The following is a 110873-nucleotide window of genomic DNA, read 5'->3' as shown; positions in this document are numbered from 1 at the left end:
GGCTGTTGCTCGATGGAACCGAAGCCTGTGCGCAGACGCGCCGGCACCGCCACCGTGACGTAAGGTTTTCGGCCATGGATGTCTTCACCGCGATGCAGACGGCCGTCTCGGGCCTGAAGGCGCAGTCGTTCTCCCTGGACAACATCTCGGGCAACATCGCCAATTCGCAGACGACCGGCTTCAAGCGGGTCGACACGAACTTCGTCGACCTCGTGGCGGAGCAGCAGACGCCGAGCCGGCAGGTCGCCGGGACGGTCGCGGCCAATTCGCGCCAGACCACGACCGTGCAGGGCAGCCTGAACGCCACCGACATCGGCACGAACATGGCCTTGAACGGCGAGGGTTTCTTCGCCGTCACCTCCAAGTCCGGCGACGCCAACGGCCAGGCGAGCTTCGCCACCGGCGATTCCTACACGCGACGGGGCGACTTCGCCCTCGACAAGGACGGGTACCTCGTCAACGGCGGGGGCTCCTTCCTGAAGGGGACCAGCCTCGATCCCGTCACCGGACAGGCGACGAGCGAGGGCCCGATCCGGGTCTCGAACTCGATCCTGCCGGCCCACCCGACCTCAACCATCACCTATTCGGCCAACCTGCCGAAGACGCCCGCCACCACCAATGCGAAGGCGAACGTGCCCGGCTCCGAGCTCCTCGGCACCCTGGCCTCCGGCGCCAATCCCGCGATCCTGTCCGGCACCGGAAGTGCGACGGTCTCGGCCGCCGATGCGTCGAGCTTCATCAACGGAAGTGTCGCCGGCCCGTCGCTGACTGCCTATACGGCGAGCGGCGGCCCCGTCGGGGTGCAGACCCGCTGGGCGAAGGTGCAGAACGGCGACGCGAATGCCGGCACCAGCGACGTCTGGAACCTGTTCTACGCCAATCAGAGCACGGTCACGAGCACCGCGACCGCCTGGACCAATGCCGGCACGGCGTTCCAGTTCAACAACAGCGGACAATTGACGTCACCCGCCGCGAGCGCCGTGACCATCCCGGCCCTGACTGTGGACGGCGTCAATCTCGGCAATATCCAGCTCAGCTACGGCAGCGGCGGCCTGACCGCCTTCACCGCGGCAGCCGGCACGGTGACGACCAACACGCTGACCCAGGACGGCTACACCTCGGGGACGCTGAACGGCCTCAGCATCACCAGCGACGGCAAGGTCTCGGGCACCTACAGCAACGGCAACACGATCGCGCTGGCCAACATCAAGGTGGTCCAGTTCACCAACTCCGACGGCCTGAAGGCGAACTCGAACGGCACCTACCAGCAGACCCTCGAGTCCGGCACCGCCCTCGTCGGCCTGAACGGCACCACCGTCGTCGGCAGCAACGTGGAGCAGTCGAATACCGACATCGCGAGCGAATTCTCTAAGATGATCGTAACCCAACAGGCGTATTCCGCCAACACGAAGGTCATTTCGACCGCGCAGGACATGATGTCGGCGCTGATCAACATCATCCGCTGAGGACGCCTGACGCCGCACGCGATTCGACACCGAGGGGAGGGGCTTCGTGAGCTTCAACGCCATCAACACAGCCTCCGCCGGGCTGAAGGCGACCCAGGCTGCGATCGGGGTCGTCTCGCAGAACATCGCCAATGTCGGCACCGTCGGGTACACGAAGCGGACCCTCGACACCGTCTCGACGGGCGTCGGCAATTCCGGCGTGGCGGTGGGCACGATCGGCCGGGCCCTCGATGCGGCCTCGCTCAAGCAACTGCGCATGGAGACCTCCGGCAGCGCCTATACGGGCTCCCTCTCGGCGGTCCGGACGCAGCTCGACCAGCTCTACGGGACGCCCGGCACGTCCACGGCCCTGGACGGCGTGATGAATGATTTCGCGCAGTCGCTGCAATCCCTCGCCAGCGACCCGACCTCCGCACCGGCCCGTGCCACGGTGGTGTCGAAGGCCGCGAACCTGGCCTCCACCATCGGCTCCATCGCGCAGGGCGTCCAGGACCTGCGCTCGGCGACCGAGAGCCAGCTCGGCGGCGATACCGCCAAGGCGAGCGCGTATCTCGCCTCGATCGCCAAGCTGAACACGCAGATCACCGGCACCACGGAGGAGGGGGCCCGCGCCAGCCTGCTCGACCAGCGCGACCAGGCCGTGACCGGCCTGTCCGCCTACCTCGACATCCAGACCGTCGACCAGCGGGACGGAACCCTGACGGTCATCACCACCTCGGGCATGACCCTGGTCGACCGCGGTGCGGCGGCCATCCTCAGCTTCGACGGACGCGGCACCCTGACGCCGGATGCGGAATACAGCGAGAACGCGGCGACGCGCGGGGTCGGGACGATCACTGCGACCACGCCCGGCGGCTCCAAGATCGACCTCATCGCCGCCAAGGCGATCCGCTCGGGCTCGCTCGCGGCGGGGATCGAGCTGCGCGACTCGGTCCTTCCGCAGGCGCAGCGGCAACTCGACGAACTCGCGGCCGGCCTCTCGCGCTCCCTGTCGGATCGCGCCGCCGTCGGGACCCGGCCGGCCAACGACACCACGGGAGCCCTGGATATCGATCTCGCCGGACTGAAGGCCGGAAACGTCATCACGGTGACCCTCAAGGACGCGAACGGCGCCTCGTTCAACCGGGTTCTGATCCCCTACAGCTCCGCAACAGCACCGACCGTCGACCCCTCCGATCGGGACGATCCCACGACGACCGACGTCCGCATGGTCCGGGTGACGGATACGACCGACCTCCGGGCCGCCCTCGAGACGGCACTCGGTCCGGAATTCAGCGTCGCCAATCAGCCCAGCGCCGGGGAGGGCGGACTGCGCATCTCCGTCAAGCCCGCGCAGGGGGCTCCAACGCTTCTCGGCATCAGCGCCAGCGTGACGCAACTCGACGGCCCGGACGATTTCCAGAGCGGCTTGGCGCAGATCCCGCTCTTCCTCGACGGGAACAAGAAGGGGACGCTCTACACCGGCTCCTTCGACGGCGGTTCGCAGCTGACGGGCTTCGCGCAACGCATCAGCGTGAACCAGGCGGTGGTCGGCAACACCGCCAACCTCGTGAACGTTTCGGCCAAGACCCTGGCCTCCGACGCGTCGCGGCCGCAGTACCTCTACCAGGCCCTCACCGGCGCAAATCGAACCTTCGGAGCCGCGAGCGGCATCGGCGGCGTCGCGGCACCCTACTCGGCGAGCGTGCAGGACTTCGCGCAGCGCATCATCGACGCGCAGGGGGCGGGCGCCGCCTCCGCGCAGGACCTCGACGAGGGCCAGGGCATTGCGCTGGCCACCGCGCAGGCCCGGGTCGCCTCCGTCTCGGGCGTGAGCATCGACGAGGAGATGTCGAAGCTCGTGCAGCTCCAGACCGCCTACAGCGCCAACGCGCGGGTGCTCACGGCCGCCCGCGACCTCCTCGACACCCTTCTGCGGATCTGAGGACGCGCCGCCATGCGCCGAGCCCGACCGGGATCCCCGACACTTCCGAGGCACCGATGAGCATCGCTCCCTTCAATGCCAGCACCTATCTGAGCGACCGCAACACGGCCAACCTCGTCGGATTGAAGGGCCGCCTCGACACGCTCACGAACCAGCTCTCCAGCGGCAAGGTCGCGCCGACCTATGGCGGCCTCGGCGCCGGCCGGACGACCAGCCTCAGCGCGCACGCGGCGCTCAGCGCCCTCGACGGCTACGACGCGGCGATCACGACCGCCACCACGCGCGTCACCCTCGCCAATGCCAGCGTGACCCAGATCAACACCCTCGGCGACGGGCTCCAGCGCTCGCTGACCGCCAGCAACAACTCGACGATCGCCAACACGCCGCAGGTCGCGCGCAACAGCCTCGATGCGGCGGTCGACGCCCTGAACGTCGACCTCGGGGGACAGTACATCTTCGGCGGCCGCGCGACCGATTCGCCGCCGGTCGTCGCCGTCGATACGATTCTGAACGGCGACGTCGCCAAGGACCTCGACGGGCTGAAGACCCTCATCGCGGAGCAGAAGACGGCCGATCTCGGCACGGGGACGGGCCGCGTCGGCGCCACCGTGACCGGAACGCCCGCCCGGACGGTGACGATCGGCGAGGAGGGCACCGGTCCCGCCGGAACCGAGGCGCGCGCCAATTTCGGGTTCCGGCTGCTCTCGGCCACGAGTTCCAACCCGGCGGCGATCCTGGCGAACGACACCAAGATCGCGACCGCTCCACCGGTGACCTTCACCCTGACGAAGCCGCCGGCCGAGGGGGATCGGCTCCGAATCGCGATCAATCAGCCGGACGGAACGCAGAGCCTGCTCGATCTCACCGCGACGACGACATCGCCGACGGGCGGCCTCGACACCATGCCGGTCTTCGCCACGGCGACCGAGGCGCAGGACTACCTCAACACCCGATTCAGCACCGCCAAGGTCGCGAGCATCCAGGGGCCGGCCGCCCTCGGAGTGCAGGCCGATTTCGGGACGGGGACTCCCGCATCCCTCGACCTCGACGTGAAGGGAACGCCGGTGGCGGGCGACACCGTCACGGTGAGCGTCGCCCTGCGCGACGGCACCACCCAGACGCTTACCCTGACGGCCAGAGCCAGCGCCGATCCCGCCTCCACCACGGAGTTCTCCCTGGCAGGCACCCCTGAGGCGATCGCTAACAGTCTCTCGAACGCCGTGACCAACGCCCTGAAAGGGGCGGCCTCCACCAGCCTCGCAGCGAGTTCGGCCGCCCGCGCCTCACAGGACTTCTTCGCCGGGTCGCAATCCGCAGGCCTCGCGCCCCGCCGGGTCAGCGCCGACGGCAACGGCTACGCCGAGGCGGCCAGTACCCAGACCGTGATCTGGTATACGGGCGACGACTCCTCATCCGATCCCCGCGGCACGGCGACGGCGCAGATCAGCGCGAACCGGGTCCTGAGCATCGGCGTCCAGGCGAACGAAGCCCCGATCCGCGCCGTGCTCGCCGGGCTCGCCATGGTCGCGGCGGATCCCGGAACGGCCGCCGTCAGTGGGACACCGGAGGCGCAGCGCTTCAGCGCCGTCGCCGATCACGCCCGCACCCTCCTCACCTCGAACAACACGACAGGCGGCGTGCCCGGCATCGCCAGCGATCTCAGCCTCGCCGCCAGCACGCTCTCCGAGACCAAAACGGACAACAGGACCAGCCGCGCAGCTCTGCAGGGATCGCTCGACGGGGTCGAGAACATCTCGGCCGAGAGCGTGACCGCCCAGTTGCTGCAACTCCAGACCCAGCTCCAGGCGAGCTATCAGGTCACCTCGATGCTCTCGAAGCTCAATCTGGTAAATTATCTCAGCTGAGCGGCGCGGTGGCGGGCGTTGGTCCGGCGGTCAGGATAGATTAAGCCGAGACCCGGTTCGAACGCGGGAGCCCGGCCATGATTCGCAGGATGTGCACCGGACAGGCCGTGGCCGTGATCGCCTTGTCGGGCCTCGCGAGTCAGGCCGGCGCTGCGGAGCGGCCTCAGCCCCAGATGCCGGGCGAGAAACTGCTGCCCTGCCCGAGGCAGGGCGCCGGCTTCGTCCGGATCCCGGGCTCGCCCACCTGCATCCGTCTGAGCGGCCGCGCCGTGGGCGGCATCGATGTCGGCAGCCACGGCGCGGCCCCGGTCACCGCTGGACAGCTGTCCATCGACACCCGCAGCGAATCCGAGTTCGGGCCGGTGCGCGCCTTCGTGCGCATGGGTCACGGGCGGCCATGACCCTCCGCCTGGACCGGTTCTCTTCGAAGACCGGTTCTCTTCAGCGCGGCGATTCCGTTCAGAGGCTGCGCGACAGGACCAGCGGCTGGCTCCGCGCAGTCCCGCTGCGGGCGTAGGGGGACGGTGCCTGAGAGGGGCGGCCGTAAACGGTCGGGGTTCGGGAGCGACCGATCTCGTCGGCCAGGGTCTTCACGAGGCCTTCCGACACGGTCCTGGCCGTCGCCAGCACGGCCTGATTGGTCTCGAGGGCCTGGGTGAAGCGGGCATGGGCGGCCTTGAGGGTTGCGATCCCCTCCGGCGCGAAGCGCGCGAGGGCGATGGCGTTGGCCTTGATGGCCTCGAGCCCCTGAAAATAGGCGGCCGCCAGGGCGGATTTCCGCTCGGTATCCGCAAGGCCCTCCCGCAGCCGGCCGACCCGGACATGGTCGCTCTCGCGCGCCATCACGGATTCAAGGGCCTCGAGGCTGGCGATCACCCCGGCGACCAGGGCCGTCGCCCCGGCCCGGTCGGATACGCGGAGCGGCTGGGCGTCAGCTGACCTTTGCACCGGTGCCCTCCTGCATCTTCATCATCTCGCGGAAGACCTGATCGGCGATGCCGACGCCGCCGCTCTTCACGATCTGGCCGGCATATTCCTTGGTGAGCATCGACCGGTAGACGCCGCCGCCCGTGCCGTTCTCGCCGAGCGGACCGTCGGTGCCCTCGGATTGCGAGAGGCGGTCGAGGGACTGCTCCAGAAACATGGATTCGAAATCGGTCGAGGCCTTCTTCGCCTTGGCCTCGGCGGCGGATTTCGCCGCGGAGCCTGTGTTGGAACCGACCGCGCCCTGCACGGTCTTGGCGATATCGCCGACGATGGCCTTGCCGACCCCGAGGGCGGCGCTGGCGGCGAGGGGTGCGAACAGCATGGGATCAGCTCTCCGACTGGGAATGGGGAAGGGTGGCGGTGGTCATCACATCACCTCGATATCGGCCTGGAGGGCACCGGCGGCCTTGATCGCCTGAAGGATCGAGATGAGGTCGCGCGGGCCGATGCCGAGGGCGTTCAGTCCGTCGACCAGCTCGCGCAGGGTCACGCCCTCCTTGACCAGGGCGAGCTTGTTGCCGTCGCCGGTATCGACCCTGACGCCGGTGCGCGGCACGACCGTGGTGGCGCCGTTGGAGAACGGGGCCGGTTGGCTCACCTGCGGCTGCTCCGTGATGGTCACCGTCAGGTTGCCCTGGGCGATCGCCACCGTGGACACCCGGACGTCGCGGCCCATCACGATGATGCCGGAGCGCTCGTCGACGATGACCCGCGCGGTCTGGTCGGGCTCGACCTTGAGCTGCTCGATCTCGGTGACGAGGCGGATCATGTTACCGCTGTACTTGGCGGGGATCTGGAGCGTCACCGTGGCCGGGTCGGTCGGCTCGGCGGTATCGGCGCCCATGAAGTCGTTGATCGCCGCCGCGATACGCTTCGAGGTGGTGAAGTCCGGGTTGCGCAGGGACAGGCGCAGCGAGCGCATGTCGTTCATCTTGAACGCCATCTCGCGCTCGATCATCGCACCATTCGGCACCCGCCCGTTGGTGGGAACGCCCCGGGTGATCTTGGCGGCGTCGCCCTCAGCCGAGAAGCCCGCGATGGCGACCGAACCCTGCGCCAGGGCATAGACCTCGCCGTCGGCGCCGAGCAGCGGTGTCACCAGCAGGGTGCCGCCCTGGAGCGACTTGGCGTCGCCGAGGGAGGAGACGGTGATGTCGATGCGGTTGCCCTGGGTGGCGAAGGGCGGCAGGCTCGCCGTCACCATCACGGCCGCGAGGTTCTGGGTGCGCATGGTGGCGCCGCGGGTGTTCACGCCGAGGCGTTCCAGCATTGCCTGCAGGGACTGCTTCGTGAACGGGATGTTGTTCAGCGTATCGCCGGTACCGTTGAGACCGACCACGATGCCGTAACCCACGAGCTGGTTCTGGCGCACGCCCTCGACGCTGGCGAGGTCCTTGACCCGCGACAGGGCGAGGGCAGGGGCCGCCTGGCCGACCAGCATCGCCCACCCTGCCAGGATGCAGAGGGCGAGGTGCCGGATTCGCGTGGGGCCGTTCGGAGTGTCGGTCATGGCGCACTTTGCGGCGGGAAGGTCCTCGGCAGTCTGCCAGGACCATGCCAAGCGAATGCTTTCGCCAATGCATTGTTTTTGAACGATATTTTTCGATTGTGCCGGTCTTCGCCGGTCACTTGGAACGGACGCTTCGTGCCCACCCGGCACGTTCTGCCGGGTCGTTTACGCATGATTAACCACGGCTGCCCGATTCTGCCGGGGCCGGGCGGATCTCCGCCCCGATCGGTTTCACCTCATGCGCGTCGACACCCGCTTCGTCACTGCCAGCACCGGTCCGAGCACGGGGCCGCGCCGGAGCGAAGGCGCTCCCGCTTTCGCCGTCGCCACACCGGCGGCGAGCACCGGCAGCGCGGGCACCACGGCGGCGACCTCTCTGGCCGGCCTCGACGCGATCCTGACGCTCCAGAGCAACATCGATACGCCGGAGGAGCGCCGGCGCCGCTCGACCCGACGCGGCAACGACCTGCTCGATGGGCTCGACCGGCTCAAGGCGTCCCTGATCATGGGCCGCGTCTCGACCGGCGAATTGCAGGCCATCGCCGCGCGCCTGGCCGACCGCAGCGGCACCAGCGGGGATCCGCGCCTCGACGCCCTGATCGCCGAGATCGAATTGCGGGCCGCGGTCGAGCTCGCGAAGCTCTCCGCCGCCCGCGCCGCCTGAGGCGCGGGAGACGAACCGGGCTCAGGCCGGCCTCAGCCCTTCTTCACCTTGGCGCGCGGCGCAGCCTCCGCCTCCCCGGCGGCCTCGCTGCCTTCGGTGTTGATCCGCTCGGCGATCTCGCTCAGCAGCGCGTCGGTCTTTTTCTCCTCCTCGAGGGTCTGCTCCAGCAGCTTGGCGGCATCCTCGTATCCGAGCTGACGCGCCCAGGTCTTCAGGGTGCCGTAGCGGGCGATCTCGTAATGCTCGACGGCCTGAGCGCAGGCCGCCAGCACGGCATCGGCGGCCGGGCTGTCGGCGAAGTCCTCGAGATCCTCCTCCATCTCGGAGGTGATCCCCTGCATCGCCTCGCAGGTCTTGGCGCGAGCCGGCTTGCCGATGATCTCGAACACCTGCTGCAGGCGCTCGACCTGCTCGGCACTTTCCTCCGCATGGGTCTCGAACGCGCTGCGCAGCTCCTCGTGCTCGGCCGCCTTGGCCGACTTCTTCAGGGCGCGCACGGATTGCTTCTCGGCGTAATAGACGTCCTTGAGCGTCTCATAGAACGCGTCGTGCAGGGTCTTGGCCTTGGCTGCCATGGGGGCGGTCTCCCGAGTGGAATTGATGTGAAAGGGGCGCGACCGCGAGGGGAGAGCGAGTCGGCGATCCCGAAGGATCGAGCGGTCGGCGCCTCGTGAGAACCACACGAACCGCGGCGGGTTCCTAAAAACCCTGGGGCGGACAAGTCTTGATGGCCGTACTCGAAGAAAATTATATTCAATCGATTTCGGCGAAAAGAATCATCAAAGTCTTACTTTGAATTTCGTAAACGCCTATGTGGGAACTTATGCGTGCTTGCATTTCCGCCTCGCTCGACGTGACCGGCTCCGCGGCATTGCGTGCGATGGAAGCCGGGTCGGGCCGAGGGACGACACCGGTCCGTCGCCTAACGCTCGGCTGCATGCACTTTAACGCAGGATAGGGATTGGGTGACAAAGCCCGAACTGTGTTGCGGCGCACAGCCTCCGTAGGCACCTTTACAGCCGTTGCGTGTTTGCCGCAGCGCGCAAAACATCCGAGAGGATTGCGGTGCGCAGTGTTCACGATGCGTTGTCGTGGCCTGCCCCCTGCATTATAGCCACGCAAAATGATCGCCGCGGACCGGCTGCAAGAGGCGCGAATGGCGAAGATCACGATTGAGGACGGGTACGTACCGAGTGAGAGCGAGCCGTTCATGAATGATCGGCAGCGGGAGTATTTCCGTCGCAAACTGCTCGGTTGGAAGTCTGATATTCTGCGTGAAGCTCAGGATACGCTGGTCGCCTTACAGACCGAGAACGAAAATCATCCCGATCTCGCCGATCGGGCCTCCTCGGAGACCGACCGGGCGATCGAGCTTCGGGCGCGCGACCGGCAGCGCAAGCTCACCGGCAAGATCGATGCGGCCCTGGCGCGGCTGGAGGACGGATCGTACGGCTACTGCGAGGAGACCGGCGAACCGATCTCGCTGAAGCGCTTGGATGCCCGCCCGATCGCGACCCTGTCCCTGGAAGCGCAGGAGCGCCACGAGCGCCGCGAGCGCGTCTACCGCGACGATTGAGAAGACCGGCCCCAGAGGCGTGCCCCTCGGAGCTCCGACCCACCCTCCCGAAGCTCAGAACGGCAGCAGGACGTCGACCAGCTGCTGGCCATAGCGCGGCTGCTGCACGTCGGTGATCTGGCCACGCCCGCCATAGGCGATCCGGGCCTGGGCAATTTTGCTCGAGTCGATCGTGTTGTCGGATTCGATGTCCTCGGGCCGGACCACGCCGGCGACGATGAGTTCGCGCACCTCGAAGTTGATGCGGATCTCCTGCTTGCCCTCCACCACGAGGTTTCCGTTCGGCAGGATCTGCGTGACGATGGCCGCGACGCTGGTGGTCACGGTCTCGTTGCGCTGAACCGACCCGGCGCCGTCGCTCGACGTGGTGGAGGTGGCGTTGAGCAGCTTGTCGGCGCTGATTCCCGCCTCCGTGAGGCCCTTGCTGCTCTCCAGGCCGAAGGCGTTGGGCAGGCCGAAGCCCTCGGCGTTCGAGCGCGAGCGCTTGGTCTCGTTGTTGAGGTTCGCCTTGTCGGTGACGTTCACCTTCACGGTGACGAGGTCACCGATCCGGGCGGCCCGCTGATCCTTGAAGAAGGCGCGCGAGCCGGTCCGCCAGAGCGAGTTCGGCGCGTAGGAGACCGGCTGGATCTCCGGCATCGGCAGGCGCACCGGCTTGTAGCCGGCCTGGGCGGTCGGGTCCTCGATGGCCGACAGCGCCGGCGTCGCACCAATCTGAGACAGGCGATCGACGGTGTTGCAGGCGCCGAGGCCGGTGCAGAGCAGCGCGACGGCGAGGGCGGGAGAGACGCGGTGGGTCATCGGGACCGAACCTTTGGCAGACCGGAAGGGGACGCGGACGGGGCGGATCAGCGCTGCAGCGCGGGGCCGTCGAGGGCCGCGGTGGCCTGGCGCACCAGGGGCGCGGGGCCGACGGAGACGCGCCCCGGTCCGGTGACGGTGGCGGAGAGGATCTTCTTCGAGACGGGGTTGGTGACGGTGATCATGGCGCCAAGGCGGCCGCTCTCGTTGGCCTGGCCCCTCAGGGAGAGGTTGAGGCCGGGGGAATCGAACACGATGGTCACGGCTTCGCCCCGCGCCACGAGGTCCGGCGGCGCGAGATCGCCCGAGCGCAGGATCGCGCCGGCGCTGAGACCGCGCTGCGCTACCTGGCCGGCGAGATCGCCGATCGCCCCCTGCGCGTCCGACGGGGTCGCCTCGCGGGGGCGGCGCTCCAGAGTGAGGTCGGCGGCGTTGATCGTCTCACCGCGATTCAGGCTGCGGCCGAGGATGGCGACCTCCCGGATCTCCACCACCTGGCCCGAAACACGGAGCGAGGCCTGGCGCTCACCCAGGGTGATCAGCCCGGCGATCCGGCGCGAACGCGGGTCGTAGCTGAGGTCGAGGGCGACCGCCTGACCGTTCAGGTCCAGGGGCGCCAGCAGGGTCGGGGCCTCGCCGTCGAGCCGGATGGCGAGGTTGCGCCCGTCGACGCCGTAGCCGGTTTCCAGGGCGCGCTTCAGGGCGGCCTCGATCTCCGGCTGGGTCACGCGGCGCGCGGCGCGCTGGACGGAGACCTGGACCCGGCCGCCGGTCTCCACCGGGCCGAGCCCGAGGCCGGCGACCGCATCGGCGATGCGCCGCGCCTGGATCGTGCCGGTCGCCCCGAGGGCCGGAGCGCGGAACAGCGCGCGCTGCGCCGCTTCGGGCGCGGCCCCTTCGACGAGGTCGCCGAGGGTGAGGACGTCGCCGCGGGCGGTGACGTCGCCGCGCAGGCGCAGGGTCGCGGCACCGGAGCGGACCTCCTGCGCCAGGACCTGGAAGGTGAGGATCGAGAAGGCCAGGACGGCCAGCAGGGTCCGGCCCACGATGGCGACGCTCAGGGTGGCGACCTGGGTCCGGCGGCGGGGAGTGATCTGTCGGAGGGCGTGCATGGTCAGGACCTCGATCAGCTGCGGAACATCTGGGAGGTGGTCGAGAGCATCTGGTCGGCGGCGGTCACCACCTTGGAGTTCATCTCGTAGGCGCGCTGCGCCGCGATCAGCGACGAGATCTCGGTGACGGCGTTGACGTTGGCCTCCTCGAGGTAGCTCTGCTGGAGGTTGCCGAAGCCCTCCGAGCCCGGGAGGCCGTTGATGGCCGGCCCCGATCCGGCGGTCTCGATGAACAGGTTGTCGCCGATGGATTCGAGGCCGACCTTGTTGACGAAGCGGGCGAGCTGGAACTGGCCGAGGGCCTGGGGCGCCGTCTGCCCCGGTACGGTGGCCTGGACCGCACCCTGGGCGCTGATGGTCACCGAGGTGGCGTTGTTGGGCACCGTGACGCCGGGATCGACGAGATACCCGTCGCGGGTGACGAGCTGGCCCTGGGCCGAGAGGTCGAACGAGCCGTCGCGGGTATAGGCGGTGCGCCCGTCCGGCAGCGTCACCCGGAACAGGCCCTCGCCGCGGATGGCGACGTCGTATTCCTTCTCGGTGCTCGTCAGCGTTCCCTGCGACATCACGCGGGCGGTCGACGTCGTCTTCACACCCGATCCGATGGCGAGGCCGGCGGGGAGTTGCGTATTCTGGTCGGAGGTCGAGGAGCCGGCCCGGCGCAGGTTCTGGTAGAGCAGATCCTGGAAATGCGGCTGCTGTCGCTTATAGCCGGTGGTGCGCAGGTTCGCGATGTTGTTCGAGATGACCTGGACGTTGAGTTCCTGAGCCGCCATGCCGGTGGCGGCAGCGTAGAGGGCACGCATCTGCGGAAATCCTTACGCGACGTCGGCGAGACGGCGGATCGCCGTGCCGCGTAGGTCGTCGAGGCGCGAGATCACGCCCGAGACCATGGTGTAGGTGCGGTTCACGTCCATGAGCCGAGTCATCTCGAGGACCGGCTTCACGTTGGAGCGTTCGAGGGCGCCGGCCTCCACCCGCCCGGCGAGGCCGGCGGCCTGGGGCGGCGTGGCGGAGGCGTAGAGATTCGCGCCCTCGTTGGTCAGGGTCTGCGGATTGGGAAAGGTTACGAGACGGACGCGACCGCGGATGCCGAGGTTGGTCGAGACCGTCCCGTCGGGGCCGATCGAGACGCCGGTCTCCTGCTGGCCGATCTGGATCGGGCCGGCTTCGCCCTGAACCGGGTAGCCGTCGCTGGTCACCAGGGTGCCCTGGGCATCGGTCTCGAAGGCGCCGTTGCGGGTGTAGCGATCGCCGCTGGGCGTACGCACCACCAGGAAGGCTTCGCCGCGCACGGCCACGTGCAGCGGATTGCCGGTCTGCTCGATCGGCCCCTGGGCCAGGTCGAGGGCGGTGCCCTGGTCGATCACGTAGGAGACGCGCCGGTCCGGCTTCTGGAACGAATCCGCACTCGCCACCGGCATCAGGTATTCCTGGAAGCGGCTGTTGCGGCCCTTGAAGCCGTTGGTGGAGATGTTGGCCATGTTGTTGGCGATGACGTCCAGCTCGCGCTGAAGCGCGACCTGGCTCGAAACCCCCACGAACAATGCGTTCTGCATGACACTCTCAGCCCCGACACGCGACGACACCTCGACATCCGCACGGGTCGTGCCATTCCGAGCTTTCTCGAAATACTGATGTTACTGAGCGACTTAGATACGCCACGACCCCCAGGCAGCGCTTGCCAGTCCTGCCCGCGCGGCAAGTCCGACCCGGCAGCTTTTGCCGCCTTAACGACGCGTTAACCTTGTTCGCCCGATACCTCTCGGAGTGCCGACGTCCGATGGTGTCGACACCGTCGAGCGGCCGTCGCTCACCCCACCGCGAAGCCCCGAGGTCCACCGATGGCCAAGAAGCCGAAGAAGGCCGCCGCCGAGGGTGAGGAGGGGGCCGAGGGCGAAGCCCCGAAGGCCGGCAAGAAGAAGCTCGTCATCATCGCCGCCGTGGTGCTGGCCCTCGCCGGCGGCGGCGGTTTCTTCTTCATGAAGAAGAAAGCCGCCGACGGGCATGCCGAGGCCGCCGCCGAGGTCAAGAAGCCGGTCGTGTTCCTCGATGTCCGCGAGATGATGGTCAATCTCGCCAACGAACCGGGCCAGGACCGGACGCGCTTCGCCAAGATCAAGGTCGCGATCGAACTCAAGGACGCCAAGGTCGAAGGCGAGGTGAAGCCTCTGATGCCGCGCATCGAGGATGCCTTCCAGGTCTACCTGCGCGAGCTGCGCGCGAGCGACCTCGCCGGTTCGGCCGGCATCTACCGCATGCGCGAGGAATTGCTACGCCGGGTCAACGTCGCCATCCACCCGGCACGGGCGGAGGCGGTCCTGTTCAAGGACGTGGTGATCCAGTAAAGGGCCGCCGCCTCACGCCGGGATGTTCATGAAGTATCGCAGGTGACGAGAGTCTGATGGCCGGACCGGAAGACGGGATCGACGAGGACGACTGGGCCGCCGCACTCATCGCCCAGAACGGCGAAGGCGGCGAAGCCTCGCTCGCCGACGAGTGGGGCGCCGCCCTGGCCGAGCAGGGCACCACCACCCATGCCAGCGACGTCGCCGCCGAGTGGGCGACGATGATCGAGGATGGGGAGACCGACAACCTCCCCGAGCTCGCCGGCAACGACCGCATCCTGAACCAGGACGAGATCGACGGCGTCCTGGGTTTCTCCCTGCGCGAGCTCTCGGCCTCCGGGGCCGGCGGCGTCCGCGCCATCGTCGATTCCGGCGTCGTCCAGTACGAACGCCTGCCGATGCTGGAAATCGTCTTCGACCGGATGATCCGGTTGTTGTCGACCAGCCTGCGCAACTTCTTCCAGGACAACGTCGAGGTGACCCTCGACAACATCACCTCGGTGCGCTTCGGCGACTACCTCAACGCGATCCCGCTGCCGACCCTGCTCGGCGTCTTCCGGGCCGATGCCTGGGAGAATTCCGGCCTCGTCACCGTCGAATCCAACCTCGCCTACTCGACCCTCGACCTGCTCCTCGGGGGCAAGCGCGGCGGCTCGTCGACCCGCCTCGACGGCCGCCCCTTCACCACCATCGAGATGCAGCTGGTGCGGCGGCTCGTGGAGATCATCCTCACGGATCTCGAGCTCTCGTTCCAGCCGCTCTCGCCGGTGCGCTTCGCCATCGACCGGATCGAGACGAACCCGCGCTTCGCCACCATCACCCGGCCCGCCAACGCCGCCATCCTGATCAGCCTCAAGCTCGACATGGACGGGCGCGGCGGCCTGCTGCAGATCCTGTTCCCCTACGCCACCATCGAGCCGATCCGTGAACTGCTCATGCAGAGCTTCATGGGCGAGAAGCTCGGCCGAGACCACGTCTGGGAAAGCCACCTCGCCACCGAGATCTGGCAGGCCGACGCGACCATGGAAGCGGTGCTGCACGAGATGATGCTGCCGCTGAAGAAGGTGCTGTCGCTCAAGGTCGGCGACACACTGATGTTCGATACCAAGCCCTCGGATCTCATCGCGGTCCGCTGCGGCGACTGGGCCCTGACCCAGGGACGGATCGGCCGGATCGACGACAACATCGCGGTGCAGCTCACCCGGCCCCTGCGCCGGTCGCGCACCACGCTCCAGGCCTTCGAAGCCTCCATGAACAACCGCAACGACGGGTGACGCGACCAGCCATGAGCCTTCTCGTCACCCTTCTCGCCGATGTCCTCGTCGCCGTCCTGCTCGTCGCCAGCATCGTCTCCTCGATGCGGCTGAGCGGCCGCATCACCAAGCTGAAGGCCGACGAGGCGGCCCTGCGCCAGACTATCGGGGATCTCGTCATGGCGAGTTCCACCGCCGAGCGGGCCATCGTCGGTCTGCGCGCCACCCTCGATGAGTGCGACCGGACCCTGGCCGACCGCCTCGGCACCGCCGAGCGCTACGCCACCGATCTGGCGGCCCATGTCGAAGCCGGCGAAACGGTGATCGCCCGTATCGCCTCCATCGTCGCCCAGGCCGCCCCCGCCCGCGAGATCGCCCGTGCGGCGAGCCCGACGCCGGCTCCGGAGCCGCGCGATCTCGAGCGGGTTGTCCCACCCGTCCGCGTCGCGCCGTCCGCGGCGGCGAGCCCCAACGGCGAGCGCCTCGGCGTGGCCGCCGCGGCCGCCCTCGCCATGTCCGAGCGCGCCCTCGGCCGCCTGCGGAGCAAGGCCGCGTGACCAAGCCGACGCCCGCGAAGCGGCCGGGCACCTTCGTCCGGTTTCGTCAGACCCGGCCGCTGAAGCTGCGCCTGATCGATGCCGTGACCCTGGCCGCGGCCGGGCTTCTAGTGCTGAAGGTCGCCGCGATCGCGGTCGAGGAGACCGCTCCGCCGCCCGGGGCGCCACTGCCGGAATTCGCGCGCGTGCTCGCCAAGGCCCGCAGCAACTACGAGCCCGCCGACCCATCGACCACCGGTTCGGTGACGCCGAAGGAACCCGAGAAGCCGGCGCCGGAACCCGCGAAGCCGGCACCCCGCCCGCCGCCTCCGCCGGAGCCGATACCGCCCTCCGAGCGCGCGATCCTGGAGCGGCTCGCCGCCCGTCGGGACACCCTGAAGCAGCGCAGCGAGGCGCTGGACCTGCGCGAGCAGCTCCTCGGCACCGCCGAGCGCAAGCTCGAGGAAGGCGTCGACACCCTGAAGCAGGGCGAAGACAAGGCCGATGGCAGCGGCTCTCAGCGCGCGGAAGCCGAGCGGACCGCGTTGAAGAACATCGTCACCATGTACGAGACCATGAAGCCGAAGGACGCCGCGCGGGTGTTCGACCGGCTCACCCTCGACGTGCTGGTGCCCATCGTCCTGGCGATGAATCCCCGCAAGATGGCCGAGGTTCTGGCGCTGATGCAGTCCGAGCCCGCCGAAAAGCTGACCGTCGCGCTCGCCAACCGGGCCCGGGGACAGGGCGGCAGCCCATCCGCCACGGTCGCGGCCGGTCTCGGTCCCAACGAATTGCCGGCGATCGACGCGCCGATGCAGCCCGCGCCGCGGCGCTGACGCGGACGCTCGTCCACCGGGTTGTGCGGCCCTCCATTGCGCGTTCGGCCGCACCCGACTAGGGGCAGGCATCCCGGGCGGGTCAGGTCCCCGCCATGCGGATTTCGGGGAGCCAAGCACGTGCCGTCCACCAGCCTGATTCGATTCCTCGCCGCTACCGGCCTTGCACTGCTCGCGACGGCGCCCGCCCGCGCGCAGGATGCCGAGGAGCCGGCCGCCGTGGAGGCACCGGCCAAGCCGAAGCCGCGCAAGCCCGCACCGCCGAAGCCGGCTGCCGCCAAGCCTGCGGCTCCCACCCCAGCAGCCGCCACCCCGGCACCGGCCGCCAGCTGGCCTGCGGGCGCGACCTCGCTCAGCGAGGTCTACGGCGACTGGACCGTGACCTGCGCCAAGGAGGCCAAGCCCGAGGCGAAGGCCGAGTGCGCGATCATGCAGGCGCAGGGCGCCAAGGGCCGTCGCGAATTCGCCCTGGAGATCCGCCCCCCGAGCGACGGCCGCGCGCAGGGCTTCATCCTGATGCCGCTCGGCCTCGCCATCGAGCCCGGCATCTCGTTCAAGCTCGACGACGCCGTGCTCGGCAAGGGGGCGCCCTATCTGTCCTGCAGCCAGGAGGGATGTCTCGTCCCGGTCAGTCTTCCCACCCTGGCGACTGACACGATGAAGACCGCCAAGAACCTGCTGGTGTCCGGTACGAAGCCGGAGGCCAAGGACCCGGTCACCATCACGGTGCCGCTCGAGGGGTTCGCCAATGCGCTGGCCCGCGCCATCGCCCTGACGAACTGAGCCTTAGCGTGACGGGGTCGAACCCGAGGAGAAATCCGGTGAAGAGAACGGCCTTGCTGACCCGAAGCCTGACCGCCCTGGTGATGGCCGGATTGATGGTTCACCCCGTATTCGCCCAGGAGGAGGCGCCGCCCGAGAAGCCGCCCGGCCCACCGCCGACGGCGGCCGAGGCCAAGGCCGAGCGCCAGAGGAACAGCGCGGCCAAGCTCGCCGGGCTGCTCGCCTTCGTGGAGACCCATTGCCGCGACCTCAAACCGAACACCGAGCGGCTGACCTCCGTCGTGGCCGGGCTCGGTATCGCACCCGACGATCTGGCCCAGGGTGACCTGAACCTGCGCAGCCGCGCGTATACCGAGATCTACGCCAAGGACATTCCGGCCAATTGCGCTCGCGCCACCGAGAATTTCGGCGAGGCAGGCCGCACGATTCCGGGCCTGATCCTCAAACGTTAGCGGTCCCGACAAAGCCGCACGGCGTCTTAAGCGCCCGTTAGCCTCGAAGGGCGAGAGTGCCCGGACAGTGCGGCGTAAGGCGGAGCGACTCGAGTGCGAGCCGGTCCGCCCCATGAGTTTGGCGTATCCTGCGATGGCTCTCGGTGCCGGTATCGCGACACGACGGCGTCGGCTTCGAGCTGGCCTCGCCGCGATCTCGATCGTGGCCGCGACCTTCTGCGGGGGGACGGGCGCGAGCGCCGCACGCCTTACGGGCATCAAGGGCGCCCAGATCGAGCGCTACGGCCGCCTGGTCCTGACCTTCGATGCTGCGGTCTCCGTGAAGGCGCGCATTTCCGGGTCGGTGCTCGTCCTCGGCTTCTCGGAAAAGGCGAGTGCTGGACCGGAGCGGGTCGCCACCGAGATGCCGGACTACGTCTCAGCCGTCCGGCGCGATCCCGACGGCATGGGTCTGCGCCTTGCTCTGCAACGCCCCTACCGCGTCAACGTCCAGGAAGCCGGAGAGACGGTGTTCGTCGACCTCCTGCCGCAGGATTGGAGCGGTCTGCCGCCGGCCCTGCCGCCGGAGGTGGTAGCCGAGCTGTTCCGGCGTACCCAGGCGGCGGAAGCGGCCCTGCGCGCGGCCAGACCGCCCGCGGAGCCAAAGACCCTGCGCCTGGAACTGGCGCATCTTCCCACGCTGACCCGCCTCAGCCTGCGCGCACCCGCCTCGGCCATCCCGCTCTTCGACACGGTGGGTCCCGCCACCCGCCTCGCGCTCCCCGGCGCCTGGCGGATCGACGATGTCGCGACCCGCGGGCGCCTGAAGCCGGCAATCGAGAATCTGGCGGTCGAGGGCGACGAGACCGGCGCCCGCCTCTTCGTCACCCCCGCGTCCGGCTACGAGATCAGGACCTTCCGCGACGAGGACGGTGCCACGATCGACGTGGTCCGCAAGCCGGTCGAGACGAAGGCCGTCGGCGCGACCGACACGAAGGCCGGGGAGGGGACGGGCGGCGGCGAGGCCAAGCCGACACAAACCAAGGCGGCTGACATTAAGGCGGCTGACACCAAACCTGACAGGACGTCGCCGCAGCCCCCGGTTCAGGCCGCCGACGCCCCCGGGTCGCAGCCGTCTGCGCTCGCGCCGGTGGTCGTTCTGCGCCCGAGCGGACCGGGCCTCGTCTTCCCCTTCAAAACCCTGCCGCCCGCTGCCCTGTTCGAGCGGGCGGGCATTGCCAATCTCGTGTTCGAGACGGCGGACGCCGTCTCGGTCCCCTCGGGCGACGCGATGCTGACGCCCCTCGGCCCACCGCAGCGGAGCGGCCGCATCGTCACCCTGCGTTTCCCGGTTCCGCGCGACCGGCTGTTCGATCTGGTGCCGGTCGGCCCCGCGGAGGCGCCGACGGGCTGGGAACTCGTCGCTGGCGAGAACCTCTCCGCGAGCGACGCCCTCGCGGCGATTCGGGTCACCGATCCCGCTGGTCGGATCGGCGTCGGTATACGCCTGCCGAACCCCGGGGGGGCATCCTGGCTCAGCCTCGACGGGGAGCGCATCGCCGTCGTCACCGGTCGCGGCCCCAAGCCGGCGGGCATCCCCAAGCGACAGGCCTTCGTCGATTTCGAGCTTCTGCCGAGCCGCCAGGGTGTCGCGGTCCTGGCGCAGGCCGATGATCTCCTGGTTCGGCCGGACCTCGACGGCGTCGCGATCAGCCGTGAGGCCGGCATGGCCGTCTCCGGCGTGGCGCGTGCGGCCGATCTTCCGTTGACGACCCTGAGCGATCTCGCGGTCGACCGAGGCCCCTGGGAGGCGTCCCAGCGCGGCGACGTTCGCGAGTTGATGCGCGACCAGTTGCAGGCGGTCGCCGAGGCGCCGCGCGCGGCGCGTGGGCCCCTTCGGATGGTCCTCGCCCGCACCATGCTCGCAAACCGCCTGTCCCTCGAAGCGCTCGGAGTGTTGAAGGCGGCTTTCGCCGACGATCCAGTCCTGGCCGGACAGCGCGATATCCCCGTGCTGACGGTGATCGGAGACGCCCAGATGGGACGGACCGCCGACATGCGCGCGCGGCTCGCCGTCGACATCCTCAAGAACGATCCCGAGGCACGGCTTTGGCAGGCATACCTCGAAGCCCTGGAAGGCCGCTGGAGAGCTGCGGACGGGTCCTTCCGCGCTACCGCGAACGTGCTCGACCGCTACCCCGACGATCTCCAGGCCCTGTTGCGCACCGCTGCCGCCGAGGCCGCGATCGAGACCGGCGACTGGGACGCGGCGAACCGCCAGATCATCGCGGCGACCCGGTCCGCCGACCGGCCGACCCAGGAGCGCCTCGCGCTGCTGCGCGCCCGGATCGACGAGGTGACGGGCCAGACCGTGGCGGCCCTTGATGCCTATGAGCGCCTCGCCGAAAGCAGCGAAGCGGAGGTCGCCGCCTCGGCACGGCTGCGGGGGACCCTGCTGGGTCACGCCGCGGGCAAGATCCCGGTGGCGGATGCCATCGAGCGCCTCGAGGTGCTCGCCCTGGCCTGGCATGGCGGCGACATCGAACCGCGAACGATCGCGGGTCTGGCCAAGCTCTACGTCGAGGCGGGGCGCTGGCGCCAGGCCTTGCTGACCGGCCGCCGCGCCGATTCTACCGGTGCCGATACGCCCGTGATCCGTGAGGTGCACGACATGGCCCAGGCCTTGTTCGACGACCTCTATCTGGGCGAGCGCAGCCACAAGGTTTCGGGCGTCGAGGCCCTGACGTTGTACTTCGACTTCAAGGAGTTCGCGCCGCTGGGGCGCCGGGGCGACGAGATCGTGCGGCGCCTGTCCGATCGGCTGGTCGAGCTGGACCTACTGGATTCGGCGGGAGAACTGCTTCAGCATCAGGTCGATCACCGCCTGACCGGCGCGAGCCGCGCGGGTGTCGCGGCGCGTCTCGCGGCCATCCGCCTGATGGACGAGAAGCCGTTGCAGGCGCTCCAGACCCTCGAGACGACCTACCTGCCGGAACTGCCGGAGGACCTGCGCCGTGCGCGTGCCCTGCTGCGCGCCCGTGCCCTCTCGGACCTGTCCCGCACGGACCTCGCCCTGGAGACCATCGAGGGCGAGCCCGGTTCAGACGCGGAGCGGCTTCGGGCCGACATCCTCTGGACCGGCCGGCGCTGGCGCGAGGCCGGCGAGGCCCATGAGGCGCTGGTCGGCGATGTCTGGCGCCGGCGCGCGCCCCTCGACGACAGTGCCCGGACCGACATCCTGCGTGCAGCCGTCGCTTACGGACTCGCCGGCGAGACCCTCGGAATGGAACGCCTGCGCGCGAAGTTCGCGGGTCCGATGGCCGAGAGCGTCGATGCCCGTACCTTCGCGCTGCTCACGCAGGCCAATGCCGTGCGCAGCGCCGGATTCCGCGAAATTGCCCAGAAGGCCACCAGCGCCGAGACGCTCAAGGCCTTCCTCTCGGAATACCGCAAGCGCTATCCCGACAGTGCCGTACCGGCCCCGGTCAAGCGCGAGTCGGAGGCACGGGCCGATGCGCAGACCGGCGGGATGCCCCCGGGCTGAGCCGGGCCGACGACGCTCAAGCACGCCGAAAGTGGGCTTCGCGCGCGGCTCCGCCATGCGGCGTAAAAGCCTGATGCGATTCGGCGAATTCTGCTCGGCCGGACGCAACAAACGGACCCCGGCCACGTTCTGCCCTCAATCGCTATCATCCGAGCGCCCCACGCTCCAGCCGGCACAGCAGAGGCCTCCCCATGCTCACGGATTCGATCGACACCAAGACCGAAAAGAGCCACCTCGACATCTTCGACAGCCAGCAGCGCACCGCGATGGCCACGCGTCTCGGCGTGTCCGAGGACCGCCTGAAGCGCGCCGTGCGCCTCGTCGGCAACCGCATCTCGACCCTGAAGAGCTACCTCGAGCGCTGATCGCGCCCAAGATCGGGTGGATGGTGGTGAAGGGCGCTCTCGGGCGCCCTTTTTCGTGCGCGCCGGCCGTCCCGTCGCGACCGCTCAGGTGCCGTAGCTCTGAACCAGTGAGCCGGCCACGAGGGTCCAGCCATCGACCAGGACGAAGAAGATCAGCTTGAAGGGGAGGGCCACGGTGGCGGGGGGCACCATCATCATACCGACGGCCATGAGAATCGAGGCGACCACGAGGTCGATGATCAGGAAGGGGATGAACAGTAGAAAGCCGATCTCGAAGGCGCGGCGCAGTTCGGAGATCATGAAGGCCGGCGTCACAACTTCGAGTCCGACCGCTTCGGGACCCGCCGGCACGGGCGCCTTCGCCATGTCGAGAAAGAGCTTCAGGTCCTTCTCGCGGACGTTCTTCAGCATGAAGGTCTTGAAGGGCGCCGAGGCGCGTTCGAAGGCGACGCTCTGCGTGATCTGCCCGGCGATCAGCGGCTCGATGCCGTTGCGGTAGGCCTCCCGGCCCACGGGTGCCATGACGAAGGCCGTCAGGAACAGGGCGAGGCTGGTGACTACGGCGTTCGGCGGTGCACTCTGCGTCCCAAGCGCCGAGCGCAGGATCGACAGCACCACCACGATTCGGGTGAAGGACGTAGCCATCACCAGCACCGACGGCGCGAGAGCCAGGACTGTGAGGAGCGCGACGAGTTGCAGCGCCCGCTCGGTGACGCCGCCGGTCCCGAGATCGACCGAGAGGCTCTGGGCGCGTACCGCCGCCGTGGTGCAGGCCAACGCCAGACCGGCCCAGATCGGCAGGCGCAGGCGTCTCAGCAGGGAGGGGCTGGATTCGGGCATACGGGTTCCGGCCGGGGCGGCGCGACGCGGCCGCGCGCTCCTCATACCACCGGCGCCCCGGGACGCATCCTCGGATGAGCCGGCGCCGCGCCGACATCGACCACCGGGTCGCGAGCGGATGCAGGGCATCCGCCGGATCGACCTACTGCTTGCGGTCGAGGGGACGGCCGAGCAGGCGGGCGAATTCCGCCTCGATCTCCTCCACGGAGAAGGGATTCGGACTGGCCGGAGGCTTCGCGGGCGCAGCCGGAGCGGGCGGCGGCGTGATGACTGCCGGCGACGCCTCTGCAGGCGCATGCTCCTCGGACTTCGGCGCATCGGCCACGGCTTCGTGGGTCACCGGATCGGACCGAGGCTCCGCCACGGCGGGCGTCGGCGTCTCCGAAGGAACGGCCACCGGCTCCTCGTCCTCGGCGCGCTCCGTGAACAGAGCGTCGTCGACGGCCGCCGGCTCGGGCTCGGAAATCCCCCGGTCCTCGACGGCTGGCGCCTGCGCCGTGGCGGCCATCGCCGCGGCGATCGGATCGATGGCCGAGGATGTGCCGAGAGGCGCCCGGGGCGGCTCGGATCGCACCTCCGGCCCCGGCTCCGAACCTTCCGAGAGTTCGGCCGCGGCCAGGACAGAGTCCGGCGGGGCCGGTTCGCTTGCCGCGGCTTGCGCCGGGATTGCCGGACGGACCGCCGCCGAGGGTCGGCGCAGGGCCTCCTCCAATTGGCGCGCCATGTCGGACAGGATCGCGGCGTCGATGGCCCGGGTCGCCGGCGCCGGGATGATGGGCGCTGCCGGAACCGGAGCGGGGGTCTCGCGATCCGCCTCGGCGTCTGCGCCCCGCTCCGGCAGACCGACCCGCTCAGCGATCGCAGCCGGGACGAGGTTCGTCAGTGATGGCGGCGTACGACGGATGACGCGGGCGAGTTGCGAGTCGCGCGGGCGCGGCGCGGCCGCCAGCGGGCCGCCGGGAACCGGCTCGGTAGCCGGAGCCCGCGTACGCTCGGGCGCGGGAGGGACCGTCACCTGATCGGCGGCAGGCACGGACGCCGGCATTTCGAACGATGGCTCGCGGTAGGGGGCGACGGGCTGGGCCATCGGCGCGAGGCTCGGAACAGGGGCCTGCTGGGGCACCGGCGCTTCCGGCATCGTGTTCAGCACGGGCTCGGGCGCCTCGTCGAAGGTGGGCTCCTCGGTCGCCAGGCGGGCGCTCATGCCGCGAAGGATGTTGCGCTCGATCACCACGTCGTTGGGACCGCCCACGAGGAGCAGGTGCTCGACGTTGTCGCGCCGGAGCAGGATCAGCTGCCGCTGACGGTCGAGCTCGTAGATGTCGACGATGCCGAGCCGTGGCTGGCGGCCGCGGGGAGAATTCTTGCCGGAGAGCGGCGAATCCTTGCCGCCGAGGCGGCGGACCAGAAAGACGCCGGCCGCGAGGACGAGAAAGATGACGACGAAGATGATGGCGAACTGGAGGGGAAAAGAGCCATCCGAGCTGAAGAACGATGACAAGACCGGGGTCTCTCGCTTTTGGGGCTCGTAGCCCGACGCAACACTCGAGAACCCAGTATCATGTCCGGCGCCGGCGCGGGCAACAACGTTAAGACTTCGTTAACAGGTCCTTTGCCCGAAGCGCGTTCACCAACGCTGGAGGACATTTAGGAGATCGCGTGGTGCCCCGCCGCCCGATTCCGGGACGGCGGGGTGCCGTGTCTTCCACGACGGAGCCGATACGCAACGCGGCCTGAGGCGACCGTGCCCCGCGCTCGGTTAGCGGCGCCTCAAGGCCTAGGCCGCAGCAGGTCTCGAAACGGGACCCGGCGGCGGGCTCGGCGCGTTTGATCGTTGACGTAGCCGTTTGAGACCGAGGTGAAACCCGTGGAAGATCAGCATCAGGCTCACCTGCGCGACGCGGTCACGCTGGCCCGCGACAACGTTCTCCAGGGCGGGCGCCCCTATGGCGCAGTGATCGTGCGCGACGGTGAGGTCCTGTCGCGCGCCGTCAACACCATCGCGGTCACCCATGATCCGACCGACCATGCCGAGATGGTGGCGATCCGCGAGGTCAGCCGTCGCCTCGGCCGTCCGAAGCTTGACGGCTGCATCGTCTACGCCAGCGGGCGCCCTTGCCCGATGTGCCACGCGGCCATGCGCCTCGCCGGCATCACGCAGGCCTACTTCGCCTACAGCGCGGAAGAGGGCGAACGCTACGGCCTCCTCGGGGCCGGGATCTACGCCGAACTGTGCCAGCCCCTGAGCGCGCAGCCGATGCATGTGGAGCATCACCCCGTGGAGGTCGACGAGCATCCCTACGCGCTCTGGCGCGACCGCCAGAACGCACACGGAAAAGGCTGACGCGATGACCGTGCCGCGCTGGATCCCGTTCCTCGCCGCCGCCCTCCTCATCGCGGCGGCCGTCACCCTCGGCCTGCTCTGGAGCCGCGGCGCCCTGCGGCATCCGAGCGAGGACGCGCGAACGGCCGGCGAGCCGGCCGCCTGTGCGCCGCTCAATCCCAGCGGACCGCCGCCGTCCGAATGCCCCCAGGCTCGGCCCCCGACCCAGCGGTCCCCCTGAGATCGCTCCTGTTTCGGCTCCCGCACCGGAGCCTTAACCGGGCGTTAACCATGGGGGCGGCAGATTTTGCCGGTCCCACCGGGCAGATTCTTCCGGGCGAGGCGAGGGTCCACCCCATGTCCGTCACCGACCTGCCCATTCTCGGGATGCTGCGCACGCGGATGCAGTGGCACCAGACCCGCCAGAAGCTCTTGGCCGAGAACGTGGCCAATGCCGACCTGCCCGGCTTCAAGCCTCGGGATCTCGCGAGCCCGGACCTCGGACGTTCCGGCCCGGTCCTGTCTCAGCCGGTGGGCGCCACCACGAGCAGCAGCCTCGCGGTCACCAACGTGTCCCATATCGCGCCGGGCGGAGGCCCGGACGGTCCGGGCGCCGATCCGCGCCGCGTGAAGGGATTCGAGATCCGCCCGAGCGGCAACGGCGTCAATCTCGAAGAGGAGATGATGAAGGCCGGCGACAATCAGGCTGACTACCAGATGGCCGCCTCGCTCTACCAGAAGAGCCTCGAGACCATCAAAATCGCCATCGGCAAGCGCTGAGCGGCGATCCATCGTCTGACGGAGCGCGCCATGGACTTCCTCAAATCCCTCACGACCGCCGCCTCGGGCCTGAAGGCCCAGTCGAGCCGGATGCGGATCATCGCCGAGAACATCGCCAACGCGGATTCGGCGCCGACCACGGTCGGCGGCCAGCCCTACCGGCGAAAGATCCCGACCTTCACCCAACAGGTCGACCGCGAGACCGGCGCGTCGCTGATCGAGGCCGGACGGGTGCGCCGCGATACCTCGCCGTTCCGGACCAAGTACGACCCGGGCAATCCGAGCGCCAACGCCAAGGGCGAGGTGGCGATGCCCAACGTCAACGGCCTGATCGAAAACATGGACATGCGCGAGGCCCAGCGCTCCTACGAGGCCAACCTCAACATGGTCACGGCGACCCGCCGCATGGTCGCCAAGACCCTTGAGATCCTCAAGGCCTGACCTTTCGCTTCCGATCCCTGAAAGTCCGCCGCCATGACGACCAACGCCTTCGCCGCCGGCGCCTACGCGGCGATCCAGAACATCGGCGCCAAGGGTGCTCCGAAGATCGCGCCGGCCACCGGTGCCTCGGGCTCGAACTTCACCTCGCTCCTGACGTCGACCCTGGACAGCGTCGGCGAGGCCGGGCGCAAGGCCGACAGCCAGGCGCTGGCCGTGGCGGGCGGCAAGGCGAACGTGGTCGACGTGGTGACGGCCGTGGCCGAGAGCGAGACCGCGCTCCAGACGCTCGTCGCCGTCCGCGACCGGGTAATCTCCGCCTACGAGGAAATCATGCGGATGCAGATCTAGCCCGCGGCCTCCACGCTGCGCCGGGCGCTCTGCGCCGCTGGCCCCGAAGACATCCGATCCCGACACCTGTGCCCTCAGCGAGCTGACATCCCTTTCATGACCGGTCTCGCCATCATCGACGTCGCCCGCGACGGTATCTTCGTCTTTCTCAAGGTGGCGGGTCCGATCATGCTGGTCGCCCTCGTGGTCGGCCTGGTGGTCTCGCTGTTCCAGGCCCTGACCCAGATCCAGGAGCAGACCCTGATCTACGTGCCCAAGATCGTGGCCGTGTTCGCGACCCTGCTGCTCATGCTGCCCTTCATGGGCGACGCGCTGGGCAGCTACATGACCCGCATCGCGGCGCGCATCGTATCGGGCGGCTGAAGCCTGCTATGAGAGGGCATGAATCTCCTCCTGCCGGGCATCGCGGCGGCCTTCCTCCTCACCTTCGCGCGGATCGGCACCCTGGTGATGCTGATGCCGGGCGTCGGCGAGCAGCTGGTGTCGCCGCGGCTGCGTCTCGCCTTCGCACTGCTGCTCACGCTGATCTTGTTCCCGACCGTGCGGCCGCTCCTGCCGATGCAGGGCGGCGTCATCGCGGGGCCGGGGCTGATCGCGCTGCTCATCGGAGAGTTGCTGATCGGTCTGGTGCTCGGCCTCACCGTACGGATGGTGCTCGCCGCCCTGCAGACCGCCGGCATGATCGTCTCGCAGCAGCTCGGGCTGTCCTACGCCATGACGGTGGACCCGACGCAGGGTGGGCAGCAGACGGCGATCGGCAACTTCCTGGCGCTGCTCGGCGTCACCCTGATCGTGGCGACCGACCTTCACCACGTCGCCCTCGGAGCGATCGGGCGAAGCTACCTCCTGCTTCCGCCGGACGGCGTGCCGGGCATGGGCGAGGCGGCGAGCCTCGCTCTAAAGGCCATCGCGCGCGGTTTCTCCCTCGGCGTCCAGATCTCGGCTCCGTTCATCGCCTTCGGCATCCTGTTCAACGTCGGGCTCGGCGTGCTGGCCCGCCTGATGCCGCAGATGCAGGTGTTCTTCGTGGCCGTCCCGGCCTCGGTCCTGATCGGCATGCTGCTGCTCCTCGGCAGCCTCGGCGTCATGATGGGCGTCTTCCTGGACGATATCGGGCACTACCTGGCGGATCTCGCCGGGCGCTGAGCCCCCGCGCGGAGGCCTGAGCGGTGGCCGACGATTCCGATCCGGAAGACAAGACCGAAGACCCGACCCCACGGCGGATCGAGAAGGCGATCGAGCAGGGCAACGTCCCCAACAGCCCCGAGATCAACACCTTCTTCATCCTGGCCGCCTTCACCATGGCCCTGCTCATGGCTTCGGGCATGATCGCCAAGAACCTCGTGGCGAGCCTGCGCGGCTTCCTGATGAATGCCCACATGGTCCCGTCGGACCCAGCAGCTTACACCGAGATGGGCATGCGCATGCTCATCATCTGCGCCCAGGCACTGGCGGTTCCCGTGGGCCTCGTCGTGGTCGCCGGCCTGGCGGCCGGGCTGATCCAGCACCCCTTCGTCTTCAGCACCGAGGCGCTCGGCCCCAAATGGGACCGGATCTCGCCGATGGCCGGCGTCAAGCGGGTCTTCGGGATGGAGGCCCTGTTCCAGTTCCTGAAAGGTCTCGCCAAGCTCGGCATGGTCGGCGTCGTGGCCGGCACCATCCTGTGGGGCGAGCGCGATCGGATGGAGGTGTTCGCGCGCCTCGACCCCACCGCCGTCCTCGCCGCGATCCTCACCCTCGCCCTCAAGCTGATGGCGGGCATGCTCGGTGTCTTCGTGGCCATCGCGCTCGGCGACGCCGTCTATCAGCGCTTCCGCTGGCACCAGCGCCTGCGCATGTCCAAGGAGGAGATCAAGCAGGAACACAAGGAGAGCGAGGGCAGCCCCGAGGTGAAGGGCCGCATGAAGCAGATTCGCGCCCAGCGCGTGAAGAAGCGCATGATGGCCGCCGTGCCCACCGCCACCGTCATCGTGACGAACCCGACCCACTACGCCGTCGCCCTGCGCTACGAGGCCGGCATGACGGCGCCCGTCTGCGTCGCCAAGGGCGTAGACTCGCTCGCCCTCAAGATCCGTGCGGTGGCCAAGGACCACGATGTGCCGATCCTCGAGAACCCGCCGCTCGCGCGCGCCCTCCATGCCACCGTGGAGATCGACGAGGAAATCCCGGCTGAGCATTACCGCGCGGTGGCCGAGGTCATCGGCTACGTCATGCGTCTGCGCCGGCGGGCCGCGTGAGGAACCGGCCGTGAAGATTGGCGCTTGCGCTCGCCACGCTTTATGCACCCTCTTTCGCGAGAATTCTCGGCGACATACGCCGGTTTACCCTTGCTGCGAGCGGAAGCGGGGCGCTAACCGGATGGGCTTCAGGGGTGGATCGGCGGCGGATGGTTGAGTTCAGCGGACACGGCAAGCCCGCGTCGAACGCGATCGATCGCTCCGAACGACCCGGACGGGTCGGGCTCCTCCTCGTACTGGCGGGCCTCCTCGTCGGCGCGGCCGTCGGCCTGTCCTTCGTAGCCAGCGAGCAGGCGCAGCCCCTGATCCTCGGCCTGCTGGCGCTCCTTGCGATGGCGGGTGTGTTCTGCCTCTTCGCCCTCGCCATCGGGGCGATCCAGCTTGCCGGCCAGACCACACGGGACGACATCACCAAGGCCATCGTCGACGCGGCGCCCGACGGCGCGATCGTGGTCGAGGAGGGCGGGCGCCTCATCTACGCCAACGAATCCTATCTGCGCATCGCCGGCGGCGAGACCTTCGCCAGCCTGCGGCCGGTGGAACGGGTCTTCGTCGGCTCGCCGGAGGTCTCCGAGGCGGTCTACCGCCTCGCCCAGGCCTCCCGCGACGGCCTCGGCCACGCTGAGGAAATCCGGATGGCGCCGCCGCCCGGCAGCGCCGCCGAGCGCGCCTTCGCGTGGTTCCGCATCAGCGTGCGCCCGATCGAGCGGCCGCGGCGCGCCGCGACCCTGTGGACGGTGAGCGACATCACCCACGAGCGCGAGCGCCAGGAAAACGTCTTCCAGGAACTCCAGCACGCGATCGACTACCTCGACCACGCCCCCGCCGGCTTCCTCTCGATCGATCCGACCGGCTCGATCGTCTACATGAACGCGACCCTGGCGGCCTGGCTCGGCTACGACCTCGCCACGGTCGGCTCCGGCGGCCTGCGCCTGCCCGAGATCGCCCCCGGCGCCGACGTCCTCACTGCTTCCGAGGGCCTGCCCGGCGAGGTCCGGACCGACCGGTTCGACCTCGACCTGCGCCGCCGCAACGGCCACCCGCTGCCGGCGCGCCTCTATCATCGGGTCGCCTTCGGTCAGGATGGCCGCCCGGGCCCGTCGCGCACATTCGTGCTCAACCGTTCCGCCGGTGCCGAGAGCGACGAGCCGCAGCGCGTCGCCGAGGTGCGGCTCGCACGCTTCCTGAACAACAGTCCGATCGCCATCGCGACCCTGGACCAGAGCGGCCACATCGCGCGGGCCAACGCCTCCTTCGCCCGGCTGTTCGGCGGCCTTCCGCGCCAAGCGTTGCCCGACGGGCGCAACGACCTTCAGGGCGAACCGACCATGTGGGACGCGATCGCCGAGCGCGATCGCGCCGGCCTCGAGGTGGCCCTGGGCAAGGCCGCCGCCGGCCTCGTCGAGGTCCAGCCGATCGAGATTGCGCTCTCGGGTCCCGGCAACCGCTCGGCCCGGGTCTGGTTGAGCCCGGCGGGGGGCGAGGCGACCGGAGTGGGGCGAGACGAGACCGAACAGCAGAGCGACCGCGAGCTGGTCATCCTCTACGCCCTCGACACCACCGCCCAACGTCAGCTGGAACAGCAGGTGGCGCAGGCGCAGAAGATGGACACGGTGGGCCAGCTCGCCGGCGGCATCGCACACGACTTCAACAACGTCCTGCAGGCGATCATCGGCTATTCGGACCTGCTGCTGGCCAGCCATCGGCCGACCGATCCGGCCTTCCAAGACATCATGCAGATCAAGCAGAACGCCAACCGGGCCGCCAGCCTGGTGCGTCAGCTGCTCGCCTTCTCGCGCCGCCAGACCCTGCGCCCGGAGGTGATGAATGTCGGCGAGGCGCTCTCGGACCTGACCCTGTTGCTGAAGCGCCTGCTCGGCGAGCGGGTCGACCTCGACCTGAAGCACGGGCGTGACATCTGGCCCATCAAGGCGGACGTGAATCAATTCGAGCAGGTGATCGTCAATCTTGCGGTCAACGCGCGTGACGCGATGCCGGAAGGCGGCCGTCTGCTGATCCGCACCGCCAACGTCGCGCACGACGCCGTGCCGAGCGAGAGCCGGATCGGCATGCCGGTCGGGGACCATGTGCTGATCGAGGTTCTCGATACCGGGCAGGGCATCCCGCCCGATCTCATGGAGAAGATCTTCGAGCCATTCTTCACCACGAAGGAGATCGGCAAGGGCACAGGCCTCGGCCTCTCGACCGTGTTCGGCATCGTCAAGCAGAGCGGCGGAACCATCGACGTACATTCCACGGTGGGGGAGGGCACCGCCTTCCGGATCTACTTCCCTCGCCACGAACCCGCCGCGGAACCCGCCCACGAGCCGGAGATCGCCCTTGCGCCCCCTTCGCCGTCGCCGCAGACGACCGCCTCCATCGCGGCCAGTCGGCTCAAGGGGACATCGGACCGCCCCCGGCCCGACGGCGAGAAGCCCGCGCCCCGCAAGCCCGCGCCGGACCATACCGGCCAAGGGGTCATCCTCCTGGTGGAGGACGAGGACCCCGTGCGCGCCGTCAACAGCCGCGCGCTCTCGGCCCGCGGCTACACCGTGCTGGAGGCCGCTTCGGGACTCGACGCCCTGCGGATCATCGCCGAGACCACCGAGACCATCGACCTCGTGGTTTCCGACGTGGTGATGCCGGAGATGGACGGGCCGACCCTTCTGCGTGAACTGCGCAAGCAATCTCCCGACCTCAAGGTCATCTTCGTCTCGGGCTACGCCGAGGATGCGTTTCGCAAGAACCTTCCCGACGGCGAGGATTTCAATTTCCTGCCCAAGCCGTTCAGCCTGAAACAGCTCGTCGAGACGGTGAAGGAGACCATCGCCCGCTAGGCGGAAAGCCGGGAGGATCTGTCGCGCGCAGCGCGCGAAATCTCCCGCACCGCTCTTGCGGAATGAGAACAAAACAAGTACACAATCGGCAACCGAGGCGCATTGAGCCTTACCCCTCCCCCATGCATAAGGATGCCGACGAATGGCCCAGCCCGCGCTGAAAGTTGTGGAATCCCCGATGGTGGACAAGGACAAGGCGAAGGCGATCGACGCCGCGCTGTCACAGATCGAGCGGGCCTTCGGCAAAGGCTCGATCATGCGCCTGGGCAAGAACGACAAGGTCGCGGAGGTGGAGGTCATCTCCACCGGCTCGTTGGGCCTCGACATTGCGCTGGGCGTCGGCGGCCTGCCCCGCGGTCGCGTCATCGAGATCTACGGCCCGGAATCCTCGGGCAAGACCACGCTGGCCCTGCACACCATCGCGGAGGCTCAAAAGAAGGGCGGCGTCTGCGCCTTCGTGGACGCGGAGCACGCCCTCGACCCGGTCTATGCGCGCAAGCTCGGCGTGCAGCTCGACGACCTCCTGATCTCGCAGCCCGACACCGGCGAGCAGGCTCTGGAGATCACCGATACCCTGGTGCGTTCGGGCGCCATAGACGTGCTGGTGGTCGATTCGGTGGCGGCCCTGACGCCGCGGGCCGAGATCGAGGGCGAGATGGGCGATTCGCAGCCAGGCCTTCAGGCCCGTCTGATGAGCCAGGCCCTGCGTAAGCTCACCGGCTCGATCTCGCGCTCGAAGTGCATGGTCATCTTCATCAACCAGATCCGCATGAAGATCGGCGTGATGTACGGCAGCCCCGAGACCACCACGGGCGGCAACGCGCTGAAGTTCTACGCCTCGGTGCGCCTCGATATCCGCCGCGTCTCGACCCTGAAGGACCGCGACGAGGCCATCGGCAATCAGGTCCGCGTCAAGGTCGTCAAGAACAAGGTCGCGCCGCCCTTCAAGCAGGTCGAGTTCGACATCATGTTCGGCGAGGGCGTCTCGAAGGTGGGCGAGCTCATCGACCTCGGGGTCAAGGCCGGCATCGTCGAGAAGTCGGGCGCCTGGTTTTCCTATGCCAGCCAGCGCCTTGGCCAGGGCCGCGAGAACTCGAAGGGCTTCCTGCGCGACAACCCGGAGATCGCCGGCAAGATCGAAGCATCGATCCGGCAGAATTCCGGCCTCGTCGCGGAGAAAATCCTCGAGAACGCCAAGCCGACCGAGGACGAGCTCGATGAGGGCGAGGCCTGAGGACGGGACCCTCCGCCCAGATTGGAAACGAAGAGAGCCGCCGGGGCGCACCCGGCGGCTCTCTTCGTTCCAGGGACAGCAATGGGCCCTGATGTCTATCCCGGCGGAAGGACGTCGACTTGGATCGCCGAATAATAGGCGGCCAGGTCGGCGATCTCCGCGTCACTCAGGTGCTTGGCGACAACGTTCATGATCTCGTTGCGGCGGACGCCGTCCCGATACTCCGTCAACGCCTTGACCAGATAGGGCTCGACCTGACCCGAGAGATTCGGGGCCTCGGGCAGTTTCGAGACCCCGTCGAGGCCGTGGCAGGTCTGGCACGCGATGGCGGCCTTGCGCCCGGCCTTCGCGTCGCCGGCATGCGCCTCCGCCGGTGTCATGGCGGAGGCGAGTAGGCAAAGCAGGACCGTGGCGAGAGGAGCGCGCACCACCGTCATTTGCCCTCGTACGATATGCGGTAGATCGCACCGGCCGTGTCGTCGGCCACGAGGAGCGAGCCGTCCAGGAGGACCGCGACATCGGTCGGGCGGCCGAGATACTCCCCATCCTGCGTCAGCCAGCCCTCCGCGAAGGGCTTGGGCGTGCCGGCTTTGCCGTCCTTGTCGACGGGCACGAACATAATCCTCGCTCCGATCGGCTGGGTCCGGTTCCAGGAGCCGTGCTCGGCGGTGAAGATGCCGCCCTTGTACGAATCGGGGAACATGCGCCCCTTGTAGAAGGTCATTCCGAGATCGGCCGCGTGCGGGGGCAGTTCGGCCTGCGGGAAGACCACGTCCTTCGGCGGCGTCTCGTCCTTGTATTCGACGGTGCGGACATGGCCGCCGCCGAACCACGGGAAACCGAAATTCTCACCGGCCTTCGCGATGCGATTCAGTTCGCCCGGCGGGATGTCGTCGCCCATGCCGTCGACCTGGTTGTCGGTGAACCACAGCGCCTTGTCGGCGGGGTTGAAGTCCATGCCCACCGAATTGCGGATGCCGGTCGCATAGACCTCCCGGTTCTTTCCGTCGGCGTCCATGCGGATGATGCCGCCGATCCCGGTCCTGGCGTAGAGGTCGCGCTTGGCGGCCGGGGGCACGTTGTAGGGCTGCCCGAGGGAGATGTAGGTCTTGCCGTCAGGGCCGACCCGGCACATCCGGGCGGTGTGGTTGTAGCTCTCCTCGGCGGCGGGAATCAGGTCGCCCTGCTTTACCAGGACGCCGGCGGCGACGTCGGGGCTCTCGTAGAAGAACTCCGCGGCGGGGAAGGACAGGACCCGGTTCTGCTCGACGATGGTCAGGACCCCGTCTTTCGAGAAGCAGACGCCGTTGGGAATCTTGAAGTCGATGCCGGCGGCGAAGGCGCGGACCTCGTCGGCGACCCGATCCTTGTCCCGGTCGGTGACGGTGTAGACCTTGCTCTTGCGCGTTCCGACGAACAGCACGCCGGCATTGGGCCCCACCGCGATCGAGCGCGCATCCGGCACCACGGCGTAGAGGTCGATCTTGAAGCCGTCGGGGAGCTTGATCTTGGCGAGCGTCTTGCGCAGGGCGTCGGCGCGCCGGCCGGACTGGGGAATCTCCGGCGCCTCGACGGTGCCGGTGCTCTGCATTCCCGTGAGCTTCTCGAGAGCGTCGGCCTTCGCCTTGGTCTCGGCGGGGGCGGCGCCCTGCGCGAAGGCGTTTGTGGAAAGCGCCAGCGCGGCGCAGCCGGCCAGAAGCGTCGCGGTGAGGACCGATCGCATGGGTGTCTCCCGTATTCCGCCCACATGATCGGGGCGGTTGAGACCCGACGATATGCGCCTGCCGGGCGCCCCGGCAAGGGGAGGTCGAGCGGTCGCCGCGCCGTCGACCCTCATGGCGTGTAGGGCAGCAACTTGATGAAGAGGCCCCACAGCACGAACAGGATGCCCAGGATCGAGACCAACCAGACCAGGGTGCGGACTTTCGGGATGCCGAAGCCGTAGGCGGGCAGATAGACCAGCCGGGCGAAGAAATAGAGGTAGGCACCGAGCACCACCGCGGTGTTGTGCCGGCCCGTCGCCACGCAGGCGAGCACGAGGGCGGCGAAGATCGGGAAGGTCTCGAAGAAGTTCTTCGACGCCTTCTCCAGCCGGCTCGCGGCGCCCGTCACCTCGGGCGTCGGGCCCTCGCGGTTGCTGGACGCCCAGCCGAGACCACCCCGCTGCTGCACGCCGCTGGCGGAGGCGGCGATGATGTGGACCAGGCCGAGCAGGCAGGACCAGGCGAGGAGGCGGATTTCGACCGGCATGGCGGTGTGTCCGTGTTGCGGAGGGAAGACGTGTTCCTAGCTCGGCGGTGAGCAAAAGCGAAACGACCGTGACTTGCGCCTGAACGGTCCTTATGAGTGCGCCAGCGCGGAACATCCGGAAACTGGCGGGGCGTTCCGCGCGCGGCATGCATGCGCGCCGGACGAGCCCAACGCGTCCGCATCCGGCGGCACCCTACGACAGAGTTGTGATGCGATGAGCGGCGTCAACGAGATCCGGTCGACCTTCCTCGACTACTTCGCAGCAGCGGGCCACGAGGTGGTGCCGTCCTCCTCGCTCGTGCCGCGCAACGACCCGACGCTGATGTTCACCAATGCCGGCATGGTGCAGTTCAAGAACGTCTTCACCGGCGTCGAGAAGCGCCCCTACGACCGGGCGACCACGGCCCAGAAATGCGTCCGCGCCGGCGGCAAGCACAACGATCTCGACAACGTCGGCTACACCGCCCGGCACCATACCTTCTTCGAAATGCTCGGCAACTTCTCCTTCGGCGACTACTTCAAGCCGCGGGCGATCGAGCTGGCCTGGAACCTGATCACCAAGGAGTTCGGCCTCTCCAAGGACCGGCTGCTGGTGACGGTCTATGCCGACGACGACGAGGCGGCCGGTCTCTGGCGCAAGATCGCGGGCTTCTCGGACGACCGCATCATCCGCATCGGGACCTCCGACAATTTCTGGCAGATGGGCGATACCGGCCCCTGCGGCCCGTGCTCCGAGATCTTCATCGATCAGGGTCCGACGCTTCAGGGCGGCCCGCCCGGCTCGCCGGACGAGGACGGCGACCGTTTCCTCGAGTTCTGGAACCTCGTGTTTATGCAGTACGAGCAGGTTGAGCCGGGTAACCGCCTCGCCCTGCCGCGTCCCTCCATCGACACCGGCATGGGCCTGGAGCGCATGGCGGCGATCCTCCAGGGGGTGAAGAGCAACTACGATACCGACCTGTTCCGCGCCCTGATCGACGCCGTCAGCCACGCGGTCGGCCGGCCGCCGGAACCCGGCAACGTCGCCTCCTATCGGGTCATCGCCGATCACCTGCGCGCCGCCTCCTTCCTCGTGGCCGACGGTGTGCTGCCGGGTAACGAGGGTCGCGGCTACGTCCTGCGCCGCATCATGCGCCGTGCCATGCGCCACGCCGAGCTTCTCGGCTCGCGCGAGCCGATGATGTATCGCCTCGTCCCGACGCTCCTGCGCGAGATGGGCCAGGCCTATCCGGAACTGACCCGCGCGGAGGGACTCATCGCCGAGACCCTGCGCCTCGAGGAGACCCGCTTCCGCCGCACCCTGGAGCGCGGCCTCGCGATCCTCGATGCCGAGAGCCGCGACCTGAGCTCCGGCCAGAACCTTTCGGGCGAGACGGCCTTCACCCTCTACGACACCTACGGCTTCCCCCTTGACCTGACCCAGGATGCCCTGAAGGCGCGCGGCATCGGCGTCGACACGGAGGCGTTTGGGCAGGCCATGGAGCGTCAGCGCAGGGCCGCCCGTGCCGCCTGGACCGGCTCCGGCGAGGCCGCCACCGAGACGGTCTGGTACGGCCTGAAAGAACGCGTCGGCGCCACCGAATTCCTCGGCTACGAGACCGAGAGTGCCGAAGGCATCGTCACCGCCCTGCTGCGCGACGGCGCCGAGACCGAGAGCCTGAAGGCGGGCGAGACCGGTCTGGCCCTTGCCAATCAGACGCCGTTCTACGGCGAATCCGGCGGACAGGTCGGCGACACCGGGACCCTGTCGGCGGCTGGCCTGAAGGCGCGCGTCACCGCCACGGAGAAGAAGCTCGGCGATCTCTTCGTCCACCACGTCATGGTGGAGGAGGGCACGCTGTCGCTCAACCAGGCCGTGGAACTCTCCGTCGACCACGGGCGCCGCTCAGCGATCCGCGCCAATCACTCGGCGACCCACCTGCTGCACGAGGCCCTGCGCCAGGTCCTCGGCGACCACGTCGCCCAGAAGGGCTCCCTGGTCTCCCCCGACCGCCTGCGCTTCGACTTCAGCCATCCGAAGCCGATGGACGAGGCGGAGATCCGCGCCGTCGAGGACATCGCCAATGCGGTGCTCCTCCAGAACACGCCGGTGGTCACCAAGTTGATGGCCGTGGACGAGGCGATCGAATCCGGCGCCCGTGCCCTCTTTGGCGAGAAGTATGGCGACGAGGTCCGCGTCGTCTCCATGGGCGAGCCGGTCGCCGGCGAGGGCGGCCGCACGAAGGCGTTCTCCGTGGAGCTCTGCGGCGGCACCCATGCCCGGCGCACCGGCGAGATTGGCCAGGTCTCGGTGGTGGCCGAGAGCGCGGTCGGCGCCGGCGTGCGGCGCATCGAGGCGCTGACCGCGGATGCGGCGCGGCGCCATCGCGCGGAGGAGAGCCGGACGCTGGCACAGATCGCCGGCCTGCTGAAAGCCTCCACCGCCGACGTTCCGGACCGGCTCGCGGCCCTGATCGAGGATCGTCGGCGCCTGGAGCGCGACCTCACCGATGCCCGCAAGAAGATCGCCATGGGCGGCGCGGGCCCGGGCGGAGACGACGGCATCGCCGAGATCGCCGGCGTGAAGGTCATGGCCCGGGTGGTCGAAGGCGTCGAGATGCGCGACCTGAAGAGCCTCGCCGACGAGGGCAAGACCCGGCTCGGCTCCGGCATCGTCGCCATCGTGGGCGTCGCCCCCGACGGCAAGGCCGGTCTCGTCGTCGGTGTAACCCCGGATCTCACGGAGCGCTACGACGCCGTGGCCCTGGTCCGGGCCGGCGCAGGGCATCTCGGCGGCAAGGGCGGCGGCGGGCGCCGCGACATGGCCCAGGCCGGCGGCCCCGAGGGCGCGGGCGCCCAGGCAGCCATCGACGCGATCCGGGCTGCACTCGCGGGCTGATCCCGACGGTCGGCCTCTCCGGCTCGAAGCAGGAGAGGCCGTCCGTCACTCAGTTCACGCGCTTCCAGGTCTGGCTCTTGCAGAACACGCTCATTACGCACCCCGAGACCTCGACGACGTCGGGTCCCTTGATGGTCATGGTGCCCGCGTAGGTCTTGCCATCGTTCGGATTGTACAGCGTCCCCTCGTAGCCCTTCGCACCGGCGGTGCGGGTGTTCATGATCTGCACGCCGACGAGACTGCGGGAGCGGAGTGCGGGATCGGGATTCTTGGCGTCGAGGCCCGGGCCGGCGACGCTCGCCAGCGTGCCGCAATAGCCGTCGCCGCAGCGGCTGATCCGCACCTTCGAGGCGCCGGTCTCGGTCAGCCACAGGCCCGTGGCGTCCCGCCCCTGCTGGGCGACCGCCACGCTCCCGAGCAGGAGCCAGAGCGCTCCCAGGCCCCCCACATTCCGCAGCACCCGTCCGGTGATCGCCATGTCCTCATCCCTCGCCCCGAGTCCTTGCCGGGCGAGGGGCATAGCGCGGGACCCCGACACTGGCCAGACCTCCTGCGCGACGCGAGTCGTAGCCGCGGATCCGACTCAGGCGCCCGCCAGGACGGCCCCGGTATAGACCTCGCCGACCTCGCACAGGGGCAGACCATCCGCCCGAAGAAGCAGCGCCTCGATCGCGAAGAGCGGTTCGATCAGGTCGGCCTTGTCCGGGGCATCGGCCGCGGGGAGGAGGCGCAGGGACAGATTCCGGCGCGAGGGCGACAGCGCATGCACGACCCGGCCGAACGGCACCTCGCTGGTCTCCAGGAGCGCATTCATCGCGGGCGTCAGGCGTGACGGAACGTACCAGTTCTCCGCCTCCGACAGGACAAGGGCGCCACAGGTCAGGCGGACCCGGCGGTAGCGCAACGGCGCTTCCCGGGCGACCGCGAGGCGCTCCCTCTGTGCCGGGCTCGCGGGATGCTCGGGCGCCGGGATGGCCCGGGCAACCAGACCCGACTCCTGTGCGAGGCCGCGGGCGCGGCACCAATGCTCCAACACCGCCGTGGCGCTGGGGCCGGCCAGCAGGCGATCACAGAGGTCCTTCAGGAGGATCGCGGCAGCAGGGATCGTGACCGGGTCGCCAGGGGGGGACGTCGTCATGAACACCGAAGCCAGAAACACCGAACCGCGCCCAATTCACCCGCCTCACGCACTATCGTAGCCGGCGGGTGGGGTCGCACCGCACCGCCATACGCAGCAGGCGCGAAAAGGTCCATGTCGATGTCGGGGAGCGTCGAAGAAGTTTTGGTGGAGCCTAACGGGATCGAACCGATGACCTCTTCCATGCCATGGAAGCGCTCTCCCAGCTGAGCTAAGGCCCCACTCTCAACACCCCGGTCTCTGGAAATCCCGGGGTGGTCTTTCGCGACGGAGAGGCTCGAACCGCACCGGCGATGGCGGTGACATACTGGGATCGGGCGGCCGCCTCAACCCCTATTTCGCGCTTCCGGCGTTTTCGTCTCCATTGCGACCCTGAGGCGATGGAGATGATGAAACGCAGAGAACCGCACGACGCGAGCGCATCGAGCGGGCCCATGTAGGATGATATCGTAGTAACTAAGTGAGATTGGTGGAGCCTAACGGGATCGAACCGATGACCTCTTCCATGCCATGGAAGCGCTCTCCCAGCTGAGCTAAGGCCCCACTCTCAACACCCCGGTCTCTGGAAATCCGGGGTGGTCTTCGTCGGCGGGCGCGTCGCCCGCCGCCGATAGCGGTCATGTACTGGGGCTTGTCCGCCGCCTCAACCCCCTTTGTGACCCGCCGGCAAACTTTTTTCCCGGCGGGTCGGAGAGGGGTTCCGCGGAGGTTAGCTCTCCTCGTCGTTCTCGATGTCGCCGTCGATGAGGTCGGCCACGTCGTCGTCGCCGGTGTCCTCCTCCTCAAGGAAGGTGTCGTCGGCATCGTCGTTGCTGTCGCCGTCGACGTCCTCGGTCGTCGTATCGGCGTCGTCCTCGGCCGCCTCGACCTCGTCGAGGGACACGATCTCCGGCCCGCCCTTCTCGGCGTCCGTATCCTCGTCGTCATCGGCCGGGGCCGCGGAAGCCCGGGCCGCCAGCGCCGGAGCGGCGCGGCTGGAGGCGGCGGCGACCTGGTAGATCGTTCCGCATTTCGGGCAGGTCGGCGGGTCGTTGTCGAGGTCGTAGAACTTGGCGCCGCAGCTCATGCATTGACGCTTCAAGCCGAGTTCCGGTCTGGCCACGGGCGAACCTCTAGTACGTGCGATCTTTTGGGAGAGGCGCCCCGTTAGTCGCGTGGGACGCTCCTGTCAAATTCCCTTGAGAATCGTGGGCGTTCCATGCCTGCTTCCGGCTTTCCACGGAGGTTTTCCAAGCCCAGGCACCCGGGATGTGCCCCCATCGGATGACGGCGGCAGCGACGCATGTTAACCGGCCCCATGAATTCACCGGCCCCCTGAAATCTCGGCACTTGCGTGAAGCCCGCAGGTGCCCCAGCGCCCAGCCGAAAAGTCGACGCCCGTGTCCCATGATTCCACGCCGCAACCCCTGACCGCCCATGCGGGCCTACCTCTGCAGGGCAGCCTGCGTCCGCCGGGGGACAAATCCATCTCGCACCGCGCGATGATCCTCGGCCTCCTCAGCATCGGCGAGACGAATGTCGAGGGCCTGCTCGAAGGCGACGACGTGCTGCGCACCGCTGCCGCCGCCCAGGCCCTCGGCGCGGACGTGGAGCGGGTCGGTGAGGGACGCTGGCGCCTGCGCGGCGTCGGTATCGGCGGCCTGAGCGACCCCGAGGACGTGCTCGACTTCGGCAATGCCGGAACCGGTTCACGCCTGATGATGGGCGTCGTCGGCGGCCAGCCTGTCACCGCGACGTTCGATGGCGATGCCTCCCTGCGCAAGCGGCCGATGCGCCGTATCCTCGACCCCCTGGTCCGGATGGGGGCCGAGGTGGTGTGCGAGGAACCGGGCGGCCGCGTGCCGCTCACGCTGCGCGGACCCCGCGAGGCGATCCCGATCACCTACGAGACGCCAGTGGCCTCCGCCCAGATCAAGTCGGCGGTGCTGCTGGCCGGGCTGAACGCCACCGGGACCACGACGGTGATCGAAGCGGCCGCCACCCGGGACCATACGGAGCGGATGCTGCGCCTGTTCGGCGCCGAGGTGACGGTGACGCCGCACGGGCCCCACGGACATGGACGGACGATCACCCTCACGGGCCAGCCTGCCCTGCGCGGAACCAAGGTCGTCGTGCCGGCAGACCCGTCCTCGGCAGCGTTCCCCCTGGTGGCGGCGCTGATCGTCCCGGGCTCCGAGGTGACGCTGGAAGGCGTCATGATGAACCCCTTGCGGATCGGACTGATCACCACCCTGATCGAGATGGGCGCTGATATCGAGCGGCTGCGCGAGCGGGAGGAGGGCGGCGAGACCGTCGCCGACCTGCGCGTGCGGGCAAGCCGCCTCAAGGGCGTCGACGTGCCGCCGGAGCGGGCGCCCTCGATGATCGATGAATACCCGGTGCTCGCCGTGGCGGCCGCCTTCGCCGAAGGCACCACCCGGATGCGCGGACTGCACGAATTGCGGGTGAAGGAATCCGATCGCCTGACAGCGGTAGCGGACGGGCTGAGCGCCAACGGCGTCGCCTACATCGTCGAGGGCGACGACCTCATCGTGCATGGGACCGGCGCGCCGGCGCAAGGCGGCGGCATGGTGGCGACCCATCTCGACCACCGCATCGCCATGGCGTTTCTGGTGATGGGGCTCGCCACCCGCGAACCGGTCACGGTGGATGACGGTGCGATGATCGCCACGAGCTTCCCGAGCTTCCTGCCAACGATGCAGGGTCTCGGCGGCCGGATCGAGGGTTGAACGCGATGCCGATGGTGATCGCGATCGACGGACCCGCCGCCTCGGGCAAGGGAACCCTGGCCAAGCGGCTGGCCACCCATTACGGCCTGCCGCACCTCGATACGGGCTTGCTGTATCGGGCCGTCGCCCTGACGGTCATCGATGCCGGCCGCAACCTCGACGACCATCAGGCGGCTGCGCGGGCGGCCTCCAGCCTGATCGCCGACCGTCTCGCCGATCCGCGCCTGCGCGAGCGCGCCATGGGCGAGGCGGCCTCGCGCATCTCGGCGGTGCCCGCCGTGCGGGCGGCTCTCCTCGCCTGGCAGCAGCGCTTCGCCGGCAACGCCGCCGGCGCGGTGCTGGATGGACGGGATATCGGGACCGTGGTCTGCCCGAACGCGCAGGTGAAGCTCTTCATCACGGCCGCTCCGGAGGAGCGGGCACGGCGGCGTCACCTCGAATTGCTGCGGCGGGGCGAATCGGCGAGCCTGGGGGCCATCCTGGCCGACATCGTGGCGCGGGATGCGCGGGACGCACAGCGCTCGACGGCGCCGCTGAAGGCGGCCGCCGACGCCGTCATCCTCGACACCACCGACCTCGATGCCGACGAGGCCTTCGCCGCCGCCCGCGAGGTCGTGGATCGCGTCCGCCCGGACTGAGCGGCCGGGTCGACACGACCTCGCTGACGCGCCACCAACGTGAAGAAACGCCTCGCCGGAGTTCTGCCGGCGAGGCGTCGGCTGATCAGGCGCGCTGATCGATCGGTGTGTATTCGCGCTTGTCGGGACCGATGTAGAGCTGGCGCGGCCGGCCGATCTTCTGCGAGGGGTCCTCGATCATCTCGGCCCACTGCGCGATCCAGCCGGTGGTGCGGGCCAGGGCGAACAGCACCGTAAACATCGAAGTCGGGAAGCCCATCGCCTTCAGGGTGATGCCCGAGTAAAAATCGATGTTCGGGTAGAGCTTTTTCTCGATGAAGTAGTCGTCCTTCAGGGCGATCTGCTCGAGCTGCACCGCGACCTCGAGCAGCGGATCGTCCTTGATTCCAAGCTGTCCGAGCACCTCGTGGGTGGTCTTCTGCATGATGCGCGCGCGCGGATCGTAGTTCTTGTAGACGCGGTGGCCGAAGCCCATGAGGCGGAAAGGATCGTTCTTGTCCTTGGCCTTGGCCACGTATTTGGCGACGTTCTCCGGATGGCCGATCTCCTCGAGCATCTTCAGGGCCGCCTCGTTGGCGCCGCCATGGGCGGGACCCCAGAGGCAGGCGATGCCAGCCGCGATACAGGCGAAGGGATTGGCCCCCGAAGAGCCGGCGAGACGAACCGTAGACGTCGAGGCATTCTGCTCGTGGTCGGCGTGCAGGATGAAGATCCGGTCCAACGCACGGGCGAAGATCGGATTGACCTTGAATTCCTCGCAGGGCACCGCGAAGCACATCCGCAGGAAGTTCGAGGTGTAATCGAGGTCGTTCTTCGGATACACGAATGGCTGGCCGATGGAGTACTTATAGGCCATCGCAGCCAGGGTCGGCATCTTAGCGATCATCCGCATCGAGGCGACCATGCGTTGCTGGTCGTCCGAGATGTCGGTGGAGTCGTGATAGAAGGCCGAGAGCGCGCCGACGCAGGCGACCATGATGGCCATCGGGTGCGCATCGCGGCGGAAGCCCTGGAAGAAGCGGTTCATCTGGTCATGCACCATCGTGTGGCGCGTGATCCGGTAGTCGAAATCCGCCTTCTGGGCCGGGGTCGGCAACTCGCCGAACAGCATCAGGTAGCAGGTCTCGAGGAAGTCGCCGTGCTCGGCGATCTGCTCGATGGGGTAGCCGCGGTAGAGGAGAACGCCCGCATCGCCGTCGATGTAGGTGATCTTCGACTCGCAGGAGGCGGTAGAGGTGAAGCCGGGGTCGAAGGTGAACTTGCCCGTCTTCGCGTAGAGCTTGCCGATGTCGATGACGTCCGGACCGATGGTGCCGGTCTTGATCGGAAGCTCGACGTGGTTGTCGCCCACGGTGATCGTGCTGGAGGCGCTCATGGAGACCTGGACCCTTTCGTGGCAGCGGGGCGGCGGCGGCCCGCGTGGCGATGCAATCGACCACCCGGGTCCGGGGTGCAAAGACAGCGCATGCTGCACTTGCTCACACGAGCATGGGGGTAGCGGATCGGCGGACCGTCATCAACCGACGGCCCGTCTCACCTCGTTGTCGAAGCGAAATCCGGGCCGATTTGTCATTCTTCCCGACAGATCGACCGGGCGAATCTGCACTTTTGTGCGCTGCGGCGTCAGGCGATCTGATCGCGCAGGCGGCCGAGACATTCCTCGCGTCCGAGAACGGCCATCACGTCGAAGACCGGCGGCGAGGTTGCGCGCCCGGTAAGCGCCGCCCGCAGAGGCTGCGCGATCTGGCCGAGCTTCAGTCCGTTGGCCTCCGCGAACTGACGGACCGCGCCCTCGGTGGCCGAGGCCGTCCACTCCGGCAGCGCCTCGAGGGCGGGCAGGAGAGCACCGAGGCGGCCGCGGGCCTCGTCGCCGAGCAGCCCCTTCGCCTTCTCGTCGGGTACGAGGGGCCGTGCGGCGGTGAGGTAGTAGGCACTGTCGAGGAGTTCGACGAGGGTCTTGGCGCGTTCCTTGAGGCCGGGCATCGCGGCGGTGAGCGTCTCGCGCAGAGCGGGGCTCATGGGCACGGTGATGCCGCGTGCCGGGCCGAGAGCCGGCAGCACGTCGTCGATCGCCGCCACGAGCTCCGCGTCGGCCGCGCCACGAATGTAGAGGCCATTGAGGTTCTCCAGCTTGGCGAAGTCGAACCGCGCCGGCGAGCGGCCGATCGCCTTCAGGTCGAAGGCGGCGATCATTTCTTCGGTGGAGAACACTTCCTGGTCGCCATGGCTCCAGCCGAGACGCACCAGGTAGTTGCGCAGCGCGCTCGGCAGGTAGCCGAGGTCGCGATAGGCGTCGACGCCGAGCGCACCGTGGCGCTTCGAGAGCTTGGCCCCGTCGGCCCCATGGATCAGCGGGATATGCGCCATGGCGGGCGCCTGCCAGCCGAGGGCATCGTAAATCTGGCGCTGGCGCGCGGCATTGGTCAGGTGGTCGTCGCCGCGGATGACTTGGGTCACCCCCATGTCGTGGTCGTCGACCACCACGGCGAGCATATAGGTCGGGTTGCCGTCCGAGCGCAGCAGCACGAGGTCGTCGAGATCCTTGTTCTGCCAGACGACGCGCCCCTGCACGCCGTCCTCGACCACCGTCTCGCCGTCGGTGGGCGCGCGCAGGCGAATCACCGGCTTGACGCCGGCCGGCGCCTCGGACGGATCACGGTCGCGCCAGCGGCCGTCATAGCGCAGCGGCCGCCCCTCGGCCCGGGCGGCCTCACGCATGGCGGTCAATTCCTCGGGCGTGGCATAGCAGCGATACGCGTTGCCGGAGGCCAGCAGGCTCTCGGCGGCCTCCCGGTGACGGGCGGCCCGGGCGTACTGGTAGATGACGTCGCCGTCCCAATCGAGGCCGAGCCAGCGCATGCCGTCGAGGATCGCGTCGATCGCGCCTTGCGTCGAGCGTTCACGGTCGGTGTCCTCGATGCGTAGCAGCATGCGGCCGCCGAAATGGCGGGCATAGAGCCAATTGAACAGGGCCGTGCGGGCCCCGCCGATATGGAGGTAGCCCGTGGGCGAGGGCGCGAAACGCGTGACGACGGCTGACGACATCAATCTGGACTTGATTTGCTCGTGAAACGGGCGGGAGGCGGATCGACCGGCCCGGAACCGCGCGTGTAGCATGCGCGGGCGCAAGCGTTAAGAAATCGTCCTCTTCCAAAGATCGCAGGGCGGATCGCTGGCTGCGGGGCGGGGGCTTGCGGGCAGCAGCCGAAGGAAGACGCGATGGCGCAGGCGCGCGCGACGGCAGCGATGGGGCGTCTCAACCGCCGCTTCGCCGTGCGTCGGCCGGGCGCCGGTGTCGTCCTCGCCTGGCTACGCGCGGGCTGGACGCACGAGATCGAGCAGCGCCGGCTCTTCGCCTGGCTCGCGGTGGCGTTCGGCTGCGGCATCCTCGTCTTCTTCCTCGCGACACAGGGCACTCCGTCGCTGGTCGCACCGCTCGTCGCCGCGGGGTTGCTGGCCGCGACGACTCCGTTCCTGGCGGATCGCCCTGTCGGACTTGCCCTCGTCCTCGCGGCCATTGGGATGCTCCTCGGGTTCGCGGCGGCGACGGCACGGGTGCAGCGCGTGACCGGTCCGATCCTGGCCCGCACGACGATCGCCTCCTTGGTCGGCACCATCGAAGGCCTGGACGAGCGTGATGAGGGTGCGCGGTTGATCCTTCGGGTGGAGAGCTTCGGCACCCTCGGGGCCGAAGTCCGCCCGGCCCGGGTGCGCGTTTCCTATCGCAAGGCGAACACCCTGAAGCCGGGCGATCGCATCGCCGCGACGGCGCGCCTGCTCCCACCCCCAGAGGCGGCCCGGCCGGGAGGCTACGACTTCGCGCGCGATGCCTTCTTCCGCGAGATCGGCGCTGTCGGCTCCCTCGTCGGCAAGGTCGAGGTACGGCCGGCGGCCGAGACGACCGATCGGCAGATCCGTCTCGCCGCCGCCGTCGATGCCGCACGGAATGCCCTCACACGCCGGATCACCGACGCCAATGGCGGACAGGCCGGGGCGGTCGCGGCGGCGTTGGTGACCGGCAAGCGGGGCCTCATCAACGGGGAGACCAACGACATCCTGCGGGCCGCGGGCATCTATCACGTGGTCTCGATCTCCGGCCTGCACATGGTCCTGGCGGCCGGGGTGGTGTTCTGGCTCGTGCGGGCGCTGCTCGCCGTGGTGCCGTTCGCAGCGCTGCATTGGCCGATCAAGAAGATCGCGTCCGCCGTCGCCATGGTGGGTGTGACCGCCTATTGCGTGTTTTCCGGATGGGACATCGCCGCCGAACGGTCGCTGATCATGACCCTGGTCATGCTCGGCGCGATCCTGGTCGACCGGCCGGCCCTCAGCATGCGCAACCTGGCGATCGCCGCCCTGATCGCGCTGGCCCGCGAACCGGAGGGCCTTCTCGGACCAAGCTTCCAGATGTCGTTCGGAGCGGTCGCCGGCCTGATCGCTTGCGCGCCGTTGATCGCGGGGAGCGCCCTCGGTCGCGATGGCGCAGGCTGGCTGCCGCGCCTGTTCGCCCTCGTCACGACAGCGATCCTCGGGACCCTGGCAACGACGCTCGTGGCCCAGATCGCCACCGCCCCCTTCGCGACCTATCACTTCCAGACGGTGCAGCCCTTCGGACTCGTGGGCAACGCGCTCACCTTGCCGCTCGTCTCCCTGGCCGTGATGCCGTCGGCGGTCCTCGGCATTCTCGCCTATCCGTTCGCGCTGGATCAGCCGGTCTGGTGGGCGATGGGCCTCGCGGTCCGCGGCATGCTGACCATCTCGACTTGGATCGCGGGATTCGGGAACGCGGTTCTGGTGGTGCCGGCCTTCGGCGCCGGTGCCCTCGGGCTACTGGCCTCGGCCCTGATCATCCTGACCCTACCTGCCTCGTCGCTGCGCTGGCTCGGCCTCTGTCCGGCAACAATCGGCATCGTTCTCGCTACGTTTCCGGAGCGAAACGACATCTACATCGATCGCGAAGGGGTGGGCGCAGCCATCCGTGAGCGCAACGGGCAGCTCGCGATCCTCGGCCGCCCGCCACCCTTCGTGCTCGGCCAATGGCTCAAGGCCGACGGGGACGGACGCCGGGCGGAAGAGATCAGTGCCTTCCGGGGCGCGCGGTGCGATGGCCTCGGCTGCACTCTGACCACGCCGGATGGCCGCAGCCTTGCCCTCGTCACCGACAAACGGGCGCTTCCGGAAGATTGCGCACGCACCGAGATCTTGATCACCCGGCAGGCCACGCCGCCCGGTTGCGGCGCCGCCTTGATCCTCGATCGGGACTTCCTGGCGGCCCACGGTGCGACGGCGATCCGCCTCGCCCGCGATGGACCCGTCATCACCACGGTCAAGCGTCCCGGAGACAGAGTGCCGTGGCGGGCGACACCGCCGAGGAAGGAGGCCAACCTCTCGCTCCTTCAGCCGGCCCCTTCACCGAACCAGAAGGCGCCCGAGCGGGAGCTTCCGGATCCCGATCCGCCCGGCGACGAACCGAGCGACGGGACCCTTCAGTAACGACGAACGAGGCTAACCAGACGCCCTTGGATCTGGACCCGGTCCGGCCCGAGCACGCGCGTCTCATAGGCCGGGTTCGCCGCTTCGAGGGCGATGGAGGAGCCGCGTCGGCGCAGGCGCTTCAGGGTCGCCTCCTCATCGTCGATCAGAGCCACGATGATGTCGCCCGTATTGGCCGTGTCCTGCTTGCGGATGACCACGAGATCGCCGTCCAGGATGCCCGCCTCGATCATCGAATCGCCGCGCACCTCCAGGGCGTAGTGCTCGCCACCAGCCAGGAAATCCGGTGACATCGTCACCGAGTGGCTCTGCTCCTGAATGGCGGAGATGGGCGTACCGGCCGCGATCCGGCCCATCACCGGGATGGTCACCGCACGCCCGCTCTCGTCGGTGGCCTGCGTCGTCGGCAAGCGGGAGACCGCGGCACCAGCTGGCAGACCCTTGCCCTTGCCGCCCTCGACCACGCTCGGCGTGAAGCGGCGCACCTCAGGTGCAGGAGCAGCACGCGGGGCGCCGGCGCTCCCACCGAGGCTCTCCGGCATCCGGATGACTTCGATGGCCCGTGCCCGGTTCGGGAGACGGCGCAGGAAGCCGCGCTCTTCCAGCGCCGTAATCAACCGATGGATGCCGGACTTCGACTTGAGATCGAGAGCGTCCTTCATCTCGTCGAAGGAGGGGGGAACGCCGCTCTCGCGCATCCGGAGCTGGATGAACTGGAGCAGGTCCAGCTGCTTACGCGTCAACATGCGGGACACTCTTCGTTGGCGCCGGGGATCGCGGCGAGCGGCATCAGAAACAAAACACGAACATGTTAAACGTTCCGTAAGTGTTCTGCAAGGGTTCCTGCCGAAAGCGCGGATAGCCCGACGACTGTTCCGTCGAGGACAGGTTTCGCGGAGGCCGCCGACCGCCACCTGGAGGGGATCGCTCAGAGTGCATGAGCGCAGTCGAGATCGAATGGAGCTCGGCGCCGTCCATGCGACCCGGACGCGATGCCCGCTACCGCTTCCCGCTCCGTCCCGCCTTCGATGCGGCGTCGGCGCCTGAACCGGTGGGGCCGCGGGGGTCCTGCCAGAAGGTATCGAACAGGCGCTGCATGGCGCGTGCGTTCTCCTGCTGTACCTCGAGGCCGGTCTGGAACATCTGCTGCACCAGGTCGAAGGGGGCATCCGAGGCCGCCTTGTCCGGCACGGCGGGCGCGGGAGCCGTGAGCCGGGGCTGCGCAGGGCGCGACCGCGCCTGAGGAGCGGACGGTGCCGGGCTGGTCGCGTTGCTGCCGGACTTCAGGAAGGCCTCCATCATCTGCGACCAAGCATTGGGCGGGAACCCGAACGGGTTCGCCTCCGCGCGGGGGGCCGGCGCGGGCGATGGAGCCTGATTGATCATCACGTGGACAATCCCGGCCACCACCATGCCGGCCATGGCGGGCAGCATTTGCTTCAGAGCCGGCATCGCCACGCCGCTGACGGTCGCGGCCTGCTGCAGCACCGCCTGGCTGAGATGCGGCGACCCGAACAGCTGCTTGACCAGCATGTCCATCTGCGGTGTCGCGCTCGGTGCCGGGGACGCGGTCGGTCCAATGAGGTTGAACAGGTGGGCAAAGCCTGTCGGATCGTGGGCGACGTTGCGCTGCAACCCCATGGTCAGGGCCGGCAGCAGGGCCTCCATCGCGCGCAGGCTCTGCTCCGGCGAGAGCCCGAATTGCCGTCCCAGTCCCTGCGCGTTGGCGCCCGCCTGCGCCTGGAGGATGTCGAACAGATTGAACATGGCGGCCTCGCGGACGAACAGCGGTTTTCCCGGTTATCGACCCGGGTGTACCGCGCGAAGTCTGTCGCATCCGATGAGCACTGACCAGCCCGGGCGCCTCATGGCTGCCCGATTCCACGCCGAGGCCCGGCGGCATCAACCTGTTTCTTGCCCAGGACACGCCGATGCGCTTCCCCGCGCCCCTGATCGAGGGCCGCCTCGTGCGGCGCTACAAGCGCTTCCTCGCCGATCTGGAGTTGGCCGACGGCACCCTCGTGACGGCTCACTGCCCCAATCCCGGGGCGATGCTGGGTCTCGCCGTACCGGGCGCACGAGCTCTTCTGTCCGAGGCCCGGAGCCCGACGCGCAAGCTCGCCTATTCCTGGGAGCTGGTGGAGGCGAACCTGCCGGGTGGCCGGCAATGGGTGGGCATCAACACGATGCGGCCGAACGCTCTGGTGGCGGAAGCCTTCGCCGACACCACCCTGCCGGCGCTCGCGGGCTATTCGGGTCTCCGCCCGGAAGTCCGCTACGCGCAGGCGAGCCGGGTCGATTTCCTCGCCACGGGCGAGGGGATGCCTCCCTGCCATGTCGAGGTGAAGAACTGCCACCTGATGCGCAGCCCGGGCCTCGCGGAATTTCCGGATTGCGTCGCCGCCCGCAGTACCCGCCACATGGCGGACCTCGCCGCCGTCGTGGGAGCCGGCGGTCGCGCCATGGTCGTCATCGTGGTCCAGATGTGGGCGGAGCGGTTCGACGCGGCGCGGGACCTCGACCCTGCCTTCGACCAAGCGTTCCAGGCCGCCCGGGCTGCCGGTGTCGCAGTGCATGCCTATCGCTGCCGGATCGATCCGAAGGGGATCACCCTCGCGGACGCCATTCCGGTCCTGTAGCACGCCCTCGTCAGGCGGCGCGCTCGAAGATCAAATTCAGGCGCGTCCGGGCGATCCGGCGATAGCCGTGCTGCTCCAGGAGGGCGGGCAGGTCGATCTGCCACTGGTCCGTGCCGTTCTCGACGATCAGCAGCCGCGGATGGAGCGCGGCGGGAGCGGCCCGCAGGAACGGCTCCAGGATCAGGTCCTCGGCCCCCTCGACGTCGAGCTTCATCGCGTCGATGCGCTCGATGCCCTCGCCGCGGGCGAGATCGAACAGGGGCACCGCCGGCACCCGGATCTGCGCCCCTTCGTTCGTCCCGACGATCTTCAGGCTCGATTCACCCCGGTTGCGGGGATCGACGAACAGGGTGAGTTCGCCGGCCTTGTCGGCGACGGCGCAGGCTACCGCCTTGACCGTCCCGAACGGGTTCTGGCCGATGTTGTAGGTAAGGCGGTCGAAGACGTCCGGCTGCGGCTCCACCGCGAGGATGCGCGCGCGCGGCCCCGCGAAGGCCGCGACGAACAGCGCATAGGCGCCGATATTCGCGCCGATATCGAGGAAGGTGCAGCCGGGCTGGAGCTTCGCACGCAGCAATGCACGCTCTTCCGGATCGAAGAACTGCGGGGTGAAGAGCACCTTCTTCTCGCAGTTGTTGTTGTAGGGGTAGAGCCGCATGCGGGCGCCGTAGCGCTCAACGTCGAGGGGCGCCCCCCGCAGAAGGCCGATCGCCACCCGTCGCAGAAACAGGGCGAGGCGCCGACCGGCCCAGCTGGCATAGGAGATCCGCCCGGTCTGGTGGGCGATGCGGGCGACGAGGCCGGTGGGAGCGTAGGTGCCGTAGGGCTGGGTATCTTTCATCGTGCCTGCTGATGCCAGCGCGCGCGCGCGGCGGCAAGCGAAGGCGACACGATCGAAGGGTGGAAGGCGGCTCGCGCGTATGGGAGGCGCTCCGACGCGTCGACCCTCCGACGATCGTCGAAACTGGCTTCGACCGTTTCAGGACAACGTCTCGACAGGCGAGGAGAACAGCTGGACTGAATTTCGGTGCTCAGACCTGTTCCATTGTGGCAACACCACGACGCAAACCCAGCACCTCAGGCCGGAATTGCCTCAAAATTAGGCGCCTGCACAAAGGATAGCTTTGCCGTACGGGAGAACCTTTGAGAACCTCGCCCTAACGCAGATGTCTCCGCAGAGTTCCCATGGCCATGCACCGCTCGCTCCTCGCCCTCTCAGCCGTCCTGCTGTCCTCGGTCTGCGCCTTCGCAGCCGACATGCCGGCGAAGGTGCTGGCCGTTCCCGCCCCGCCCGCGCCGTGCAAGGCCGAGATCACCTTCCCGGCCTACGGCGGCTTTATCAAGCAGAACCCGAACCCGTCCTGCCTGACCCTCGGCGCCTTCGGCGACATCTATGTCGGCGGTGCGGTCACGGGCTACTTCTACGATCAGAGCAATGTGACCTCCATCGCACTGCCAGGCATTGCCGCCGATCGCTTCGCGCGCGCCGACTTCTCGAACCTGATGGGCTTCATCCAGAAGGCCGATGGTCCCTTCCAGTTCTACGCCGCCTTCGGCGCCTACTCGATCCCGGGCCTGGGCGCGCCGATCTTCAGCGCCATCGATCAGACCAACCTGCTGTTTTCGCCGGCTCCGATCGTCTTCGGCAAGTACGTGATCAACGACAACTGGTCGGTCCAGGGCGGCCGCATGCCGACCCTGATCGGCTCGGAACTGCCCTTCACCTTCCAGAACCTCAACATCTCGCGTGGCCTCCTCTTCGCCCAGGAGAACGTCATCAACCACGGCGTGCAGGTCAATTACTCGGACGGCCCATGGGCGGCCTCGTTCGCCGCGACCGATGGCTTTTTCTCGGGTGAGCTCAACTGGGTCACGGGCGCGATCACCTATAAAATCGACTCCGCTAATACGATCGGCATCAACGGCGGCACCCACTTCTCCAGCTACACCAAGTTCGACTTAACGGATCGCAGCCTGCGCAACCAGTTCGCGACCCCCGCGACGCTTCAGAACAGCAGCATCATCAGCGCGAACTACACCTATGCCGACGGTCCCTGGATCCTGACGCCTTACATCCAATACACCAATGTCGAGCGGAACGATTTCATCGGCCTCGCCGGAGCCGAGACCTTCGGTGGCGCGATCCTCGCCAGCTACGCCTTCACCGACAACTTCGCCCTTGCGGGTCGATTCGAATACATCTCGCAGAGTGGCAATAGCCGCACGGGCCTCCCCCTCCAGTCAAACGTCCTCTACGGACCCGGCAGCTCCGCCCTGTCGTTCACGGTCACTCCGACCTTCACCTTTGACCGCTTCTTCGTCCGCGGCGAGTTCTCGACCGTGCAGCTCTACGACATCACCGTCGACCGCGCGCTCAACGTCGGCACCGGCTTCGGCCGCAACGGCGTGAAGACCTCGCAGGAGCGCTACATGCTCGAGACCGGCATCACTTTCTGATCCGATCTGACGGTCCGGTTCGGTGAAACGCGGCGGCAGGGCAACCTGCCGCCGCTTTCTTTTGTGGTCTCGTGCCGGCGCAGGGCTTCCGTCCGGGTAACTGGCGGTCCAAGGAGGCGATCACCATGCCCCGAGCGATAAGGCCCGAGCCCATGCAGAGCTTCGATTCAGACGGTGTCACCCTCGCCTATGTCGACGTCCCAGCCGTCGGCGGATCGGGCGATCCGATCCTGCTGATCCACGGCTTCGCCTCGAATCACGCGGTGAACTGGGTCAACACCCTCTGGGTCCGCACCCTCACCCAGGCCGGCTACCGCACGATCGCGTTCGACAACCGGGGCCACGGCGAGAGTCAGAAGCTCTACGATCCGGAGGCCTACGGCGCCGATCTCATGGCCCAGGATGCGCGTCGCCTGCTCGACCATCTCGGCATCCGCCGAGCCGACGTCATGGGCTACTCGATGGGCGCGCGCATCGCCGCGTTTCTCGCCCTCGACGCTCCGGAGCGGGTGCGCTCCCTGCTGCTCGGCGGCCTCGGCCTGCACCTCGTGGAGGGCAAGGGCCTGCCGGACGGCATCGCCGAGGCCCTGGAGGCGGAACCCGGCGCGCGCGCACCGAACCCGACGGCCGCCGCGTTCCGTACCTTCGCCGAGCAGACGAAGAGCGATCTGCGAGCCCTGGCCGCCTGCATGCGCGGCTCGCGCCAAGCCCTGTCGCGCGCGGAGGTCGCGGAGATCCAGGTCCCGACCCTGGTGACGACCGGCACCCTCGACACGGTATCGGGCTCCGGCCCGGCGCTGGCGGCGCTGTTCCCGAACGCTGCCGCCCTCGAACTGCAGAACCGCGATCACAGTACCGCCGTCGGCGACCGCGGCCACCGCACGGGCGTGCTCGAGTTCCTGGCCAAGCGACCCTGACGGGACGCTCGGCGCCTCAGCTCTTCAGGCGGTAGCCGGTTCGGAAGATCCAGGTCACGCCAGCGAGGCACAGGACCAGGAACACCAGCGCCATGGCGAAGCTGATGCCGACGCCGACATCCGAGGTGCCGAAGAAGGCCCAGCGGAAGCCGCTGATCAGGTAGACCACCGGGTTGGCGAGGCTCACCGCTCGCCAGAACGGCGGCAGCATCTCGATGGCGTAGAAGCTGCCGCCGAGGAAAGTCAGCGGCGTGACGATGAGGAGCGGCACCAATTGCAGCTTCTCGAAGCCGTCCGCCCACAGGCCGATCAGGAAGCCGAACAGGCTGAAGGTCACCGCTGTCAGGAGCAGGAACAGCACCATCACGAAGGGGTGCTCAATGCGCAGGGGCACGAACAGAGCGGCGGTCGCCAGGATGATGAGCCCGATGAGGATCGATTTGGAGGCCGCCGCGCCGACATAGCCGAGCACGATCTCGAGGGGCGAGACCGGGGCCGAGAGGATCTCGTAGATCGTTCCGGCGAAGCGCGGAAAGTAGATGCCGAACGAGGCGTTGGCGATGCTCTGCGTCAGCAGCGAGAGCATCATCAGGCCGGGCACGATGAAGGCGCCGTATGCCACACCGTCCACCGAGGCGACGCGCGAGCCGATGGCGGCGCCGAAGACCACGAAGTACAGCGAGGTGGCGATGACCGGGGCGACAATGCTCTGCAGCGCCGTGCGCCAGAAGCGCGCCATCTCGAAGCCGTAGATGGCGCGGACCGCGTACCAGTTCATGCGCGTTCCTTCACGAGGTCGACGAAGATTTCCTCCAGCGAGGACTGGCTGGTCTGGAGGTCGCGGAAACGGATGCCGGCGGCGGCGAGGTCCGCCAGGAGCGCCGTGATGCCGGTCCGCTCGCCCTTGGTGTCGTAGGTGTAGACGAGATCCTGGCCGTCCGGCTTCAGGGTCAGGTCGTGCCGTGCCAGAGTCGGGGGGAGGGCGGTGAGCGGCTCCTGCAGATTCAAGGTCATCTGCTTCTTGCCGAGCTTGCGCATCAGTTCTGCCTTCTCCTCCACCAGGATGATCTCGCCCTTGCGGATCACCCCGATGCGATCGGCCATCTCCTCGGCTTCATCGATGTAGTGGGTTGTCAGGATGATGGTGACGCCCTTGTCGCGCAGGGAGCGCACGAGGCGCCACATATCCCGGCGCAGTTCGACGTCGACACCGGCGGTGGGCTCGTCGAGGAATAGGATCCGCGGCTCGTGGCTCAGCGCCTTCGCGATGAGAACGCGGCGTTTCATGCCGCCCGACAGCGTCATGATTCGCGCATCGCGCTTCTCCCAGAGCGAGAGATCGCGCAGCACGCGCTCGATATGTACAGGATCCGGACGAAGGCCGTAGAGACCGCGGCTGAAGCTCGTCGTCGCCCAAACCGTCTCGAAGGCGTCGGTGGTGAGTTCCTGCGGCACGAGGCCGATCAGTCGGCGGGCCTGGCGATAGTTCCGGGCGATGTCGTGCCCGCCGGCGAGAATGCGACCGCCGCTCGCCGTGACGATGCCGCACAGGATGCTGATCAGCGTCGTCTTGCCGGCTCCGTTCGGACCGAGCAGGGCGAAGATCTCCCCCTCGGCGATGTCGAGGCTGATGCCGTCGAGGGCTTTGAGGCCAGAGGCGTAGACCTTTGACAGGTTCTGGATCGAGATGATCGGCTGCATCGGAACTCCGCTGCGGCATGGCGCCGGCGCGATCGGGGCGGCCTTCTAGCACACGGCCGTCGCGGGTCGGTCTTGAAAACGCGAAAGCCGCCTCGCGGCGGCTTTCCCTGGTGTCGCAGAGGGAAGGATCAGGCCCGCAGGCGGGTCCTGACCTCGCCGAGGCTTTGGCGAACCAGGCCTTCCGCCGTTTCACCCTGCATGCGCTCGCGCAAAATGACCTCAGAGACCTTCACCGCGGCGTCGGCGGCGGCTGCGCGGACCTGAGCGGTCGCCTGGACCTCGGCCTGGGAGATCTTGGTCTCGGCCGATTTGGTACGGCGCGCGATGAAGTCGTTCAGGCGGGCATGGCCCTCGTCGGCGATGCGCTGGGCCTCTTCGCGGGCGGAGGCCACGATGGCCTCGGCCTCACGCTCGGCCTCGGTGCGGCGCTTCTTGTAATCGGCGAGGACGCCGGCGGCCTCCTCACGCAGGCGACGCGCCTCGTCGAGTTCGTGGCGGACGCGCTTGGCGCGCCCGTCGAGGGCCTTGGTGATCTGGTTGAAGCCGCCGACCTTCCAGACCACGGCCATGAACAGGACGAAGGCGACTGCGACCCAGAATTCGGCTTCCAACAACATGCTCGTCGTCCCAACTCGATGGTGTCCGGCGGTCCGGCGGGGTCTTCGACCCTCGGGTCCTGTCGGTCAGATGTGGTTTGGCGTCCCGCCTCAGTGCGGGAAGGCGACGCTGTCGAGGGCCTTGGTCAGGGCGGCCTCGTCCGGGCTGCGCCCGGTCAGGCGCTCGACGATGGCCGAAGCGGTCTCACCGGCGATGCCGCGGACATTGCCCATGGCCTCGGCGGTGCGGGTCCGCAGGGTCGCCTCGGAGGCGGCGATGCGGGCGTTCAGCTCCGACTCGAGGGCCTTGCGCTTGGTCTCGGCTTCCTGGGTCAGGGCCGTGCGGGTCTCGAGAGCGATGGCCTGGGCCTTGGCCTGCGCGTCGCTGAGGGATTTCTCGTAGGCCGCCCCGGCGGCATCCGCCTCAGCCTTCAGGCGCTGTGCCTCGTCGAGATCGCTCGACAGGCGCACGGCGCGGTCGTGCAGGATGGCTTGGATCCGCGGCAGCGCGATCTTGTCCATCAGGTAGTAGAGCAGCCCGAAGGCGAGGGCGAGCCAGATCAGCTGGGATGCGAAGGTGTGGCTCTCGAAGGGCGGGAAGCCGCCGCCGTGCTCGGCGGCCGGCGTCGCGGCGAAGCCTTCATGCGTTGCGGTCGAATGGGCCGGCTGAGCCATGACGTCCTTCGCGTAAATTCAGGGAGTGGGGACCGGACGCCTCTGCCATCCCTGGGGGAGGCGGCGTCCGGTCCGGTATCGGTTCGAGATCCGAGACGACGAGCGTGTCTTAGACGGCGAACAGGAGCAGCAGCGCGACGAGCAGCGAGAAGATGCCGAGCGCTTCCGTGAGGGCGAAGCCGAGGAGCAGGTTGCCGCGCTGGCCGTCGGCGGCCGACGGGTTGCGGAGCGCGCCGGCGTAGAACTGGCCGAAGAGGTTGCCGAGGCCGATGGCGGCGCCCGCCATGCCGAGACAGGCGAGGCCGGCACCGATGTACTTGGCAGCTAAGGGATCCATCAAATTGCTCCTGGTGTCCGTGTCGTCGTTGCGTGGAGAGAAATCCGGCCTGCGACCGCGGACCGGGGACGGAAGGGGTTGTCCCGGCCGATGGCCGGGAGGACCCGGCTCAGTGGCCGGGATGCAGGGCGTCGCTGAGATAGATCGAGGCGAGCGTCGCGAAGACGTAGGCCTGCAGACCGGCGACGAGGAATTCGAGGGCCGTGACGGCGACGCTGAGGGCCAGCGGCAGCGGTGAGATGGCGCCCCAGGCACCGGCGGCGAGCAGGGCTGGGACGAAGCCCGCGAAGATCTTCAGCGCGATATGGCCGGCGAGCACGTTGGCGAAAAGACGTACGGCGAGGCTGATCGGGCGCGAGATGAAGGACACGATCTCGATAGCGACGATCATCGGCATGAGCCAGCCGGGCACGCCCGATGGAACGAACACCTTCAGGAACTTCGTGCCATGGGCCATGAAGCCGTACACGATGACGGTGCCGATCACGAGCAGCGCCAGCGCGAAGGTGACGATGATGTGGCTGGTCACCGCGAAGGCGTAGGGGATCATGCCGAGCATGTTCAGGACGAGCACGAACATGAAGAGCGAGAAGATCAGCGGCATGAACCGCTCGGAACCATGACCGGCGGACTGGCGCAGGGTCGAGCCGATGAACTCGTAGAACACTTCGGCCATCGACTGCATGCGGCCCGGCACCACCGAGCGGCGGGCGGTGGCAACCACGGTGATCAGCGCGATGATCCCGACGGCGGCGAACATGTAGAGCGCGGACTGGGTGAACGCGATCTCCTGATTGCCGATATGACCGAAGGAGACCAGCGGCTTGAGCTCGAACTGGTGGATCGGATCCATCTTTACGGCCATTGCCGCTCCCGCCCTTCTAACTCTCGGCAGATCTGAAGACCCGCCACCACCGGTGCCGCACGAGCGGCATGATTCGAATTCGGTCCGCCGCATATGCGGCGATCCTCGAGGACCGCTAGCGGTCCTGATCCTTCGTCGGCGTCCTGGGAAGAGCACCCGAGACGCGCATGACGTTGTAGACGCCGGTGGCGAACCCCAACATCAGCAGGACGATCAGCCCCCAGGGTTTCGTCCCGAGGTAACGATCGAACATCCAACCGAGAATGCCCCCGGCGAGGACGCCCGCGATGAACTCGGTCGAGAGCCGCATCGCCTGGCCGAGAGGAGAAGGCCCGGCCTCAGGGCCGGGACGCGTCGAATGATCGGGAGTGGCGCTCGGCCGCTTCCGCTCAATCTGCGTCTCAAGACGTTTGAGCCTCTGAGAGAGGTCCGCGTCCAGTGCTTTCTTCCGCCCGTCCCCGCCTTCGTCCCCTGTTTCGTTGCCGCTCACGGCGAGAACTCACATTGGCGAGAGCGGAGGGAACCGGCGGAACGCCTCCTTCAAGCGGGGCGCACCATAGTTTCGCCTACCTTGGGTGTCAAGGCGCCCCCAACCTCACGTAAGATCCTGTCGTACCACGAGAAATCGGCGTTTTGCCGATCTTCCCCCAGGTGTTCGTCCAAAGGGCCGCCGAGGGGTGGCACGACCCTACCGCCGAGCGGCGCATCCCAGGCCACGCGTGCGCGAGAATGGGGTCGCAAGCGTCAGGCACCCAGGAGGGGCTTGATGACTTTCTCCATGCCCTCGATGGTCATCTCGCCCTTGAACCGCTCACCGTTGATGAAGAACGTCGGGGTCGAATCGACCTTGAAGGTGTCCATCCCCTTCTGCTTCACCGTGTTGACGGCGCTGTAGAGCTTCTGGTCCTTCAGGCAGGCCTCGAACTTCTCCTTCGAGAAGCCGGCCTGGCGCAGCATCTGCTCCAAGGCATCCACCGGCGATTGCGGCTTCTGCACGTAGGCCCAGGCCTGCTGCTGGTCGAAGAGCAGATCCGTGATGGGATAGTACTTCGCATCCCCATCGCAGCGGGCGAGCATGAAGGCGGCGGTGGCGAGCGGATCGAGCGGGAACTCGCGCAGCGTGAAGCGCACCTTGTTGGTGTCGATGTAGCGCTCCTTCAGGGTCGGCCAGGTGTACTTGTGGAAGGCGGCGCAGTGGGAGCAGGTCATCGAGGCGTACTCGATGATGGTGACCTTGGCGTCCTTCGGCCCGAGCCAGACGTCGCCGAGCGGGCCGGGCTCCATAAGCGTCGAGAGATTGACGTCCTCGGCCAAAGCCGGAAGGGCGAACCGGGGCAGGAGAACCGCGGCGCCGACCGCAAGGCCGGTGGCTTTCAGGGCATCGCGTCGGGTGATCATGATCGGGAGGGCTCCGGTCGCGGACCAAATCGTCTGGAGCGATGCGGTAGAATCCTGCAGGCGTCCTGACAAGGCGGCGCGCAGCAACCCTAGCGCTTGTGCGTCGTCGCGACGATCGCCGTCCCGAGGCGGTCGAGGGCCTCGCGCAGGGCATCGTGCTCGATCGTCTGGACCGCGAGCGCCACTTCGCCGCGGCGGACGGGATCGATCACCGGGGGGGCGGGACGCCGTCCGATCCGGTCGACCCGGCCCTGGCGCATCACGATCTTGCCGACGCAGGCCCAGCCGTAATGCGCGTTGATGCGCTGGATCACCACCGGCGCCAGATGCTGAAGTTCGAGGGCGAACACGCCCTCGACCCGGACCACGAGCGTGCCGGGATCGGGGCGCCCCTCCTCCTCGCGCCGGCGCCGCCGCGGCCATTCGAGCTTGGAGGGCTGGCAATAGCGCGCGAGCCGCTCGCCGACGATCTCGGGCCAAGCGGCCAGGATGTCGGTGGAGGCGAACCCCTGTGCCGCGAAGGCGGGGCCGATGCAGCTCTCGAGCAGTTCGGCGAGGGGTTTGACACGCGCCATGCGCAGGATTTCCGTGCGTCCGACCGGGACGGGACCGAGGCCTCGGTATCGTCCGCAATGGTTAGCACGCCGTTCCGTCCGGCCGAAGCGGATCGCCGCGATCCGACCTGGAGGTTGTCCCCGGACAGGTCGGCCTTGGACGCATCGGTTCGGCGGTCTATGGACGGGAACCCCCATCACGCGCCGGTGCCCGTGCCCCACACCACAGTTCCCGCCCCCGAGGCCGCGGATCTTCTGACCTGGTACGACCGGCATCGCCGCGTCCTGCCCTGGCGGGCGCTGCCGGGTGAGACGCCGGATCCGTACCGGGTCTGGCTCTCGGAGGTGATGCTGCAGCAGACCACGATCGCGGCGGTCAAACCCTATTTCGCGAAGTTCCTGACGCGCTTCCCCAGCGTGGAGGATCTGGCGGCGGCTCCCGAGGAGGCCGTGATGTCGGCCTGGGCCGGGCTCGGCTACTATTCCCGCGCCCGCAACCTGCATGCCTGCGCCAAGGCGGTGGCGGCGGCCGGGCGGTTTCCCGACACGGCCGCATCCCTGCGCAAGCTGCCGGGCATCGGCGCCTACACGGCGGGCGCCGTCGCGGCGATCGCGTTCGACCGGCCGGAGGCTGCGGTGGACGGCAATGTCGAGCGGGTGATGACACGGCTCTTCGCCATCGAGACCGCGCTGCCGGCGGCCCGCCCCGAGATCCGCACGGTGACCCAGGCCCTGGTTCCCGAGGAGCGTCCGGGCGATTTTGCCCAGGCGGTGATGGATCTCGGCGCCACCCTGTGCACGCCCAAGCGCCCGGCCTGCGCCCTCTGTCCGTGGATGGTGCCCTGCCGCGCCCGGGCGCTGGGCCTGCAGGAAACCTTCCCCCGGAAGGTGAAGGCCGTGAAGGGTAGCCTGCGGCGGGGTGCGGCCTTCGTGGCGATTCGCAGCGGTGATGAGGCCGTCCTGCTGCGGACCCGCCCGCCCGAGGGACTGCTGGGCTCGATGGCCGAGCCGCCGATGAGCCCCTGGGAACCCGATTACGATCCGGCCCAGGCTCTCCTCGACGCGCCCCTCGACGCGCGCTGGAAACGGCTGCCGGGCCTCGTGCGGCACGGCTTCACGCATTTCCCGCTGGAATTGACGGTGTTCGTCGCCAAGGTGGCGCTCAGCACCGCTCCGCCGCCGGGCCTGCGCTTCACGCCGCGCCGCGACCTCGACGGCGAACCGCTGCCGGGCGTGATGAAGAAGGTCCTGGCGCACGCCTTCGACCCGAAACCTGAGGCGGCGGAACCGGTTTCGGGGAAGGTCGCCAAGCGTGGCAGGCCGAAGGCCATGCGCAGCGTGGCCGATACACCGCTCTTCGCCGAGCCCGAACCGGAGGCACCCGCCCCGTCGCCACGGTTCCGCCCGGTGCCGAAACCGGCTCCGCGCCCGGTGCCGGCTCCGGTCCGCGACGAGAGCGGGGACGAGTTCGATGGCCCGGCCGAGGCGATGCCGCCGGCCGCGCCCCGCAAGCGGGGACGGCCGCGCACGCGCTGAGTGCCGACCGTCAGGCGGCCGAGCCCATGGCGGAACGCATCTTGGTCCGGAATACGTCGATGAGCACCGGCTTGCCGTCCCGCGTCGCGTGCCAGAAGTCCCAGCCGTTGCAGGCGGGGAAGCCCTGAACCAGGGCGCCGATCTTGTGGATCGAACCAGTGGCCGGTCCGGCCATCAGGGTGCCGTCCGGCCGAACGATGGCGCTGTGGCGGCCGCGAGCGTCGGTCAGGGTCTCGCCGGCCCGGATATGCCCGGCCTCGATGACGCTGAGGAAGGCGACGCGGGGCTCGGCGCGCTTGCTCGGAGCCACCAGTAGGGCCGCCTGGGACAGGGGCTCGACGGCGTCGATGCGCGCGCGGGCGGCCTGGGCGTAGATCGTCTCGCGCTCGATGCCGATGAAGTGGCGGCCGAGGCGCTTGGCGACGGCGCCGGTGGTGCCGGTGCCGAAGAACGGATCGAGCACCACGTCGCCCGGGTTGGTCGCCGAGAGGAGCGTGCGGGCCAGCAGCGCCTCCGGCTTCTGGGTCGGATGCACCTTCTGGCCGTCGGCGCCTTTCAGGCGCTCGTCGCCGGTGCAGAGGGGAATGAACCAGTCGGAGCGCATCTGGACGTCGTCGTTTCCGCCCTTCAGCGCCTCGTAGTGGAAGGTGTAGCCCTTCGACTCCGCCGAACGGGAGGCCCAGATCAGGGTCTCGTGCGCGTTGGTGAAGCGCTTGCCGCGGAAGTTCGGCATCGGGTTGGCCTTGCGCCAGACGATGTCGTTGAGGATCCAGTAGCCGAGGTCCTGCAACGTGGCGCCGACCCGGAAGATGTTGTGGTAGGAGCCGATGACCCACAGGGTGGCGTTCGGCTTCATCACCCGGCGCGCGGCGGCGAGCCATTCGCGGGTGAAGGCATCGTAGGCGGCGAAGGTCGAGAACTTGTCCCAGTCGTCGTCCACCGCGTCGACCCGGCTCTGGTCGGGACGCAGGAGCGAACCTTCCCCGAGCTGGAGATTGTAGGGCGGATCAGCGAACACGCAGTCGACGCTCGACGCCGGCAGGGCGTTCATGGCGACGATGCAGTCTCCGACGAGAATTTCGTCGAGGGGGAGACGGTCTTCGAGAGGAAGACGCTTGGTGGAGGGTACGAGACCCATCCGCGGCGCCGACACGGGCCGCCCGGTACGCGAGACACTTTTCCGGGCGACGGTGTCGGCGACCGCGGTACGCAGGGAAGCCATGGCAAACACCGGTTACGCGACTGACCGGCAGACCTTGGCCCCGTTAACGTAAAGGCCCGGTTGCCGGGATGCGGATAAGGCGTCTCGATTTGGGGCTGCAATTTTTGCCGAGTTGGTGGTTCGGCCCACGGCTAGCCTATTAAGTAAGTCTCGCATTGGTGAACCTAAGCGAAAGGCTGCTTTTCTAAATAGATTCGGCGCAGCACGACAGTCGAGCTGCAGACCCTGTTCGGGCGGCCGATGGCACCCGGCTGCCCTCTCGATCGCGTTCCGGCACCCGAAAAGAGAAGATTCGCCTCTTCTGAGCCGTATCGCCCCTTCGCAGGACTGGGTTTCGCTCAGCGCAACGCTCATTTCCTTTTCCGCACCTCGACGTTGCGTGCCGACGTCGCACACAACGCGCGTTCAGCCCACCGCGCGCTCCTTCAGCATTACCATTTCGTCATCGAAAATCCTGTCGATGAACGACAATATGGCCACACACAACCGGAGATTAAAAAACCGTTATAGCCTCAGTTTTGGCGGCCGTTGCCACATTTATCCGGTCTCATTTTGGCCCCGATCCGCTTCATTTTGCCGGCCATCCGAAACAACAAAGGGAATGCGGATGACTATCAAGCCTGTTCGTGGGGCCGCTGCCATCATCGGGACCGTCGTGACACTCGCCGCCGTTCATCCAGCCAGCGCCCAGAGCGGCGCCGCCTCCTGGTATGCGAGCGGCCATCGGACGGCGAATGGCGAGCGCTTCAATCCGAACGGGATGACCGCCGCCCATCGCACGTTGCCGTTCGGCACCCGGGTCCGGGTCGAGAACAAGCGCAACGGCCGCTCGGTGGTGGTGCGCATCAACGATCGCGGTCCGTTCGTCCGCGGCCGGATCATCGATCTCGCCAAGGGCTCGGCCCGCGCCCTCGGCATGGGCGGCACGACCTACGTCGCCCTAAGCGTGGTGAACTGAGCTTATCGGGCCGGTCGGCGTTGTGAGAGGGACCGGCCGGCCCCATCTGGCTGGTGGAACCGAGAGCTCAGATCCCCATGGCAAAGCCGCTGATCGTCGAAATCCCCCATGAACTCGGCTTGGCCGAGGCCCGTCGGCGCATTGCGGACGGCATCACCCAGGCGGACGGTCTGTTTGCCAAGGCAGGTGTTGCCGTGGAGAAGATGGCTTGGACCGACGACCGCCTCGACTTCGCCATGGCGGCCCTCGGCCAGAAGGTCGACGGGCAGGTGGATGTCCGACCCGAGACGGTTCGGGTCGAGGTCCGGCTGCCCCTCCTGCTGGCGCTGTTCGCACAGCAGATCCAGAAGAAACTCGGCAGCGAGGGCAACCTCCTCCTGACCAAGAAGTGACGGGTCTCTGGCGTGACGGAGCTTTGACGTCACCCTAACTTGGCCGCATCGCGCCCGGAACCTCCCTCGGCGACGGACTGTTCCACCCGTCCGTTTCCCGAGGCATGTGAGAGGCGCAAGCGATGTCGAACCCCGGCCCGATCCCGGAAGCCCCGGTCCCCGAGACGCCCTACGAAGCGCCTCAGACCCCGGCACCCGGCCCCGACACCCCCGGCACCGACGTGCCGGGTACGACTCCGACCGAGGCGCCCGACGTGACGCCGACCGAGATTCCGGTCAACGATCCGGATATCGGCCCGGCCATCGCTTCCGATCCGATGCCCACGGGTCCCGCCAATCCCACCATGTGAGCGCGCCGCGACCGCGGGTTGGTTCGGGTATCCCGATTGCGGGTTTGTTCGGAGGCGCGGTCACTGCCATAAGCCGGCCCCATGGCCGCTCCTCCGCTCCTCACCCTCCAAGACGTCGCGCTCACCTTCGGCGGCACTCCGCTGATCGAGCGCGCCGAACTCGCGATCTCTCCGGGCGAACGCACCTGCCTTGTCGGCCGCAACGGCTCGGGCAAGTCCACCCTGATGAAGATCGCCGCGGGCCTCGTCGAGCCCGACCGGGGCGTGCGCTTCGTCCAGCCCGGGACCACGATCCGCTACCTGGCGCAGGAGCCCGACTTTTCGGGCTTCGAGACGACTCTCGATTTCGTCGAATCCGGCCTGACCCCTGGGGACGACGCCTACCGGGCACGCTACCTCCTCGAGAGCCTCGGGATGACCGGCGCCGAGAACCCGAAGAGTCTCTCGGGCGGGGAGGGGCGGCGGGTCGCCCTCGCTCAGGCGCTGGCGCCGGAACCCGACATCCTGCTCCTCGACGAGCCCACCAACCACCTCGACCTGCCGGCCATCGAGTGGCTGGAATCCGAGTTGAAGAGCGTGCGCGGCGCGCTGGTGCTGATCAGCCACGACCGGCGCTTCCTCTCGGCCCTGTCGAAGACCACGATCTGGCTCGACCGCGGCGTCACCCGTCGGATTGAGCAGGGCTTCTCCACCTTCGAGGCCTGGCGCGACGCCTTCTTCGAGGAAGAGGAGCGCGACCGGCACAAGCTGGAGCGCAAGATCGCCGACGAGGAGCATTGGCTGCGCTACGGCGTCACCGCCCGGCGCAAGCGGAACGTGCGTCGCCTCGGCAACCTCCATGCCCTGCGCAAGGAGCGGCGGGAGGACCGCCGGCCTGTCGGCACGGCAACCATGACCTCCACCGAGGCCGAGAGTTCCGGCGCCCTGGTGATCGAGGCCAAGCACGCGGCCAAGGCCTACGGCCCGCGCAGGATCGTCGACGATCTCTCGCTCCGGGTGATGCGCGGCGACCGCCTCGGCATCGTCGGGGCCAACGGCGCCGGCAAGACCACGCTGATCAACCTGCTCACCGGGCAGCTCGCGCCCGATTCCGGCACGGTGGCGCTCGGCACCAACCTGAAGATGATGCTCCTCGATCAGGCGCGTGCCGTGCTGGAGCCGACCATGACGGTGACGGAGGTCCTCACCGGCGGCAGCGGCGATTCGGTGATGGTCGGCGGCGTCAGCCGCCATGTGATCGGCTACCTCAAGGACTTCCTGTTCGCGCCCGAGCAGGCCCGCACCCCGGTCAGCGTCCTCTCCGGCGGCGAGCGCAACCGCCTGCTCATCGCTCGCGCCCTCGCCCAGCCCGCCAACCTCCTCGTCCTCGACGAGCCCACCAACGACCTCGATCTCGAGACCCTCGACCTCCTGCAGGAGATGCTGGCGGATTATTCCGGCACCCTGATCCTGGTGAGCCACGATCGCGACTTCCTCGATCGGGTCGTGGGCAGCGTGCTCGTGAGCGAGGGGGAGGGCCGCTGGGTCGAGTATGCCGGCGGCTACACGGACATGATCGCCCAGCGCGGGGAGGGCGTGCAGGCCCGGGCGGCGGCCGGGCGGGCCGAGAAGGCGGAGGCCCGTGCCGACGCGAAGGATCGCGCCAGGGCCGGCGATGCGGGAGCGCCCGCCGGCAAGTCGAAGCTCGGGTTCAAGGACCAGCACGAGTTGAAGACCCTGCCGGACCGGATGAAGAAGCTCGAATCGGACATCGCCAAGCTGCGCGAGGTCCTGGCCGATCCCGGCCTCTATGCCCGTGACCCGGCCCGCTTCGCGAAGGCTTCGGATCTCCTCGGCGTCGCCGAGACGGAATTGGCCAAGGCCGAGGACCGCTGGCTCGAACTCGAGATGCTGCGCGACGCCTGAACGGCGCCCGGCCTTCATGATGCCGCGAACGGCATGTGGGATACCATCCCGGCGTTCGCTCCCGCACGCCGCCTGTCATCGGGGTCCGACGTGTCCGCCGCTTCCGTACTCCGCGACCGATGCCGCCGTCTCGGCTGGGCCGCCGGCCTGCCCGGACTCGCCCTGATCCTCGGCCTTTCCGCCGCCTGGATCACGCCGCGCTTCGAGGCGCGGCTCGGGGCGGAGGCCGACGCGGTGGCCCGCGCGACGGCCGTGCCGGGCGCCGAGCCATGGCTGCGCGTGACGGCCGAGGGCCGCGATCTCCTGGTCACCGGCGAGGCGCCCGATGCCGCGGCCCGCGACGCGGCCCATCGGCGGCTCGCGGCGATCGAGGGTGTTCGGCGCGTCGTCGGCCCGGTCGGGGTCGTCAAGTTGGCCGCCCCCTTCGTCTGGGTCGCGACCCGCGCCCGGAACGGCGTCGACCTGACGGGCGTGCGGCCGGCCGAGATCGGCGCCGGAGCCCTGGCTGATCAGCTCACGCCCGCCCTCGAACCCGGAACGGCCCTGCGCGACCGCGCCCGCGCCGCCCTCGGGGCGCCGCCCGATTTCACCGCGGCTGCCGGCTATGCCCTGGCACGGCTGCGCGCCCTCGCACCCGGTAGCCGGGTGATGCTGGAAGACATGCGCCTCTCGGTCGTCGGCGAGGCGGCGTCGATTGCCGACGACGAGACCCTGCGGGCAGCCCTGACCGCCCCGCCCACCGGCTACAGCCTCGGCCGGATCGAGATCCTGCCGGCGACCGTCCCGGATTTCCGCTTCGTCGTCACCCGCGAGCCCGGAGGCGCCCTCGCCCTCTCGGGCCACGTGGTCTCCGAGGTCGCGCGCGCCGAGATCCGGACTCAGGCGGTGCAAGCGTCGGAAACGGGGCAGGTCGAGGACCGGATGCGCAATGCCCGCGGGCTTCCGGCGGACGTCGATCCCGGCGCGATGGCCCGGTTCGCCCTGCGGCTCGCCAGCTTGATCCAGGAGGGCAGCGTCAGCGTCGCCGAGGGGCGAATCTCCCTGAACGGGGTCGCCCTCGACGCCCAGGCCATTCCCGAAATCGAGGCGCTGCTGCGGGACGGGATGCCCGCCGGCCTGAGCCGGGGTGGCGCGGCTCTGACGACCCGGCCGCTCTCGCCCTACCGGGTCGCGCTTCGGCGCGATGCGGAGGCCGTGACGGTCACGGGTCACCTGCCGGATGCCGAGGCGCGGGAGGCCCTGCTCGGGACCCTGCGGCCGCGGCTGTTTCGCGAACGCCTGGTCGATCGCACCCGCCTCGGCGAGGGCGCTCCGCCCGAACTCGCCCGCGTGCTGCGTGCCACCGCGGTGGCCCTCGCCCTGGTCGCCCGGGGCGAGGCCCGGATCGCCGATCGCGCGGTCACCCTGACGGGCGAGAGCCCCTACGCGCAGGGCTCCCGGCGCGTCGCCGACGACCTGTCGGCCGCGATGCCGCCGGGCTGGACCGCGGAGGTCGCCGTGACGAGTCCGGATGCGGCGCCGACCCGCTCGCCGGAGGCCTGCGCCGCCGCGATCGAGGGTAGTCTCGCCGGCCAGACCCTGGTATTCCCGCCGGGAAGCACGATCCTGAAGCCGGCCTTCTATCCGCTTCTCGATGGGATCGCCGGCCTGGGCAGGACCTGCCCGACCCTGCGCCTCGTGGTTACGGGCCATCTTGACCCGACCGGAGCCGCGGCCGCTCCCAAGCCACTCGCCGAGACGGCGGTGGAGAGTACCGCCTCGCTGGAGACGACCAAGGACGCAGCCGGGAAGGAGCCTGCCAAGGATCTCGGCAAGACGCCGGCCAAAGGCCCGGGAGACAAGGCATCCGGCCGGACGGCATCGAAGGACAAGCCCCGGAAGCCCGAGACGAAGCCCACCATCCCCGCGGAGCCCGCCCCCGACCTCGCGCAGGCCCGCGCCAACGCCATCGTGGAGTACCTGCTGCAGGCCGGCCTTCGCCCGGAGCAGGTCTCCGTCGCGCCAGCGGGCGCGCAGCGGCCGGCGGGGCAGGGGATCGGGATCGCGAGCCGCTCATGACTGATCAAGCGAGGCCGATTTCGTGACTCTCCTGGCGACGATGCTCTGGCCGCTCGTGGCGGCCAGCGCCCTGCTCGGCTGCGCCATCGGCGGGGCGGCGGGCCTGCCCCGAACGCCCGGTGCCCGATGGGCCGCCCTGGCGCTCGTCGTGCCGGCCGCCCTCGCCGGCGCACTCGCAGCCTCGGGCCTCGTCACGGGTCGCATCGGTTTCTGGCTGGAATGCGGGGCGCTCGGTCTCACGGGCTACCTCATCGGAGCCACGCTCATCGCCGCCTTGACGGACCGGGCCGCTCCTCGACCCTAGCAGGCCGAAGGGGATCGATTCCGTTCCCGCCTGTGGCATACGAACCACGGTCGACCGAAAAGTGTGTTCGCTGCCCGACCGTCGGGGAGACTTTCCCATCGGCATGTCGTTGTTCCCGACGCGCTTCTCCGAACAGATGCGGAACCGGCGAACCAGAAAACTTGATGACCGATCATTCAGAACAAGCCCAGGCCGTGGACCTGACGTCCTGCGACCGTGAACCGATCCATGTCCTCGGTGCGGTTCAGCCTTTCGGCTTCCTGATCGCCGTATCGCCGGATTGGATCGTCGTCCGAGCGTCCGAGAACGCCTCGGACTGGCTCGGGCACGCCGGCATGGACCTGCTCGGCCTGCCGCTGGCCGATCTCATCGACGGGGAAGCGATCCACCTGATCCGCGGCCACCTCCAGGCGCTCCGCGGACCCGATGCGATCGATCGCGTCTTCGGCACGGCCCTGCAGCCGGGCGGCAGGCCCTTCGACATCGCCCTGCATCTCTCGGGCGGCGCCATCGTCATCGAGGCCGAGCCGAGCGTCACCGAGCATCTCAACGCCGGCAATCTGGTCCGCAGCATGGTCGGGCGCCTGCAGCAGACCCTCGGCTTCGAGCCGTTCTGCCGCGAGGCCGTGCGCCAGATGCGGGCCCTGACCGGGTTCGACCGGGTCATGGTGTACCGGTTCGACCCCGACGGGTCCGGCGTGGTGATCGCCGAATCGGCGCGCTCCAGCCTGCCGCCCTATCTCGGCCTGCATTACCCGGCCTCCGACATCCCGAAGCAGGCGCGCGCCCTCTACGAGCGGAACTGGCTGCGCATCATCGCCGATGTCGATGCCGAGGCCGTGGCGGTGCTGCCGCAGCGCGACCCCGACGGGCGTTCCCTCGACCTTTCGATGAGCACCCTGCGCACGGTGTCGCCGATCCATCTCGAATATCTGCGCAACATGGGAGTGGCGGCCTCGCTGTCCGTGTCGATCCTGCGCGGCGGCAAGCTCTGGGGTCTGTTCGCCTGCCACCACACCGAACCACGTCACATCTCCCTGGAGCGCCGGACCGGCGCCGAGCTGTTCGGACAGATGTTCTCGCTGATCCTGGAGAGCCGGGAGCGCGAGGCGGAGGCCGCCTACGAGGGCAGCTCCCGCGCCCTGCACGACCGACTGATGGGCGCCCTCGCTTCGGGCGGGACGAGCCTGGAGAACATCACCGACTTCCTCGAGGACATCGCAGGTATCGTCACCTGCGATGGCATCGGCGTCTGGGTGAACGGCGAGATCACCCTGCGGGGTGCGACGCCGACGGCGGAGGAATTCACCGGCCTCGTGCGCTTCCTCAACCGCACGGCGACGAGCCGCGCCTTCGCGACGCACGAGATCGGCGCGGTCCATCCGCCCGCCGCCGATTACACCGAGCGGGCGGCCGGCCTCCTGGCGATCCCGATCTCGCGGGCGCCGCGGGATTTCCTGGTGTTCTTCCGTCGGGAGATCGCCCGCACCGTGACCTGGGCCGGCAATCCGGAGAAGCCGGCGAGCCTCGGCCCGAACGGCCTGCGCCTGACGCCGCGCAAGAGCTTCGAGGCCTGGACCGAAGTGGTCCGCGGCCAGGCCGCGCCCTGGAGCCCGGCCGACCTGCGCATCGCCGAGGCCCTGCGCATCACGCTGCTCGAAGTCATTCTGCGCCTCACGGATTCCGCCGAGAAGGAGCGCAAGACGGCGCAGGAACGCCAGGAACTGCTGATCGCGGAGTTGAACCACCGGGTCCGCAACATCCTCAACCTCATCCGGGGCATCGTCGCCCAGAGCCGTTCCGGGGCGGACAGCGTCGAGGATTTCGCCGGCGTCATCGGCGAGCGCATCCAGGCGCTCGCCCGGGCGCACGACCAGATCACCACCACGAACTGGGGACCGGGCTCCCTGCGCGACCTCATTACCCTGGAGGCCGAGGCTTATCTCGACCAGCAGGCTGGCCGCGTTCGCCTGGAGGGCGTCGACGTCCTCCTCGAACCGCAGGCCTTCTCCACCCTCGCCCTCGTCATTCACGAGTTGATGACGAATTCGGCCAAGTACGGCGCCCTGTCCGAGGCGTCCGGGCAGGTCGACGTGGTGTGGGAGCGCGACGCCTCGGAGTGCCTCGTCATCCATTGGCGCGAGAGCGGCGGCCCCCCGGTCAAGCCTCCGCGCCGGCGCGGCTTCGGAACCACGCTGATCGAGCGGTCGATCCCCTACGAGTTGAAGGGCGAGGCCGAGATCACCTACGAACTCACCGGCCTGCGCGGTCGCTTCGCCGTGCCGTCGCGCTACGTCCGCGCCGCTCCGGCCGTGGCCGCGCAGCCGGCGCGCGAGCGCGAGCGGGTTCCGGAACTCGACGGAAAGACCCTGTCCGGCACCGTGCTGGTGGTCGAGGACAACATGATCATCGCGCTCGAAGCCGAGGAGATCCTCTCCACCCTCGGGGCGACCGCGGTCGACATGGCGGGCTCGGTGCACGAGGCCCTGAGGCAGATCGAGGCGGCGCACCCCAGCTTCGCCCTCCTCGACGTCAATCTCGGTGCCGAGACGAGCCTGCCGGTCGCCCGGCGCCTAATCGCCGTCGGCGTTCCGTTCGTCTTCGCCACGGGCTACGGCGAGAGCTTCCGCATCCCGCCCGAACTCGGCGCCGTGCCGATGATCAAGAAGCCCTACACCGCCGACATCCTGCGCCGCGCCCTCGCGAGCACGCCGGTGCCAGCCTAGCCGCGCAGCTGGGCGGCCTCGAACAGCGCGAAGGCACGCTGCGCGCCGCGGATCGCGTCGGCGTGACCGTCGGTGGGGCGTGTGCAGAGCCAGGCGACGAAGCTGGGCCAGAGGCGGGTGCCGGCGCCATGCCGAAGGAAGCGGGCGTTCTCGCGCACCACCGGATCCGGACTGGCGAGGACCTGGCGCAGCAGGACCTGCCCGCCGAGACGCGAACCCTCGAGCACATACAGGAGCCCCGGCGCCTCGGCCCCAGCGAGGGTCGGGGCCAGGGGGGCGAGAACGGCGTCGGGCGCCGCGATCGCCAGCGCGCGCAGGTCGGCGTTCAGGGCATCGGAGCGTCGGCGCGCCGGCCAGTCCGGCGGCAGGTCAGCCGGATCGGCCCCGTCGAGCCAAGCCTCGATCTGCACGAACGGACCGTGCATCGCCGACAGGAACGTCCCGTAATCGTCGCGCCGGGTCAGGTCGTGCGCGGCAAACCCCGCGTCGAGACGACGATGCGCCGCGTCGGTGGCCGCGCGCAGGGTGAAGCGGAGATCCTCCGGTCCGACCGCGCCCGTATCCACCGATCCCAGTCTGACTGGCCTTGATTCATCGGGCCTCGGTTCGCCCGTGTCGACGGACGATGTGGCCGTCCCATCCATACCGGGATCCCTTGCTGTTCGGCTGTTCGGCGGAGCGGCCGTTCTTAGACGATCGCGAACCCTCGGGCGATCCCGATCCCTCGCCAATGACTTATCACAGGCTACTTCCCTGGTCCGGCCCCGTCCGCGCGGCCCGGCCCGTCGCGCTGAAGGCCCAGGATTGTCCATGTGGTTCCTCTACGGCTTCGCTCTCCTGGCCGGCATCGCCAACGCGGTGCAGTCGGGCGTGAACGCGACCCTTTCCAAGAACCTGGCGCAGCCCTTCGCCGCAGGGATCGTCGTGTCGCTGATGGGCGGGGTGACCCTGCTCGTCGTCGGGCTCCTGCTCGGCCGCTTCGCCCTGCCGAACCTCGGCGACATCCGGGCCGTGCCGTCCTGGGCCTGGTTCGGCGGCGTCATCGGTGCGCTTCTCATCCTCTCGCAGCTGTTCGTCGCGCAGCAGATCGGCGCCGCGCCCTATATCGGCCTCCTCGTCACCGCCGGTGTCGTCACCTCGATCCTGCTCGACCATTTCGGATGGGTCGGATTCGACCAGCATCCGGTCACCCTCTGGCGCGCGCTCGGCGGGCTGCTGATGATCGGCGGCATCGCCCTGGTGGCGCTGTTCTGAGCGCGGCCGGTGCGGCTTGTCATCGGGGCGCGGAACCGCGATGGCTGACCCGGCGTCGATGCCGCGCAAACCCCGATACTTCGGTCTCCAGAGTTCCCATGAACATCTTTCAGGACATCGTCAGCCGCTTCAGCCAGACCGTGACGGCCTATGCCGGCGACAAGGTCCTCATGCAGGCGATGGTCTCGGCCGCCGCCAACGTGATGGTCGCCGACGGCGAGGTTGCCAGCGCGGAATTCGACACGGCGCTCGCCGGCCTGCAGGCCAACCCGATCCTCGAGAAGGGCTATGACCGGCTGATGCTGGAGAGTGAACTCTACGACGGCATCGCCCGCGCCCGGACCCGGGCGGGGCGGGCCGAGAATCTCCGCCGCGTGGCCGCCATCGAGGGGCGCGGACAGGAGGAGCGCGAGGCGACCTTCCTCGTCGCGGCGGACGTCGCCGACCTCGACGGCATCGCCGACGTGGAGGCGCGGGCGCTGGAGGAGATCGCCGCCGCCCTGGGGCTGGACCGGGCCGCGCTGCTCGCCGCCTCGCCCGTGCGGCGCCCGGTTCCGTAGGCCGACGAAAGGGCTTGTTTCGCAAGGCCCTTGATCAAAGGACGGCAAGCCTCTAAGCGGGCCCCCGTCTTTCGCCCGGCTCGACACCTCGTCGAGCGACAGCCCGGGCGACCGCTCGTGTGAGCTTGCCGCAGGAAAGAGACGATGGCCAAAGAGAAATTCGCGCGTACGAAGCCGCACTGCAACATTGGCACGATCGGTCACGTGGACCACGGCAAGACGTCGTTGACGGCGGCGATCACGAAGGTTCTGGCCGAGACGGGCGGTGCGACGTTCACGGCCTACGACCAGATCGACAAGGCGCCGGAGGAGAAGGCGCGCGGGATCACGATCTCGACGGCGCACGTTGAGTACGAGACGACGAACCGGCACTACGCGCACGTGGATTGCCCGGGCCACGCCGACTACGTGAAGAACATGATCACGGGTGCGGCGCAGATGGACGGCGCGATCCTGGTGGTGTCGGCGGCCGACGGCCCGATGCCCCAGACCCGCGAGCACATCCTGCTGGCCCGCCAGGTCGGCGTGCCGGCGCTGGTGGTGTTCCTGAACAAGGTCGATCTGGTCGACGACGCCGAGCTTCTCGAGCTCGTCGAGATGGAGGTGCGCGAGCTCCTCTCCAAGTACGACTTCCCCGGCGACGACATCCCGATCACCAAGGGCTCGGCCAAGGTGGCGCTGGACAACGGCGACAAGGCGATCGGCCACGACGCCGTGCTGGCCCTGATGGCGTCGGTCGACGCCTACATCCCGCAGCCGGAGCGTCCGATCGACAAGCCGTTCCTGATGCCCATCGAGGACGTGTTCTCGATCTCGGGCCGCGGCACGGTGGTGACGGGTCGCGTGGAGCGCGGCATCGTCAAGGTCGGCGAGACGGTGGAGATCGTGGGCATCCGCGACACCCAGACCACGACGGTCACGGGCGTCGAGATGTTCCGCAAGCTGCTGGACCAGGGCCAGGCGGGCGACAACGTCGGCGTGCTGCTGCGCGGCACCAAGCGCGAGGACGTGGAGCGCGGCCAGGTCGTGTGCAAGCCCGGCTCGGTCAAGCCCCACACCAAGTTCAAGGCCGAGGCCTACATCCTGACCAAGGAGGAGGGCGGTCGCCATACGCCGTTCTTCACCAACTACCGCCCGCAGTTCTACTTCCGCACCACGGACGTGACCGGCGTGTGCGTGCTGCCCGAGGGCACCGAGATGGTGATGCCCGGCGACAGCGTGACCATGGACGTCACCCTGATCGTGCCGGTGGCCATGGAAGAGAAGCTGCGCTTCGCCATCCGTGAAGGCGGCCGCACCGTCGGCGCAGGCGTCGTCGCCGCCATCAACGAGTAGGAACGGCCCGGCCGGATGCCCTTCGGGAGCGTCCGGCCCGTCACCCGCACTACACGGCGCCCCGGTTCGGTCCGGGGCGCCGTCGTCGTTTTCGAGGCGTGCGTCGGGCCGCACACCGCCCCGAAGGTTCTTCGCCGACGATGCTGTTTTGACCATTGCGAAGCCGTCTCGGCCGGTCTATAGCAGCGCCGCGGCGGGGGACTCGTCCTCCGCATAGGAGTGTAGCTCAACTGGTCAGAGCGCCGGTCTCCAAAACCGGAGGTTGCGGGTTCGAGTCCCTCCACTCCTGCCATTTGGCCGCGTCAGACCTGTCGACCCTCCCAGCCCTCTTCCCTTCCAGCAGATCGCTCCTCAGCGAAGTCCGGCCGGGCGCAGTCGACAAGCCCGGCGACTTGCGTTAGAGCGGTCGCCTTCCGAGATCGATGAAGGCCGTCGATGCAGGCTCCTCCCCGGAGCCGCCGCGTCGCGCTTTCCCGAAACTCGGGCCGATCTCCCTGTTGTTGGCGCCATGGCATCGAACGAAGCATCGAAGAAAGTGGATCTCGCGCGCGCCCCGCAGCGCGGCTCCACCACGCCGACGCCCCCTCGGGCGACCCCGCCCGCGCGTCCCGCGCAGAAGCGCGTCGGCCCGGCCGAGTTCCTGAGCCAGGTTCGCGACGAGGGCCGCAAGGTCACGTGGCCGACCCGCAAGGAGACCGTCGTGACCACCGTGATGGTGTTCATCATGGTGGTGGTGGCGAGCATCTTCTTCACGGTGGTGGATCAGGCGCTGCGCTATCTCGTGACCCTGATCCTCGGGGTCGGCGCCTAACAACTTCTCGGCCCGGGCGCGCTGCGGCGCGATCGGGCTGACTGACGTCAGGATTTGGTGAGAACCGTGTCGAAGCGCTGGTACATCGTCCACGCCTACTCGAATTTCGAGAACAAGGTCGCGCAGTCCATCAAGGATCAGGCGGCCCAGCGTGGCCTGATGGAACTGTTCGACGAGGTCATGGTCCCGACCGAGAAGGTCGTCGAGGTGCGTCGCGGCCGCAAGGTCGATGCCGAGCGCAAGTTCTTCCCCGGCTACGTCCTGGTGAAGTGCGACCTGACCGACGAGGTCTACCACCTCATCAAGAACACCCCGAAGGTCACCGGATTCCTCGGAGCGGACAAGTCGAAGCCGGTTCCGATCCCGGACGCCGAGGCCGAGCGCATCAAGGGCCAGGTCGCCGAGGGCGTCGATCGCCCGAAGCCCTCCGTCTCCTTCGAGATCGGCGAGACCGTCCGCGTCTCCGACGGCCCCTTCGCCTCCTTCAACGGCACCGTCGAGGAGATCGACGAGAGTCGGTCGCGTCTCAAGGTCGCCGTCTCGATCTTCGGCCGCGCCACGCCGGTCGAGCTGGAATACGGCCAGGTCGAGAAGGTCTGACGCCGATGATCGAGACCGACGCCCTCTTCCAATATGGAAAGACGGCGTTGCGTCTCGTTTGGTTCTACTGGCTTCTCTACCGTCTAGGCCTGTTCTTTTGGCGGCTTCTTCATGGCCGCATAAGTTTGCGAGACTTACACAAGCGCTGGTAACCAGTGTGGTCGTCTCGTCGAGATCCGGTTCCGCCGGATAAGTCCCTGCTCCGGCAGGGCATCACACGCGGGAGGCCCGCCCGGTTCGCCGCCGGGACGCACGGGCCGAACCGCGACCTGCAACCGCCCGCTCCATCCGCGCTGAGGCCAGCCGGGTGCCGGGCATTCTTTGGGAGCAGTCCCTATGGCAAAGAAGATCACGGGCTACGTGAAGCTTCAGGTTCCGGCCGGCGCCGCGAACCCGTCGCCGCCCATCGGCCCCGCGCTCGGTCAGCGCGGCCTCAACATCATGGAATTCTGCAAGGCCTTCAACGCGAAGACCTCCCAGATCGAGAAGGGCACCCCGATCCCGGTCGTCATCACGGCGTACCAGGACCGCTCCTTCACCTTCGAGATGAAGCAGCCGCCGGTCACCTTCTTCCTGAAGAAGGCCGCCGGCCTGAAGATCGGCAAGAAGCCGGCTTCCGGCTCGAAGACCCCGGGCAAGGGCCCGACCGTGGGCAAGGTGACCGAGGCGCAGCTGCGCGAGATCGCCGAGAAGAAGATGCCCGACCTGAACTGCGACTCGGTTGATGCCGCCGTCGCCATGATCCGTGGCTCCGCGCGGGCCATGGGCCTCGACGTCGTCGCTTAAGGGGAGGGCACAATGGCACACGAAGGCAAGCGCATCCGCGCCGCCCGCGAGGGCATCGACGCGCTCAAGCTCTATCCCATCGACGAGGCGATCAAGCTCGTGAAGGAGAAGGCCAGCGCCAAGTTCGACGAGACCGTCGAGATCTCGATGAACCTCGGCGTCGACCCGCGTCACGCCGACCAGATGGTCCGCGGCGTCTGCAACCTGCCCAACGGCTCCGGCCGCACGGTGCGGGTGGCGGTGTTCGCCCGCGGCGCCAAGGCCGACGAGGCCAAGGCGGCCGGCGCCGACATCGTGGGCGCCGAGGACCTCCTCGAGATCGTCCAGAGCGGCAAGATCGAGTTCGATCGCTGCATCGCGACCCCCGACCTGATGCCGCTCGTCGGCCGTCTCGGCAAGGTGCTCGGCCCGCGCGGCCTGATGCCGAACCCGAAGGTCGGTACCGTGACCATGGACGTGAAGGGCGCCGTCGCCGGCGCCAAGGGCGGCTCGGTCGAGTTCCGCGTCGAGAAGGCCGGCATCGTCCACGCCGGCATCGGCAAGGTCTCGTTCGACGCCGACAAGCTCGTCGAGAACATCAAGGCGTTCGCCGACGCGGTCTCCAAAGCCAAGCCGGCCGGCGCCAAGGGCCAGTACGTCCAGCGCGTCGCCGTGACCTCCTCGATGGGTCCGGGCGTGAAGGTCGAGCCCTCGACGGTGCTGACCGCCTGAGGCTCAGGCCACAGACGAATCGGAAACGCCCGGCCTCGCGGCCGGGCGTTTTCGTTTGTGCTCAGGCCCGCCCGAACGGCTTGTCTCTCGCCATGGCCCTGCACGTCATCGAGGACGGCCTCGCCGCACGGCTGGGCGCGGGCAAGCGCATCGACGCCGCCGCCCGGAACGCCCTGGCGCGGGAGGTGCTGAGCGGCCTCGACCTCCAGGGCGATCCGCGGACCTACCACCTCTGGCTCGAGCTTCCCGATCCCTGGACACCGGAGCGCTTCGCCATGGCGGCAGCGCGCGACGGCGTCGCGGTCTCGCCGGCGAGCGCCTTCGCGGTCGGCCCCGAACCGGCCCCCTACGGCGTCCGGCTCGCCCTCGGATCGCCGCCGATGCCGCGGCTGGAAACCGCCCTGCGGACGCTCGGGCGCCTCGTCCGCGACGGAGACGACGCGCAGGTGGAGTAGCGGCCGATCCGAGGGGCTGGAACGCCAACCCCCGCCGCGTTCAAAGGGCCGTGAGGGCGGGCCCGCTCGCTCGCTCCTGCTCAGCGCAGGCGGTCGTTCCGGCGCTCAAGAAATCGACAGGGGAGGGTGACGCCTTCGCGCGAGCCTGTGCTAGGTATGCAGTCATGCGATGCACCCTCTCCGTGATCTCGAAGCGACGCATCCTGTGCGTCTTTCCCGCCTACACGCCGTCCTTCGGGACCTTCTCTCACGCCTACCCCCTGATGGGCGGCGTGAAGGCCTTCATGCCCCCGCAGGGGCTCCTGCTCATCGCGGCCTACATGCCCGAGGCGTGGGAGTACCGGTTCATCGACGAGAACATCGTGCGAGCCGGCCCGGCGGATTTCGCCTGGGCCGATGCGGTGTTCGTGTCCGGCATGCACATCCAGGCCCCGCAGATCCGGGACATCTACGCCCGCGCGCACGCGGCCGGTAAGGTCACGGTGCTGGGCGGCCCCTCGGTCTCCGGCTCCCCCGAGCAGTATCCCGAATTCGACTACCTGCATCTCGGCGAGATCGGCGATGCCACCGACGAGCTGGTGGCGATCCTCGACCGTGACGTCTCGATCCCGGCGACGCAGGTGCGCCTGGAGACCAAGGAGCGCCTGCCGCTCTCCGATTTCCCGGCCCCGGCCTACGAGGCCGCCCCGCTCAAGCGCTACCTCATCGGCTCGCTGCAGTTCTCGTCGGGCTGCCCCTATCGCTGCGAGTTCTGCGACATCCCGCAGCTCTACGGCCGCCAGCCGCGCCTGAAGAGCCCCGAGCAGATGCTCGGCGAGCTCGATGCCATCATCGCCCAGCCGGGCCATCCGGCGGTGGTCTACTTCGTCGACGACAACTTCATCGGCAACCGCAAGGCCACGAAGGACATGCTGCCCCACCTCGTGGCGTGGCAGAAGAAGAACGCCTATCCGCTCCAGTTCGCCTGCGAGGCGACGCTGAACATGGCCAAGCAGCCCGATATCCTGGAGCTGATGCGGCAGGCCAACTTCATGACGGTCTTCGTCGGCATCGAGACGCCGGAGGAGGATGCCCTCGCCGGGATCGACAAGAAGCACAACGCCGCCGTGCCGATGTACGAGGCGATCGAGACCCTCAACAGCTACGGGCTGGAGGTGACCTCGGGCATCATCCTCGGTCTCGACACCGACACCGACCAGTCCGAGCAGAAGCTCATCGACTTCATCGACAAGTCGGCCGTGCCGGTGCTGACGATGAACCTCCTGCAGGCCCTGCCGAAGACGCCGCTCTGGGACCGGCTGACCCGGGAGAACCGCCTGGTGCACGACGCGGCACTGGAATCGAACGTCCTCTTCAAGCGCCCGCACGACGACGTCGTGGCGTCCTGGCGCCGGGCCATCGCCCATGCCTACGAACCGGCTCAGATCTTCGAGCGCTTCCGGCACCAGGTGGAGGTGACCTATCCGAACCGGATCAAGACGCCGGTGAAGGGCAAGCTCACACGCACCAACCTGCGCCGCGGCCTCGTGCTCGGCTTCAACATCGCGGTGCGCGTCGGTCTCCTGTCCGACTACCGGCGGGTGTTCTGGCGGGCCGCCGGCCATGCCCTGAAGCGCGGCCAGATCGAAGCGGTGTTCAATATGGGATTCGTCGCCCACCACCTCATCCGCTTCACCCGGGAGGCCCTGCGCGGCGAGCACAATGCCTCGTTCTACGCCGCCAAGGCCGACCAGAAGCGCGACGCGCGCGAGCCCTGGTGGCGGGCGGCGCGCAGGTTCCTGCCGACCTGACAAGCGGACCTGACCAGCGCTCGGGCCTCGCCCCCGTCGTCCCGGACCGCGATCCGGGACGACGGGACGTCAAGGAAAAAGCGTCGCCTGCGACGGAATAATCGCTCGGTGGCACTTGGCAGGCTGTTTGCAAGGCTCTATAGACCGCGCTCAACGTTTTCATACATGAGAAAGGAATCGGCCGATCGGTCGCATTCCGATTGAGAGATCGCCTGGGCAACCAGGTGGTGTTGGCCGGAAGGCTTCGAGGGGCATAAAACCCCTTCTGAGCTTCGTCCGGCCATGTCCTGTCCGAGACTGCAGGCGCCGGGTCACCGGCTTAATCCCCAAGCCTGCACAGACTGGGAAGACCGAAATTCTATTGCCCTTACCCGGTTCGCTCCTCGCGGACAGGGCCAGGCATCGGTTTGAACCATCTCACCCGTGTCGTCCACCCGTTCCGGGGGGCGGTAGGGGACAGGGCCGTGAAGCGTCGCCAGGGACGTTCCGGCTTCGTGTTAAGCCGAGTTCCGTCCCGGGCGGCATGTGCAACCGGCGGACCCGTTCTCGGGTTCCGCCAACCGGAGAGAGCCCCAGTGGACAGGACAGCCAAAGCTGATCTCGTCTCGACGCTCAACGGCGTGTTCGCGAACACCGCCGTCGTCGTCGTGGCCCACTACAAGGGCCTCACGGTCGCCGACATGCAGAAGCTGCGCTCGCAGATGAAGCAGGCCGGTGCCACCGTGAAGGTCACCAAGAACCGCCTCGCCAACATCGCTCTCGATGGCACGGACGTCGCCTCCATCAAGCCCCTCCTGAAGGGTCCGACCCTGCTCGCCTATTCGAGCGACCCGGTCGCGGCCGCCAAGGTTGCGGTGGACTTCGCCAAGGCCAACGACAAGCTCGTGATCCTCGGCGGCGCCATGGGCACGACTGCCCTGAACCCGGACGGTGTGAAGGCGCTCGCCTCGCTGCCGTCCCTCGACGAACTGCGCGGCAAGATCGTGGGCCTCATCCAGGCTCCCGCGACCAAGATCGCCCAGGTCGTCAACGCACCGGCGGCCAAGCTCGCCCGCGTGTTCGGGGCCTATGCCACCAAGGACGAGGCTCAGAGCGAAGCGGCCTGAGGCCGCATCGCCCTTATCAACCCATCCGTTCAAACCGATATCTGAGGAAATACTAACATGGCTGATCTTGCCAAGCTCGTCGACGACCTGTCCTCGCTGACCGTTCTCGAGGCCGCCGACCTCGCCAAGATGCTCGAAGAGAAGTGGGGCGTCTCGGCCGCCGCTGCCGTCGCCGTGGCCGCCGGCCCAGCCGCCGGCCCGGCCGCCGCCGCCGAGGAGCAGACCGAGTTCACGGTCATGCTCACCGCTGCCGGCGACAAGAAGATCGAGGTCATCAAGGAGGTCCGCGCGATCACCGGCCTCGGCCTCAAGGAAGCCAAGGACCTCGTCGAGGGCGCTCCGAAGGCCGTCAAGGAGTCCGTCAACAAGGAAGAGGCCGAGAAGCTCAAGGCCCAGCTCGAGAAGGCTGGCGCCAAGGTCGAGCTCAAGTAAGACACTTCGGTGGGCCGCTCCGGCCCATCACCTTCCGTCGGGTCCCTCCGGACCTGACGGCACCACCGGCCCGCGGGTTCACGCCCGTGGGCCATGGTCGCTTCAGGCGGCCCGACCGGCCCACGCAAGGGCCACGGGATTTTCAGTTCGGGAAGGCGTCGTCCGGCGGGGCGGGCCCGAAGCCTGGTTGCGGGAGGCAGACGCCTTCCCCGGGCACCCGGTACGCGGGACGTAGGAGCGAGGTCACCCATGGCCAACACGCTGGTCGGTCGCAAGCGGATTCGCAAATTCTTCGGCAAGATCAAGGAAGTCGCCGAGATGCCGAACCTCATTGAGGTTCAGAAGGCGTCCTACGACCAATTCCTGATCATGGATGAGCCGGAAGGCGGACGGGGCGACGAAGGCCTGCAGACCGTGTTCAAGTCGGTCTTCCCGATCTCGGACTTCTCCTCGACGGCTCTGCTCGAATTCGTGAAATACACGTTCGAGCAGCCGAAATACGACGTCGACGAGTGCCGCCAGCGCGGCATCACGTACGCGGCCCCGCTCAAGGTCACGCTCCGCCTGATCGTGTTCGACGTGGACCCGGATACCGGCGCGAAGTCCGTCAAGGACATCAAGGAGCAGGACGTCTACATGGGCGACATGCCCCTGATGACGGAGAACGGCACCTTCATCGTCAACGGCACCGAGCGCGTCATCGTCTCCCAGATGCACCGTTCGCCGGGCGTGTTCTTCGACCACGACAAGGGCAAGACCCACTCGTCGGGCAAGCTGCTGTTCGCCGCCCGCATCATTCCGTATCGCGGCTCCTGGCTCGACGTCGAGTTCGACGCCAAGGACATCGTGCACGTCCGCATCGACCGGAAGCGCAAGCTCCCCGTGACGTCGCTGCTGTTCGCCCTCGGCCTCGACGGCGAGGAGATTCTGTCGACCTTCTACAACCGCGTGATCTACGATCGCGACGGCGCCGACTGGCGCGTGCCCTACGATGCCGAGCGCCTGAAGGGCTTCAAAGCCTCCGTCGACCTGATCGATGCGGAGTCCGGTGAAGTCGTGCTCGAGGCCGGCAAGAAGCTGAACGCCCGCAACGCCCGGCAGATCGCCGAGCGCGGCGTGCAGTTCCTGAAGGCCACCGACGAGGACCTGATCGGCCAGTACATCGCCGAGGACCTGGTCAACGCCAAGACCGGCGAGATCTGGGCCGAGGCCGGCGACGAGATTTCCGACAAGCTCCTCAAGAGCCTCGAGGACGTCGGCGTGTCCGAGCTGCCCGTGCTCGATATCGACCACATCAATGTCGGTCCCTACATCCGCAACACCCTCGCGGTGGACAAGAACTCCGGCCGCGAAGGCGCGCTGTTCGACATCTACCGGGTGATGCGTCCCGGCGAGCCGCCGACCCTCGACACCGCCGAGGCGATGTTCCACTCGCTGTTCTTCGATCCCGAGCGCTACGACCTTTCGGCCGTCGGCCGCGTGAAGATGAACATGCGCCTGGACCTCGACGCCGAGGACACCGTGCGGACCCTCCGCCGCGAGGACATGCTCGCGGTCGTCAAGGCGCTGGTGGACCTGCGCGACGGCAAGGGCGAGATCGACGACATCGACCATCTCGGCAACCGCCGCGTGCGCTCGGTCGGCGAGCTGATGGAGAACCAGTATCGCCTCGGCCTGCTCCGCATGGAGCGCGCCATCAAGGAGCGGATGTCCTCCGTCGACATCGACACGGTGATGCCGCAGGACCTCATCAACGCGAAGCCGGCCGCCGCCGCCGTACGCGAGTTCTTCGGCTCGTCGCAGCTCTCGCAGTTCATGGACCAGACCAACCCGCTCTCGGAAGTGACGCACAAGCGTCGCCTCTCGGCGCTTGGCCCGGGCGGCCTGACCCGCGAGCGCGCCGGCTTCGAGGTGCGCGACGTGCACCCGACCCATTACGGCCGCATCTGCCCGATCGAGACGCCGGAAGGCCCGAACATCGGCCTGATCAACTCGCTCGCCACCTTCGCGCGGGTGAACAAGTACGGCTTCATCGAGACACCGTTCCGGCGGGTGAAGGACGGCGTCGTCACCACGGACGTCGCCTACCTCTCGGCGATGGAAGAGGCGAAGTACTATGTTGCCCAGGCCAACGCGCAGATGGACGAGAACTTCAAGTTGACGGAGGACCTCGTGGTCTGCCGTCGGGCCGGCGACGTCATCGTCGTTCCGCCGGATCGCGTCGACCTCATGGACGTGTCGCCGAAGCAGCTCGTCTCGGTCGCGGCCGCGCTCATCCCGTTCCTCGAGAACGACGACGCGAACCGCGCGCTGATGGGCTCGAACATGCAGCGCCAGGCGGTGCCGCTGGTCCGTGCCGATGCGCCCTTCGTCGGCACCGGCATGGAGGCCGTGGTCGCCCGCGACTCCGGCGCCGCCATCGCGGCGCGCCGCACCGGCATCGTCGATCAGGTGGACGCCACCCGTATCGTCATCCGGGCCACCGAGGAGGCCGACGCCAACAAGCCCGGCGTCGACATCTATCGCCTGCAGAAGTTCCAGCGTTCCAACCAGTCGACCTGCATCACGCAGAAGCCGCTGGTTCGCGTCGGCGAGGCCGTGAAGAAGGGCGAGATCATCGCCGACGGTCCCTCGACGGAGTTCGGCGAGCTCGCCCTCGGCCGGAACGTGCTCGTCGCGTTCATGCCGTGGAACGGCTACAACTTCGAGGACTCGATCCTGCTCTCCGAGCGGATCGTGAAGGATGACGTGTTCACCTCGATCCACATCGAGGAGTTCGAGGTGATGGCCCGAGACACCAAGCTCGGACCGGAAGAGATCACCCGCGACATCCCGAACGTTTCCGAGGAGGCGCTCAAGAACCTCGACGAGGCCGGCATCGTCTACATCGGCGCCGAGGTCCACGCCGGCGACATCCTGTGCGGCAAGATCACGCCGAAGGGCGAGAGCCCGATGACGCCGGAGGAGAAGCTCCTCCGCGCCATCTTCGGCGAGAAGGCGTCCGACGTGCGCGACACCTCGCTCCGGGTTCCCCCGGGCGTGACTGGCACGATCGTCGAGGTCCGGGTGTTCAACCGCCACGGCGTCGACAAGGACGAGCGCGCCCAGGCGATCGAGCGCGAGGAGATCGAGCGCCTCGCCAAGGACCGCGACGACGAGCAGGCGATCCTGGATCGCAACACCTACGCGCGTCTCGCCACGGTGCTCATCGGCCAGGCGCCCATCGCCGGTCCGAAGGGCTTCAAGAAGGAGACCACGCTCACCCGTGAGCTCCTCAGCGAGTACCCGCGTTCGCAGTGGTGGCAGTTCGCTGTCATCGACGACCGTCTCATGACCGAGATGGAAGCGATGCAGAAGCAGTACGACGAGTCGAAGAAGCGCCTAGAGCAGCGCTTCCTCGACAAGGTCGAGAAGCTGCAGCGCGGTGACGAGCTCCCGCCCGGCGTCATGAAGATGGTCAAGGTCTTCGTGGCGGTGAAGCGCAAGATCCAGCCCGGCGACAAGATGGCCGGCCGTCACGGCAACAAGGGCGTCGTCTCGCGGATCGTGCCGATCGAGGACATGCCGTTCCTGGAGGACGGGACGCATGCCGACATCGTGTTGAACCCGCTCGGCGTGCCCTCGCGCATGAACGTCGGTCAGATCCTGGAGACCCACCTCGGCTGGGCTGCGGCCGGGCTCGGCCGAAAGGTCAGCCAGGCGGTGGATGCCTACCTGCGCAGCAACGACATCGCGCCCCTCAAGGCGGAGATGGAGGCGATCTATTCGCCGTCCGAGCTGGAAGGTCTGACCGACGAGGAAATGGCCGAGGCCGCCAACAACGTGCGCCGCGGCGTGCCGATGGCGACTCCGGTGTTCAACGGCGCCAAGGAAGCCGACATCGAGCAGATGCTGGAGATGGCCGGTCTCGACCGGTCAGCCCAGTCGACCCTCTACGACGGCCGCAGCGGCGAGCCCTTCGACCGCAAGGTGACGATGGGCTACATCTACATGCTGAAGCTGCACCACCTCGTGGACGACAAGATCCACGCCCGGTCGATCGGCCCGTATTCCCTGGTCACCCAGCAGCCGCTGGGCGGAAAGGCGCAGTTCGGCGGTCAGCGCTTCGGCGAGATGGAGGTCTGGGCGCTCGAGGCCTACGGTGCCGCCTACACGCTGCAGGAGATGCTCACGGTCAAGTCGGACGACGTCGCCGGACGCACCAAGGTCTACGAGGCCATCGTGCGTGGGGACGACACCTTCGAGGCCGGCATCCCCGAGTCGTTCAACGTGCTCGTCAAGGAGATGCGCTCGCTGGGCCTCAACGTGGAGCTCACCTCCTCGAAGAAGCTCGCCAACGACCAGATCGAGCCGCCCGCAGAGGCGGCCGAATAACCACCGCATCACGCTCCCGCGCCGGGTTCGACCCCGGCGCGGTCGGAGCGGGGAGGGGCAGGGCCTCCCGTTCTACGGTCAGCGACGATCCGGCCGGTCGTCGCGCCGCATCCGTTTTCAGCACGCGGTCAGCCCCTCGGCGGAGGGTGCGCCTCGTCAGCAGGAGTAGATCATGAACCAAGAGGTCATGAATCTTTTCAACCAGCAGGCTCAGCCCCAGAGCTTCGACCAGATCAAAATCTCGATCTCGTCGCCGGAGAAGATCCTCTCGTGGTCTTTCGGCGAGATCAAGAAGCCCGAGACGATCAACTATCGCACGTTCAAGCCCGAGCGTGACGGCCTGTTCTGCGCGCGTATCTTCGGACCGATCAAGGACTACGAGTGCTTGTGCGGCAAGTACAAGCGCATGAAGTACAAGGGCGTCATCTGTGAGAAGTGCGGCGTCGAGGTCACCCTGGCCCGCGTCCGGCGCGATCGCATGGGCCATATCGAGCTCGCCGCGCCCGTCGCACATATCTGGTTCCTGAAGTCGCTGCCCTCGCGCATCGGCCTGCTGCTCGACATGGCCCTGAAGGACCTCGAGCGGATCCTCTACTTCGAGTCCTACTGCGTCATCGAGCCGGGTCTCACTCCCCTCAAGGAGCGCCAGCTCCTGTCGGAGGAAGAGTACCTGCGCGCCCAGGAGGAGTACGGCGAGGACAGCTTCACCGCCATGATCGGCGCCGAGGCCATTCGCCGGATCCTGCAGGAGCTCGACCTCGACGGCATCGCCGACGCCCTGCGCGAGGAGATCGCCACCACCACCTCCGAGCTGAAGCCCAAGAAGCTCCTCAAGCGCCTGAAGATCATCGAGGCCTTCCAGATGTCGGGCAACAAGCCCGAGTGGATGATCCTCACCGTGGTCCCGGTGATCCCGCCGGACCTGCGCCCGCTCGTCCCCCTGGACGGCGGCCGCTTCGCCACGTCCGATCTCAACGACCTCTACCGCCGCGTCATCAACCGCAACAACCGCCTGAAGCGGCTGATCGAGCTGCGCGCGCCGGACATCATCATCCGCAACGAGAAGCGCATGCTTCAGGAGGCGGTCGACGCCCTGTTCGACAACGGCCGCCGCGGTCGCGTCATCACGGGCGCCAACAAGCGTCCGCTGAAGTCGCTCGCCGACATGCTGAAGGGCAAGCAGGGTCGCTTCCGCCAGAACCTGCTCGGCAAGCGCGTCGATTATTCCGGCCGCTCGGTCATCGTCGTCGGTCCCGAGCTCAAGCTGCACCAGTGCGGCCTTCCCAAGAAGATGGCGCTGGAGCTGTTCAAGCCGTTCATCTACGCGCGCCTCGACGCCAAGGGCTTCTCCGCCACGGTGAAGCAGGCCAAGAAGCTCGTCGAGAAGGAGAAGCCGGAGGTCTGGGACATCCTCGACGAGGTGATCCGCGAACACCCGGTGATGCTGAACCGCGCCCCGACACTGCACCGCCTCGGCATTCAGGCCTTCGAGCCCAAGCTGATCGAGGGCAAGGCGATCCAGCTGCACCCGCTGGTCTGCACCGCCTTCAACGCGGATTTCGACGGCGACCAGATGGCCGTGCACGTCCCCCTGAGCCTCGAGGCTCAGCTGGAGGCACGCGTCCTGATGATGTCGACCAACAACATCCTGCACCCGGCGAACGGGCACCCGATCATCGTGCCGTCGCAGGACATCGTGCTCGGCCTCTACTACCTGTCGATCGTGGCCGAGGGGGCGATCGGCGCCTTCGACCCGACCAACAAGCAGAACCCGATGCAGGGTGTCTTCGGCAACATCGGCGAGCTCGAGCACGCCCTGGCGGCCAAGACCGTCAAGCTGCACACGAAGATCCGCTGGCGCTGGAACGGCATCGGCCCGGACGGCGAGCCGCTGACCAAGACCTACGATACCACGCCGGGCCGGGTGATCCTGTCCACGGCCCTGCCGCAGCACGCCAAGGTGCCCTTCGACGTCGTCAACAAGCTGATGACCAAGAAGGAGATCTCCGCGATGATCGACACCGTCTACCGCCACTGCGGTCAGAAGGAGTCGGTGATCTTCTGCGATCGCATCATGGCGCTCGGCTTCAACCACGCGTTCAAGGCCGGCATCTCGTTCGGCAAGGACGACATGGTGGTGCCGGCGAACAAGTGGTCGATCGTCGGGTCGACCCGCGACCTGGTCAAGGAGTTTGAGCAGCAGTTCAACGACGGCCTGATCACCCAGGGTGAGAAGTACAACAAGGTCGTCGATGCCTGGGGCAAGTGCTCCGCTCGCCTCGCGGACGAGATGATGGCCGCGATCTCCGCGGTGCAGAAGGACGAGAACGGGACCGACAAGCAGGTCAACTCGGTCTACATGATGGCGAATTCCGGCGCCCGCGGCTCTCGCGAGCAGATGCGCCAGCTCGCCGCCATGCGCGGCCTGATGAGCAAGCCCTCGGGTGAGATCATCGAGACGCCGATCATCTCGAACTTCAAGGAAGGCCTCGACGTGCTCGAGTACTTCAACTCCACCCACGGCGCCCGCAAGGGCCTCGCGGACACGGCGTTGAAGACCGCGAACTCGGGCTACCTGACCCGTCGTCTCGTCGACGTGGCCCAGGACGCCGTCATCCGCGAAGTCGATTGCGGCACCACCAACGGCATCCGCATGCGCGCCATCGTGGATGCGGGCCAGGTCGTGGCCCCGCTCGCCATCCGCATCCTCGGCCGCGCGACCGCCGAGGACCTGGTGGCCCTCGACGGCACGGTGATCGTCAAGACCAACGAGACCATCGAGGAGAAGCACCTGCCGGCCATCCAGGCCGCCGGGATCCAGGAGGTCAAGATCCGCTCGGTGCTCGTCTGCGCCACCAAGAGCGGCGTCTGCGCCACCTGCTACGGGCGCGATCTCGCCCGCGGCACGCCCGTCAACATGGGCGAGGCCGTCGGCGTCATCGCGGCGCAGTCGATCGGCGAGCCGGGCACCCAGCTCACCATGCGCACCTTCCACATCGGCGGCGCCGCCCAGATCTCCGACTCGTCCTTCATCGAGTCGAGCTTCGAGGGCACGATCAAGATCCGGAACCGCGCCCTGGCGCGGAACTCGGATGGCGATCTCATCGCCACCGGCCGCAACGTCTCCATCGTCATCGTCGGATCCGACGGCACCGAGCGCGCGAACCACCGCCTGCAATACGGCGCGAAGCTGCGCGTGGACGAGGGCGACACCGTCAAGCGCGGCCAGCGCATCGCCGAGTGGGACCCCTACACCCGCCCGATCATCACCGAGACGGACGGCGTGGTGGCCTACGAGGACCTCATCGACGGCCAGTCGATCACCGAGACCACCGACGAGTCGACCGGCATCGCCAAGCGCGTCGTCATCGACTGGCGTGGGACCGCCCGCACCGCCGACCTCAAGCCGGCGATGCTGGTGCTCGATGCCGACGGCAAGCCGATGAAGCTGCCGCGTGGCTCGGACGCCCGCTACTTCCTGCCCGTCGACGCCATCATCGGCTACGATCCGGGTGCGAAGGTGAAGGCCGGCGACATCCTTGCCCGCGTCTCCGCCGACTCGGCCAAGACCCGCGACATCACCGGCGGTCTGCCGCGGGTGGCGGAGCTGTTCGAGGCCCGTCGTCCGAAGGATGCGGCCATCATCGCGGAGAAGTCGGGCACGATCCAGTTCGGGCGCGACTACAAGAACAAGCGTCGCCTGACGCTGACGCCGCATGATGGGTCCGAGGTGGTCGAGTACCTGATCCCGAAGGGCAAGCACATCCACCTTCAGGACGGGGACGTGGTCGAACTCGGCGACTACATCGTCGACGGCAACCCGGCACCGCACGACATCCTGGCGATCAAGGGCGTGGAGGAGCTCGCTGCCTACCTCGTCAACGAGATCCAGGAGGTCTACCGGCTCCAGGGCGTGTCGATCAACGACAAGCACATCGAGGTCATCGTCCGGCAGATGCTGCAGAAGGTCGAGATCACCGACGGCGGCGATTCCGACATCCTGACCGGCGACCAGATCGACCGGACGGAGCTGGCGGAGGTCAACGAGAAGCTGCTTGCCGAGGGCAAGAAGCCGGTCGTCGGCGTGCCGGTCCTCCTCGGCATCACCAAGGCGAGCCTGCAGACGAAGTCGTTCATCTCGGCGGCCTCGTTCCAGGAGACCACCCGGGTGCTCACCGAGGCGGCCGTCAACGGCAAGATCGACTACCTCGAGGGTCTCAAGGAGAACGTCATCGTGGGGTCTCTCATCCCCGCCGGGACGGGCTCCATGGCGGCCGAGATCCGCGCCGTGGCGCGGCGTCGCGACAACCTCATCCTGCAGCAGAAGGCCGCCGAGAGCGGGGCCCAGCCCCTCTCCGAGCTGCCGCCCGCCGCCGAATAGGCCCGACGGAGTATCGCGTTGCGAGAAAGGGGCTGCCCACCGGGCGGCCCCTTTTTCGTGCGGTCACGAGAACCGGATTTCGGGGCCTCCGAGCCCCGCAACTTCATCAACTTGTAACAGAATGGGTTGACGCGGGGCGAATCCGCCTCTATCAGGCCCTCATTGAACGGCTGGCCGTAGGCAGCAATCGATCGTGAGGCCCAGAGCCTCGATCCAGGCTTCCTAAACGCATCCGACTTCAACAGACGAACACGTGTCAGCCCGGCACGATCGCTTGCTTCGATGCAGGTGATCCTCTGCTTGCAACGGCGCGCCAAAGGCTGAAATCAGCCTGGGGCGCGGTTTTGCGTTTCGTCGCACGCTCATGTGCGATGCCGGGGCCGGCCAGAACGAGATTTGGATTTCGACGGTCACCGACGCAGGTGACGCGTTTCGAGAGGATTGGCATGCCGACGATCAACCAGCTGATCGCTCAGCCGCGCAAGGCGCAGAAGAGCCGCAACAAGGTGCCGGCGCTCGACGCCTGCCCGCAGAAGCGTGGCGTCTGCACCCGCGTCTATACGACGACCCCGAAGAAGCCGAACTCCGCGCTCCGCAAGGTCGCAAAGGTTCGTCTGACCAACGGTTTCGAGGTCATCGGTTACATCCCGGGCGAGGGTCACAACCTTCAGGAGCACTCCGTCGTGATGATCCGCGGCGGCCGCGTGAAGGACCTTCCGGGCGTGCGCTACCACATCCTGCGCGGCGTGCTCGACACGCAGGGCGTCAAGGGTCGCAAGCAGCGCCGCTCCAAGTACGGCGCCAAGCGCCCGAAGTAAGATCGATATTCGCGCACCCTGTAAGGATGTCGCCGGCCTCGGAGAGGCTCAAGGCGGCCTGCGCAGGGTGGTTTCAAGAAGACCAAGTTTAAGACGGAGCGAGCGATGTCCCGCCGCCATTCTGCCGAGAAGCGTGAGATCATCCCGGACCCGAAGTACGGGGACATCGTGCTGACCAAGTTCATGAACTCGATCATGTACGAGGGAAAGAAGTCGACCGCTGAGCGCATCGTCTACGGTGCCTTCGACATCGTCGAGAACCGCGCCCGCGCCAACCCGATCGAAGTCTTCCGGGCCGCCCTCGACAACGTCGCTCCGGCGATCGAAGTCCGCTCCCGCCGCGTCGGCGGCGCGACCTACCAAGTCCCCGTCGAGGTGCGCACCGAGCGTCGCCAGGCGCTGGCCATCCGTTGGTTGATCCAGGCCGCCCGCGGCCGCAACGACCGCACCATGGTCGAGCGCCTCTCCGCCGAGCTGCTCGATGCCGCGAACAACCGCGGCAACGCCGTCAAGAAGCGTGAAGACACGCACCGGATGGCGGAAGCCAACCGCGCCTTCTCGCACTACCGCTGGTAAGCGGACCCGGACCCTTTCAGGAGCAATCCGATGCCCCGCACGCACGCGATCGAGGACTACCGCAACTTCGGCATCATGGCTCACATCGATGCCGGCAAGACCACGACCACCGAGCGGATCCTGTACTACACCGGCAAGTCCCATAAGATCGGCGAAGTCCACGACGGCGCCGCGACCATGGACTGGATGGAGCAGGAGCAGGAGCGTGGCATCACGATCACCTCGGCTGCCACCACCTGCTTCTGGCGCGACAAGCGCCTGAACATCATCGACACCCCCGGCCACGTCGACTTCACCATCGAGGTGGAGCGTTCGCTCCGCGTGCTCGACGGCGCCGTCTGCGTGCTCGACGGCAACCAGGGCGTCGAGCCCCAGACCGAGACCGTCTGGCGCCAGGCCGACAAGTACGACGTCCCGCGCGTCGTGTTCGTCAACAAGATGGACAAGATCGGCGCCGACTTCTTCAAGTGCGTGGCCGACATCATCGACCGCGTCGCCGGCAAGCCGGTTTGCCTGCAGCTGCCAATCGGCGCCGAGAACACCTTCAAGGGTGTGATCGACCTGATCAAGATGAAGGCCGTCGTCTGGACGTCCGAGCAGCTCGGCGCCGACTTCTCGGAGACCGAGATCCCGGCCGATCTCGCCGATCAGGCCGCCGAATACCGCGTCAAGCTCGTCGAGGCCTGCGTGGAGATGGATGACGACGCGATGGCCGCGTATCTGGACGGCGTCGAGCCGGACCAGGAGACGATGCACCGCCTCGTTCGCACGGCCGTCCAGCGCCGCGCCTTCCATCCCGTGCTCTGCGGCTCGGCCTTCAAGAACAAGGGCGTGCAGCCCCTGCTCGACGCGGTCGTCGACTACCTGCCGTCCCCCGCCGACCGCGGCGAGATCAAGGGCATCGACTTCAAGACCGAGGAAGAGACCGTCCGTCACCCGACGGATTCGGATCCGTTCTCGATGCTCGCCTTCAAGATCATGGACGATCCGCACGTCGGCACGATCACCTTCTGCCGCGTCTACTCGGGCAAGATCGATTCGGGCGCCAACGTCATCAACTCGACGCGCGACAAGAAGGAGCGTGTCGGCCGCATGCTCCTGATGCACGCCAACAACCGCGAGGACGTCAAGGAGGCCTATGCCGGCGACATCGTCGCCCTGGCCGGCCTCAAGGACACCCGCACCGGCGACACCCTGTGCGACCCGGTTAAGGCCGTGATCCTCGAGAAGATGGAGTTCCCCGAGCCCGTCATCGAGATCGCCGTCGAGCCGAAGTCGAAGGCCGATCAGGAGAAGCTCGGCATCGCGCTCTCGAAGCTCGCCGCCGAGGACCCGTCCTTCCGCGTCTCGACTGACCAGGAGTCGGGCCAGACCATCCTCAAGGGGATGGGCGAGCTCCACCTGGACATCAAAGTCGACATTCTGCGCCGCACCTACAAGGTCGACGCGAATATCGGCCAGCCGCAGGTGGCGTACCGCGAGAAGCTCACGAAGCGGACCGAGATCGACTACACCCACAAGAAGCAGACCGGCGGTACCGGTCAGTTCGCCCGGGTGAAGTTCGTGGTCGAGCCAAACGAGCCCGGCAAGGGCTTCGAGTTCGCCTCGAAGATCATCGGTGGCGCGGTGCCCAAGGAGTACATCCCGGGCGTCGAGAAGGGCCTCAACTCGGTGCTGGGCGCCGGTATCCTGGCGGGCTTCCCCGTCGTGGACATCCGGGTCGAGCTCGTGGACGGCGCCTACCACGACGTCGACTCGTCGGCTCTCGCCTTCGAGATCGCCTCGCGCGCTGCACTCCGTGAGGCCCTCCAGAAGGGCGGCTCGGTGCTCCTCGAGCCGGTGATGAAGGTCGAGGTCGTCTCGCCGGAAGAGTATACCGGTTCGGTGATTGGCGATCTCAACTCCCGCCGTGGCCAGATCCAGGGCCAGGACATGCGCGGCAATGCGAACGTCATCAACGCGATGGTGCCGCTGGCCAACATGTTCGGCTACGTGAACCAGCTCCGGTCCTTCTCCCAGGGCCGCGCCAACTTCACGATGCAGTTCGACCATTACGAAGAGGTGCCGCGCGGCGAGGCCGAGAAGGTCGTCGCCAAGTACGCCTAAGCCGGCGGCGCCCCTCGGGGCGCCTCCCGCACCCCTTCAGACGCAACATCAGATCAGACGGAGGCTATCATGGCCAAAGAGAAATTCGCGCGTACGAAGCCGCACTGCAACATTGGCACGATCGGTCACGTGGACCACGGCAAGACGTCGTTGACGGCGGCGATCACGAAGGTTCTGGCCGAGACGGGCGGTGCGACGTTCACGGCCTACGACCAGATCGACAAGGCGCCGGAGGAGAAGGCGCGCGGGATCACGATCTCGACGGCGCACGTTGAGTACGAGACGACGAACCGGCACTACGCGCACGTGGATTGCCCGGGCCACGCCGACTACGTGAAGAACATGATCACGGGTGCGGCGCAGATGGACGGCGCGATCCTGGTGGTGTCGGCGGCCGACGGCCCGATGCCCCAGACCCGCGAGCACATCCTGCTGGCCCGCCAGGTCGGCGTGCCGGCGCTGGTGGTGTTCCTGAACAAGGTCGATCTGGTCGACGACGCCGAGCTTCTCGAGCTCGTCGAGATGGAGGTGCGCGAGCTCCTCTCCAAGTACGACTTCCCCGGCGACGACATCCCGATCACCAAGGGCTCGGCCAAGGTGGCGCTGGACAACGGCGACAAGGCGATCGGCCACGACGCCGTGCTGGCCCTGATGGCGTCGGTCGACGCCTACATCCCGCAGCCGGAGCGTCCGATCGACAAGCCGTTCCTGATGCCCATCGAGGACGTGTTCTCGATCTCGGGCCGCGGCACGGTGGTGACGGGTCGCGTGGAGCGCGGCATCGTCAAGGTCGGCGAGACGGTGGAGATCGTGGGCATCCGCGACACCCAGACCACGACGGTCACGGGCGTCGAGATGTTCCGCAAGCTGCTGGACCAGGGCCAGGCGGGCGACAACGTCGGCGTGCTGCTGCGCGGCACCAAGCGCGAGGACGTGGAGCGCGGCCAGGTCGTGTGCAAGCCCGGCTCGGTCAAGCCCCACACCAAGTTCAAGGCCGAGGCCTACATCCTGACCAAGGAGGAGGGCGGTCGCCATACGCCGTTCTTCACCAACTACCGCCCGCAGTTCTACTTCCGCACCACGGACGTGACCGGCGTGTGCGTGCTGCCCGAGGGCACCGAGATGGTGATGCCCGGCGACAGCGTGACCATGGACGTCACCCTGATCGTGCCGGTGGCCATGGAAGAGAAGCTGCGCTTCGCCATCCGTGAAGGCGGCCGCACCGTCGGCGCAGGCGTCGTCGCCGCCATCAACGAGTAATCGTCCGTCCTAACGGTCACGTCTGCAGGGAACGATTGAGGGGCGGGTCCTCGCGCCCGCCTCCCATCGCCCCGCCAAGGTTTCAGGTCATGAACGGTCAGAATATTCGTATCCGCCTCAAGGCGTTCGACCATCGCATCCTCGATGCGTCGACCCGTGAGATCGTCTCGACGGCCAAGCGCACCGGCGCCACCATCCGTGGTCCGATCCCGCTGCCGACGCATATCGAGAAGTTCACCGTCAACCGCTCGCCGCACATCGACAAGAAGTCGCGCGAGCAGTTCGAGATGCGCACCCACAAGCGCGTCCTCGATATCGTCGATCCGACGCCGCAGACCGTGGACGCGCTGATGAAGCTCGACCTCGCCGCCGGCGTGGACGTGGAGATCAAGCTCTAAGTCCCGCCGGGATTTAGAGCTTACCGTAGAATCGCGCGAGGGAGACACCTATGCGCTCAGGCGTCATCGCACAGAAGGTCGGCATGACCCGCATCTTTACGGATGCAGGCGAACATGTCCCCGTCACAGTGCTCAAAATCGATCAATGCCAGGTGGTTGCCCACCGTACCGTCGAGAAGAACGGCTACGTCGCCCTTCAGGTCGGCGTCGGCAAGGCCAAGGTGAAGAACGTGTCGGCCGCCGAGCGCGGCCGGTTCGCGGTCGCCAAGGTCGAGCCCAAGCAGAAGCTCGCCGAGTTCCGCGTGTCCGAGGACAAGCTGATCCCGGTCGGCGCTGAGATCACCGCCGACCACTTCATCCCGGGCCAGTTCGTCGACGTGACGGGCACCACCACGGGTAAGGGGTTCGCCGGCGGCATGAAGCGCTGGAACTTCGGTGGTCTGCGCGCCACCCACGGCGTGTCCATTTCGCACCGTTCGATCGGTTCGACCGGTGGCCGCCAGGATCCGGGCAAGACCTTCAAGAACAAGAAGATGCCCGGCCACATGGGCGTCGACCGGGTCACGACCCAGAACCTGCGCGTCGTGCGCACGGATCCTGAGCGCGGCCTCATCCTCGTCGAAGGCGCCGTCCCCGGCGTCGCCGGCGGCTGGATCCAGATCCGCGACGCGGTGAAGCGCAAGCTCCCCGCGGACGTTCCGCAGCCTGGCAAGTTCCGTGAGCAGGGCGCTTCCGCTCCCGCCACCGAAGCGCCGGCTCCCGAGGCTCCCGCTTCCGAGGAGAACGCGTGATGAAGCTCGATATCACCACGCTCGACGGCGCCGGCGCCGGTTCCGTCGACCTGGACGAGACCATCTTCGGTCTCGAGCCCCGCGCCGACCTGCTCCAGCGCATGGTCCGCTGGCAGCTCGCCAAGCGCCAGGCCGGCACCCACGCGGTCAAGAACCGCTCGGACGTGAACCGGACGCGCAAGAAGCTGTACAAGCAGAAGGGCACCGGTAACGCCCGTCACGGCGCCGCCTCCGCCCCGCAGTTCCGCGGCGGTGGACGTGCCTTCGGTCCGGTCGTGCGCAGCCACGCCCACGACCTGCCCAAGAAGGTCCGCGCGCTCGCCCTCAAGCATGCCCTGTCCGCGAAGGTGAAGGATTCGACCCTCATCATCGTCGACGACGTGAAGCTGGCCGAGGGCAAGACCAAGGCGCTCGTCGAGCGCTTCGAGAAGATGGGCCTGTCCAGCGCCCTGATCATCGGCGGTGCCGAGGTGGACGTGAACTTCGCACGCGCCGCCCGCAACATCCCGCAGATCGACGTGCTGCCGATTCAGGGCATCAACGTGTACGACATCCTGCGTCGCGAGAAGCTCGTGCTGACCCGCGCAGCGATCGATGCGCTGGAGGCGCGTTTCCAATGAGTGCCGATCCGCGCCACTACGACATCATCGTCTCCCCGGTCATCACCGAGAAGGCGACGAACCTCACCGAGCAGAACAAAGTCGTGTTCCGGGTTTCCCCGAAGGCGACCAAGCCGCAGATCAAAGAGGCGGTTGAGAAGCTGTTCGACGTCAAGGTCACGGGCGTGAACACGCTCGTCACCAAGGGCAAGAAGAAGATCTTCCGCGGACTTCGCGGACAGCGCTCGGACGTGAAGAAAGCGATCGTGACCCTCGCCGAGGGTGAGACGATCGACGTCACGACCGGCCTCTGAGACAAGTCGGGTTAAGGATTACCACCGATGGCCTTGAAGACATTCAAACCGGTCACGCCGAGCCTTCGCCAGCTCGTGCTCGTCGACCGCCGTGAGCTCTACAAGGGCAAGCCGGTCAAGAAGCTCACCGAGGGCAAGTCGTCGTCCGGCGGCCGCAACAACCTCGGCCGCATCACGGTCCGCTTCCGCGGCGGCGGTCACAAGCGCACGCTCCGCAACGTGGACTTCAAGCGTCGCGAGCAGATGGGCGTGTCCGCCACGGTCGAGCGGATCGAGTACGATCCGAACCGTACCGCGTTCATCGCCCTCATCGCCTTCCCCGACGGCACGCAGAGCTACATCCTGGCTCCGCAGCGCCTGTCGCCGGGCGACAAGGTGGTGGCGGCCGACCAGGTCGACATCAAGCCCGGCAATGCCGGTCCGGTCGGCAACATGCCGGTGGGCACGATCGTGCACAACGTCGAGCTCAAGATCGGCAAGGGCGGCGCGATCGCCCGCTCCGCCGGCAACTATGCCCAGATCGTCGGCCGCGATCAGGGTTACGTGACGCTCCGCCTGAACTCGGGCGAGCAGCGCCTGGTCCACGGTCAGTGCTTCGCCAGCGTCGGCGCGGTGTCGAACCCGGACCACATGAACATCTCGCTCGGCAAGGCCGGCCGCAACCGCTGGCTCGGCAAGCGCCCGCACGTTCGCGGCGTTGCCATGAACCCGGTCGACCACCCGCACGGCGGCGGCGAGGGACGTACCTCCGGCGGCCGTAACCCGGTCACGCCCTGGGGCGTTCCCACGAAGGGGAAGAAGACCCGCTCGAACAAGCGGACCGACGTCTTCATCCTGTCCAGCCGTCATAACCGTAAGAAGTAACGCCCATGGCACGCTCGCTCTGGAAGGGGCCGTTCATCGACGGCTACCTCCTCAAGAAGGCCGAAGCCGCTCGCGGTTCCAGCCGTAACGAAGTCATCAAGATCTGGAGCCGCCGCTCCACGATCCTGCCGCAGTTCGTCGGGCTCACCTTCGGTGTGCACAACGGACAGAAGCACATTCCGGTCTACGTCTCCGAGGAAATGGTCGGCCACAAGTTCGGCGAGTTCTCGCCGACCCGTACCTTCCACGGTCACGCGGCCGACAAGAAGTCGAAGAGGCGCTGATCATGGGCAAGCCCGCCACTCCCCGCGCGCTCCCCGAGAACGAGGCTCAGGCCGTCGCGCGCATGCTGCGCGTCAGCCCCCAGAAGCTCAATCTCGTCGCGCAGCTCATTCGCGGCAAGAAGGTCGACTCGGCTCTGGCCGACCTCGAATTCTCCCGCAAGCGGATCGCCCGCGAGGTCAAGAAGTGCCTCGAGAGCGCCATCGCCAACGCCGAGAACAACCATAACCTAGACGTCGACGATCTCGTCGTCTCCCAGGCCTTCGTCGGCAAGGCGCTCGTGCTGAAGCGGTTCCACGCCCGTGCGCGTGGCCGCGGCGCCCGTATCCTGAAGCCCTTCGCGAACCTCACCATCGTGGTGCGCGAAGTCCCGACCGCCGAAGCGGCGTGAGGAGGACCTGATGGGCCAGAAAGTCAATCCGATCGGTCTCCGTCTCGGTATCAACCGGACCTGGGACTCCAGGTGGTTCGCCCAGAAGGGTGAATACGCCAAGCTCATGCACGAGGACGTCGCCATCCGCGCCGCCCTCATGAAGCAGCTCAAGCAGGCTGCCGTCTCGAAGATCGTCATCGAGCGTCCGCACCGGAAGTGCCGCGTCACCATCCACTCGGGTCGTCCGGGCGTGGTCATCGGCAAGAAGGGCGCGGACATTGAGAAGCTGCGCAAGCTCGTCGGCACCCTGACCAAGGCCGACGTCACGATCAACATCGTCGAGGTGCGCAAGCCCGAGATCGACGCCACCCTGGTGGCCGACTCGATCGCCCAGCAGCTCGAGCGCCGCGTCGCCTTCCGTCGCGCCATGAAGCGCGCCGTCCAGTCGGCGATGCGTCTGGGTGCCGAGGGCATCCGCATCAACTGCTCGGGCCGTCTCGGCGGCGCCGAGATCGCCCGCCAGGAATGGTACCGCGAGGGCCGCGTGCCCCTGCATACCCTCCGCGCCGACGTCGATTACGGCGTGGCCACCGCCTTCACGACCTACGGGACGTGCGGCATCAAGGTGTGGGTGTTCAAGGGCGAGATCCTCGAGCACGACCCGATGGCACAGGACAAGAAGGCGCAGGAAGAGGGTGGCCGTTCGGGCGGCCGTCGCGAGCGCGATGGTGAGGGTGGCCGCGAGCGCGGCCGGCGCGAACACGCCTGACGGCGCGTTCGTGACCCCGTCACCCAGAAAGGTGTTGAGAGGCTGCCATGTTGCAACCCAAGAAGACCAGGTTTCGTAAGCAGTTCAAGGGTCGCATCCACGGTGCGGCCAAGGGCGGCTTCGACCTCAACTTCGGGACCTTCGGCCTGAAGGCCGTCGAGCCCGAGCGCATCACCGCGCGCCAGATCGAGGCGGCCCGCCGCGCGATCACCCGCGAGATGAAGCGCCAGGGCCGCGTCTGGATCCGGATCTTTCCGGACGTCCCGGTCACGGCCAAGCCCACCGAGGTCCGCATGGGCTCCGGTAAGGGTGCCCCCGAGTTCTGGGCTGCCCGCGTGCATCCCGGTCGTATCATGTTCGAAGTCGACGGCGTGGCCGAGGACGTCGCGAAGGAGGCCCTGCGCCTCGGCGCGGCGAAGCTCCCGATCCGCACGCGCGTCGTTCAGCGCATCGCTGATTGAGAGGGAGGGGATCATGAAGTCGTCGCAGAGACAGTCGGATCTGGCCGCCCTGTCGCCCGATCAGCTGAACGATGAGCTGCTGAACCTGAAGAAGGAGCAGTTCAACCTGCGCTTCCAGGGGGCCACCGGCCAGCTCGAGAACGTCGCGCGCGTCCGCGAAGTCCGCCGCGATATCGCCCGCGTCCGTACGCTCCAGCGTCAGAAGACGCTGAAGTCCGCGCAGGCCTGAGGAGTACACCATGCCGAAGCGCGTATTGCAGGGCGTCGTCGTCAGCGACAAGGGCGAGAAGACCATCGTCGTGAAGGTGGAGCGTCGCTTCACCCATCCGGTGATGAAGAAGACCGTCCGTCGCTCGAAGAACTACCACGCCCACGACGAAACCAACGTCGCCAAGGTCGGCCAGACCGTGTCGATCGAGGAGTGCCGTCCCTTCTCAAAGACCAAGACCTGGAAGCTCGTCGAGGGCGCCAGCGCCACCGAGTCCGCTCCGGCCGAGGCCTGAGCACCAGGCACGGACGTCGAAGCGGGCGCTGATCGCGGCGCCCGCTTTTTCGTTTTCTCCCGAGCGGGTTCGCTTCGGGGAATTCGGTTCGTTCCGCCCCGGCCCATGGGCCGTGGAACGGAAATAAACCTTGCGCGTTCGGCGGCCCCGGTGTAGTGGGCATGCCTTCGCGACATGTGAGAGGGGTGTTCGCATCCCTCGTACGCGGCGGCCGCGCCGGCATCGAAAGACGCCGATTGCGCGGTGCTTCATATGAGCCGGGGACATCAGATCCCCATCAGGCGTCGTCCGCCGGACAATACCGTCCGCGTGCGGAAACCCGCCTGAAACAAGGAAAGGTCACTGCCCGTGATCCAGATGCAGACGAATCTGGACGTCGCCGACAACTCTGGTGCGCGCCGCGTGATGTGCATCAAGGTTCTGGGCGGGTCGAAGCGTAAATACGCCGGTGTCGGCGACATCATCGTGGTCTCCGTCAAGGAAGCGATTCCCCGGGGCCGCGTGAAGAAGGGCGACGTCATGAAGGCGGTCGTCGTTCGCACGGCGAAGGAAGTGAAGCGTCCCGACGGTTCGGTGATCCGCTTCGACAAGAACGCCGCCGTTCTGATCAACAATCAGAAGGAGCCGATCGGCACCCGTATCTTCGGACCGGTTCCGCGCGAGCTGCGCGCCCGCAACCACATGAAGATCATCTCGCTCGCCCCGGAGGTGCTGTGATGGCCGCCAAGGTCAAGAAAGGCGACAAGGTCGTCGTCCTCACCGGTCGCGACAAGGGTCGCTCGGGCGAGGTCATTCAGGTGCTCCCCAAGGAAGACCGTGCCTTCGTGCGCGGCATCAACCTGGTCAAGAAGCACCAGAAGCAGACGCAGAACCAGGAAGGCGGCATCGTCTCCAAGGAAGCTGCGATCCAGCTCTCGAATCTCGCGTTGCAGGACGCGAACGGCAAGCCGACTCGCGTGGGTTTCCGCATCCTCGAAGACGGACGCAAGGTCCGCTTCGCCAAGACCACGGGGGACCAGATCGATGGCTGAGAAGAACGCTGACGGGTACGTCCCGCGCCTGCGCAAGCACTACGACGAAGTGGTGCGCCAGAAGCTGATCGAGGAGTTCGGCTACAAGAACCCCATGCAGGTTCCGGTCATCGAGAAGATCGTGATCAACATGGGCGTCGGCGAGTCCACCGCGGACTCGAAGAAGGCGTCCGTCGCCGCCGGCGACCTCGCCCTCATCGCCGGCCAGAAGCCGGTCATCACCAAGGCCCGCAAGGCCATCGCGACCTTCAAGGTCCGCGAGGGCATGCCGATCGGCTGCAAGGTGACGCTGCGCAAGCAGCGCATGTACGAGTTCATGGATCGCCTGATCACGATCGCGCTTCCGCGCGTCCGCGATTTCCGCGGCCTGAACCCGCGTTCCTTCGACGGCAACGGCAACTATGCCCTCGGCCTGAAGGAGCACCTCGTGTTCCCGGAGATCTCGTACGACAAGGCCGAGGCCACCTGGGGCATGGACATCGTCATCCAGACGACGGCCCGCACCGATGCTGAGGCGCGCGCGCTCCTCACGCAGTTCCGATTCCCGTTCCGGCAGTGAGCCCCCGCTAGGGACTCAGACGCGGACACCGGAGAGAGAAATGGCAAAGAAAAGCTCGATCGAGAAGAACAAGCACCGCGAAGCGCTGGTGAAGCTCTATGCTCCCAAGCGCAAGGCGCTGCTCGCCACGGCGAATGACGAGTCCCTCGAGATGGAGGAGCGCTTCGAGGCGCGCCTCAAGCTCGCGGAACTGCCCCGCAACTCGTCGCCCACCCGCATCCGCAACCGCTGCGGCATGACCGGCCGTCCGCGCGCCTTCTATCGCAAGATGGGCATCTCGCGCATCGCGCTGCGCGAACTCGGCAACCAGGGTCTGATCCCCGGTCTCGTCAAGTCGAGCTGGTAAGGAGCAACCACCATGGTCAACGATCCCGTGGGTGATATGCTCACCCGCATCCGCAATGGTCAGCAGCGCCGCCGCAACGTCGTCCAGACGCCCGGCTCGCGCCTGCGCGCCAGCGTGCTCGACGTCCTCAAGTCCGAGGGCTACATCCGCGACTACGCGACCACGGATTACGGCAACGGCCGGACCGAGTTCGCGATCGAGCTGAAATACTACGACGGCCAGCCCGTCATCCGCTCGATCCAGCGCGTGTCGAAGCCCGGCCGCCGCGTCTACTCGTCGGTCGGCGAGCTGCCGCGCGTCGCCGACGGCCTCGGCGTCACCATCGTGTCCACCCCGCAGGGCGTCATGGCCGACCACGAGGCGCGCGAGCGCAACGTCGGCGGCGAAGTGCTCTGCAAGGTGTTCTGATCTCGGACTTGGAGGAATAAGGCGATGTCTCGCGTAGGCAAGAAGCCCGTTCCCGTCCCGTCCGGCGTGACGGCCACGGTGACCGGTCAAACGGTGAAGATGAAGGGCTCCAAGGGCGAGCTCCAGTACGTCGTTCCCAACGTGGTCGACGTGAAGTTCGAGGACGGCGCCGTCTCGGTGCAGCCCAAGAACCAGACCAAGGAGGCCCGCTCGCTCTGGGGCACCTCCCGCGCTCAGGTGGCGAACCTCGTCGAGGGCGTCTCCAAGGGCTTCGAGAAGAAGCTCGAGATCACCGGCGTGGGTTACCGCGCCGCGATGGCCGGCAAGGCTCTGAAGCTCTCGCTCGGCTACAGCCACGACATCGAGTACGAGATCCCCGCGGGGATCACGATCGCGGTGCCGAAGCCCACCGAGATCGTCATCTCCGGCATCGACCGGCAGGTGGTCGGCCAGGTGGCCGCCGAGATCCGCGACTATCGCGGCCCGGAGCCCTACAAGGGCAAGGGCGTGAAGTACGCGGGCGAGTTCATCTTCCGCAAGGAAGGCAAGAAGAAGTAAGGGCCGCCGAACATGTCACGCAAAATCGATGCACTCGACCGCCGCAAGGCGCGTGTGCGCCGCGCGCTGCGGGCGGCGGCCAATGGACGGCCCCGGCTCTCGGTGTTCCGTTCGTCCAAGCAGATCTATGTCCAGGTGATCGACGACGTGGCGGGCAAGACCCTCGCCGCGGCCTCGAGCCTCGACAAGGATCTCCGCACCGGCCTCAAGACCGGTGCCGACGTCTCGGCCGCCCAGGCCGTCGGCAAGCTCGTCGCCGAGCGCGCCAAGGCCGCGGGCGTCACCCAGGTGATCTTCGATCGCTCGGGCTACCTCTATCACGGGCGCGTCAAGGCGCTCGCCGACGCCGCCCGTGAGGGTGGTCTCGAGTTCTGAGATTTGGCGGAGGGGAGCGTCCTTGGATGCTCCCCGTTCCAGGTGATCAAGCGAGCGGGTCCGCCACCCGCGCCAGTGAGATGGAAATTCAGTATGGCACGTGAACGTGAAGGCGGTGGCCGCGGCCGCCGCGATGAGCGCGAGGAGCGCGACAGCGAGTTCGTGGACAAGCTCGTCCACATCAACCGCGTCGCCAAGGTGGTGAAGGGCGGACGTCGCTTCGGCTTCGCCGCGCTCGTCGTCGTCGGCGACCAGAAGGGCCGCGTCGGCTTCGGCCACGGCAAGGCCCGCGAAGTCCCCGAGGCGATCCGCAAGGCGACGGAAGCCGCCAAGCGCGGTCTCGTCCGCGTGGCGCTCCGCGAGGGCCGCACCCTGCACCACGACGTCTACGGTCGTCACGGTGCCGGCAAGGTCATCCTGCGCGCCGCCCCCCAGGGTACCGGCATCATCGCCGGCGGTCCGATGCGCGCCGTCTTCGAGACGCTGGGCATGCAGGACGTGGTGGCCAAGAGCCTCGGCTCCTCGAACCCCTACAACCTCGTCCGCGCCACCTTCGAGGCGCTGAAGAACGAAGACAGCCCGCGCGCCGTCGCGGCCCGTCGCGGCCTCAAGGTGTCGGCCCTCCAGGCCCGTCGCCGTGATGCCGATCCGTCCGATATGTCCGAAGCCGCAGTCGCGTAAGGGGAGGGTCCGATGGCACAGAAGACTCTCCGGGTCGAGCAGATCGGCTCGCCCATCCGCCGCGAAGGCGACCAGCGCGCGACGCTGATCGGCCTGAAGCTCAACAAGCTGCACCGGGTCTCCGAGCTGGAGGATACGCCCTCCGTGCGCGGCATGATCCGCAAGGTGCAGCACCTCGTGCGCGTTCTCAGCGACGCGGCCTGAGGGAGGGCATCATGAAACTGAACGAACTCCGCGACAACGACGGCGCCACCAAGAACCGGATGCGCGTCGGACGGGGCATCGGCTCCGGCAAGGGCAAGACCGCGGGACGCGGCGTGAAGGGCCAGAAGGCCCGCACCGGCGTCTCCATCAAGGGCTTCGAGGGCGGCCAGATGCCGCTGCATCGTCGCCTTCCGAAGCGCGGCTTCAACAACCTGTACTCGACGGACCTCAACGAGGTGAATCTCGGCCGCGTCCAGCAGGCTGTCGATGCCGGCCGCATCGAGGCGGGCGCCACCGTCACCGTCGAGACGCTGATCGCCGCCGGCATCTGCGCTCGGGCCCGTGACGGCGTGAAGCTCCTCGGCGTCGGCGAGCTCACCACCAAGCTGACCTTCGAGGTCACCCGCGCGTCGAAGTCGGCGATCGAGGGTGTCGAGAAGGCCGGTGGCTCGGTGACCGTGACCTTCGGGGACGGCGTCTCCACCCGTGGCAAGCCCGCCCGCGTGGTTGCGTAGCCTCCTGTCTGACTTTAAGTCGAAACTCTGAGCGGCGGCCCGTGCGACCTCGCGCGTGGCCGCCGTTCCCGTTTATCGGGGAGCGCGATCTTCTCACCCGAGAAGACGACGAGCTCCCGTAAGAACTGATCTCAGGAATCGGTGCCATGGCCTCAGCCGCCGAGCAGCTTGCCGCGAACCTCAATTTCGGGGCCATCGCCAAGGCCGACGAGCTCAAGAAGCGCATCTGGTTCACGCTGGGCGCGCTCATCGTGTTCCGCCTCGGGACCTACATCCCGATCCCGGGCATCGATCCGGAGCAGTTCGCGCGGAATTTCCAGCAGCAGGCGGGCGGCGTGCTCGGGCTGTTCAACATGTTCTCCGGCGGTGCCGTCGAGCGCATGGCGATCTTCGCGCTCAACATCATGCCGTACATCTCGGCCTCCATCATCATCCAGCTGCTGACTTCGGTGATCCCGAGCCTCGAGGCGCTCAAGAAGGAGGGCGAGTCCGGCCGCAAGGTCATCAACCAGTACACCCGCTACCTCACCGTGGTGCTGGCGCTGGTCCAGTCCTGGGGCATCGCCTTCGGCCTGCAGGGGTCGAGCGCCGCGATCGAGCCCGGCCCGTTCTTCATCCTGTCCACCGTCATCACCCTGACGGGCGGCACGCTGTTCCTGATGTGGATCGGCGAGCAGATCACGTCGCGGGGCATCGGCAACGGCTCCTCGCTGATCATCTTCGCCGGCATCGTCGCCCACCTGCCGGTGGCCATCGTCGGTGCGCTCGAGCTCAGCCGCACCGGTGCGCTGTCCTCGGCGGTCATCCTCGGCATGGGCGTCGCCGCCATCGCCCTGGTCTACTTCATCGTGTTCATGGAGCGGGCCCAGCGCCGCCTGCTCATCAACTACCCGAAGCGCCAGGTCGGCAACCGGATGTACGAGGGCCAGACCTCGTTCCTGCCGCTGAAGCTCAACACCGCCGGCGTGATCCCGCCGATCTTCGCCTCGTCGCTGCTGCTCCTGCCCGCCACCGTGGCGAGCTTCTCGGCCAATAACGGCGGCACCGGCGTCCTGGCGACGATCACGACCTATATCGGCCATGGCCGGCCGCTCTACATGGTGCTCTACGCCGCGCTGATCATCTTCTTCGCGTTCTTCTACACCGCGGTGGTCTTCAATCCGGAAGAGACGGCCGACAACCTGAAGAAGCACGGCGGCTTCATCCCGGGCATCCGTCCCGGCGAGCGCACCGCGGCCTTCATCGACAAGGTCCTGACCCGGATCACCCTGATCGGTGCGCTGTACCTGACCTTCGTCTGCCTGGTGCCGGAGATCCTGGCCTCCTATTCCTCGGCCGCCATCGGCTTCGGCGGGACCTCGCTGCTGATCGTGGTTTCCGTGACCATGGACACGGTGGCGCAGATCCACGGCCACCTGATGGCCCACCAGTACGAAGGCCTGGTCAAGAAGGCGAAGCTGCGCGGGGCGACTCGCCGACGCTGACCGACGCGGTGCGGGCTTCAGGCCCGCCGCGTCCCTTGCTAGAGTTCCGAGACCCGGCGCCGCGCAGGATCAGCCGGATATCCCAAGCAGAACGGACCTGAGGAAACGACACCATGCGCATCATCCTGCTTGGGCCGCCCGGCGCGGGGAAGGGGACTCAGTCCGAGCGGATCGTGGCACGCTATGGTATTCCTCAGCTCTCGACGGGCGACATGCTGCGCGCCGCCGTGGCGGCCGGCACCCCGGTGGGCCTGCAGGCCAAGAGCGTGATGGAATCGGGCGGTCTCGTCTCCGATGCGATCGTGGTCGGCATCGTCGCCGACCGCATCGAGGAGGCGGACGCCAAGCCGGGCTTCATCCTCGACGGCTTCCCCCGTACGGTGGAGCAGGCGAAGGCCCTCGACGCGATGCTCTCCCAGAAGGGGATCGCCCTCGACACCGTGATCGAATTCGCGGTGGACGAGGCCGCCCTGGTGGGCCGCATCGCCAAGCGCGCCGAGGAGACCGCCGCCCGCGGCCAGCCGGTGCGCAAGGACGATACCCCCGAGGTCTTCAAGACCCGCCTCGATGCCTATCGCAAGCAGACGGCGCCGCTGTCCGACTACTATGCCGGAACCGGTCTCCTGCAGACCATCGACGGCATGAAGCCCGTCGATGCCGTCACCGAGGATCTGGTGGCGATCCTCGACCGGCACACCGCCTCCGCGGAGTACTGATCGGGGACGCGATCGGCACGGCGTCGGCCCCGCGGCCGATCCGCACCGATCGCCTCGCCCGGGTTGACACATCCGCCGGCCCGCGCTAGTGGGCCGGTCTTCGTTCAGAGGAAATGGGTCCGGGTCGCCTCTCCAAGAGGCTGATGCGGGCCGATTTGTCGTTTTGGACGGCGCGCAGGGGCCGGTCTCCACCGGACGCGCGTGACACCCGGCCCGGCCTCAGGTCCGGCGCCCCATGGAGAGACACCTTGGCTCGTATCGCTGGCGTTAACATCCCGACCAACAAGCGCGTCGTCATCGCGCTGCAGTACATCCACGGCATCGGCCCCAAGAAGGCCGAGGAGATCACCGGCAAGGTCGGGATCCCGGCCGAGCGTCGCGTCAACCAGCTGACCGACGCCGAAGTGCTGTCGATCCGCGAAACGATCGACCGCGACTACATCGTCGAGGGCGACCTGCGCCGCGAAGTCTCAATGAACATCAAGCGCTTGATGGATCTGGGCTGCTACCGTGGCCTGCGCCACCGCCGCAACCTGCCGGTCCGCGGCCAGCGCACGCACACCAACGCGCGCACCCGCAAGGGCAAGTCCAAGCCCATCGCCGGCAAGAAGAAGTAAGAATCTTCGAACTGGGAGGCCGCGCGGCGCGCCGCCTCCCGACCGTCGCGCCGGATCTCCGGCGTGCCGAAGCCCGCGTCGCGGCCCGGTGATCCGGGACCGCGCCGCCCGTATCGCAGCAGACTCCCGAGCGCCTGGAATGACGGGCGCGCCTGAAGGACGAAAGAACACATGGCCAAGGAAGCAACCCGCGTTCGTCGCCGCGAACGCAAGAACATCGTCTCCGGCGTCGCGCACGTGAACGCGTCGTTCAACAACACGATGGTCACCATCACCGACGCCCAGGGCAACACCATCTCGTGGTCGTCCGCCGGCGCCATGGGCTTCAAGGGTTCGCGCAAGTCGACTCCCTACGCCGCCCAGGTCGCTGCCGAGGACGCTGCCCGCAAGGCTGCCGAGCACGGCATGCGCACCCTTGAGGTCGAGGTCTCCGGTCCGGGTTCGGGTCGTGAATCGGCCCTGCGCGCCCTCCAGGCCGCCGGCTTCACCGTGACCTCGATCCGCGACGTCACCTCGATCCCGCACAACGGCTGCCGCCCGCGCAAGCGTCGTCGCGTCTGAACGGACGCCGTCGCGAACCTTTGGGTCCTGTCACGGAGACGCGCGTGTCGAATGCTCAGAATCCGCTTCCGGGTGTGCTGCGGTGGAGCTTGGGTGATCTGACGATCACGGTGATGAACGACGGCTACCTCCAGGGGTCGCTGGATCTCGTCACCGGGATCGATCGTGCGGAGGCCGGCGCGCTGCAGGCGGCCGGTTTTCGCGCGCAGGATCCCCGGATCACGCTCAACGCGTTCCTGATCACGGGTCCCGGGCGCAAGCCGCTCCTCATCGACAGCGGGATGGGCCATTTCGGTGGACCGTCCCTCGGCCGCGTCCCGGCCGCCCTCGCGGCGGCTGGCGTCGCGCCCGAGAGCATCGAGACCGTGCTGCTCACGCACCTCCATCCCGACCATGCCGGTGGCCTGATCACGGATGACGGCGCCGCAGCCTACCCGAACGCCGAACTCGTGGTGCATGCCGACGAGGCCGCGCACTGGCTCGACGAGGGCGCTCTCTCGCGGGCGCCCGATGCCGCGAAGCCGTATTTCGAGATGGCCCGCCAGGCGACCTCGCCCTACGGGCAGCGCCTGCGCACCGTCACCGGCGGCCAGGTGGCGCCCGGGATCGAGGCGGTCCCGCTGCCGGGCCACACGCCGGGCCATACCGGTTACCGCATCACGTCGGGCGACGCGTCGCTTTTGATGTGGGCAGACATCGTTCATCTGCCGGCGATCCAGTTCAAGCAGCCGGAAGCCGGTATGGTCTTCGACGTCGACGGGGATCAGGCACGCGCCGTGCGTCGCCGGATGCTCGATGCCGTCTCGAGCGACCGGACGTTCGTGGCGGGTGCGCACCTGGAATTTCCGGCCCTGGGCTACGTCGCCCGGGACGGGGCCGCCTACAGTTTCGTTCCGGAACTCTGGGTCGCGGCCCAGTAACCGTCCGCGCTCGTCGCGGACGCAACCGTTTTCAGCCCGCCGGGCGCCGATGGCGCGGTGTCGACGGGCCATGCACGGGCCACCCATGTGGGCCGCGCCGATCTTGCGAGAGGTAGCATCGTGGTCATTCAGAAGAACTGGCAAGAGCTCATCAAGCCGAACAAGCTCCAGGTCTCGACCGGGCACGACCCCAAGCGGGTCGCCACCGTCGTCGCCGAGCCCCTGGAGCGCGGCTTCGGCACCACGCTCGGCAACTCCCTGCGCCGCGTGCTGCTGTCCTCGCTCCAGGGCGCGGCCGTGACCTCGGTGCAGATCGACGGCGTGCTGCATGAATTCTCGTCGATCCCCGGCGTGCGCGAGGACGTCACCGACATCGTCCTCAACATCAAGACCATCGCCATCCGCTCGCAGACCGATGCGCCCAAGCGCCTGACCCTGCGCAAGACCGGCCCCGGCATCGTCACCGCCGGCGACATCGGCACCGTGGGCGACGTCCAGATCCTGAACCCCGACCTCGTGATCTGCACGCTCGACGACGGCGCCGAGATCCGCATGGAGTTCACGGTCGCCACCGGCAAGGGCTACGTGCCGGCCGAGCGCAACCGCCCCGAGGACGCGCCGATCGGCCTGATCCCGGTGGACGCGCTGTTCTCCCCCGTCACCAAGGTGTCCTACCGCATCGAGACGACCCGCGAGGGGCAGGATCTCGACAAGGACAAGCTGACGATGACGATCGAGACCAACGGCGCGGTGTCGCCGGAGGATGCGCTGGCCTACGCCGCACGCATCATTCAGGACCAGCTCCAGGTGTTCGTGAACTTCGAGGAGCCCCGCAAAGAGGAGGCGCAGCCGCTCGCGCCGCAGCTCCCCTTCAACCCGGCCCTGCTCAAGAAGGTCGACGAGCTCGAGCTCTCGGTGCGTTCGGCGAACTGCCTGAAGAACGACAACATCGTCTACATCGGCGACCTCATCCAGAAGTCCGAGGGCGAGATGCTGCGCACCCCGAACTTCGGCCGCAAGTCGCTCAACGAGATCAAGGAAGTGCTCGCCGCGATGGGCCTGCACCTCGGCATGGACATCCCCGGCTGGCCGCCGGAGAACATCGAGGACCTCGCCAAGCGCTTCGAAGAGCACTACTGAGGCGCACACACCGTCATTCCGGGGCCGCACAGCGGAGCCCGGAATCCAGACCCGCCGACGGTGCCGATTGGATCGGAACCTCTGTTTCTGGATCCCGGGCTCGCCTTCGGCGCCCCGGGACGACGCATGGAACGGGACGAACGAGACCGCCCGGCCCGAGACAACGAATCCCGCCGCGGGGTCATGCGGAATCAACAGCCCCGAAGATCGATTCGGAGGGGCGCTTGGCCGTACCGTGGCACGGCGGCCATCAACCAAGGACAGCCATCATGCGTCATGGATTTCGCGGTCGTCG

The 110873-nt window shown here is 67.9% G+C and carries 116 protein-coding genes and 3 tRNA genes (1 of these 119 running past the window's edge); 85 read left to right on the top strand and 34 right to left on the bottom strand.

The window, feature by feature from the left end; translation table 11 throughout:
- Positions 1-74 precede the first annotated feature (74 nt).
- The 4 genes from ACXJY8_RS11495 to ACXJY8_RS11480 all read left to right on the top strand — a co-directional run bounded on the left by ACXJY8_RS11495 (position 75) and on the right by ACXJY8_RS11480 (position 5656).
- Complete coding sequence (locus tag ACXJY8_RS11495) at positions 75-1466, top strand: flagellar hook protein FlgE (protein WP_463780218.1); 1392 nt, start codon at positions 75-77, stop codon at positions 1464-1466.
- Between the two features lie 46 nt (positions 1467-1512).
- A complete protein-coding gene (gene flgK / locus ACXJY8_RS11490) occupies positions 1513-3390 on the top strand; it encodes a flagellar hook-associated protein FlgK (RefSeq protein ID WP_463780216.1) in 1878 nt (625 codons plus the stop codon).
- Positions 3391-3446: 56 nt separating this feature from the next.
- Complete coding sequence (locus ACXJY8_RS11485) at positions 3447-5255, top strand: hypothetical protein (RefSeq protein ID WP_463780212.1); 1809 nt, start codon at positions 3447-3449, stop codon at positions 5253-5255.
- 77 nt (positions 5256-5332) lie between these two features.
- Entirely contained in the window at positions 5333-5656 is a 324-nt protein-coding gene (locus tag ACXJY8_RS11480; RefSeq protein WP_463780209.1) for a porin, read from the top strand.
- 58 nt (positions 5657-5714) lie between these two features.
- Here the strand turns inward: ACXJY8_RS11480 and ACXJY8_RS11475 are convergent, their stop codons facing one another.
- The 3 genes from ACXJY8_RS11475 to ACXJY8_RS11465 are packed head-to-tail and all read right to left on the bottom strand — an operon-like array spanning position 5715 to position 7683.
- Positions 5715-6203: a hypothetical protein gene (locus ACXJY8_RS11475; RefSeq protein WP_463780206.1), complete on the bottom strand. Its 489-nt coding sequence runs from the start codon at positions 6201-6203 to the stop codon at positions 5715-5717.
- Positions 6187-6564: a rod-binding protein gene (locus ACXJY8_RS11470; protein WP_463780204.1), complete on the bottom strand. Its 378-nt coding sequence runs from the start codon at positions 6562-6564 to the stop codon at positions 6187-6189. Before ACXJY8_RS11470 ends, ACXJY8_RS11475 begins: the two co-directional genes overlap by 17 nt.
- Before the next feature lie 45 nt (positions 6565-6609).
- Positions 6610-7683, bottom strand: coding sequence for a flagellar basal body P-ring protein FlgI (locus ACXJY8_RS11465; RefSeq protein WP_463780547.1), 1074 nt, complete (start codon positions 7681-7683; stop codon positions 6610-6612).
- A 307-nt stretch (positions 7684-7990) separates the two neighbouring features.
- Between ACXJY8_RS11465 and ACXJY8_RS11460 the strand changes: the two genes are divergently transcribed.
- Positions 7991-8416, top strand: a complete 426-nt coding sequence (locus ACXJY8_RS11460) for a flagellar assembly protein FliX (RefSeq protein WP_463780200.1) — start codon at positions 7991-7993, stop codon at positions 8414-8416.
- Positions 8417-8448: 32 nt separating this feature from the next.
- On the opposite strand, the gene ACXJY8_RS11455 is transcribed toward ACXJY8_RS11460, so the two are convergent.
- The gene (locus ACXJY8_RS11455; RefSeq protein ID WP_463780197.1) at positions 8449-8991 is read right to left on the bottom strand and encodes a YciE/YciF ferroxidase family protein; all 543 of its coding nucleotides are present in this window, start codon (positions 8989-8991) and stop codon (positions 8449-8451) included.
- Positions 8992-9572: 581 nt separating this feature from the next.
- Here ACXJY8_RS11455 and dksA point away from each other — a divergent pair.
- On the top strand, positions 9573-9992 hold the full coding sequence (gene dksA, locus ACXJY8_RS11450) for an RNA polymerase-binding protein DksA (protein WP_463780195.1): 420 nt from the start codon (positions 9573-9575) through the stop codon (positions 9990-9992).
- Positions 9993-10046: 54 nt separating this feature from the next.
- On the opposite strand, the gene flgH is transcribed toward dksA, so the two are convergent.
- Genes flgH through flgF form a run of 4 tightly spaced genes read right to left on the bottom strand, consistent with a single transcriptional unit; the run spans position 10047 to position 13464 of the window.
- Complete coding sequence (flgH, locus tag ACXJY8_RS11445) at positions 10047-10793, bottom strand: flagellar basal body L-ring protein FlgH (protein WP_463780191.1); 747 nt, start codon at positions 10791-10793, stop codon at positions 10047-10049.
- Positions 10794-10840: 47 nt separating this feature from the next.
- Entirely contained in the window at positions 10841-11905 is a 1065-nt protein-coding gene (gene flgA, locus ACXJY8_RS11440; protein ID WP_463780188.1) for a flagellar basal body P-ring formation chaperone FlgA, read from the bottom strand.
- Positions 11906-11919: 14 nt separating this feature from the next.
- A complete protein-coding gene (flgG, locus tag ACXJY8_RS11435) occupies positions 11920-12711 on the bottom strand; it encodes a flagellar basal-body rod protein FlgG (protein WP_055951334.1) in 792 nt (263 codons plus the stop codon).
- 12 nt (positions 12712-12723) lie between these two features.
- On the bottom strand, positions 12724-13464 hold the full coding sequence (gene flgF / locus ACXJY8_RS11430; RefSeq protein WP_463780183.1) for a flagellar basal-body rod protein FlgF: 741 nt from the start codon (positions 13462-13464) through the stop codon (positions 12724-12726).
- Positions 13465-13749: 285 nt separating this feature from the next.
- Between flgF and fliL the strand changes: the two genes are divergently transcribed.
- The 8 genes from fliL (at position 13750) to ACXJY8_RS11390 (ending at position 22001) form a co-directional block, all read left to right on the top strand.
- Positions 13750-14253, top strand: a complete 504-nt coding sequence (gene fliL / locus ACXJY8_RS11425) for a flagellar basal body-associated protein FliL (protein ID WP_463780181.1) — start codon at positions 13750-13752, stop codon at positions 14251-14253.
- A gap of 56 nt (positions 14254-14309) precedes the next feature.
- Positions 14310-15527: a flagellar motor switch protein FliM gene (gene fliM, locus ACXJY8_RS11420; RefSeq protein ID WP_463780179.1), complete on the top strand. Its 1218-nt coding sequence runs from the start codon at positions 14310-14312 to the stop codon at positions 15525-15527.
- A gap of 11 nt (positions 15528-15538) precedes the next feature.
- A complete protein-coding gene (locus tag ACXJY8_RS11415; RefSeq protein ID WP_463780176.1) occupies positions 15539-16063 on the top strand; it encodes a DUF6468 domain-containing protein in 525 nt (174 codons plus the stop codon).
- The gene (locus ACXJY8_RS11410; RefSeq protein WP_463780173.1) at positions 16060-16878 is read left to right on the top strand and encodes a MotE family protein; all 819 of its coding nucleotides are present in this window, start codon (positions 16060-16062) and stop codon (positions 16876-16878) included. The genes ACXJY8_RS11415 and ACXJY8_RS11410 overlap by 4 nt, the downstream gene beginning before the upstream one ends.
- Positions 16879-16998: 120 nt before the next feature.
- The gene (locus ACXJY8_RS11405; RefSeq protein WP_463780169.1) at positions 16999-17661 is read left to right on the top strand and encodes an invasion associated locus B family protein; all 663 of its coding nucleotides are present in this window, start codon (positions 16999-17001) and stop codon (positions 17659-17661) included.
- A 38-nt stretch (positions 17662-17699) separates the two neighbouring features.
- Complete coding sequence (locus tag ACXJY8_RS11400; protein WP_463780167.1) at positions 17700-18113, top strand: hypothetical protein; 414 nt, start codon at positions 17700-17702, stop codon at positions 18111-18113.
- A gap of 133 nt (positions 18114-18246) precedes the next feature.
- Positions 18247-21636 (top strand): hypothetical protein, encoded by a 3390-nt coding sequence (locus ACXJY8_RS11395; protein WP_463780165.1) that lies wholly within the window; start codon positions 18247-18249, stop codon positions 21634-21636.
- A gap of 191 nt (positions 21637-21827) precedes the next feature.
- Positions 21828-22001, top strand: coding sequence for a DUF3606 domain-containing protein (locus ACXJY8_RS11390; RefSeq protein ID WP_463780163.1), 174 nt, complete (start codon positions 21828-21830; stop codon positions 21999-22001).
- An 84-nt stretch (positions 22002-22085) separates the two neighbouring features.
- On the opposite strand, the gene fliP is transcribed toward ACXJY8_RS11390, so the two are convergent.
- Together fliP and ACXJY8_RS11380 are read right to left on the bottom strand one after the other, a co-directional pair.
- Positions 22086-22841, bottom strand: a complete 756-nt coding sequence (fliP, locus tag ACXJY8_RS11385) for a flagellar type III secretion system pore protein FliP (protein WP_463780160.1) — start codon at positions 22839-22841, stop codon at positions 22086-22088.
- 142 nt (positions 22842-22983) lie between these two features.
- Positions 22984-24342: a flagellar biosynthetic protein FliO gene (locus ACXJY8_RS11380; RefSeq protein ID WP_463780157.1), complete on the bottom strand. Its 1359-nt coding sequence runs from the start codon at positions 24340-24342 to the stop codon at positions 22984-22986.
- Positions 24343-24708: 366 nt separating this feature from the next.
- Here ACXJY8_RS11380 and ACXJY8_RS11375 point away from each other — a divergent pair, with 366 nt between their 5' ends.
- The 10 genes from ACXJY8_RS11375 (at position 24709) to recA (ending at position 33041) form a co-directional block, all read left to right on the top strand.
- Complete coding sequence (locus ACXJY8_RS11375; protein ID WP_463780155.1) at positions 24709-25185, top strand: nucleoside deaminase; 477 nt, start codon at positions 24709-24711, stop codon at positions 25183-25185.
- Between the two features lie 4 nt (positions 25186-25189).
- Entirely contained in the window at positions 25190-25405 is a 216-nt protein-coding gene (locus ACXJY8_RS11370) for a molecular chaperone-like protein (RefSeq protein ID WP_463780152.1), read from the top strand.
- Positions 25406-25521: 116 nt separating this feature from the next.
- The gene (flgB, locus tag ACXJY8_RS11365; protein ID WP_463780150.1) at positions 25522-25944 is read left to right on the top strand and encodes a flagellar basal body rod protein FlgB; all 423 of its coding nucleotides are present in this window, start codon (positions 25522-25524) and stop codon (positions 25942-25944) included.
- Between the two features lie 30 nt (positions 25945-25974).
- The gene (gene flgC / locus ACXJY8_RS11360) at positions 25975-26385 is read left to right on the top strand and encodes a flagellar basal body rod protein FlgC (protein ID WP_463780148.1); all 411 of its coding nucleotides are present in this window, start codon (positions 25975-25977) and stop codon (positions 26383-26385) included.
- Between the two features lie 33 nt (positions 26386-26418).
- Complete coding sequence (gene fliE, locus ACXJY8_RS11355) at positions 26419-26733, top strand: flagellar hook-basal body complex protein FliE (RefSeq protein ID WP_463780145.1); 315 nt, start codon at positions 26419-26421, stop codon at positions 26731-26733.
- 96 nt (positions 26734-26829) lie between these two features.
- Entirely contained in the window at positions 26830-27096 is a 267-nt protein-coding gene (fliQ, locus tag ACXJY8_RS11350; RefSeq protein ID WP_056470232.1) for a flagellar biosynthesis protein FliQ, read from the top strand.
- 18 nt (positions 27097-27114) lie between these two features.
- Positions 27115-27879 carry a flagellar biosynthetic protein FliR gene (fliR, locus tag ACXJY8_RS11345; protein WP_463780140.1) on the top strand — a complete coding sequence of 255 codons (765 nt, stop codon included), beginning with the start codon at positions 27115-27117 and terminating at the stop codon, positions 27877-27879.
- Positions 27880-27902: 23 nt separating this feature from the next.
- The gene (flhB, locus tag ACXJY8_RS11340; RefSeq protein WP_463780136.1) at positions 27903-28970 is read left to right on the top strand and encodes a flagellar biosynthesis protein FlhB; all 1068 of its coding nucleotides are present in this window, start codon (positions 27903-27905) and stop codon (positions 28968-28970) included.
- Positions 28971-29119: 149 nt separating this feature from the next.
- Positions 29120-31807 (top strand): cell cycle histidine kinase CckA, encoded by a 2688-nt coding sequence (gene cckA, locus ACXJY8_RS11335; protein ID WP_463780134.1) that lies wholly within the window; start codon positions 29120-29122, stop codon positions 31805-31807.
- Positions 31808-31949: 142 nt separating this feature from the next.
- Positions 31950-33041 (top strand): recombinase RecA, encoded by a 1092-nt coding sequence (gene recA, locus ACXJY8_RS11330; protein WP_463780131.1) that lies wholly within the window; start codon positions 31950-31952, stop codon positions 33039-33041.
- A gap of 95 nt (positions 33042-33136) precedes the next feature.
- Here the strand turns inward: recA and ACXJY8_RS11325 are convergent, their stop codons facing one another.
- From ACXJY8_RS11325 to ACXJY8_RS11315, 3 genes are all read right to left on the bottom strand, one after another.
- Positions 33137-33478 carry a c-type cytochrome gene (locus ACXJY8_RS11325; protein ID WP_463780128.1) on the bottom strand — a complete coding sequence of 114 codons (342 nt, stop codon included), beginning with the start codon at positions 33476-33478 and terminating at the stop codon, positions 33137-33139.
- Complete coding sequence (locus ACXJY8_RS11320; protein ID WP_463780124.1) at positions 33475-34764, bottom strand: PQQ-dependent sugar dehydrogenase; 1290 nt, start codon at positions 34762-34764, stop codon at positions 33475-33477. Before ACXJY8_RS11320 ends, ACXJY8_RS11325 begins: the two co-directional genes overlap by 4 nt.
- 110 nt (positions 34765-34874) lie before the next feature.
- A complete protein-coding gene (locus tag ACXJY8_RS11315; RefSeq protein ID WP_463780120.1) occupies positions 34875-35291 on the bottom strand; it encodes an MAPEG family protein in 417 nt (138 codons plus the stop codon).
- Between the two features lie 214 nt (positions 35292-35505).
- Between ACXJY8_RS11315 and alaS the strand changes: the two genes are divergently transcribed.
- Entirely contained in the window at positions 35506-38169 is a 2664-nt protein-coding gene (gene alaS / locus ACXJY8_RS11310; RefSeq protein ID WP_463780117.1) for an alanine--tRNA ligase, read from the top strand.
- A gap of 49 nt (positions 38170-38218) precedes the next feature.
- On the opposite strand, the gene ACXJY8_RS11305 is transcribed toward alaS, so the two are convergent.
- The 5 genes from ACXJY8_RS11305 to ACXJY8_RS11285 all read right to left on the bottom strand — a co-directional run bounded on the left by ACXJY8_RS11305 (position 38219) and on the right by ACXJY8_RS11285 (position 40409).
- Positions 38219-38647, bottom strand: a complete 429-nt coding sequence (locus ACXJY8_RS11305; RefSeq protein WP_463780114.1) for a DUF2147 domain-containing protein — start codon at positions 38645-38647, stop codon at positions 38219-38221.
- A 105-nt stretch (positions 38648-38752) separates the two neighbouring features.
- Positions 38753-39307 (bottom strand): hypothetical protein, encoded by a 555-nt coding sequence (locus tag ACXJY8_RS11300; protein WP_463780112.1) that lies wholly within the window; start codon positions 39305-39307, stop codon positions 38753-38755.
- Positions 39308-39452: 145 nt separating this feature from the next.
- Positions 39453-39528: transfer RNA gene (locus ACXJY8_RS11295), tRNA-Ala, on the bottom strand.
- Positions 39529-39774: 246 nt separating this feature from the next.
- A tRNA-Ala gene (locus ACXJY8_RS11290) sits at positions 39775-39850 on the bottom strand.
- A gap of 166 nt (positions 39851-40016) precedes the next feature.
- Positions 40017-40409, bottom strand: a complete 393-nt coding sequence (locus tag ACXJY8_RS11285) for a TIGR02300 family protein (RefSeq protein ID WP_463780110.1) — start codon at positions 40407-40409, stop codon at positions 40017-40019.
- Positions 40410-40686: 277 nt separating this feature from the next.
- On the opposite strand from ACXJY8_RS11285, the gene aroA reads away from it, so the two are divergent.
- Together aroA and cmk are read left to right on the top strand one after the other, a co-directional pair.
- A complete protein-coding gene (gene aroA / locus ACXJY8_RS11280; RefSeq protein ID WP_463780108.1) occupies positions 40687-42036 on the top strand; it encodes a 3-phosphoshikimate 1-carboxyvinyltransferase in 1350 nt (449 codons plus the stop codon).
- Positions 42037-42041: 5 nt separating this feature from the next.
- Complete coding sequence (cmk, locus tag ACXJY8_RS11275; RefSeq protein WP_463780544.1) at positions 42042-42674, top strand: (d)CMP kinase; 633 nt, start codon at positions 42042-42044, stop codon at positions 42672-42674.
- An 85-nt stretch (positions 42675-42759) separates the two neighbouring features.
- Here the strand turns inward: cmk and gltA are convergent, their stop codons facing one another.
- The gene (gene gltA, locus ACXJY8_RS11270) at positions 42760-44049 is read right to left on the bottom strand and encodes a citrate synthase (RefSeq protein WP_108037393.1); all 1290 of its coding nucleotides are present in this window, start codon (positions 44047-44049) and stop codon (positions 42760-42762) included.
- Between the two features lie 248 nt (positions 44050-44297).
- The gene (gene gltX, locus ACXJY8_RS11265; RefSeq protein ID WP_463780105.1) at positions 44298-45719 is read right to left on the bottom strand and encodes a glutamate--tRNA ligase; all 1422 of its coding nucleotides are present in this window, start codon (positions 45717-45719) and stop codon (positions 44298-44300) included.
- 174 nt (positions 45720-45893) lie between these two features.
- On the opposite strand from gltX, the gene ACXJY8_RS11260 reads away from it, so the two are divergent.
- Positions 45894-48164, top strand: a complete 2271-nt coding sequence (locus ACXJY8_RS11260; protein WP_463780102.1) for a ComEC/Rec2 family competence protein — start codon at positions 45894-45896, stop codon at positions 48162-48164.
- Here ACXJY8_RS11260 and lexA read toward each other — a convergent pair.
- Positions 48158-48910 (bottom strand): transcriptional repressor LexA, encoded by a 753-nt coding sequence (gene lexA / locus ACXJY8_RS11255; RefSeq protein ID WP_463780099.1) that lies wholly within the window; start codon positions 48908-48910, stop codon positions 48158-48160. The two genes, ACXJY8_RS11260 and lexA, sit on opposite strands and share 7 nt — an antisense overlap.
- Before the next feature lie 253 nt (positions 48911-49163).
- Positions 49164-49931 carry a DUF937 domain-containing protein gene (locus tag ACXJY8_RS11250; RefSeq protein WP_463780097.1) on the bottom strand — a complete coding sequence of 256 codons (768 nt, stop codon included), beginning with the start codon at positions 49929-49931 and terminating at the stop codon, positions 49164-49166.
- A gap of 164 nt (positions 49932-50095) precedes the next feature.
- Here ACXJY8_RS11250 and sfsA point away from each other — a divergent pair, with 164 nt between their 5' ends.
- Positions 50096-50803: a DNA/RNA nuclease SfsA gene (gene sfsA, locus ACXJY8_RS11245; protein ID WP_463780094.1), complete on the top strand. Its 708-nt coding sequence runs from the start codon at positions 50096-50098 to the stop codon at positions 50801-50803.
- A 10-nt stretch (positions 50804-50813) separates the two neighbouring features.
- Here sfsA and ACXJY8_RS11240 read toward each other — a convergent pair whose 3' ends face one another.
- A complete protein-coding gene (locus ACXJY8_RS11240) occupies positions 50814-51644 on the bottom strand; it encodes an FkbM family methyltransferase (protein ID WP_463780091.1) in 831 nt (276 codons plus the stop codon).
- A 344-nt stretch (positions 51645-51988) separates the two neighbouring features.
- On the opposite strand from ACXJY8_RS11240, the gene ACXJY8_RS11235 reads away from it, so the two are divergent.
- Positions 51989-53260: an outer membrane beta-barrel protein gene (locus ACXJY8_RS11235; RefSeq protein WP_463780089.1), complete on the top strand. Its 1272-nt coding sequence runs from the start codon at positions 51989-51991 to the stop codon at positions 53258-53260.
- Between the two features lie 152 nt (positions 53261-53412).
- Positions 53413-54177: an alpha/beta fold hydrolase gene (locus ACXJY8_RS11230; RefSeq protein WP_463780085.1), complete on the top strand. Its 765-nt coding sequence runs from the start codon at positions 53413-53415 to the stop codon at positions 54175-54177.
- A gap of 16 nt (positions 54178-54193) precedes the next feature.
- On the opposite strand, the gene ACXJY8_RS11225 is transcribed toward ACXJY8_RS11230, so the two are convergent.
- The 9 genes from ACXJY8_RS11225 to ACXJY8_RS11185 form a co-directional block, all read right to left on the bottom strand.
- Positions 54194-54955: an ABC transporter permease gene (locus ACXJY8_RS11225; protein WP_463780080.1), complete on the bottom strand. Its 762-nt coding sequence runs from the start codon at positions 54953-54955 to the stop codon at positions 54194-54196.
- Positions 54952-55878 (bottom strand): ABC transporter ATP-binding protein, encoded by a 927-nt coding sequence (locus ACXJY8_RS11220; RefSeq protein WP_463780076.1) that lies wholly within the window; start codon positions 55876-55878, stop codon positions 54952-54954. The genes ACXJY8_RS11225 and ACXJY8_RS11220 overlap by 4 nt, the downstream gene beginning before the upstream one ends.
- 128 nt (positions 55879-56006) lie before the next feature.
- On the bottom strand, positions 56007-56492 hold the full coding sequence (locus tag ACXJY8_RS11215; protein ID WP_463780540.1) for a F0F1 ATP synthase subunit B family protein: 486 nt from the start codon (positions 56490-56492) through the stop codon (positions 56007-56009).
- Between the two features lie 93 nt (positions 56493-56585).
- Complete coding sequence (locus ACXJY8_RS11210; protein WP_463780073.1) at positions 56586-57149, bottom strand: F0F1 ATP synthase subunit B family protein; 564 nt, start codon at positions 57147-57149, stop codon at positions 56586-56588.
- Between the two features lie 109 nt (positions 57150-57258).
- Positions 57259-57486, bottom strand: coding sequence for a F0F1 ATP synthase subunit C (locus ACXJY8_RS11205; RefSeq protein WP_018044493.1), 228 nt, complete (start codon positions 57484-57486; stop codon positions 57259-57261).
- A 109-nt stretch (positions 57487-57595) separates the two neighbouring features.
- The gene (locus tag ACXJY8_RS11200) at positions 57596-58351 is read right to left on the bottom strand and encodes a F0F1 ATP synthase subunit A (RefSeq protein ID WP_463780069.1); all 756 of its coding nucleotides are present in this window, start codon (positions 58349-58351) and stop codon (positions 57596-57598) included.
- Positions 58352-58466: 115 nt separating this feature from the next.
- Complete coding sequence (locus tag ACXJY8_RS11195; RefSeq protein ID WP_463780064.1) at positions 58467-58841, bottom strand: AtpZ/AtpI family protein; 375 nt, start codon at positions 58839-58841, stop codon at positions 58467-58469.
- Positions 58842-59095: 254 nt separating this feature from the next.
- Positions 59096-59749: a thioredoxin domain-containing protein gene (locus tag ACXJY8_RS11190; protein WP_463780062.1), complete on the bottom strand. Its 654-nt coding sequence runs from the start codon at positions 59747-59749 to the stop codon at positions 59096-59098.
- An 89-nt stretch (positions 59750-59838) separates the two neighbouring features.
- Complete coding sequence (locus tag ACXJY8_RS11185) at positions 59839-60324, bottom strand: DUF721 domain-containing protein (RefSeq protein ID WP_463780060.1); 486 nt, start codon at positions 60322-60324, stop codon at positions 59839-59841.
- Between the two features lie 159 nt (positions 60325-60483).
- Between ACXJY8_RS11185 and mutY the strand changes: the two genes are divergently transcribed.
- On the top strand, positions 60484-61839 hold the full coding sequence (mutY, locus tag ACXJY8_RS11180; RefSeq protein ID WP_463780058.1) for an A/G-specific adenine glycosylase: 1356 nt from the start codon (positions 60484-60486) through the stop codon (positions 61837-61839).
- A gap of 10 nt (positions 61840-61849) precedes the next feature.
- Here mutY and ACXJY8_RS11175 read toward each other — a convergent pair whose 3' ends face one another.
- Positions 61850-63061, bottom strand: coding sequence for a site-specific DNA-methyltransferase (locus ACXJY8_RS11175; protein ID WP_463780055.1), 1212 nt, complete (start codon positions 63059-63061; stop codon positions 61850-61852).
- Positions 63062-63668: 607 nt separating this feature from the next.
- Between ACXJY8_RS11175 and ACXJY8_RS11170 the strand changes: the two genes are divergently transcribed.
- The 7 genes from ACXJY8_RS11170 (at position 63669) to ACXJY8_RS11140 (ending at position 71754) form a co-directional block, all read left to right on the top strand.
- Entirely contained in the window at positions 63669-64019 is a 351-nt protein-coding gene (locus ACXJY8_RS11170; protein WP_431739903.1) for a septal ring lytic transglycosylase RlpA family protein, read from the top strand.
- Positions 64020-64096: 77 nt separating this feature from the next.
- Positions 64097-64411, top strand: coding sequence for a polyhydroxyalkanoic acid system family protein (locus tag ACXJY8_RS11165; protein WP_108037357.1), 315 nt, complete (start codon positions 64097-64099; stop codon positions 64409-64411).
- Between the two features lie 122 nt (positions 64412-64533).
- A complete protein-coding gene (locus tag ACXJY8_RS11160) occupies positions 64534-64761 on the top strand; it encodes a hypothetical protein (protein WP_463780047.1) in 228 nt (75 codons plus the stop codon).
- Positions 64762-64842: 81 nt separating this feature from the next.
- A complete protein-coding gene (locus ACXJY8_RS11155; RefSeq protein ID WP_463780045.1) occupies positions 64843-66666 on the top strand; it encodes an ABC-F family ATP-binding cassette domain-containing protein in 1824 nt (607 codons plus the stop codon).
- A 90-nt stretch (positions 66667-66756) separates the two neighbouring features.
- Positions 66757-68724 (top strand): BON domain-containing protein, encoded by a 1968-nt coding sequence (locus ACXJY8_RS11150; RefSeq protein WP_463780042.1) that lies wholly within the window; start codon positions 66757-66759, stop codon positions 68722-68724.
- Positions 68725-68746: 22 nt separating this feature from the next.
- A complete protein-coding gene (locus ACXJY8_RS11145) occupies positions 68747-69028 on the top strand; it encodes a hypothetical protein (RefSeq protein WP_463780038.1) in 282 nt (93 codons plus the stop codon).
- Between the two features lie 164 nt (positions 69029-69192).
- Positions 69193-71754, top strand: coding sequence for an HWE histidine kinase domain-containing protein (locus ACXJY8_RS11140; protein WP_463780035.1), 2562 nt, complete (start codon positions 69193-69195; stop codon positions 71752-71754).
- Here the strand turns inward: ACXJY8_RS11140 and ACXJY8_RS11135 are convergent.
- Positions 71751-72320, bottom strand: a complete 570-nt coding sequence (locus ACXJY8_RS11135; RefSeq protein ID WP_463780032.1) for a biliverdin-producing heme oxygenase — start codon at positions 72318-72320, stop codon at positions 71751-71753. The two genes, ACXJY8_RS11140 and ACXJY8_RS11135, sit on opposite strands and share 4 nt — an antisense overlap.
- Before the next feature lie 244 nt (positions 72321-72564).
- Between ACXJY8_RS11135 and ACXJY8_RS11130 the strand changes: the two genes are divergently transcribed.
- From ACXJY8_RS11130 to rplQ, 46 genes are all read left to right on the top strand, one after another.
- On the top strand, positions 72565-73008 hold the full coding sequence (locus tag ACXJY8_RS11130; RefSeq protein ID WP_463780026.1) for a DMT family transporter: 444 nt from the start codon (positions 72565-72567) through the stop codon (positions 73006-73008).
- A gap of 98 nt (positions 73009-73106) precedes the next feature.
- The gene (locus ACXJY8_RS11125; protein ID WP_463780023.1) at positions 73107-73568 is read left to right on the top strand and encodes a tellurite resistance TerB family protein; all 462 of its coding nucleotides are present in this window, start codon (positions 73107-73109) and stop codon (positions 73566-73568) included.
- Between the two features lie 144 nt (positions 73569-73712).
- Complete coding sequence (gene tuf, locus ACXJY8_RS11120) at positions 73713-74903, top strand: elongation factor Tu (protein WP_055949261.1); 1191 nt, start codon at positions 73713-73715, stop codon at positions 74901-74903.
- A gap of 215 nt (positions 74904-75118) precedes the next feature.
- Positions 75119-75195 (top strand) — tRNA-Trp (locus ACXJY8_RS11115).
- A 216-nt stretch (positions 75196-75411) separates the two neighbouring features.
- Positions 75412-75714 (top strand): preprotein translocase subunit SecE, encoded by a 303-nt coding sequence (gene secE / locus ACXJY8_RS11110; RefSeq protein WP_463780021.1) that lies wholly within the window; start codon positions 75412-75414, stop codon positions 75712-75714.
- A gap of 66 nt (positions 75715-75780) precedes the next feature.
- On the top strand, positions 75781-76314 hold the full coding sequence (gene nusG, locus ACXJY8_RS11105; protein WP_056218143.1) for a transcription termination/antitermination protein NusG: 534 nt from the start codon (positions 75781-75783) through the stop codon (positions 76312-76314).
- 336 nt (positions 76315-76650) lie between these two features.
- On the top strand, positions 76651-77100 hold the full coding sequence (rplK, locus tag ACXJY8_RS11100) for a 50S ribosomal protein L11 (RefSeq protein ID WP_018044245.1): 450 nt from the start codon (positions 76651-76653) through the stop codon (positions 77098-77100).
- Between the two features lie 12 nt (positions 77101-77112).
- Entirely contained in the window at positions 77113-77811 is a 699-nt protein-coding gene (gene rplA, locus ACXJY8_RS11095; RefSeq protein WP_463780018.1) for a 50S ribosomal protein L1, read from the top strand.
- Positions 77812-77891: 80 nt separating this feature from the next.
- Complete coding sequence (locus ACXJY8_RS11090; RefSeq protein WP_463780015.1) at positions 77892-78266, top strand: aminotransferase-like domain-containing protein; 375 nt, start codon at positions 77892-77894, stop codon at positions 78264-78266.
- A 164-nt stretch (positions 78267-78430) separates the two neighbouring features.
- The gene (locus tag ACXJY8_RS11085) at positions 78431-80056 is read left to right on the top strand and encodes a B12-binding domain-containing radical SAM protein (RefSeq protein ID WP_463780012.1); all 1626 of its coding nucleotides are present in this window, start codon (positions 78431-78433) and stop codon (positions 80054-80056) included.
- Between the two features lie 575 nt (positions 80057-80631).
- Positions 80632-81162, top strand: coding sequence for a 50S ribosomal protein L10 (rplJ, locus tag ACXJY8_RS11080; protein WP_243912332.1), 531 nt, complete (start codon positions 80632-80634; stop codon positions 81160-81162).
- Positions 81163-81219: 57 nt separating this feature from the next.
- Positions 81220-81594: a 50S ribosomal protein L7/L12 gene (rplL, locus tag ACXJY8_RS11075; RefSeq protein ID WP_056183502.1), complete on the top strand. Its 375-nt coding sequence runs from the start codon at positions 81220-81222 to the stop codon at positions 81592-81594.
- A gap of 249 nt (positions 81595-81843) precedes the next feature.
- Entirely contained in the window at positions 81844-85968 is a 4125-nt protein-coding gene (gene rpoB / locus ACXJY8_RS11070) for a DNA-directed RNA polymerase subunit beta (RefSeq protein ID WP_463780008.1), read from the top strand.
- 172 nt (positions 85969-86140) lie between these two features.
- The gene (rpoC, locus tag ACXJY8_RS11065) at positions 86141-90349 is read left to right on the top strand and encodes a DNA-directed RNA polymerase subunit beta' (RefSeq protein ID WP_463780006.1); all 4209 of its coding nucleotides are present in this window, start codon (positions 86141-86143) and stop codon (positions 90347-90349) included.
- Between the two features lie 446 nt (positions 90350-90795).
- Complete coding sequence (rpsL, locus tag ACXJY8_RS11060) at positions 90796-91167, top strand: 30S ribosomal protein S12 (protein WP_018044234.1); 372 nt, start codon at positions 90796-90798, stop codon at positions 91165-91167.
- A 105-nt stretch (positions 91168-91272) separates the two neighbouring features.
- The gene (gene rpsG / locus ACXJY8_RS11055; protein ID WP_056183508.1) at positions 91273-91743 is read left to right on the top strand and encodes a 30S ribosomal protein S7; all 471 of its coding nucleotides are present in this window, start codon (positions 91273-91275) and stop codon (positions 91741-91743) included.
- Between the two features lie 30 nt (positions 91744-91773).
- A complete protein-coding gene (gene fusA / locus ACXJY8_RS11050) occupies positions 91774-93849 on the top strand; it encodes an elongation factor G (protein ID WP_463779999.1) in 2076 nt (691 codons plus the stop codon).
- 69 nt (positions 93850-93918) lie between these two features.
- The gene (tuf, locus tag ACXJY8_RS11045; protein ID WP_055949261.1) at positions 93919-95109 is read left to right on the top strand and encodes an elongation factor Tu; all 1191 of its coding nucleotides are present in this window, start codon (positions 93919-93921) and stop codon (positions 95107-95109) included.
- A gap of 89 nt (positions 95110-95198) precedes the next feature.
- Complete coding sequence (gene rpsJ, locus ACXJY8_RS11040; protein ID WP_018044230.1) at positions 95199-95507, top strand: 30S ribosomal protein S10; 309 nt, start codon at positions 95199-95201, stop codon at positions 95505-95507.
- A gap of 50 nt (positions 95508-95557) precedes the next feature.
- The gene (gene rplC, locus ACXJY8_RS11035; protein WP_055949264.1) at positions 95558-96298 is read left to right on the top strand and encodes a 50S ribosomal protein L3; all 741 of its coding nucleotides are present in this window, start codon (positions 95558-95560) and stop codon (positions 96296-96298) included.
- Positions 96298-96918, top strand: coding sequence for a 50S ribosomal protein L4 (gene rplD / locus ACXJY8_RS11030; RefSeq protein WP_055949267.1), 621 nt, complete (start codon positions 96298-96300; stop codon positions 96916-96918). Before rplC ends, rplD begins: the two co-directional genes overlap by 1 nt.
- Positions 96915-97211 carry a 50S ribosomal protein L23 gene (locus ACXJY8_RS11025; RefSeq protein WP_018044227.1) on the top strand — a complete coding sequence of 99 codons (297 nt, stop codon included), beginning with the start codon at positions 96915-96917 and terminating at the stop codon, positions 97209-97211. The genes rplD and ACXJY8_RS11025 overlap by 4 nt, the downstream gene beginning before the upstream one ends.
- 27 nt (positions 97212-97238) lie before the next feature.
- Positions 97239-98075, top strand: a complete 837-nt coding sequence (rplB, locus tag ACXJY8_RS11020; protein ID WP_463779990.1) for a 50S ribosomal protein L2 — start codon at positions 97239-97241, stop codon at positions 98073-98075.
- A 5-nt stretch (positions 98076-98080) separates the two neighbouring features.
- Complete coding sequence (gene rpsS, locus ACXJY8_RS11015) at positions 98081-98359, top strand: 30S ribosomal protein S19 (RefSeq protein WP_055949278.1); 279 nt, start codon at positions 98081-98083, stop codon at positions 98357-98359.
- A 2-nt stretch (positions 98360-98361) separates the two neighbouring features.
- Positions 98362-98748 (top strand): 50S ribosomal protein L22, encoded by a 387-nt coding sequence (gene rplV, locus ACXJY8_RS11010; RefSeq protein WP_055949281.1) that lies wholly within the window; start codon positions 98362-98364, stop codon positions 98746-98748.
- A 10-nt stretch (positions 98749-98758) separates the two neighbouring features.
- Positions 98759-99499 carry a 30S ribosomal protein S3 gene (gene rpsC, locus ACXJY8_RS11005; RefSeq protein ID WP_055949284.1) on the top strand — a complete coding sequence of 247 codons (741 nt, stop codon included), beginning with the start codon at positions 98759-98761 and terminating at the stop codon, positions 99497-99499.
- Positions 99500-99546: 47 nt separating this feature from the next.
- Positions 99547-99960 carry a 50S ribosomal protein L16 gene (gene rplP, locus ACXJY8_RS11000; RefSeq protein ID WP_055949287.1) on the top strand — a complete coding sequence of 138 codons (414 nt, stop codon included), beginning with the start codon at positions 99547-99549 and terminating at the stop codon, positions 99958-99960.
- 13 nt (positions 99961-99973) lie between these two features.
- Positions 99974-100189, top strand: coding sequence for a 50S ribosomal protein L29 (gene rpmC / locus ACXJY8_RS10995; RefSeq protein WP_018044221.1), 216 nt, complete (start codon positions 99974-99976; stop codon positions 100187-100189).
- A 10-nt stretch (positions 100190-100199) separates the two neighbouring features.
- Positions 100200-100463, top strand: a complete 264-nt coding sequence (rpsQ, locus tag ACXJY8_RS10990) for a 30S ribosomal protein S17 (RefSeq protein WP_463779983.1) — start codon at positions 100200-100202, stop codon at positions 100461-100463.
- 348 nt (positions 100464-100811) lie between these two features.
- Positions 100812-101180 carry a 50S ribosomal protein L14 gene (gene rplN / locus ACXJY8_RS10985; protein WP_055949294.1) on the top strand — a complete coding sequence of 123 codons (369 nt, stop codon included), beginning with the start codon at positions 100812-100814 and terminating at the stop codon, positions 101178-101180.
- Positions 101180-101494: a 50S ribosomal protein L24 gene (rplX, locus tag ACXJY8_RS10980; RefSeq protein WP_056219883.1), complete on the top strand. Its 315-nt coding sequence runs from the start codon at positions 101180-101182 to the stop codon at positions 101492-101494. Before rplN ends, rplX begins: the two co-directional genes overlap by 1 nt.
- Positions 101487-102053, top strand: a complete 567-nt coding sequence (rplE, locus tag ACXJY8_RS10975) for a 50S ribosomal protein L5 (RefSeq protein ID WP_463779979.1) — start codon at positions 101487-101489, stop codon at positions 102051-102053. Before rplX ends, rplE begins: the two co-directional genes overlap by 8 nt.
- A 40-nt stretch (positions 102054-102093) precedes the next feature.
- The gene (gene rpsN / locus ACXJY8_RS10970) at positions 102094-102399 is read left to right on the top strand and encodes a 30S ribosomal protein S14 (RefSeq protein WP_056183527.1); all 306 of its coding nucleotides are present in this window, start codon (positions 102094-102096) and stop codon (positions 102397-102399) included.
- 12 nt (positions 102400-102411) lie between these two features.
- Positions 102412-102807: a 30S ribosomal protein S8 gene (gene rpsH / locus ACXJY8_RS10965; RefSeq protein ID WP_055881679.1), complete on the top strand. Its 396-nt coding sequence runs from the start codon at positions 102412-102414 to the stop codon at positions 102805-102807.
- 24 nt (positions 102808-102831) lie between these two features.
- The gene (gene rplF / locus ACXJY8_RS10960; RefSeq protein ID WP_055949306.1) at positions 102832-103365 is read left to right on the top strand and encodes a 50S ribosomal protein L6; all 534 of its coding nucleotides are present in this window, start codon (positions 102832-102834) and stop codon (positions 103363-103365) included.
- A gap of 12 nt (positions 103366-103377) precedes the next feature.
- Positions 103378-103740 (top strand): 50S ribosomal protein L18, encoded by a 363-nt coding sequence (gene rplR / locus ACXJY8_RS10955; protein ID WP_463779972.1) that lies wholly within the window; start codon positions 103378-103380, stop codon positions 103738-103740.
- Between the two features lie 93 nt (positions 103741-103833).
- Positions 103834-104421 carry a 30S ribosomal protein S5 gene (gene rpsE, locus ACXJY8_RS10950; RefSeq protein WP_264048643.1) on the top strand — a complete coding sequence of 196 codons (588 nt, stop codon included), beginning with the start codon at positions 103834-103836 and terminating at the stop codon, positions 104419-104421.
- Between the two features lie 12 nt (positions 104422-104433).
- Positions 104434-104625: a 50S ribosomal protein L30 gene (rpmD, locus tag ACXJY8_RS10945; RefSeq protein ID WP_056469605.1), complete on the top strand. Its 192-nt coding sequence runs from the start codon at positions 104434-104436 to the stop codon at positions 104623-104625.
- Between the two features lie 11 nt (positions 104626-104636).
- Positions 104637-105140 (top strand): 50S ribosomal protein L15, encoded by a 504-nt coding sequence (rplO, locus tag ACXJY8_RS10940; protein ID WP_463779968.1) that lies wholly within the window; start codon positions 104637-104639, stop codon positions 105138-105140.
- 146 nt (positions 105141-105286) lie between these two features.
- Positions 105287-106624 (top strand): preprotein translocase subunit SecY, encoded by a 1338-nt coding sequence (gene secY, locus ACXJY8_RS10935; RefSeq protein WP_463779966.1) that lies wholly within the window; start codon positions 105287-105289, stop codon positions 106622-106624.
- 113 nt (positions 106625-106737) lie between these two features.
- Positions 106738-107340 carry an adenylate kinase gene (locus ACXJY8_RS10930; protein WP_463779964.1) on the top strand — a complete coding sequence of 201 codons (603 nt, stop codon included), beginning with the start codon at positions 106738-106740 and terminating at the stop codon, positions 107338-107340.
- Positions 107341-107588: 248 nt separating this feature from the next.
- Positions 107589-107957 (top strand): 30S ribosomal protein S13, encoded by a 369-nt coding sequence (gene rpsM, locus ACXJY8_RS10925; RefSeq protein WP_019904471.1) that lies wholly within the window; start codon positions 107589-107591, stop codon positions 107955-107957.
- A gap of 171 nt (positions 107958-108128) precedes the next feature.
- The gene (rpsK, locus tag ACXJY8_RS10920; protein ID WP_056091630.1) at positions 108129-108518 is read left to right on the top strand and encodes a 30S ribosomal protein S11; all 390 of its coding nucleotides are present in this window, start codon (positions 108129-108131) and stop codon (positions 108516-108518) included.
- Between the two features lie 113 nt (positions 108519-108631).
- Positions 108632-109438 carry an MBL fold metallo-hydrolase gene (locus ACXJY8_RS10915; protein ID WP_463780535.1) on the top strand — a complete coding sequence of 269 codons (807 nt, stop codon included), beginning with the start codon at positions 108632-108634 and terminating at the stop codon, positions 109436-109438.
- Positions 109439-109558: 120 nt separating this feature from the next.
- Entirely contained in the window at positions 109559-110578 is a 1020-nt protein-coding gene (locus tag ACXJY8_RS10910) for a DNA-directed RNA polymerase subunit alpha (RefSeq protein ID WP_108037309.1), read from the top strand.
- A 269-nt stretch (positions 110579-110847) separates the two neighbouring features.
- On the top strand, positions 110848-110873 hold the 5' end (the start) of the coding sequence (gene rplQ / locus ACXJY8_RS10905; RefSeq protein WP_463779956.1) for a 50S ribosomal protein L17. Its footprint extends 385 nt past the window's final position; only the first 26 of its 411 coding nucleotides appear in the window; the start codon lies at positions 110848-110850; its stop codon lies beyond the right edge, outside the window.

Source organism: Methylobacterium sp. TK31 (assembly GCF_055361545.1).
The sequence above is the reverse complement of the archived record's forward strand: the minus strand, read 5'-3'. Positions and strand labels throughout refer to the sequence as shown.

What these genes read in the sequence shown, in the direction of transcription:
- ACXJY8_RS11495 (WP_463780218.1), top strand. Translation starts at nt 75, where the DNA reads ATGGATGTCTTCACCGCGATGCAGACGGCCGTCTCGGGCCTGAAGGCG.
- ACXJY8_RS11485 (WP_463780212.1), top strand. Translation starts at nt 3,447, where the DNA reads ATGAGCATCGCTCCCTTCAATGCCAGCACCTATCTGAGCGACCGCAAC.
- ACXJY8_RS11480 (WP_463780209.1), top strand. Translation starts at nt 5,333, where the DNA reads ATGATTCGCAGGATGTGCACCGGACAGGCCGTGGCCGTGATCGCCTTG.
- ACXJY8_RS11470 (WP_463780204.1), bottom strand. Translation starts at nt 6,564, where the DNA reads ATGCTGTTCGCACCCCTCGCCGCCAGCGCCGCCCTCGGGGTCGGCAAG.
- ACXJY8_RS11465 (WP_463780547.1), bottom strand. Translation starts at nt 7,683, where the DNA reads ATGCTGGTCGGCCAGGCGGCCCCTGCCCTCGCCCTGTCGCGGGTCAAG.
- ACXJY8_RS11460 (WP_463780200.1), top strand. Translation starts at nt 7,991, where the DNA reads ATGCGCGTCGACACCCGCTTCGTCACTGCCAGCACCGGTCCGAGCACG.
- ACXJY8_RS11455 (WP_463780197.1), bottom strand. Translation starts at nt 8,991, where the DNA reads ATGGCAGCCAAGGCCAAGACCCTGCACGACGCGTTCTATGAGACGCTC.
- dksA (WP_463780195.1), top strand. Translation starts at nt 9,573, where the DNA reads ATGGCGAAGATCACGATTGAGGACGGGTACGTACCGAGTGAGAGCGAG.
- flgH (WP_463780191.1), bottom strand. Translation starts at nt 10,793, where the DNA reads ATGACCCACCGCGTCTCTCCCGCCCTCGCCGTCGCGCTGCTCTGCACC.
- flgA (WP_463780188.1), bottom strand. Translation starts at nt 11,905, where the DNA reads ATGCACGCCCTCCGACAGATCACTCCCCGCCGCCGGACCCAGGTCGCC.
- flgG (WP_055951334.1), bottom strand. Translation starts at nt 12,711, where the DNA reads ATGCGTGCCCTCTACGCTGCCGCCACCGGCATGGCGGCTCAGGAACTC.
- flgF (WP_463780183.1), bottom strand. Translation starts at nt 13,464, where the DNA reads ATGCAGAACGCATTGTTCGTGGGGGTTTCGAGCCAGGTCGCGCTTCAG.
- fliL (WP_463780181.1), top strand. Translation starts at nt 13,750, where the DNA reads ATGGCCAAGAAGCCGAAGAAGGCCGCCGCCGAGGGTGAGGAGGGGGCC.
- fliM (WP_463780179.1), top strand. Translation starts at nt 14,310, where the DNA reads ATGGCCGGACCGGAAGACGGGATCGACGAGGACGACTGGGCCGCCGCA.
- ACXJY8_RS11415 (WP_463780176.1), top strand. Translation starts at nt 15,539, where the DNA reads ATGAGCCTTCTCGTCACCCTTCTCGCCGATGTCCTCGTCGCCGTCCTG.
- ACXJY8_RS11395 (WP_463780165.1), top strand. Translation starts at nt 18,247, where the DNA reads ATGGCTCTCGGTGCCGGTATCGCGACACGACGGCGTCGGCTTCGAGCT.
- ACXJY8_RS11390 (WP_463780163.1), top strand. Translation starts at nt 21,828, where the DNA reads ATGCTCACGGATTCGATCGACACCAAGACCGAAAAGAGCCACCTCGAC.
- fliP (WP_463780160.1), bottom strand. Translation starts at nt 22,841, where the DNA reads ATGCCCGAATCCAGCCCCTCCCTGCTGAGACGCCTGCGCCTGCCGATC.
- ACXJY8_RS11370 (WP_463780152.1), top strand. Translation starts at nt 25,190, where the DNA reads ATGACCGTGCCGCGCTGGATCCCGTTCCTCGCCGCCGCCCTCCTCATC.
- flgB (WP_463780150.1), top strand. Translation starts at nt 25,522, where the DNA reads ATGTCCGTCACCGACCTGCCCATTCTCGGGATGCTGCGCACGCGGATG.
- flgC (WP_463780148.1), top strand. Translation starts at nt 25,975, where the DNA reads ATGGACTTCCTCAAATCCCTCACGACCGCCGCCTCGGGCCTGAAGGCC.
- fliE (WP_463780145.1), top strand. Translation starts at nt 26,419, where the DNA reads ATGACGACCAACGCCTTCGCCGCCGGCGCCTACGCGGCGATCCAGAAC.
- fliQ (WP_056470232.1), top strand. Translation starts at nt 26,830, where the DNA reads ATGACCGGTCTCGCCATCATCGACGTCGCCCGCGACGGTATCTTCGTC.
- fliR (WP_463780140.1), top strand. Translation starts at nt 27,115, where the DNA reads ATGAATCTCCTCCTGCCGGGCATCGCGGCGGCCTTCCTCCTCACCTTC.
- cckA (WP_463780134.1), top strand. Translation starts at nt 29,120, where the DNA reads ATGGTTGAGTTCAGCGGACACGGCAAGCCCGCGTCGAACGCGATCGAT.
- recA (WP_463780131.1), top strand. Translation starts at nt 31,950, where the DNA reads ATGGCCCAGCCCGCGCTGAAAGTTGTGGAATCCCCGATGGTGGACAAG.
- ACXJY8_RS11325 (WP_463780128.1), bottom strand. Translation starts at nt 33,478, where the DNA reads ATGACGGTGGTGCGCGCTCCTCTCGCCACGGTCCTGCTTTGCCTACTC.
- ACXJY8_RS11320 (WP_463780124.1), bottom strand. Translation starts at nt 34,764, where the DNA reads ATGCGATCGGTCCTCACCGCGACGCTTCTGGCCGGCTGCGCCGCGCTG.
- ACXJY8_RS11315 (WP_463780120.1), bottom strand. Translation starts at nt 35,291, where the DNA reads ATGCCGGTCGAAATCCGCCTCCTCGCCTGGTCCTGCCTGCTCGGCCTG.
- alaS (WP_463780117.1), top strand. Translation starts at nt 35,506, where the DNA reads ATGAGCGGCGTCAACGAGATCCGGTCGACCTTCCTCGACTACTTCGCA.
- ACXJY8_RS11305 (WP_463780114.1), bottom strand. Translation starts at nt 38,647, where the DNA reads ATGGCGATCACCGGACGGGTGCTGCGGAATGTGGGGGGCCTGGGAGCG.
- ACXJY8_RS11300 (WP_463780112.1), bottom strand. Translation starts at nt 39,307, where the DNA reads ATGACGACGTCCCCCCCTGGCGACCCGGTCACGATCCCTGCTGCCGCG.
- cmk (WP_463780544.1), top strand. Translation starts at nt 42,042, where the DNA reads ATGCCGATGGTGATCGCGATCGACGGACCCGCCGCCTCGGGCAAGGGA.
- gltA (WP_108037393.1), bottom strand. Translation starts at nt 44,049, where the DNA reads ATGAGCGCCTCCAGCACGATCACCGTGGGCGACAACCACGTCGAGCTT.
- gltX (WP_463780105.1), bottom strand. Translation starts at nt 45,719, where the DNA reads ATGTCGTCAGCCGTCGTCACGCGTTTCGCGCCCTCGCCCACGGGCTAC.
- ACXJY8_RS11260 (WP_463780102.1), top strand. Translation starts at nt 45,894, where the DNA reads ATGGCGCAGGCGCGCGCGACGGCAGCGATGGGGCGTCTCAACCGCCGC.
- lexA (WP_463780099.1), bottom strand. Translation starts at nt 48,910, where the DNA reads ATGTTGACGCGTAAGCAGCTGGACCTGCTCCAGTTCATCCAGCTCCGG.
- ACXJY8_RS11250 (WP_463780097.1), bottom strand. Translation starts at nt 49,931, where the DNA reads ATGTTCAATCTGTTCGACATCCTCCAGGCGCAGGCGGGCGCCAACGCG.
- sfsA (WP_463780094.1), top strand. Translation starts at nt 50,096, where the DNA reads ATGCGCTTCCCCGCGCCCCTGATCGAGGGCCGCCTCGTGCGGCGCTAC.
- ACXJY8_RS11240 (WP_463780091.1), bottom strand. Translation starts at nt 51,644, where the DNA reads ATGAAAGATACCCAGCCCTACGGCACCTACGCTCCCACCGGCCTCGTC.
- ACXJY8_RS11235 (WP_463780089.1), top strand. Translation starts at nt 51,989, where the DNA reads ATGGCCATGCACCGCTCGCTCCTCGCCCTCTCAGCCGTCCTGCTGTCC.
- ACXJY8_RS11230 (WP_463780085.1), top strand. Translation starts at nt 53,413, where the DNA reads ATGCAGAGCTTCGATTCAGACGGTGTCACCCTCGCCTATGTCGACGTC.
- ACXJY8_RS11225 (WP_463780080.1), bottom strand. Translation starts at nt 54,955, where the DNA reads ATGAACTGGTACGCGGTCCGCGCCATCTACGGCTTCGAGATGGCGCGC.
- ACXJY8_RS11220 (WP_463780076.1), bottom strand. Translation starts at nt 55,878, where the DNA reads ATGCAGCCGATCATCTCGATCCAGAACCTGTCAAAGGTCTACGCCTCT.
- ACXJY8_RS11210 (WP_463780073.1), bottom strand. Translation starts at nt 57,149, where the DNA reads ATGGCTCAGCCGGCCCATTCGACCGCAACGCATGAAGGCTTCGCCGCG.
- ACXJY8_RS11205 (WP_018044493.1), bottom strand. Translation starts at nt 57,486, where the DNA reads ATGGATCCCTTAGCTGCCAAGTACATCGGTGCCGGCCTCGCCTGTCTC.
- ACXJY8_RS11200 (WP_463780069.1), bottom strand. Translation starts at nt 58,351, where the DNA reads ATGGCCGTAAAGATGGATCCGATCCACCAGTTCGAGCTCAAGCCGCTG.
- ACXJY8_RS11190 (WP_463780062.1), bottom strand. Translation starts at nt 59,749, where the DNA reads ATGATCACCCGACGCGATGCCCTGAAAGCCACCGGCCTTGCGGTCGGC.
- ACXJY8_RS11185 (WP_463780060.1), bottom strand. Translation starts at nt 60,324, where the DNA reads ATGGCGCGTGTCAAACCCCTCGCCGAACTGCTCGAGAGCTGCATCGGC.
- mutY (WP_463780058.1), top strand. Translation starts at nt 60,484, where the DNA reads ATGGACGGGAACCCCCATCACGCGCCGGTGCCCGTGCCCCACACCACA.
- ACXJY8_RS11175 (WP_463780055.1), bottom strand. Translation starts at nt 63,061, where the DNA reads ATGGCTTCCCTGCGTACCGCGGTCGCCGACACCGTCGCCCGGAAAAGT.
- ACXJY8_RS11170 (WP_431739903.1), top strand. Translation starts at nt 63,669, where the DNA reads ATGACTATCAAGCCTGTTCGTGGGGCCGCTGCCATCATCGGGACCGTC.
- ACXJY8_RS11165 (WP_108037357.1), top strand. Translation starts at nt 64,097, where the DNA reads ATGGCAAAGCCGCTGATCGTCGAAATCCCCCATGAACTCGGCTTGGCC.
- ACXJY8_RS11160 (WP_463780047.1), top strand. Translation starts at nt 64,534, where the DNA reads ATGTCGAACCCCGGCCCGATCCCGGAAGCCCCGGTCCCCGAGACGCCC.
- ACXJY8_RS11155 (WP_463780045.1), top strand. Translation starts at nt 64,843, where the DNA reads ATGGCCGCTCCTCCGCTCCTCACCCTCCAAGACGTCGCGCTCACCTTC.
- ACXJY8_RS11140 (WP_463780035.1), top strand. Translation starts at nt 69,193, where the DNA reads ATGACCGATCATTCAGAACAAGCCCAGGCCGTGGACCTGACGTCCTGC.
- ACXJY8_RS11130 (WP_463780026.1), top strand. Translation starts at nt 72,565, where the DNA reads ATGTGGTTCCTCTACGGCTTCGCTCTCCTGGCCGGCATCGCCAACGCG.
- ACXJY8_RS11125 (WP_463780023.1), top strand. Translation starts at nt 73,107, where the DNA reads ATGAACATCTTTCAGGACATCGTCAGCCGCTTCAGCCAGACCGTGACG.
- tuf (WP_055949261.1), top strand. Translation starts at nt 73,713, where the DNA reads ATGGCCAAAGAGAAATTCGCGCGTACGAAGCCGCACTGCAACATTGGC.
- secE (WP_463780021.1), top strand. Translation starts at nt 75,412, where the DNA reads ATGGCATCGAACGAAGCATCGAAGAAAGTGGATCTCGCGCGCGCCCCG.
- rplK (WP_018044245.1), top strand. Translation starts at nt 76,651, where the DNA reads ATGGCAAAGAAGATCACGGGCTACGTGAAGCTTCAGGTTCCGGCCGGC.
- rplA (WP_463780018.1), top strand. Translation starts at nt 77,113, where the DNA reads ATGGCACACGAAGGCAAGCGCATCCGCGCCGCCCGCGAGGGCATCGAC.
- ACXJY8_RS11085 (WP_463780012.1), top strand. Translation starts at nt 78,431, where the DNA reads ATGCGATGCACCCTCTCCGTGATCTCGAAGCGACGCATCCTGTGCGTC.
- rplL (WP_056183502.1), top strand. Translation starts at nt 81,220, where the DNA reads ATGGCTGATCTTGCCAAGCTCGTCGACGACCTGTCCTCGCTGACCGTT.
- rpoB (WP_463780008.1), top strand. Translation starts at nt 81,844, where the DNA reads ATGGCCAACACGCTGGTCGGTCGCAAGCGGATTCGCAAATTCTTCGGC.
- rpoC (WP_463780006.1), top strand. Translation starts at nt 86,141, where the DNA reads ATGAACCAAGAGGTCATGAATCTTTTCAACCAGCAGGCTCAGCCCCAG.
- rpsL (WP_018044234.1), top strand. Translation starts at nt 90,796, where the DNA reads ATGCCGACGATCAACCAGCTGATCGCTCAGCCGCGCAAGGCGCAGAAG.
- rpsG (WP_056183508.1), top strand. Translation starts at nt 91,273, where the DNA reads ATGTCCCGCCGCCATTCTGCCGAGAAGCGTGAGATCATCCCGGACCCG.
- fusA (WP_463779999.1), top strand. Translation starts at nt 91,774, where the DNA reads ATGCCCCGCACGCACGCGATCGAGGACTACCGCAACTTCGGCATCATG.
- tuf (WP_055949261.1), top strand. Translation starts at nt 93,919, where the DNA reads ATGGCCAAAGAGAAATTCGCGCGTACGAAGCCGCACTGCAACATTGGC.
- rpsJ (WP_018044230.1), top strand. Translation starts at nt 95,199, where the DNA reads ATGAACGGTCAGAATATTCGTATCCGCCTCAAGGCGTTCGACCATCGC.
- rplC (WP_055949264.1), top strand. Translation starts at nt 95,558, where the DNA reads ATGCGCTCAGGCGTCATCGCACAGAAGGTCGGCATGACCCGCATCTTT.
- rplD (WP_055949267.1), top strand. Translation starts at nt 96,298, where the DNA reads ATGAAGCTCGATATCACCACGCTCGACGGCGCCGGCGCCGGTTCCGTC.
- ACXJY8_RS11025 (WP_018044227.1), top strand. Translation starts at nt 96,915, where the DNA reads ATGAGTGCCGATCCGCGCCACTACGACATCATCGTCTCCCCGGTCATC.
- rplB (WP_463779990.1), top strand. Translation starts at nt 97,239, where the DNA reads ATGGCCTTGAAGACATTCAAACCGGTCACGCCGAGCCTTCGCCAGCTC.
- rpsS (WP_055949278.1), top strand. Translation starts at nt 98,081, where the DNA reads ATGGCACGCTCGCTCTGGAAGGGGCCGTTCATCGACGGCTACCTCCTC.
- rplV (WP_055949281.1), top strand. Translation starts at nt 98,362, where the DNA reads ATGGGCAAGCCCGCCACTCCCCGCGCGCTCCCCGAGAACGAGGCTCAG.
- rpsC (WP_055949284.1), top strand. Translation starts at nt 98,759, where the DNA reads ATGGGCCAGAAAGTCAATCCGATCGGTCTCCGTCTCGGTATCAACCGG.
- rplP (WP_055949287.1), top strand. Translation starts at nt 99,547, where the DNA reads ATGTTGCAACCCAAGAAGACCAGGTTTCGTAAGCAGTTCAAGGGTCGC.
- rpmC (WP_018044221.1), top strand. Translation starts at nt 99,974, where the DNA reads ATGAAGTCGTCGCAGAGACAGTCGGATCTGGCCGCCCTGTCGCCCGAT.
- rpsQ (WP_463779983.1), top strand. Translation starts at nt 100,200, where the DNA reads ATGCCGAAGCGCGTATTGCAGGGCGTCGTCGTCAGCGACAAGGGCGAG.
- rplX (WP_056219883.1), top strand. Translation starts at nt 101,180, where the DNA reads ATGGCCGCCAAGGTCAAGAAAGGCGACAAGGTCGTCGTCCTCACCGGT.
- rplE (WP_463779979.1), top strand. Translation starts at nt 101,487, where the DNA reads ATGGCTGAGAAGAACGCTGACGGGTACGTCCCGCGCCTGCGCAAGCAC.
- rpsN (WP_056183527.1), top strand. Translation starts at nt 102,094, where the DNA reads ATGGCAAAGAAAAGCTCGATCGAGAAGAACAAGCACCGCGAAGCGCTG.
- rpsH (WP_055881679.1), top strand. Translation starts at nt 102,412, where the DNA reads ATGGTCAACGATCCCGTGGGTGATATGCTCACCCGCATCCGCAATGGT.
- rplF (WP_055949306.1), top strand. Translation starts at nt 102,832, where the DNA reads ATGTCTCGCGTAGGCAAGAAGCCCGTTCCCGTCCCGTCCGGCGTGACG.
- rplR (WP_463779972.1), top strand. Translation starts at nt 103,378, where the DNA reads ATGTCACGCAAAATCGATGCACTCGACCGCCGCAAGGCGCGTGTGCGC.
- rpsE (WP_264048643.1), top strand. Translation starts at nt 103,834, where the DNA reads ATGGCACGTGAACGTGAAGGCGGTGGCCGCGGCCGCCGCGATGAGCGC.
- rpmD (WP_056469605.1), top strand. Translation starts at nt 104,434, where the DNA reads ATGGCACAGAAGACTCTCCGGGTCGAGCAGATCGGCTCGCCCATCCGC.
- rplO (WP_463779968.1), top strand. Translation starts at nt 104,637, where the DNA reads ATGAAACTGAACGAACTCCGCGACAACGACGGCGCCACCAAGAACCGG.
- secY (WP_463779966.1), top strand. Translation starts at nt 105,287, where the DNA reads ATGGCCTCAGCCGCCGAGCAGCTTGCCGCGAACCTCAATTTCGGGGCC.
- ACXJY8_RS10930 (WP_463779964.1), top strand. Translation starts at nt 106,738, where the DNA reads ATGCGCATCATCCTGCTTGGGCCGCCCGGCGCGGGGAAGGGGACTCAG.
- rpsK (WP_056091630.1), top strand. Translation starts at nt 108,129, where the DNA reads ATGGCCAAGGAAGCAACCCGCGTTCGTCGCCGCGAACGCAAGAACATC.
- ACXJY8_RS10915 (WP_463780535.1), top strand. Translation starts at nt 108,632, where the DNA reads ATGAACGACGGCTACCTCCAGGGGTCGCTGGATCTCGTCACCGGGATC.